Origin of the sequence: Actinospineispora eucalypti, from assembly GCF_039543365.1 — a bacterium.
Classification (GTDB): Bacteria; Actinomycetota; Actinomycetes; order Mycobacteriales; family Pseudonocardiaceae; genus Pseudonocardia; species Pseudonocardia eucalypti.
Genome location: NZ_BAABJP010000029.1, coordinates 1 through 113795, shown reverse-complemented (window position 1 = coordinate 113795; position 113795 = coordinate 1). Strand labels below are relative to the sequence as shown.

Below are 113795 nucleotides of genomic sequence, written 5' to 3'. Positions count from 1 at the left end.
AGGGCGAGCTGCGGCTGCAGACCTGCGCCTCCTGCTCGGCCCGGCGGTTCCCGGAGGCGCCGGTGTGCCCCCGGTGCCTCGGCGCCGAGTACTCGTGGGAGCCGGCCAGCGGCCGCGGCGTGCTCTGGTCGTGGATCACGATGCACCAGAACTACCTCCCGGCCTACGCCGACGAGCTTCCCTACCGCGTCGCGTTCATCCGCCTCGAGGAAGGGCCATACATGATCAGCAAGATCGTCGACGAGGACGCCGAACCGCGGTGTGACCAGCCGGTCCGGGTGACCTTCGTCGAGCTGGGCGACCGTGTCGTCCCGGCGTTCGAGGTGGCCGAGTGAGCGCCGCGAACGCCGAAGCCGCCGCGCCCGTCCTGCTGGAGCGGCTCGGCGACGGCGTCGCCCGCATCACGCTGAACCGCCCCGCGCAGCGGAACGCGATGAACCGGGCTGCCCGGGTCGCCCTGCTGAACGCCCTGGACGAGTGCACGCGACCCGGGGCCGGCGTGAACGTGATCGTGCTGACCGGGTCCGGTCCGGCGTTCTGTGCCGGTGTCGACCTCAAGGAGGTGGCGAAGGAGCAGGACGACCCCGCCGCCGGCAACCTCGACTCCCGGCGCGCGAGCTGGCGCGCGGTGCAGGACGAGCTGGCCAAGCATCCGGCCGTCGTCATCGCCGCGGTCAACGGCTTCGCCCTCGGCGGCGGCCTCACCCTCATCAACGCGGCCGACCTCGCGGTGGTCGACGAGGACGCCCAGCTGGGCATGCCGGAGATCGGGTTCGGGCTCTACCCGGCCCTGGCCGGACCGGCCACCCAGCTGCGGGTCAGCCGCAAGCGCGCCGCGTGGCTGGTGCTGACCGCGGACCGCATCGACGGCCGCACGGCGGTCGAGTGGGGGCTGGCGAACCTCGCCGTCCCCGCCGACCGGGTGGCGGCGGAGGCGCTGTCGCTGGCCCGGCGGGTCGCCGGGTACGACGCGACCGGCCTGCGCTGGTCGAAGCGGGCGCTGTGGACGGTCCCGGAGCACATCTCGGGGTGGTCGCGGGCGCTCGACTACGGGGAGGACGTCGGCGCCCGGATCCGGGCCGAGGCCGACGCCACCCAACGCGGCCTCGAGGGCTTCGCCTCGGGAACCCGCAACCCCGGCCAGGGCTCGGCCCCATGAGCCGCGCCGGCGCCCGGTCCGGCCCGCTGCGCGTCGTGGAGATCGCGAACGGAACCGGCCACGGTATTGGCGCGGCCGCGCTCGGCAGGTACTTCGCCGTCCTGGGGCACCACGTGGTCAAGGTGGAGCCTCCGGGCGGGGACCCGCTGCGCGGCATCGGGGTGCTCGGCGCGGACGGTGTCGGGCTGACCTTCACGGCGCTGAACGAGGGCAAGAGCCAGGTGGTCCTCGAGGCAGACCAGGCAGGGCCGCAGGTGCTCGACGGCCTCCTCGAGGGCGCGGACGTGCTGATCAGCGACCTGGGACCGGCGGCCGCCACGGCGGCGGGGATCGACTACGCCGAGCTCCGCGATCGCCGCCCCGACCTGCTGGTCGTCGCGATCACCAGCTACGGCATCGACTCGGCCCTGGCGGACGAGGCCGGCGACAGCCTGCTGGCCGAGTGCTACGGCGGGCTCGCCACGATGATCGGCCACCACGACCGGCGCCCGCTCGCGCTGGGGGGTGAACAGGCCGCGCACGCGGCGGCCGTGGCCGGCCTGCTCGGCGCGATGATCTCGCTCCGCGACGCCGCCGGGGGCGGACTGGTCGATGTCGCGCTCTGCGACGTCGCGGCCTACATGGACTGGAAGGCCGACATCGGATTCGCCACCACCGGGCTCGTGGCCGGCCGCGGCGACCCGCGCTCCGGCCGCTGGCGCATGGTGCGGGCGGCCGACGGCTGGATCGGCGTGATCTACCAGCCGGAACAATGGGACGCGGTGGTCGATCTCGTCGGTGAGCCCGACCTGCGTGACCCTCGTCTGCGGGACGAAGGCTTCCGCGCCCGCCACGAGCACGAGTGGTGGCCGGTCATCGAGCGCTGGGCCGGCGTCCGGCCCAAGGAGGAGATCTACCGCCGCGCACAGGCGCGCGCGCTGCCCTTCGGGTTCTGCGCCGACATCGCGGACCTGGCCCGGTCGGCGCAGCTGCGGGTGCGTGGGTTTCTCCAGCCGGACCAGACCTCGGCCGGGAGCGTCCTCCCTCCGGTGACGGCGGCCCTGCGGAGCGCACCGGGCGTCGGTGGCGCACGCCCGGTAGGCCCCCACCTCTTCCTGGACCCGCCGACCGAGCCGGCCGACGGCCGGGTGGCCCCGCTGACCGGTGTCGTCGTGCTCGACTTCGGGACCATCACCGCCGGCGCGGCGGCATCCCGGCTGCTCGCCGACTACGGCGCCACCGTCATCAAGGTCGAGTCACCCTCCCGGCCGGACCCGTTCCGGCGCTGGACCCCACCAGGCAGTGCGGTCTCGGTCGCGGGGCAGGGCGCGGACGCGTCACCGATGTTCGACTCGAACAACGCGGGCAAGCTGAGCCTGTCCATGGACCTGACCAGCCCGTCCGGGCGTGCCCTGGTCCACGAGCTGGCCCGGCATACGGACGTGGTCATCGAGAACTTCCGGGTGGGCGTGCCCGAGAAGCTGGGCATCGGCCGCGCCGAGTTGGCCGAGATCAACCCGGACCTGGTGTACGTGTCGCTGTCCAGCCAGGGACAGCAGGGTCCCGAGTCACGCTTCCGGTCCTACGGCTCGACTCTCGACCTGCTGTCCGGGCTGGCCTCGGTGACGGGCTACGACGAACGGAGCCCGGTCTGGTCGTCCGCCGAGGTCAACTATCCCGATCAGATCGCGGCGATGCTCGGCGCCGCCCTCGCGGTGTACGCGGTGGCGCGGGACATCCGCGGGGTGCACCTCGACATATCGCAACGCGAGGTCGTCGCCTGGACGATCGCCGATCGCATCGCCGAGTTCCGGAGCACCGGGGAGGTCGCCCGGCCGGAGGGAAACCGTCGGCCCGGACGCTTCCCGCACGACACCTTCGCCACGCGCGACGGTCGGTGGATCGCGGTCAGCTGTGACACGCCGGACCAGCGACGTCGGCTGGCCGAGGCAGTCGGGGTGCCGTGGCTGCGCGAGCCCGAACCCGGAGCCGGCTCCGGGCATGCCGGCGAGCTGTGGCTCGCCGGCCGCGTCGCGGGGTGGGCGCGGCGGCGCGGCGCGTCCGACGCGGTGCGCGCCCTGCGCGATGCCGAAGTCCCGTGCGTGCCGGTCTCGACCGCCTCGGATCGCGCGGGCGATCCGCACTTCGCCCGGCGACGGGTGTTCGTGAGCGAGGACCGGCGCCGGATCAAGGGCTTCCCGTTCGTGCTGTCCCGGTACGTACCGCCGACGCCCGCCCCGGCCCCCGAGCTCGGCCGGGACAACGAGGCCATCGTGAGGTCGCTGGAACACGCGCCGGCTCGGCACGACTGATCGGCTGGACCGGGCATGTCGGCGGCAACGGGATCAGGTCTCGCTCGAACGGGCTCGCAAGACCTTGAGGGCGGCGACGCGGGCGGCCGAAACGTGTGCCGCCGCGGCCGCCGCCGCCGAGCGCTTGGAGCGTCGCCTGATCGCGTCGACGAGCGCCACGTACTCGGCGGCGGACGCGACGGCCCGCTCCGGGGCGCCGATGGACAGGCGCCTGAGCACGTGGATCCGCGCCGTGATCGAACCGAGCATCTCGCTCAGCAGCGGGTTGCGCGCCCCCGCGAGCAGGAGCCGGTCGAACTCGAGCACGGCGGCCATCCGCTCGTCCAGGCGGGCCGGTTCGGTGGAGGTCTCGAAGAGCTTCTTCCCCACCTGGGCGAGCGCCGCGACCTCGTCCTCGGTCGCGTGCATCACGAACAGCCGGGCGGCGGCCGACTCCAACGGCTCACGGACCTCGTAGAGCTGCCGGATCGCGTCCTCGGTCAGCACCGAGACGCGCAGGCCGCGGCTGTCGCTGGACTCGACCAGGCTCTCCGACTGCAGGTGCCGCAGGGCCTCGCGCACCGAGGTCCGGCTCACCCCGATCTGCTCGACCAGCTCCCGCTCGATCAGCCGCTTCCCGGGCGGGAGCTCGCCGGTGAAGATCGCGTTCCGGATGACGGCCACCACGCGGTCCCGCAGCAGGTCTTCGTCGCGCTCCAGGCGAAGGCTGGGCTTCGCGGCTTCGACCACAGCTCACTCCCCGAACTCGTCATACAAACAGGATGTTACGCAACTCCGGATGGGATCAAACGACCGATGCTCTTCGACACGCAACTGCACTACTCGCTCGAGTTCGTCTCCGCCGAGGCGGCGAAGGCCGAGGAAGCCGGCTATGCCGCCGCGTGGCGCCCGGAGATCCGGGACGACCCCTTCGTCAGCCTCGCTGCGGCGGCGCAGCGCACCGCGTCGATCCGGTTGGGCACCGGGGTCGCGATCGCCTTCGCGCGCTCGCCGATGATCGTCGCCTACGCCGCGCACGGGTTGCAGCGGCTGTCCGGCGGCCGGCTGCTGCTCGGACTCGGCACGCAGATCCGGCCACACATCACCAACCGGTTCTCCATGCCCTGGTCCGAGCCGGCGGAGCGGATGCGCGAGTACGTGCGGGCGCTGCGGTCGATCTGGCAGGGATGGAACGGCGCGCCGGGGGAGCCGTTCCGGGGGCGGTTCTACACGCATTCGCTGATGACCCCGGAGTTCACCCCGCCGGCCAGCCAATTCGGCCCCCCGCCGATCTACCTCGCCGCCGTCGGCCCGCGCATGCTGGAGGTGTGCGGCGCCGTCGCCGACGGCTGGCTCGCGCACCCTTTCTGCACCGCGGACTACCTGCGCACGGTCGGCCTGCCCACGGTCGCCCGGGCGCGCGCCGAGACAGGCCGGACGATGGACGCGTTCGAAGTCTCGCAGTCCGTGTTCGCCGCGCGGGACGACCTGGACATTGCCGCCGTACGCCACCGCATCGCCTTCTACGCGTCCACCCCGGCCTACCGGGCCGTGCTGGAGCTGCACGGGTACGGGGACCTCCAGGAGGAGGCCAGGGCGCTGACCAAGGCCGGGCGATGGCACGAGCTGTCGGCCCTGGTCGACGACCGGCTGCTGTCCTTGATGTGTGTGACCGGGGACGAGGAATCGGCTCGGGCCGAGGCGGCCGATCGGTTCGGTGACCTGGTGCAGCGCGTCCAACTCGGCTACCCCACGCACGCCCAGCGAGAGCGCGCTGCCTGACCCGTTGCCCGGGCCGCTACGCCGAGGACCACACCGGGTTGGAGCTGCCCACCGCCTCGTACGGCCGCTCCCAGAACAGGTCGTTCCCCGCCACCGTCAGCGGGAAACTTAGCCGGCGGACCGGGCCGTGCGGGGCGGCATAGGTGCGCTGCTCCAGCGGACCGGTGACCGGAAGACGCAGGACCGGCGACTCGGGTGCCCTCCCGGCATCGGAGAGGAGCCTGGCCGTCCGGGCCAGCGACAGCCGGGACACCGAACCGGCGCCGGTCTCGACCCGGCGGGCGAGGGCCATGATGGCCGCGGCCGCCACCTGGTACCCGGTGGAGAAGTCGACCGCTTCCACTGGCAGGTGACGGGGGCGGTCGGCCGGCACCTCCCGGCCGAGCGCGACGATCGGAACCCGGCGGTCCGGATCTTCGAGAGCCCACCGGGTCGTCTCGTCGGCCAGGCCGGTGCTGTACTGCACCAGGGAGTCGAATCCACGCCGGTCCCGCCACGGGCCCGTCCAGCCGTAGGCGTTGAACGCCACCTCGACAAGACCCGGACGGGTCGCCGCGCGCAGCTCGGGCGCCACCAGGGCGTCGATGGCGCCAGGCCGGTAGCCGTGCACCAGGACGTCGGTGCCCGCGAGCAGCTCAAGCAGGCGGGTCCGCCCCTCGGGGGTGCGGATGTCCAGATAGGCCCAGCGCTTGCCCAGCACGATGTCGGATCCCGCGCCCATCGCGATCCCGCTCTCGTCCGAGCCAGGGGCGTCCAGGCGGAGCACCTCCGCCCCGCATGCGGCCAGGAACCGGGTCGCCATGGGGCCGGCGATGACTCGGGTCAGGTCGAGGACGCGGATGCCGGCCAGCGGGCGGCCCGGTGTGGGCCGCCAGGTGTCGGCTCCGGACACGGTCGGCTGAACGTCCACGAGCGGTTCGGCGGCAACCGCCGCTCCCTGGGGATGTGCCCGCCAATCCGGCAGTGACCGGCTGAGTGCCACCGCTGCGCCGGCCTCGACGAGCTCCCGCTCGAGCTCCTCACCCGGACGTCGGCGGATCGCCGCCCCGACCGCGGCGGGGTCCTCGGCCACACCCAGCGTCTCGACCAGTTTGCGACGCAGCCGGGGGAAGACGGCCTGGACCCGCAGCCACCGGTCGTCCGACGTCTGGAACTCGGTCATCCACGGCATTGCCCCGGGGACGGGGCCGGGCCGTGCACCGTCGATCGGGATCGACGGACCGATCGGCAGGTGGAACCACCCGCTGGCGAGCACCCGGTCAACCGAGATCGCGGCGGCCTCGGGCGCGACCGTGGCGAGCAGGCGGCGCAGCGCCAGCCCGGCCGCCCCGAAGCTCGCCGTCGCCAGGTCGGTGACGGCGAAGGCGGAGGGCAGCGCGGGGTTGCCGGTGACGGACACCGAGTCGACGTCGCGGGCGTCCCCGCCGAGCCCGGTCCAGATCTCGGCCAGCAGCCGGCGGCTCATCGGGAAGTTCGACGACTTCATCATACATCATACGCTAACAGCACGAAGACGGCCCAGGTCACGACCGGTGCGGTGACCACCATCGCCGCGCCCCAAACCAGGAGCAGCCGGAAGGCGCGCGGCCGGCTGGCCTCCGGCAACCCGGCCAGGACCAGGGCGCCGTTGGTGGAGAACGGCGACGCGTCAACGACCGTGACGGACGCCGACAGCGCCACCGCGAAACCGGGAGTGCTGATCGCGCCGCCGGCGAGCAGGGGCAGCGACAGCGGGATGACCGCGCCGAGGGTGCCGGTGCTGGAGGCCACCGACGACACCAGGGCGGCGAGGAGCAGGATGAGCAGCGCGCCCAGCAGGGGCGACTCCAGCTTCGCGATCGCGTGCCCCACCATCTCGACGGTGCCGATCCGCCGCAGGGTCGCCACCAGGGTCAGGATGCCGCAGATCAGCAGAATGACGTCCCAGCTCACCTTGCGCATCGCCGTGGCGGACGAACCGGGAAAGGCGAGATGCAGGGCGACCGCCAGCACGGTGGCAAGCACGCCGACGTCGAGCTTGAGGACGATCGCCCCGGCCGCGACGAGCCCGAAGGCGACGAGCGTGGCCCCGATGACCGGCGTGCGGCGCTCCCCTTCGCGCGCCACCTGCGCGGGTGCGGCCACCACCCGTCCGCTTCCGGCGGGCACCTCGGCATCCCCCGCTGTCGGCGCCGGGTCGCGCCGCGACTCGTCGGCGGCGGCTGCGGGAGTGCCGGAGCCCGTGTGGTCGCCCGACGCCCGTCGCTTGCGGAAGATGAGCAGCAGGATCAGGCCGAGAACGGCGTTGTACAGGAAGTTCCCGAGGAAGAGCAGCCCCGGGTCGACGGTCAGGCCGTTCCGTTGCATCGTCGCGGTGACGATCACCGCGGCCGGGTTCACCGGTGAGAAGGCGCCTGCGGTCGTGCCGTGCACGACCAGCAGACCGGCGAGGACCGGGCTGATCCCGTTCCGCTCGGCGATCCTGGCGGCGGTCGGCGCGAGCAGGGCGACCGCGGCGGGGCCGGCCGCGCCGATGGCTGTCGGAACGGCCGAGAGCACGAAGATGACCACCGGGATGGCGCCGCGGCGTGTGCCGACGGCCCTGGTGGCCGCGGTGACGACCCAGTCGATCGTGCCGTTGCTGGTGGCGATCCCGAACAGGTAGGTGACGCCGAAGAGGACCAAGAACAGGTCGGCCGGGAATCCGGACAGGAGGGTGTTCAGGTCCTCGTGGGCGAGCCAGAGGCCGAGGGCGAAGCTGCCGACCAGGGCCAGCGCGCCCAGGTTGACCTTGGTCAGGGTTCCGACAACGAAGACGGCGAGGAGGACCAGGGCGCCGGCGATCTGGATGCTCATCGAGTCCCTCCGACTGTCACACATCATACATACGACACACTAACGAGAGCAGTCAAGAGGCATTGCTGTTGCTACTGAACTTGTCTTACATCGGAATATAGCTCGTGCGGCGGCTGTTCTGTCGGACAAAGACGATATGTGATGGTCAGTTCAACGAGAGATGTGCTCCCAGAGAGGGCTGGTTGGCGAGCTGCTCGTCCCGGGCGAGTGGAATGATCGGGCATAGCGGAGCGGAACATCGAGCGGGTGCGGAAGGTACGCGTTGTCGGATACGCACGGGGCATGGGTGGTGCGCCTGGACACCGACGGGGGGCCGGGCGCGCTGGAACCGACCTGTTCCGCGGCCACCGTGCAGGAGTTCGAGCTGCCCCTGGGGGCGGGAGCCGTCCGGTGGGCGGTCCGGTCGGCGGCCGCGATCACCGAGACGGTCGCGGCGTTGCTGCCGTCGTTCAGTGACGTCCCGGGAGCCCGCACGACCCTGCGAATGGGAGTCGAGGGTGGCGTGCTCGGCATACTGGCGAGCATTCAGGGAAGCACTCCGGTGGACCCCAAGCGCACCCCGGAGGCCGAGCAGAGTGCACGGGACTTCGTGCATCGCGGCATCCCGCTGGTCGATGTGTGGTCCGGGGTCCGGTACGCCCACCGGGAGCTCCTCGGGCTGCTCATCGAGTTGGTCACCACGCTGGTTCCGGCGGACCGGGCCGCCGCCGAGATCGCGCACGCCACCCGGCTGAGTTTCGAGTTCGTGGACTCACTGGTGCGGGACCTCGGCGCGGCGTACTCGTCGGAGACCGAACGCTGGCACGCCACGGCGGCCGCCGTCCGCGAGGAGCTCGTGCGGGCCGTGCTGGATGAGGCGCCGGTGGACCTGAACGCGGCCGTGACCACGCTGCGGTACCGGTTGGCGAACCGCTACCACCTCGCGCTGGTGCTCTGGCCGGAGGACGTCTCGACCGACCGGGTGGCGACCTACCTGCAGGATGCGGCGGTGGGCTATCTGGCCGCCGCGGGTGCGCAGGAGACCTTGCTGGTCCCGCAGGGGCGGGCGCGGTTGTGGGCGTGGGGAAACCGGCCTACCCCGTTCGAGCCCGAAGCCGAACCCCGAGCACGGCGGTCGCCGGAGCCAGGGCGCCGGGCGTTGCCGGAAGGCGTGCGCATCAGTGTCGGCACCCCGGAACGTGACGTCGCCGGGTTCCGGCATGGGCACGCCGATGCCGTCGAGGCATACCGGGTGGCACAGGCTTTCCGCCACCTCGACGCGGCGGTGGTGCACTTCGCCGCCGTGGAACTACTCGCGCTGGTCACCGAGGACGCCGCTCGGGTAAGCAGGTTCCTCGCCCGCGAACTCGGTGGACTGGCCGCCGGCGATCCGGCCACCCGGGACCTGCGCCGCACCGTCCGCGTTTACCTGGACTCGCACAGCGCGCAGACCGCCGCCGGCCGCCTCTTCGTGGCGCGCAATACGGTGAACTACCGGCTCCGCCGGGCCGAGCAGCTGCGCGGGCGGCCACTCACCGAGCGCCAGCTCGAACTCGGCGTCGCCCTCATGCTGGCCGAGGCCACCCAGCAGGCGCGACCGTCGTGACCGCGACCCCGGTCAGATCGGCACGGTCGCGGGGTTGTAGCTGAACAGCCCCCGGGCAGCCGCGGTGTTCCCCGGGCCGGGCCGGTCGCCGGCCACACCCTGGTGGTGCCGGGCCTGTTCGCGGGACGCCAGCTGCAGCCCGTTCGCGCGCTGCTTGCGCGCCGCCTCGTAGCGCGCGAATCCCTGTTCTAGATCCGGGGTGGCGGCCAGGGCACGGCCGAGCACGAGCCCGTCCTCGATCGCGATACAGGCGCCCTGCCCGAGGAATGGCAGGAACGGGTGAGCCGCGTCGCCGAGCGTGGCCACCCGGCCACTGGTCCAGGTGTCCAGCGGGTCGCGATCGCGCAGGCCCCATTTGTAGAGCGAGCCGGGCGGGACAGCGTGGATCAGCTTGCGCACCGGCGCGGGGAAGTCGGCGAACTGGTCCAGGAACTCCGCGGGCTCCGCGGGGATCGACCAGCCTTCGGCCTGCCAGTTCGGCTCCAGCACGATGCCGAGCAGGTTCATCAGCTCGCCCCGGCGCACCTCGTAGTGAATGAGGGTCCGGCCCCGGCCGACATAGAGCCGGTAGGGCGTGGCGATGATCTCCGCCGGGACCGCCGAGGCCGGCACGAGCGCCCGGAACGCGGTTTGCCCGGTGTAGGCGACTTCTTCGCGGCCGAAGACCACGGATCGCACCCGGGACGCGCCGCCGTCGCAGCCGATCACCGCGCCGGCCCGGATGCGCTCGCCGTTGCCGAACCGCAAGTCGACGCCTTCGGCGTCCTGTTCAAGGTGTTCGAACCGGTGGTTGAGCCGCACGCAGTCCGGGTCGCGCGCGAGGATGGCGTCCACCAGCGCGGCGTGCAGGTCGGCGCGGCGCGCATTGACGTAGGCCGCGCCGAACGCCGGCAGGATCTCCTCGGTCGGCGGACCCAGCTCAAGGATACGGCCGTCGGTGTCGCAGACCGCGTAGCGTGGCGCCGGGCCGGACGCGTCCACCACCCGCGGCCCCACCCCAAGGAAGTCCAGCGCATGCATTGCGTTGGGCGTGATGGTCACCCCCGCGCCGATTTCGCGCAGTTGGTGAGCCTGCTCGAAGACCGTCACCCGGAAGCCGAACCGCTGCAGTGCCAGCGCCGCGGTCAGGCCGCCTACGCCACCCCCGATGATGGCCAGCGGCTCGTCCGGCTCGCCGCTCCGGACTGGTGCCTCACGTCCTGACGTCATGGTCCACCCTCCGCCAGTCGGTCGATATGTCGTCTTATTATCGATATTTTGTGGTCTTGTGTCATGCCTCATCGGGCGAAATCCGCGGGTGTTTTTGCCCGTCGCGGCGAGGAACGCCAGGTCGATGGAGTTCCAGACTGGTGCCATGACGTTTCGTACGGCTCGCAACTACCTCGACGGTGAGTGGGTGAGTGGCCCGCTGGTGGCTTCGATCAGTCCGGCTACCGGGTCTGAATTGGGCCGTTTCGCCAATGGTGGTGCGGCCGAAGCCGATCGCGCCGTCTTCGCCGCCCGGCGCGCCTTCGACCGGACGACCTGGGCGCATGACCGCCACCTGCGCGCGCAGGTGCTGACCGAGTTGGCCGACCGGTTGGCGGCCCGGCGGGACGAGGTGATCAACGCCCTCGCCGTGGAGAACGGCAAGGTGCTCGCCGAGGCGACCATTGAGGTCGACATGACGGTGCCCAAGCTGCGTTTCTACGCGGCGTTGGCCCTGAGCGATCTCGGCGCGGCCGGGGAGATCCGCCCCGACCTGTACTCCATGACACTGCGCCAGCCGGCGGGTGTGGCCGCGATCATCGTGCCGTGGAACTCGCCGTTGGTGCTCTCGGTGCGTTCGCTCGCGCCGGCGTTGGCGGCGGGTTGCACCGTGGCGATGAAGATGCCGGGCCAGACCGGGTTGTTCAACGGCATCCTGTACGAGATCTTCGCGTCCGCCCCGAGCCTGCCGCCGGGAGTGGTCAACGCGTTTACCGAGACCGGCAACCTGGGCGCCCCGGCCCTGGTCGCCGATCCCCGGGTGAACGTGGTCAGCTACACCGGCAGCACCGAGGTGGGCCGGGTGATCATGGCCCAGGCCGCCCACAACCTCACGCGGATGTCCCTGGAGCTCGGTGGCAAGACCCCGATGGTCGTGTTCGATGACGCCGACCTCGATGTCGCGGTGCCGGTGCTGACCAAGGGCATCACGGTGCTCGGCGGCCAGTTCTGCATGGCCGGCAGCCGGATCCTCGCGCAGCGCTCCATCGCGGGTGAGCTGCGCTCCAGGCTCGCCGACTCGGTCGCGGCGGTGCGGATCGGGCCTGGTGACGACCCGCGTAGCGACATGGGGCCGCTGATCGATGTGGCCAACGCGGAGCGGGTGGACCGGCTGGTGGAGAAGGCGTTGAGCTACGCCACCCCCATCGTCCGGGGTGGTATCCCGGATGAACCCGAGTTCGCCGGCGGCGCCTACTACCGACCGGCTCTGTTGGAGGTGGACTCGCCGGACAACGACCTGGTGCGGCGCGAGCTGTTCGGGCCGGTGGCCACGTTCGAGACCTTCGATGACGAGGCGGACGCGATCCGTCTCGCCAATGCCACCGATTATGGCCTGGCGGCGAGTGTGTGGAGCCGGGATGCCGACCGGCCGCTGCGGGTGGCGCGGCGGATCGATGCCGGCACGGTCTGGCTGAACACCTGGGCGATCGTGGCCGACCAGTTCGAGGAGGGCGGCTTCAAGCACAGCGGCATCGGCCGGTTGAACGGGAAACAGGCACTGGAGGAGTTCCAGGAGACCAAGCACGTGGTGCACCCCGTCGTCCCGGTCTCATTGACCTCACACTGAGCAGCCGAAACCAGAGGAATGGACCCTCGATGACCAGATCCCCCGCCGAACTCATGCGGCGCAATCTGCTCGAGGTCTTCGACGAACCCGACCCGGCTCGGCGGAGCGCGGTCATCGCCGAGACGTATGCCGAAGACGTCGTATGGCACGAACCGGATCGGGTCATACACGGGCGCAAGGACTTCGAACGCCGCGCCGAGGAGTTGCGTGCCGAGAACCCGGACTGGACCTTCCGACCGGTAGGCCCCGCATCCGAGCTCGACGACATCGGCCACCTCGGCTTCGACTACGGCCCTGCCGGTAGCCCGCCGATGGCCAGCGGCATGGATATCGCACACACCAGGGACGGCGTCATCGTCGAGCTCTACACGATCATCACCGAGATGCACCGGTGAGGTGCCGCCGGTAACGGGTCGTCGCGCTACGCGTGCCTGGTCTGTTCGGCGGCGGTCAGCCCGAGCAGTTCCACGGAACGTGCCCGCATCTCGACCTTGCGGACCTTGCCGGTGACGGTCATCGGGAACTCCTCCACGATCCGCACGTAGCGGGGGATCTTGTAGCGGGCCAGCCTGCCGTCAGCGAACGCGCGCAGCGCCTCGGCGGTCAGTGGCTCGGCGCCCGGGCGCATCCGGATCCAGGCGCACAGCTCCTCGCCGTACTTGACGTCCGGCACGCCGATGACCTGCGCGTCCAGCACGTCCGGGTGCGTGTAGAGGAACTCTTCGATCTCGCGGGGATAGATGTTCTCGCCACCGCGGATGACCATGTCCTTGATCCGCCCGGTGATGTTGATGTAGCCCTCGTCGTCCATCACACCGAGGTCGCCGGTGTGCATCCAGCGGGCGGCGTCGATGGCCTCGGCGGTCTTCTCCGGCTCCTCCCAGTAGCCGAGCATCACCGAGTAGCCCCGGGTGCACAGCTCGCCGGGGACGCCCCGGGGTACGGTCAGGCCGGTGTCCGGGTCGATGATCTTGGATTCCAGGTGCGGCAGCACACGCCCGACCGTGGCCACCCGGCGCTCCAGCGAGTCGTCCGCCCGGGTCTGGGTGGACACCGGCGAGGTCTCGGTCATGCCGTAGCAGATGCCCACCTCGGTCATGCCCATCCGGTTGATGACCTGCTTCATCACCTCCACCGGGCACGGCGAGCCGGCCATGATCCCGGTGCGCAGCGAGGACAGGTCGTAGGACTCGAAGTCCGACACGGCGAGCTCCGCGATGAACATCGTCGGCACACCGTAGAGCGACGTGCAGAGCTCCTCGGCCACGGCGGCCAGTGTCAACTCGGGGTCGAAGCCGGGCGCCGGGATGATCATGGCGGAGCCGTGCGAGGTGGCCGCCAGGTTGCCCATCACCATGCCGAAGCAGTGGTAGAAGGGCACCGGGATGCAGATCCGGTCCTGCTCCGTGTAGCCGCACGTCTCGCCGACGAAGTAGCCGTTGTTCAGGATGTTGTGGTGGCTCAGCGTGGCGCCCTTGGGGAACCCCGTGGTGCCCGAGGTGTACTGGATGTTGATCGGGTCGTCCGGGCTGAGGCTCGCCCGCGCCTCGGCCAATCGGGCCCGGTCGCCGCTGGCCGACCCGGTGGCCAGCGCGTCCCACTCCGGCGAGTCCAGCAGGACGACCTGCTCAAGCTCCTGGCAGCGCGGTCGCACCTCGGTGATCATGCCCGCGTAGTCGGACGTCTTGAACGCGGTGGCCGCGACGAGCAGCCGCACGCCGGCCTGGTTGAGCACGTACTCCAGCTCGTGTGTGCGGTAGGCCGGGTTGATGTTCACCAGGATCAGGCCGAGCTTCGCGGTGGCATACTGCACCAGCGTCCACTCCGAGCGGTTCGGCGCCCAGATCCCGACCCGGTCGCCCTTGGTCAGGCCGGTGTCCAGCAGCCCCAGCGCCAGCGCGTCCACGTCGGCGACGAACTCCCGGTAGCTCCACCGCCGGCCGGTGCTCACCTCCACCATCGCGTCCCGGTCTCCGAAGACGGCGGCGGTGCGGTCCAGGTTGTCGCCGATGGTGTCGCCGAGTAACGGCTGTTCGGAGCTGCCGGAGGCATAGGACGGCACAGCGGGTGTCACACGTTCTGGGGTCATGATCCGTCCTCCGTCAACTGTTCGGTATCGGCGGCCGACCGCCGCGCACTGGACGAGGACCCTCTTCTATCAAGACAGTTCGCGACCGCACCATGCCGCGACGGGCGAAATCGGCGCGCGATTTTGTTTGGTCTGCGCAAGAACACGACGCCCGTGGAGTTCCACACTGACTTTGATCCAGTTCTCGGTAAGGCCCTCGAATCGCGCGGTCAAACACATCAGAGGAGAGTTGATGCAGACCGAGGTAGACCACACCTACGGTGGCCGCCCTGACACGGAGTTGACCAGAGAGCAGATCGTCGACCGAAACCTCCATGTCGTCGAGGCGCATTTTCACAACGAGAATCCCGATACGGTGGACAAGGCGGTTGCCCTCTACGCCGACGATATTTCTTGGGAAGCCCCGTCACGTGGTGTCGTCATGAATGATCGTGATGAGATCCTGAAGGCCTATCACGGCATTTTCCGGACTATTCGCTATAACCGCGTGACCTCGCTGAGACGCTTCGCTACCGAGACTCATGTCTTCGACGATCAGATCGGCGAAGTGACCGTCGTGGGGACCGAGATGACGAACTTGCCCTATCCGCCGGGAACGAAGGTCAACTGCCGTCTCGTGCACCTGTTCGAGATGAAGGACGGCAAAATCACCAGCGAGATCGCGTACGAATTGTGGCGTGAGGCCGATAGCCCCGTCGCGGTGGATTTCGTTCCCCAGGGATCACACGTGGAGGTCTTCGGGGGAGTTGCATGACCACGGCGTCGCGGCCACCGGGACCCTACGATCTGCTGCCCGATCTGCCGTCGTTTTCGTTGCTCAGCACCGATATCTCGGACGGCAAGCGGCTGCCCGATCGGCACGCCAGCGGCGCTTTCGGGGTCGAGGGCGGCGAGGATGTGTCTCCGCAACTGTCCTGGTCCGGGGCGCCGGTCGGCACCCGGAGCTACGCGGTGACCTGCTACGACCCGGACGCACCGACCGGCAGCGGGTTCTGGCACTGGGCGGTGGCGAACATCCCGGTGGGCATCACCGAGCTGCCCAGCGGGGCCGGTGGCCCGGGCAGCGTTGACCTGCCGGCGGGCGCGCTCACGCTGGCCAACGACGCCGGGATGAAGGGCTTCGTCGGCGCGGCTCCGCCGCCCGGGCACGGCGAGCACCGCTACTACTTCACCGTGCACGCGGTCGATGTGCCCGCGCTGGAGCTGCCCGAGGACGCCACGCCGGCCTTCCTCGGTTTCAACCTGTTCTCCCACACCGTGGCCAGGGCCAGCGTGGTCGGCACGTTCGACCGTTAAGCGGGCAGCAGGTGGACCTCGTGGGTAGGGCAAGAAGCTCCTACGACTACATCGTGGTCGGTGCCGGGACGGCCGGCTGTGTCCTGGCCGCCAGACTGTCCGAGGACTCCGACGTGAGGGTTCTGCTGTTGGAGGCTGGCGGGCGCGACATTCCGCCAGCAATGGCCATGCCGGATGCGTGGCCATCCCTGTTGGGTACAGCGGTGGACTGGGCGGGTACCAGCACGGTGCAGGAGGGCACGGGAACCGCGATCCCGCTGCCCAGGGGACGTGGGCTGGGCGGGTCATCGAGCATCAACGGGCTGGACTTCCTGCGTGGGCACCGCTCGAGCTATGACGCGTGGCCCACAATGGGCGCGGAGAACTGGGGATTCGCCGATCTGCTGGAGTTCTTCCGCCGCAGCGAACGGGTACTCGACCGTGACTCGGACCTGCGGGGCACAGCGGGCCCCCTGACGCTTTCCCACCCCGCCGAGCCCAACCCGGTGGTGACGGCCTGCGTCGAAGCGGCGGTGCAGGTCGGGCACCCGCGAGCGGTCGATATCAGCGGTGGTCTGGACACCGGGTTCGGTTGGTGTGACAACAACATCGTCGATGGAGCCAGGCAGAGCGCGGCCGACGCCTACCTGCGTCCAGCACTTCACCGGCCGAATCTGCACCTCGTCACCGACGCGCCAACCCGCCGGTTGCTGATCTCGAACGGCCGCTGCCACGGCGTCGAGTACCTGGTTGACGGCGAACCGGTCGAGGCGCGCGGGGGACAGGTGCTGCTCGCGGCCGGAGCGATCGGCTCGCCGCGGCTGATGCTGCTGTCCGGAATCGGACCCGCGCGGCACCTGCGCTCGGTCGGCGTCGACGTGCTGCTGGACCTGCCCGGCGTGGGCGCGAACCTGCACGACCACCCCATGTCGACCGTCACCTACAGCTCGCCGCGGCCGATCCCGGTCACCCCGGCCAACCCACCGGGCGAGGCACTCGGCCTCATCCGCAGCGATCCCACGCTCGACGCGCCGGACCTGCAGATCCTGTTCATCAGCCAGCCCCTGCGGGCACCCTCGCTTCCCGGCCCGGACAACGGCTACACGATTGCGTTCTCGGCGATGAGCCCACACAGCCGAGGCTCGGTGCGGCTGGCGAGCTCCGATCCCGACGCCGCGCCGCTGACCGACCCCGCCTACCTCACCGACCGGCGTGACCTGGACACGATGCGCCGCGGACTTGCCGCGGCCCGCCGGATCGGCTCGGCCGAGGCACTCCGCCTCTGGCGCGGGGAGGAAGTGCTGCCCGGGCCGCACGTGATCACCCGACCCGACATCAGTGACTTTCTCCGCAAGAGCCTGGTCCCGTACTTCCATTACGCCGGCACGTGCCGGATCGGCACGGACGAGGACGCCGTCGTCGACTCCGAGCTGCGGGTGCACGGAATCGACGGACTGCGCGTCGTCGACGCCTCGGTGATGCCCTCGATCGTGTCGGCCAACACGATTGCCACCGTCTACGCCATCGCGGAACGCGCCGCCCACATTCTGCGGTCCGCAGTCCAGGTCTGATCGATGTCAACGTACCGGCACACCCTGCCGGTTTCTTCGATGAGCAAGGTTGGGAGCACGTCATGGCAATTGACGCGACTGCGGCGGGGATGATCTCGATCGCGGGGCGGACCGTGCCGCGGATGGGCTTTGGAGCCATGCAACTGCGTGGGTCGGCCGGGCCCGAGGCCGCCTCGGCGGTGCTGCGCCGGGCGGTCGAGCTCGGGGTCCGGGTGATCGACACGGCGTGGTACTACGGCGACCACGCCGTCAACGGTTTCATCGCCGAAGCGCTGCGGCCTTATCCGGCGGAGCTCGTGTTGGCGACCAAGGCGGGCGCCCGTGCGAGCCACGTTGGTCATCCGCCTCAGCCAGACTATCGGCCTGACCAGTTGCGGGGCGGCAACGACCACGACCGGAGAGTGCTCGGTCTCGACACTGTCCCGCTTACCCATCTGAGGTGGATGGGCGCGGAGGACGTGTTCGACGGCGTGAGCTTCGACAGCGCGTTCGACACGATGCTGGAGATGCGTGCGGAGGGCCGGATCGAGCACGTCGGGCTGTCGAACGTCACGCTCGACCAGGTGCGCCGGGCCCAAGGGCGTGGCGCGGTTGCCAGCGTGTCGAACATGTTCAGTTACGGCAACCAGAGCGACACTCCGACGCTGGAGTTCTGCGAGGCCAACGGCATTCCGTATCTGGCGTGGGGACCACGCGGCTACGGTGCGACTGACACCCCACCCGTCGAACCGGGGCAGACCGCGACGCAGGCGCGGCTCGCATGGCTGCTCGCGCGCTCTCCCGTCACGGTGGTGATCGCAGGCACGAGCAGCGTTGAGCACCTGGAGGAGAACATCGCGGCCGGGGCCGGTCCAGGACACCCGTGACTGGTCCAGCTTGACCCCACCTCGGGCGGGTGCGCTGTGGTAGGCCTGACGGCGCGCCAGGGTGGCCCGGAACCCGAGTTCGAGGTCGTCGACGATCGCTTCGACGGGCTCGATCGCGTGGATGCTGCCGAGCCCCTGCCCGGCGGCCCACACGTCTTGCCACCGACGCGCACCGTCACCGGCCGTGTCGTAGTCGCGGCCCGCCGGTTTCGTCATGGTGTCCGGATCGAGCCCGTTGGCGACCAGGCTCGGGCGTAGCCACGACGCGTCGGTGCTGGTCACGGTGGCGGTGACGACCAGATCGTCCGGGCTATGGTCGACGACCATCTGCTTATACGCATGCGGGGCAAGGCTCTCCTGGGCGGTGAGGAAACGCGTCCCGAGGTAGACCAGGTCGGCGCCGGCGGCGACCGAGCCCGCAACACCCGATCCGGTGCAGACACCACCTCCCACGACCACCAGCCCGTCGAACATCTCGCGGACTCCCGCCAAGGTTGACCGCCCACGGCGCCACCTTCCCGCCGTCCGAGTCCCTCGCCCGGAGCCGGTCGGCGGTCGTCCCCATCCAGCGGTCCAGCTCGTCGGTGGTGCGGCAGTTGGCCGCCGGAAAGGCGCCGACGATTCCAGCCGAACAGGCCGACACCACGAGATCCACGCCTGAGGAACATCGGCGCTGCGATGATCGGGAGCCGCAATTCACGCGTGATGCCGCCCGTCGTCGGCTCGTCGACGTTCTTGTCATGTTCCATGGCTCTCCGCTCCTGGGTCCGGATCGTCGACCTTTCTGACTTTGTTTGACATAGCAAGTACGTGCCTCAGTGCGTTGAGATGACCGAGGTTTGTTGCGGCTGGTTGCCGCAGTCGCTATGTTGCTACTATAAACGAAGTTAGCTTGGAAGGCGGATCGGTGGTGTCTTCCGTCCCGCTGTCCGTGACCACATCTCAGGGAGCGTGCCCGTGACGCACCAGCCAGAGGCCCCGATCGCCGTCGCCCGACCGATGGCCCAGCCGGAGCAGGAGCACAACCCGTACACCCTCGGCGTCTTCGCTCCGGTCCACGAGGAGATCACGGCCGAGGACCTGCCGGTCGCCGGGACCATTCCGAAGGACCTCAATGGGGTCTACCTGCGCAACGGGCCGAACCGCCGGTTCGCGGCGCCCGGGCGGTTCCACCTGTTCGACGGCGACGGGATGGTCCATGCCATCCATTTCGAGAACGGTCGGGCTCGTTATCGAAACCGGTACGTGCGCACGCGCGCCTTCGAACACGAGTCAGGAGCCGATCGTGCTCTGTGGACAGGGCTGATGGAGAACCCGAGAGCCAACCCCTTCGGCAACACGCACGGCCTCAACATCAAGGACTCGGCGAATACGGACGTCATCTTCCATCGAGGCCAGGTCCTTGCCACCTGGTACCTGTGCGGCGCACCCTACGGCCTCGACCCGCTGTCGCTGGAGACCCTGGGTGCCCAGGACTTCCTGGGTACGTTCGCCGGGGACATGATGGCGCACCCGAAGGTCGACGAGGCGACCGGCGAGCTCTTCTGGTTCGACTACGGCCCCGACCGCGACTTCTTCCGCTACGGGATCATCGGCCCGGACGGAACCCAGACCCACCGGACCGACGTGCCGATCCCAGGTCCGCGCCTGCCCCACGACATGGCGATCACCCAGCGCTACGCGATTCTCATGGATCTGCCGCTGGTCCAGGACCATGAGGCACGGCGGAGCGGCAAGTACCGCATCTTCTACGACCGGGAACTGCCCGCACGGTTCGCGGTGCTGCCCCGCCACGGCGAAGCCTCGACGGTGCGCTGGTTCGAAGCCGAGCCCTGCTACATCTACCACGTCGTCAACTCGTGGGAAGAGGGCGACGAGATCGTCCTGGACGCCTGCCGGGTGAAGAACCCGCAGCACCAGACGACTTTTGCCTCGCCGCTGGCGAACATGCTCGCCTACATGCGCCTCGACGCCCAGCTGTACCGGTACCGCTTCAACCTGCGGACCGGCACAACCACAGAGGCACCCCTCGACGACGACAACATCGAGTTCCCCAGCGTCGACTCCAGGATCATGAGCAGGCCGCACCGCTACTCCTACAACATGCACCTCGCCAACGAACCGACCCTCAAGTTCGACGGGATCGTGCGGTTCGACTCTCTGACCTGCAACAAAGAACAGTTCAGCTTCGGTCCAGGGCGTTGGGGCTCGGAAGCACCGTTCGCCGCGCGGGACGGCTCTCGGGACGAGACCGACGGGTACCTCGTCAGCTTCGTGACCGATGAGGCCGAGAACCGCTCGGAGGTCGTCGTTCTCGCCGCCGATGCCATCGAGGCCGGACCGATCGCGCGGATCTCGCTGCCGCGCCGGGTGCCGAGCGGATTCCACGCCTGCTGGGTCCGAGCCGACCAACTGAAGGGCCAGGTTGACCGATGACGTACCGAGTCGTGCAATGGGCCAGCGGTGCCATGGGAAGGGCGTGTCTGCGCGGTGTCATCGACCACCCCGGCACCGACCTGGTCGGGATCTACGTCTACAGCGCCGACAAAGCCGGCAAGGACGCGGGCGAGATCGCTCGACGAGATCTCACCGGCGTAACCGCCACACGATCGGTGGACGAGATCCTCGCTCTCGACGCCGACGTCGTCATTCACACCTCTCGGCTCGGGCGCTACGGAAGCCACGACGCCGAGATCATCCCGTTGCTGGAATCCGGCAAGAACGTCATCAGCATCAACGGCTACAGCTGGCCGGACTATTGGGCCGACGAACGCAGTGAGGCGCTGGAGGCCGCCTGCCGGAAGGGTGGCGCCAGCCTGATGCTGGCCGGGCTCAATCCGGGCTTCGTGGGGGAGCAACTGGCGGTGGTGGTGTCAGGGCTGACGACGGCGCTGGAGAATGTGGAGATCACCGAATGCGCCGACGGCCGCGAGATCAGGGATCCGGACTATCTCTTCGGGGCGTTGGGTTTTGGTGCCGACCCGTCGTCGGTCGATCCCAATGACCCGTCGTGGCGGCCGGTCGGCGGTCTCAACGGCATGTACGAGGAATGTGTCGCGTCGGTGGCGCGAGAACTCGGCATGACGCTGGAGCGGGTCGAAACCGATCACCGTCTGCACGTCGCGACGCACGACCTGGAACTGGCCGCCGGTGTCGTGCACAAGGGCACGGTCAGTCACACGAACTGGCGCTGGAATGGCATCGTTGCCGGCCGGCCGGCGGTCACGATGTCGATTCACTGGTACGTCGACATCACACACCTGGATCAACCCGACCCGCCACTGTGGCAGGTCGAGGTCACCGGGCATCCCGGTGTTTCGGTCTCGGTGTCGATGGGCAAACACCGATTCGACGGATCGCGGGCAAGTGCCGAGGAGTACGCGCTGGCCGCCACCGTGCTCAACTCGATCCCGCACGTCGTCGGTGCGCCGCCCGGAGTCCTCAGCCGTCCGCCTGTCACCCCCTACCGCGACGACTACTCCGCCCCGCATCCGCTGCTCACCGCGCGGTGACCACAACCGGGGCGATCTACACTGGGTCGGTGCCCGCCGTGCCCGATGCATCGTCGAGCGCGATCGGGCGGGCACTGCTCATCCTGGGTGACCAGTGGGCGCTGCGCATCCTCCAGCGTGCGTTCCTCACCCGGACCCGCCGGTTCGCCGACTGGCGTGACCAGCTCGGGATGTCGGAGTCCGTGCTCGCCGGGCGGATTCGCGAGTTGGTGACCGCCGAGCTGCTGGTCCCGGCCCCGTACCGGGAGGGTGGGCGTACACGCCACGAGTACCGTCTGACGCCGCAGGCGGTCGAACTGTGGTCGATGCTCGTCGCCATCTGGGCGTGGGAGCGCGAGTGGGTCGAGCATCCGGCCGACCCACCAGATTTGCTGCACAACCGCTGCGGTGCGTGCGTGGTGCCTCAGTTCGGGTGCTGGTCCTGCGGACGTGCGCCCGTGACAGCTCGAGAGACGCGCACGACCCGCACGGGCGAGGAGACGTTTGCCTCGGTGGCGGCGGCGCCTCGGCTCCACCGCCGCACCGTGCGAGCGGACACTGCCTACGATCGGCTGTCCTACTACCCGGAGACTCTGGAGATCCTCGGGGACCGCTGGAGCACGGTGGTCCTCGCGGCGGCATTCCTCGGGGTTCGTCGGTTCGTCGACTTCCAGGCCGAGCTCGGTGCCGCGCCTTCGGTGCTCGCCCAGCGCCTACGGCGATTCGGCGAGCTGGGAGTGCTGGGCGCACCGGAGGACGGTAGCCGGGGCGACTACCGTCTCACCACCAAGGGAATGGCCTTCTTCCCCGTTCTTTCCTTTCTCGTCCATTGGGCACAGCGTTGGTACGGCGCTGGGCAGCCCGCGGCCCTGACAATCTGGCACCAAGAATGCGGCGCGGTTCTCGCCCCGATGTTCAGATGCCCGTCCTGCCACCTTCCGGTGCTGCGTGACGAGATCACCTTCAAGATCCCGTGAAAGTGCCTCCGCCGTTCCTCCCTGTCTGCTCGCGGACGGCGGGGATGATCTCCTCGGTGAACGCGCGGAGGTTGGCGTGTGCTTCGTCGGGTGAGAGGTCGCCGAACCAGAGCGTGGCCTCGAAGAAGTTGATCGGGGCGGCGTCCACCTGGGCGAGCAGCGCGTCTCGGACGGTCTCGACGCTGCCGGCCAGGGCGTTGCCGCCGCGGATGGCCGCGTCGGAGTCGGCCAACGCGTCGACGCTCGGGTCGTCGTTCAGGTGCCAGAGGTGGGTGAGCTGGCGCATGAAGACGTCGTTCGCCTTGCGGAACCGGTCACAGGCCTCGTCGTCCGTGGCGCCGATATAGACGGTGCTCTGGACGCCGATGCGGGGCGCGGGGGCCGCCGGGCCGGCGTCTCCGTGCACCTCGTAGTACTTCGCCCAGTAGGCCTGCACCGCGCTGACGACCTTGCCGCCGTTCCACTTGCCGACGAAGTTGACGCCGTGGGCACCCGCCCACTCGGCGGTCGCCGTGTTGCTGGAGGCGTACCACAGCGGCGGGTGCGGCTGCTGGACCGGCCGGACCGACAGGGTGACGTCGTAGTCGCGCAGCAGGGTGCCGGAGTGCGTGAGCTGCCCGGTGCTCAGCCCGGTCCGGACCGCGTCGAGGGTCTCGGCGTAGATCGCCCTGGCCCGGCTGGCATCGACGCCGAGGAATGCGAGTTCGTACGGGCTGACCCCGCTCCCGACCCCGACGTCGAGGCGGCCGCCGCTGAGCTGGTCGAGGACGGCGATCTCCTCGGCCAGCCGCAGCGGGTCGTAGGCCGGCAGCACGTAGACCAGCGGACCCAGGCGCATCCGGCTCGTCCGCTGGCTCAGGGCCGCCAGGAACAGGTTCGGGGACGGGCAGACCGACAACGGGGTGCCGTGGTGCTCGGTCACGTGGTAGTGGTCGATGCCGGCGGCCTCGGCGGCGACGGCGAAGTCGAGTCGGTTCGCGAGCACTTCGCGAGGCGTCGAGATCCCGAGGTCGAACGAGTCGAAGATGCCGAAGGCGAACGACATGGGCAGGTCCTTTCGAGGGGTGAGGCGGAGTCAGCTGGAGGAGACCGTCCGGGTGGCGGGGTCCTTCGCCGCCGGCGCGGGCGTGCCGGCGGGGGACCGGATCAGCCAGGTCGCCAGCGCGCCGAGCGCCACGGGTACGGCGAACAGGAAGAAGATCGTCGACATCGGTCGGCCCAGGTCCACCAGCGCGCCGGCGACCAGCGGGGCGACGATGGCCCCGATCCGCCCGACGCCGATCCCGATGCCGGCGGCGGTGGCGCGGACCTCCGGGGGGAAGGCGGCCGGGATCACCGCGTACAGGCCGACGATGGCGGCGTTGAGGGTGACCCCGAGCAACACGGCCAGGAACAGCGTGCCGCCCAGAGAGGTGGCCCAGAGGCTGAAGGCGACGAGGGTGACCGACCCGAGGAGGGCGAACGCGATGGTGAGCGTGCGGGCCGTCAGCCGCAGGCCGCCGATCGTGATCAGGACACAGCCGACCATCCCGCCGAGGTTGACCAGGATGGCGCCCCCGATGCCCTGCTGGGCCGACCACCCGGCCGACTGCAGCAGGCGCGGCGTCCAGGACAGCACGAAGTAGAAGCCCGCCGACATGAAGACGCAGGCGACGCACAGGGCGGCGACGCGCGCGGCACCACCGCGGCGGAACAGCGAGCGCAACGGCGTCCGCCCCGGCGTGCCCGCCCCGGCCGGTGCGGTCTCGAGCCCGTCGACGTCGACCCGGGCGCGCAGCTTCATGAGCTGGGCGGCCGCGGCCGGGGTCCCGCGCCGGGACAGGAAGGCCATCGACTCGGGGACGAACGCGGTGGCCAGGAGCGCCAGCGCGCCGGCCAGCACCGCGCCGAAGACGAAGACCCCGCGCCAGCCGTGGCTCTCGATGATCAGCGCCGCGACGCTCCCGCCGACCAGCCCACCGAGTGGGAACCCCACGGCCAGGCCGCCGAGCACCGCGGTGCGCCGCCGGATCGGCGTGAACTCGGCGACCAGGACGGTGATGCACGGGAGGATCGACCCGACGCCCAGCCCCGTCACCACCCGCAGCACGGCCAATTGCGTCTCGTCCGTCGCCGCCGCCGAGAGCACGACCCCGACGGTGACGAGGACAGCCGACCACACCAGGACCGGGCGCCGACCGACGCGGTCGGCGAGCGGGGCGATGAACACCGAGCCGCCGGCCATGCCGAACAGGCCCGCGCTGAGGAGCACCCCGATCGCCGCTCCGGACAGGTGCCACTCCTCGGCGACCGACGGGGCCGCGAAGGACATGGCGAGCACGTCGTAGCCGTCGGACATGCTCAACAGCAGGCAGAGCGCGACCAGCCTGAGCTGGACGAACGACATGGTGCCGGGAGCGCGACCCACCATTGGCCCACACCTTTTCCGCGATTGCGATACGCCGCCGGAACAAGACTCCGGCGACGGCGCCGACCTGCGCAAACACGGTTACCACTGAGTGAGAATCGGCAGGAACCCGGTGGCCTACCCCACTTGCGTCACCCGGGTGCCAAGCGCGGTCCGGACGGTGGCCGCGGCGGTGCGCAGCGGCTCGACGAGCCGGGGCAGCGCCGGATCGGTGACCGGGGTCAGGACGGTGAGCGCCAGGTACCCGTTCGGCAGTCCCGCGACGGGGACCGACAGAGAGGCCTGGCCGGAGGCGGCCTCGCCGTAGGCCGTGCAGTAGCCGTTGGTCCGGGCGAACGCGACCTGCCGGGTGATGGTCTTGGCGTTCGTACCCGGAGGCAGCGGGTTCGCGAACGGGTCCACGACCGACGGGGCCGTCGCGATCATCAGCTTGCCCGCGCTGGTGGCCAGTACCGGCAGCTCGTCCCCGGGGCTGGCCAACTCGATCGTGGTGTGCCGCCCGAGGATCGTCTCGACGCAGAGCAGACGGTCGCCGTTCCACAGCGACAGCGCGACGGCGTGACCCGAGTCCACCACGAACCGGTACACTGCGGGGACGCAGGCATCCCGAAGCCCCTGGTGCCAGGAGGGTGCTCCGGTGATCTGGCGCAGGCGCTCGCCGGGGACGTACAGGCCGTCGGCCAGCCGTTCCAGCCCGCCCCACGCGACCAGGTCCTTGACCACCCGGTACGTGGTGGACACGGGCAGGTGGGCGGCCGCCGCGATCTCCTTGACGGTCAGCGCACCGTCGCCCCGCTCGAAGGCTCCCAGGATGTCGAGCGTGCGGCCGGTGGCCGAACGGGCGTCCGCGCTGGTCCGGCCACCAGCCATGACGCCTCCGGGTCCCTTGGTCTCTCGCGCCCCAGCCTACCTCGCTGGTATCCGTCGCCGACGCGGTTACTTGACGTTCTTGCCGGCCATGAGCTCGGTCAGGAATTCGGCGTGGCGCGCGTGGGGCTTCAGGATGTCCGCCTCCGACTCGCCGGACTCGACGCGCGCGCACAGCTCCTCGGGGTCGATGAACACGCCGAGCGGATTGGTGTCGAAGAGGCCGGTTGCCAGCCACTGGTTGAGCTCCGCGACGGTCGCGAACGCCTCCACGGTGAGCTCGATCTGATTGCCGTCGGGGTCCCGGTAATACAGCGATGTGGCGACGCCATGGTTGATGGCCCGCTCGGGAACGATCTCCCGCGCCTTCAGCGCACGGTACTGTTCCGTCAGCTCCTTGAGCGAACCGACTTCGAACGCCGCGTGGTGGAAGCCGACGCTGTTCTCGGCCGCCGGCTGTGCGTCCTCGTCCGCGACGATGGCGAGCCGGTCCTGGGACTCGTCCCAGGTGAGGAAGCTGATCGCCGGGTGGCGCAACACCACCTGCATGCCCAGCACCACGCGATACCAGTCGATCAGGGCCTCGGGCTGTGCGGTGCGGAACACGACGTGGGCGTACTCCTTGGGCCGGAACCCCGCGCCGGGTTCAGGTACGCGGGCCTGCTGGCTGGCGCTCGTCATCGATCACCCCTCCTCGTCCGGCACACAGGGCAAGAACCGCGTCGGCCGCATCCGCGCCGTCACCCCGCCAGGCGATGTGCATGTCGGGGCGGATCAGCAGCAGCGGGGCGCCGTAGAGCTCGCGGAGATCGGCTCGACCGTTCACTCGCACCACGTCGAGCGGGATGCCCCGTCGGTCGGCGTCGGTGAACGCGTTGGTGAGCTCCGGGGGAGCGTCGATGGCCAGCAGCGTCAGCCCGAACCCAACGCGGTCGTGCACCGATACGCCGGGTTCGATCCAGGCGTGCGGCAGACGGCTGCCCGCTGTGGAGGAGGGCACGTAAACCGGGCTGTCGGGGTCCGGGAGCGGGCCCGGCTCGTGGGCGATGACCCCGGAGAGCGAATAGCGGTAGCCCAGCTCGGTGCCCTGCTGTTCGTGACTGCGCCGCTGGTAGGTGTTGAACGCGGCGGCCAGCAGGCGGCGATTCTCCCGACCGGCGGCGGTGTCCTGCGTCACGCTCGGGTCGTAGTGGCTGCGCCACTGACGCACGCCGACCGCCGCGTACTCCGAGGCACGACAGTTTCGATGTCCAACCGGATGGCGCTCGTCGTGGTAACTGTCCAGCAGGGCCGGGCCACCCCAGCCGCGCAGTGTGGCGGCCAGCTTCCACGCGAGGTTGTCGGCGTCGCCGATGCCGGTGTTCAGGCCGAATCCGCCGGTGGGGATGTACTGATGCGCCGAGTCGCCGGCGAGGAACACCCGCCCGGCCCGGTACTGATCCGCGACGACCAGGCGCGCGGTCCACGCACCCAGGTGCAGCACCTCGATGTCCAGGCCGATGCCCAGGGCGGCGTGTACTTCCTCGGCCGCGTCCAGCCGCGCGGTGTCGGTGCCCGGCTCGGCCTCCAGATGCAGCGCGAAGTGCGTGAGGTCGTCCTGGGCGATCAGTATCCCGTGGCGCTCGCCGGCGAGGTAGTAGTGGCGGAATGGCTCTAGGCCGGCCTTCTCGAACAGCGCCGGCGCCCGGAAGAAGATCAGGACATGCCGGGCGGCGTCGCCGGGGCCGGAATAGTTGATCTCCAACGTGTTGCGGACCAAGCTGTTCCCGCCGTCGGCGCCGACGAGGTAGCTCGCGGTCACGGCTGAGCGCTCCCCGTCGGGCGTCTGAATCGTCGCGTGCATGGCGTCGGCGTCCTGCCGGAAGTCGACGAGTTGGTGGGCGAACAGGACGTCCACGCCGGGCAGTGCCCGCGCCGCATCACCCAGCAGGCGCTCGAGCGTGTACTGGGAGATGCGCTCGTACGGTTCGCGCGGGTGCACGCCCGGCACGCCCTCCTCGGCGTGCCGCCGGGACTCGAGAATCGAGGGATACGACAGAACGGCGTAGGGCGGCTCGGTCAGCGACGGCCCCGCGTAGACGTCGAAGGGGGCGTCGAGCGGCCATCCCGCTGCCCGGATCCGGTCGGCGAGGTGGAGCCGTCCGAAGATCTCCATGGACCGCGCGTTCGCCAGGTCCATCTTCGGCAGGATTCCGGGGGTTGGGTTTCGCTCGATCAGTACGGTGCGGATGCCGCGCTGCCCGAGGGTGATGGCCAGGGTGAGTCCAACCGGACCGGCGCCGACGACCAGCACCTCGGTTTCGTCAGTCATGCCGCGTCCCTTCCGGAAGCCACCACCGGGTTGCTGAGGGTCCCGACGGCCGGGATCTCGATCTCCACGCGATCACCGGCCCGCAGCCAGGTCTGGGAGAGCGCGCCGATTCCGGCCGGCGACCCCGTGAGGATGGTGTCGCCGGGCTGCAGTCCGTAGATCTGCGAGATGTACGCGATGAGCTCACCGAAACCGAAGATCAGATCGGCCATGTCCAGCCGCTGCCGGACCTCGCCGTTGACCCGGGTCTGCAGCGTCAGCCGTGACGGCTCGGGAACCTCGTCGGCGGTGACGATCCAGGGGCCGAACGCGCCGGAGGAGAGAAAGTTCTTGCCGGCGGTGACCTGGTTCGAGTGCATCTGGAAATCCCGGAGGCTGCCGTCGTTGTAGCAGGCGTAGCCCAGGATGTACTCGGCGGCGTGGAGCGCTGTGACTCCGTGGCACGGCCGGCCAATGACCAGCGCGATCTCGCCCTCGTAGTCGAGCGACGCCGACACGTCCGGCACCACGACCGGCTGGTCGTGTCCGACGTGGCTGTGCGGGCTGCGCATGAACAGGCGCGGGTATCGCGGGTAGTCGCCGGGAACGCGGTTCATCAGTTCCGCCGTCTCCGCGAAGTGGCTCTTGGTGTTCAGCCCGATGCCGATGACATGGGTCGGGTTGGGGATCGGCGGCAGCCAGCTGACGTCCTCGAGCGCCCAGTCGCACGGTGCGCCGGCGAAGGCCTCGAGCACCCCTGGGCCGAGTCCGAAAGCGGACTTCAGGTCCGGGACTGGCAGTCGCGCCGACAGGTCGACCAATCCGGTGGCCGTGACGATCCCGAACCGTTCGCGTCCCCCGGCGGTGAAGCTGGCCAGTTTCATCGGCGTCCTCCCTTGCAACAAGAGCGATTGTAAACTTATTAGTTTATAAGAAGTCAAGGGGAGGTCGTAGCTCCTCGTCCGGCTCTCAGCCTGGTGAGGGTGGATACAATCTGACGAGTTCATAAGGAGGACCATGAGCGACAGCGGCCTGGGCGACGACTTTCCCGCCGCGCCGGTCACCTTCGACCCCGCGGTGCCGCTGCACCACCAGGTGTACCTGCATCTCCGCGGTGAGATCGCGGACGGCCTGTGGCAGGGCCGCGACGACTTTCCCGGCGAACGCGAGGTCGCCGAGCAGCTCGGGGTCAGCGTGATCACTAGTCGGGCGGCGCTGGACCGCCTGGCCAGCGACGGTTGGATCGAGCGGCGACGCGGCCGGCGCCCCCGGATTCTGTATCGACTCGAGTCGGCCGGCGATCCCGCGCCGGAGGCCGGGCCGAGCATGTTCGAGTTCGGCCCGTTCCGGCCGTACGCCTACCGGGTTCTGCTCGCCGAGACGCGTATTGCCCCCGCCGAGGCGTGCGCCGCGTTCGGTGTGCCCGCTGGTGAGCGGCTGTGGCAGTGCATGCGGTTGCGCAGTGTGGACGGGAGGTCGCACAGCGTCACCCACAACGTTCAGCACCCCGGTGTCGGCGAGCGGCACACCGCGGACCAGCTCGAACAGGAGCCGATGGTCCAACTGCTCACCCGGGCGGGCTACACCATTCACCGCCTCCGGCGCCGCGTCGGCATCCTGCACTCTCCCGCCCTGGTGACCGAGGCGCTGGGCCTCACGATCGCCGAGCAGGTACTGGTGACCACGTTCTCCTTGCACCACCCGGACGACAGCGTCCTCGAGTGGGTCCGCATCTACCTCCATCCCGACCAGTCCACCCCCGAAGAAACCATGGACTTCGCCACCGGGAAATGGTCCTCGGCGGAGCACATGTGACCGTTCTGAGCTGAGATCAGGTGCTTGGTCCGCACAGTGCGTCGGTGATCGCGCCCGCGACGAGGGCGCCGTACCGCTCGGGGGTCCAGCCGCGGAGCAGGACGAGGAGCTCGTAGAGCTCGACCGCGACGTAGGTCCAGAGCACGTCCGCGACCTCCTCGAGGGTGATCCCGGGGCGCAGGCCTTCGGTCTCGTGGAGGTGCCGGCCGAGGGTCGTCATGCCGGTCAGGCGCTCGTCCAGGAGTGTCTGCCAGGTCTCGCGCAGGGACTCGTCGTTGTGCCGGCCGTCGCGGATCAGGATCTGCACCTTCGCGGACCGGACCTGCCGGCGGACCAGCGAGTCGACGTACAGCGTGATCTTCCGGCGTACGTCGGGCTCGGCCGCGACCGCCTGGGCCTCGGGGCGCTGTGACATCGGAATCGACTCGTCGTCACCGGTGAGCACGTAGTCGAACACCGCCTTGGCGAGCGCGGCCTTGGTGCCGAATCCCTTGTAGACGCTCTCCGCCGAGACGCCGGCCCGGCTCGCTACGGCGCTGACCGTCGTCGCCTGGAACCCGTCCGCCTCGAAGAGCTCCTGGGCCGCGGCCACCACGGCGCGCCGACGCTCCCGGGCGCGCTCGCGACGGCCCGAGGTGTCGTACTGCCTCTTGACTTCCGCCATCCGCTGGACCGATCTTTTAGATACAGTTTAACTGTATCGAATTTAGGAGGCGCTATGCCGATCACCAAGGCGGGCGAGATCGCCGTCCGCAACATTGAGATCTGGGCCGAGGGGGAGCGGGCCCAGTTCGACGAACTGATCCACCCCGAAGCACGGAACTGGGAGGACGTCGTCGGACCGCCGGCCGGGCGCGCTCTGGGGCCGGCCGGGTTCTGGGAAACCGCGCTCTGGCTGCGGGCCGCGTTCGGGGTCGTTCGGTACGACATCCAGCATGTGGTGGCTGACGGCGAAATCGTGGCGGTGAAGCTGGTGATGTCGGGGCGGCAGGTCGGCACGTTCGCGCTGTACACCGAGAGCGGCGAGTTGGACCAGGTGTTTCCGTCGACGGGAAAGCCGTTCGCGAGTACACAGACGCACTGGTTCCGGATCGAGGATGGCATGGTCCGTGAGCACTGGGCCACCCGTGACGACCTCGGCCAGGCCAAACAGCTCGGCTGGCTGCCGCCGACCCCCGGCTACCTGTTCCGTATGGCCCGCGCCAAGTCCCGCGCCAAGCGCGCCTCGTAGTGATCGACCTGGTCGGCCCGGCGACGAATTACCTCCCGTCCAGCGACGACCCGGTGACCGCGGCCGAAGCCGAGTCGGCAGAACTAACGCCGTGTTTCGAAGTCGCCGAGCGAGCGCGCGACTTCGAAACACGGCCCTAATGCCGCGGGTCGTTGCCGGTGGGGAGCCGCAATAGCTGGTCCGCAGTCTTGCATGCCATCTTCTCCCGCACGCCGGCGGGGACGTCGAGCTGGTTGAACCACTCAATGCCCTCACGAGGGTCCGCGAACGGATAGTCGACAGAGAACATGATGCGATCCTCGCCGAACATCGCCCGCGTGAGCGCGAACTGGTCGTTGAAAAAGTAGCCGCTGGTCGTGTACCAGATGTTTTCGGTCAGGTACCGGCTGATCGGCTTGGGGAGATCCGCAAGGGGGTAAACCAGCCGGTCGAGCCGGTGCAGATGGAACGAGAGGCCCTCACCGAGGTGGCCGATGATGACCTTCAGACCCGGCAGCCGGTCGAACACGCCGCCGATGATCATCCGGACGATGTGCAGCGAGGTCTCGAAGTGCCAGGCGAAGCCGGCATTGCCGAGCATCTGGCCGACCCTCGGCGGGAAGGCGCCCTGGTAGTAAATGTCGGCGACGCGTTTCGGCGGTGGCGCCGGGTGCAGGTAAATCGGCACGTCCAGGCCCGCGGCAGCCTCGAGGATCGGTGTGAACTCGGGATCGTCGAGGAACCGGTCCCCGATCGTCCCAGCGATCATCGTGCCGACGAAGCCCAGCTCCCCGACTGCCCGTTCGAGCTCGGCGGCGGCCGCCGCGGGCCGCCCAACGGGCAGCGTGGCGAACGCGAAAAACCGGTCCGGGTGGACGCAGACCAACTCGTGAAGCTCTTCGTTGACGGCCCGCACGATGGGGATCGCGCTCTCGTCGAGGGCCTGCACCGGCGCCAGCGCCTCGGCGGCATCGTCCGGTCTTGGTGCTGGCAACAGCGCCGAGAGGACCTGCACGGAAATCCCGGCCGCGTCCATATCGGCGATCCGCTGGTCCACGCTCGGGAGCAGCTTGGCTCGTACCGGCTCCGACTGCCAACCCATGTAGTCCTTGGCACTGGGACGATTGACGTGCTCCTCCAGCGTGACAATGCGCATGATTCCCCACTTCCGAGAGGGCTGGCCGAATGGGGGCAGTGGCACAGCGGACGGGCGGCCTCGGGCCGGACCGGCCGGCTCAGGCGCGGGCGGTCACTTCCCGCTGGGCCTTCTCCAGCACGTCGACGAGGGCGGCGGGCTGGGAGAGAAACGGTGCGTGTGAGCATTCCAGCTCGACGACCGTGGTGGGTTCGGCGGACAGTGCGTCGATTCCGGCGGCCATCAGACGTTGCAGGGCCGGGGTGATGGCGTTGTCCCGGGTGCACACGACGTAGGTGTGCGGGAGCCGGCCGTACCGCTCCGCCGTCGGGTTGAGCGGCTCGACGCCGATCCCGATGGGGGCGTCCGGGGCGAGCATGGCGATCGCGGCGGTGGCCACCTCGGTCGGCACGTCGGCGTAGAAGGTCTCAATGAGGCCGGGGTGCCCGCTCGGGTCGCCGGTGTCCAGGCGCAGTGAGCCGACCCCGGCGGCGGCGTCGGCGGCCAGTTGGCGGTGCACCATCGAGCCGGCGTTCTCCGGCCGCTGGATGTATTCCCCCGTGTTGCGACCCCCGGTCGGCGCGAATGCGCTCACGTAGACCAGGCCCGCGACGAGTTCCGGGGCGAGTTCGGCCATCGCGGTGGCTACCGTGCCACCCATGCTGTGGGCCACCACCAGGCAGGGCCGGCCTCCGCCGATCCGGCGCACCTGTTCGACCAGCCGGGTGGCCGCCGAACTCACGGTCACCGCGGCGGAGGGGGCGGGCTCGGTGGCGTACGCGGCAGCGTCGAACGGCCGGCTCCAGCGCGCCGCCGGCGAGCGGGCATCGAGCCCGTGACCCGCCATATCGACCGCGACCGCGGCCAGGCCCCGGGCGGCGAGCTCCTCGGTCACCGGCGCCCAGCACCAGCTGCCGTGCCAGTATCCGTGCACCAGAACGATCGGGCCGAGAGTGGTCATGGAGTCCTCACTTCGTGGGCCGTACCGGCGGGTGAGTCCAGCAGGGCGTCGACGATCTCGGACGATGTGGCGACATCGCAGAGGACGGCCAACGCGCGGAGAGCGTGTTCGTGCGTCGCCGCGCTGTCGGCCGACGTCGCGTCAGAGGCGATGACGACGCGGTAGCCCAGGTCAACGGCCGCGAGCGCGCTCGACTGGACGGTGATGTGCGTGGATACCCCGGTCAGGACGACGGTCTCGATGCCTTGCCCCCGGAGTACTTCGTGCAGGCCGGTGCCGGTGAACGCGGAGACCCGGCCGGTGTCGAGCACCGTGTCGCCCTCCTCGGGGGCCAGTTCCGGCAGGATCTCGACGCCTCCGCCTCCGGCGAGGAACGCCCCGGCTGGCCGGATGCCTTCGAACAGCGGTGCATTCACGATGAGCCCGGGGTATCCGGGCTGGTAGACGATCCTGGTGTAGAACACGGGGACGCCGGTCTGCCTGGCCGCGGTCAGCACGCGCCTCGCGTGGCCGGCGGTTCCGGTTCGAGCGACTTCGCCGGCGAACCTTCCGCCGAAGGCGCCTCCCTCGCTGACGATGTCGTTGATCCAGTGCAGAGCAAGCACGGCGGTGGTGTTCCGGTCGAGATTCATCACGGCTTCGGCGATCTCCGTTGCAACGAGGTGCGGCTATATTCTCATATACATATAAGAAGTCAAGGCGCATAGCTCCGTTGCGTTGCTCCGTTCGGGGTATGCCAAGCTATAATCCACTGAGTACATAAGACGTATCGAATCGAGCGGAGGCGTCTGTGGCTGAGGTAACGATCACGACTGACCGCGGCGGCATGCCCGCCTATCTGTCGGAGCCGACCGGCCCGGGACCGTGGCCGGGTGTGGTGGTGATACACGACGTTCTCGGGATGACGGCGGACGTCAGGGCGCAGGCCGACTGGCTGGCCGCTGAGGGCTTCCTCGCGCTCGCCCCCAACCTCATGTACTGGGGCGGCCGGATGGCATGCATGCGGTCGACGTTCCGCGACCTGCGCGCCCGCCGCGGCCGCGCGTTCGACGACGTGGAAGCGGCCCGGGTGTGGCTGGCCGCCCGCGAGGACTGCACCGACCGGATCGGCGTCATCGGCTACTGCATGGGCGGGGCGTTCTCGCTGCTGTTGGCGCCGGGCCACGGCTTCGAGGCGTCCAGCGTGAACTACGGCGGGGTGCCCAAGGACGCCGAGAGCTTCCTCGACGGCGCCTGCCCGATCGTCGGCAGCTTCGGCGGCAAGGACACCTCGTTGCGCGGGGCGGCGGCGAAGCTGGACTCGGCGTTGACCGCGAACGGGGTCGCCCATGACGTCATGGAGTACCCGGAGGCGGGCCACTCGTTCCTGAACAACCACGAGCCCGGCGACATGCCAAGGATCTTCGTCGTAATGAGCAAGCTGATGGGCGCCGGCTACCACGAGGAGTCCGCGAGACACGCGCGCAAGCGCATCGTCGGCTTCTTCGACGCTCACCTGAAAGCCGGCCAGGACAGCTGACCCGGCAGCCGAGGGATGACATCCATCGAGGTGCGGTCGGTCGGGGGCCGGGTCGGCGGCTTCTTCGTGATGACGGTCGACGCCTTCCGGGCGATGGTCCGCCGGCCGTTCCAGGCGAGGGAGCTGATCGAGCAGGCCTGGTTCGTGGTCACCGTTTCGCTGCTCCCCACCTTCCTGATCAGCATTCCGTTCTGCGTGATCATGGTGTTCCAGATCAACCAGCTGCTGATCGAGATCGGTGCCTCCGATCTGTCCGGCGCCGGCGCCGGGCTCACCGTGGTCCGTGAGATCGGACCGGTGGTGAGCGTGCTCGTAGTGGCGGGCGCCGGCGGCACCGCGCTGTGCGCCGACCTGGGTGCCCGCGCCATACGCGAGGAGATCGACGCGATGGAGGTGATGGGCATCGACCCGATCCACCGCCTGGTGGCGCCCCGGGTGCTGGCCCTGTCCATCGTCGCGCTGGCCCTCAACGGCGTCGTGACGCTCGTCGGCCTCACCGGCAGCTTCCTGTTCTCGATCTTCGTGCAGAAGGCCAGCGCCGGGTTGTTCGTCGCCAACCTGACCCTGCTCACCGGGCTGAGTGACTTCCTGGTCAGCGAGTTCAAGGCGCTGGTGTTCGGCGTGTCGGCCGGCCTGGTCAGCTGCTATCTGGGGTTGACGGTGAGCGGCGGGGCGAAGGGTGTCGGCCAGGCGGTGAACCAGTCGGTCGTGTTCAGCTTCGCGCTGCTGTTCCTGGCCAACTCGCTGATCACCGGCGTGTTCCTGCAGTACCGCTGACCGGAGAGGTGGCACCGGGATGGACGGCCTGGCTCGGTTCGGCGAGCAGCTGGAGTTCTACGCACGCGGCTACGCCCATGCCCCGCTCGCGATCCGCCGATATCGCCGGGAGATCGTCCGGCTGGTCGCCGAGGTCGGCTTCGGCACCGGCGGGCTGGCGATCGTCGGCGGCACCGTGGTGATCGTCGTGTTCATGACCGCCGCCGTCGGTGTGGAGGTGGGGCTGCAGGGGTACAGCTCGCTCGCCAACATCGGGGTGGAGGCGTTGGCCGGGTTCGTGTCCTCGTACGCGAACACCCGTGAGGGCGCGCCGATCCTGGCCGGGATCGCACTGACCGCCACGGTGGGCGCCGGATTCACGGCCCAGCTGGGAGCGATGCGGGTGACGGAGGAGATAGACGCTCTCGAGGCGATGGCGATCCAGCCGGTGCCGTACCTGGTGACCACCCGGATCCTGGCCGGCATCATCGCTTTGGTCCCGCTCTACTGCATGGCGCTGCTGGGCTCGTTCACGGCCAGCCGGGTGATCGTGACGGCCGTCTTCGGCCAGGACGGCGGCACCTACGACCACTACTTCCGGGTCTTCCTGATCCGGTCGGACCTGCTGTGGTCGTTCGGCAAGGCCATCGTGATGGCGATCTTCGTGATCACCGTGCACTGCTACTTCGGTTTCACCGCGCGGGGCGGACCGGTGGGAGTCGGCGTCGCGGTCGGACGGGCGGTGCGGACCTCGCTGGTCGGGATCATGTTCGTGGACCTGTTGCTCGACCTCGCGATCTACGGTGGGCCGTCCTCGGTCCACGTGGCGGGGTGACCCGATGATCGACCGCCACAGCGCGATCGGGCTCGCTGGAGCCGCCGCGTTCCTTGCCGTGGTCGCGCTCTGCGTGGCCACCTACGCACAGGTGCTCACGCGGTCGGTGCCGGTGACGGTGCAGGCGGACCGTTCCGGGTTGCTGATGGACCCCGGTGCCATGGTCAAACTCAACGGGGTGGTCGTCGGCCGGGTCTCCTCGGTGCGGACCAACGGAGACGGCGCGGAGCTCGGCCTTGCGCTCGACGCCGGACTGGTGGCCCACATCCCCTCCGACGTCGCCGTGCACATCGTGCCGCCGACGCTGTTCGGCGCGAAGTACGTCCGGCTGCTGGTGGCCCCGATCGATACCGCCGCACCGATCGCGGCCGGCGCCGTGATCGACCGCTCCCGGGTCACCGTCGAGCTGAACGACACGTTCGCCCATGCCGTCCAGACGCTGGACGCGATGCCGGCGGTCAGCCTGAACGCCGCTCTGGGGGCGGCGGCCGGCATCCTGGACGGCCGCGGCGAGCAGCTGGGTCGGACGCTGGTCGACCTCAACACCTACCTGCGCGGGTTCAACCCGAGCCTGCCGGCGCTGGCCGCCGACCTGCCACCGATCGTGGCCACCACCGACCTGTACGCGGACGTGACCCCACCGCTGGCGGACACCATCCGCGACGGCGGCGCGGTGTCGGACACCCTGGTCCGGCGGCGCGACTCACTGGCGGCGTTGCTGGTCGGGTTGGACCGGGTGAGCGCCGACAGCGCCGATCTGCTGCGCGACACCGAGGACGGGCTGGCCGGCACGGTCAGCCGCTACGCTCCCACCGCCCGGCTGCTGGCCCGCTACTCGACCGCGCTGCCCTGCGTGCTCGGCGGCCTCACCAGGAACGCCAGCCTGATGCGCGTGGTGATGGGCAGCGCGGCACGCAACGCGAACCTGCTGGTGAACCTGGGCGCAGGCCGGGAGGCCTACCGCTATCCCCGCGACCTGCCGATCATCGCCGAGGCGGGCCCGCCGAGCTGCTACGGACTGCCCTCGGTGCCGGGGATCGTGCCGTTCCAGCGGTTCGACACCGGTGCCGACCCGCTCCCCGTGCGGCACGACAGCTTCGCTATCGGGCACCCCCCGGGCGGGCTGGCCCTCGAGGGGACCGGCAACTCCTCGACCGGGGGAAACCGCTGATGGCCCGCGTCCTGTTCGGCACCCCGGCGAAGCTGGCCGTGTTTCTCCTGCTCACCGCGGCGGCCGCCGTGTTCCTGGCGCAAACCCTGGCGGAGTCCCGAGGCGTGGGTGGCGAGCCCGAGACGCACGCGGCGGTCTTCTCCGACGCCTCGTATCTCACCGAGGGCAGCGACGTGCGGATCGCGGGTGTCTCGGTCGGAGCCGTCGACCGGGTGGCCGTGCAGCCGGACAACACCGTCCGAGTCCTGTTCCACACCGACCCGGGCACGCCGATGCCGGCCGACGTCCGCGCGGCGATCCGGTACAAGAACCTGGTCGGCGACCGGTATCTCGAACTGCGCGACGGACCCGGTCCGGCCAGTCCCCAGCTGCCCGCCGGGGCCACCATCCCATTGGCGAACACCACGCCCGCCTTGGACCTGGACGTGCTGGTCGGAGGCTTCAGACCGCTGTTCCAGGCGCTGAGCCCGGAACAGGTCAACCAGCTTTCCGGCGAGCTCATCCAGGTTCTGCAGGGCGAGGGCGGGACGGTCGCCACCCTGCTGTCCTCGATCGGCTCCCTCACCGCCACCCTCGCCGATCGGAACACGGTGATCGCGGACCTGATCGCAACCCTGAACACCGCGATGGGCACCGTCGACGCCCGGGATGCCCAGCTCTCCCAGACCTTGGACCAGCTGCAGCGGCTGGTGTCCCAGCTCGCGGCCGAGCGGGACCCGGTCGGTGCCGCGGTCACCCACCTCAACCGGCTCAGTGTGCAGGCCAGCGACCTGGTGCGCGACACCCGCCCGGACATCGCCGCCGACATCGGCCATCTCGGCGCGGCCTCCGACACCCTCAACCGGCATCGGCCCCAGGTCGACGGCTTCCTGGGGGGCTATGGGCCGCTGCTGTACAAGATGCGCTCGACCTTCGCCTACGGCGACGTCGGTTTCGCCTACTTCTGCGACGTCCGGGCGAAGGTGCTCGACCCGTTCGGGCACCCGGTGTACGGCCCGTGGCTGCGCAGCGAGGAACACCGCTGCAACGGACAACCGAACCAACCAGGGCGGGACGGTCCCCGATGAGATACACCGGCGAGTCCACGGCCTCCCTGGCCAGGATCGGCGTCCTCGGCGCGGTCGCCCTGGTCGGTCTCGCGTTCCTCGTGCTCAGCTGGCCCCGGGTCACCGACCTGTTCGGCGGGCGGCAGTTCACGGCGGCGTTCGCCGAGGCCGGCGGCATCAGCCCGGGAGACCCGGTGGTGGTGTCCGGTGTCGAGGTCGGTCGGGTCACCGGCGTGGGGCTGGCCGACGACGACGTCGACGTCCGTTTCCAGGTCTCCGATGAGTCCGTCCGGCTCGGCGACCGGACCGGCGCGGCGATCAAGGCAAAGACCGCGCTCGGGCGCAACGTGCTCGCGCTGAGCAGTGCCGGCGTCGGCTCGCTGGCCGACGGCGCGATTATCCCGACCGAGCGCACCACCCCCGCCTACGACATCACCGAGGCCCTGTCCCACCTCACCCGCGACCTCACCGCCGTCGACACCGGCGAAATGGCCGTCTCGTTCGGCGCCCTGTCCGAGGTGCTCGACTCCTCCGCCCCCCAGCTGCGTCCGGCGCTGGACGGCATGACCCGGTTGAGCCAGGTGATCAACGATCGGGACACCCAGCTCAGTGAGCTGCTCGAGCACACGGCGGGGGTCACCGCGGTGCTCGCCGCACGCGACGGGCAACTGCGTGCCCTCATCGCCGACGGCGAGGCACTGTTCACCGAGCTGAACCAACGCCGCGACGACCTCGGCGAGCTGCTGCGCAGCACCACCGAGCTGGCCGACCAGCTGCGCGGGCTGGTTGTGGACAACCGGGCACAGCTCGGACCGGCGCTCGACGAGGTCAACCACCTGCTCGACACGCTGCGCACGAACAAGGCGAACATCGACAAGATCCTGACCGAGGCGCCCACCACCGTCCGGCAGGTCGGCGAGTTCGACTCGGCCTTCCCGGGCTGGAGCTTCAACGCCCCGAACGTCTCGCCCCCGACGAGCTTCCTGCCGTTGCTGCCCTCCCTGATGTCCGGCGGTACCCGATGAGCCCCCTCGTCCGCCGGCTCGCCGCCGGGCTGGCGGTGGCGCTGCTGGCCGCGATCGCCTGGGTCGGCTCCGGCTTCCTGGCACGACCGGTCCACGTGACCGCCTACTTCGACCGGGCCTCCGGTCTCCACCCCGGCTCCAAGGTGACCGTCCTGGGTGTTCGGGTCGGCACCGTCGAGTCGGTCACCCCGGCCGGCGACCCGGTCGCCGTCCGGCTCAGCTACGACCGGAACCGGAAGGTGCCCGCCGATGCGATGGCCGTGATCGTCGCCCCGAGCCTCGTCGCCGGGCGATACGTCCAGCTCGCTCCGGTCTACCGCGGCGGCCCGACCCTGGCCGACGGGGCCACGATCCCGCTCGAGCGCACGGCCGTGCCGGTCGAGTGGGACCAGATCAAGGAGCAGCTGGTCCGGCTGGCCGGATCGCTGGGACCCGACTCCGCCCACCCACGCGGAGCCTTGAACGACGTGATCCGCGGCGCGTCCGGGGCGCTGTCCGGCAACGGGGCCGCGCTGCGCGACTCGATGACGCAGCTGTCCCGCGCCACCGGGGCGCTGGCCCGGGACGGCGGCAACCTGTTCGCCACCGTCCGCAACCTCAACGACGTCGTCGCCGCGCTCAACCACAACTCCGACCAGGTGCGGGGGTTCTCCGCCCAACTGGCCGGCGTCGCCTCGGTACTCGCCGACAACCGCCGCCAGCTGGCCCAGGTGCTGGCCTCCAGCGATGCGGCGTTGGTCGACATCACCTCGATCGTGCACGACAACAAGCAACAGCTCGGCACCAGTGTCGACGGATTGGCCAGTCTCGCGCGACAGCTCGCCGACAACCAGGTCAATCTGGCCAACACCCTGCACCTGCTGCCCGGCATGCTGGGCAACTTCTACAACGCGTACGACCCGGTCAGCGGCGGGTTCGCCGGACGCGTCTCGCTGACCTTGTTCGCCAACCTCGCCGACAGCTCGTGCCAGTCGGCGTATTCGCTCGGGATGCCGCTGGGCAGGTGCCGGGCACTGCTGTCCCCGCTGCTCGACCGGTTCAACTCCGAAGGTCTGGTGAGGGCCAACCCGCTGGTGCAGAACGGCGCGGCCAACCAGCAGGGCGGCGGCCGGTGAACGGGCGCTCCGTCAGCAGATCGTTGACCGGGCTGCTCGTGATCCCCGCGCTGTCGCTCACCACGATTGCGCTCGGCGGGTGTGGGTACCGGGGCTTGAACTCCGTGGTGCTGCCTGGTGGCGCCGGTACCGGGGGCGGTTCCTATGTCGTTTCCGCCGAGTTCGCCACGGCCGGCAATCTGGTGCCGAACTCCGAGGTCAAGGTGGACGACGTCACGGTCGGAACGGTGCGTGCGGTCACCCGGGGAGACTGGCACGCCCGGATCATCCTCGGCCTCGACCCTTCGGTGGACCTGCCGGCGAACGTCACCGCGGGCATCGGGCAGAAGAGCCTGCTCGGCTCGACGTACGTGGAACTGCGTCGCCCGACCGCCGAGCCGGCGGCCGGGCGGCTGCGTGGCGGCGACGTCATCCCGCTGAGCAGAACGTCGAAGTACCCGGACACCGAGGAGCTGTTGGCGGCGCTCTCGCTGTGGCTCAACGGCGGCGGCCTGCAGCACGTCCAGACCATCTCGGTCGAGCTCAACAAGGCGCTCGGCGGGAACGAGCCGCAGGTACGCGAGCTGCTGGGCAACCTCGCCACCACGATGCGCAGCCTGGACCAGCAGCGTACCCAGCTCGTCGCCGTGATCGACGCCCTGGACCGGCTGGGCACCCGGCTCGCCGCGCGCAACGACGATCTGGGCAGGGGCATCGAGAAACTCGGGCCCGGAATGGCGGTGCTCAACCAGCAGCGGACCGCGCTGACCGACGCGATCAAGGCGCTGGACGCGTTTTCCGTCGTCGGCCTCCGGGTGATCCACAGCTCGGGTGACGGCCTGCGCGCGAACCTGCGCGACCTGCGCCCCGTGCTGGCACAGCTGCGGCGCTCGGGCAACGACCTGCCCAACTCCCTGGACATCGCGGGATCCCTGCTGTTCCCGATCAGCGTGGCGGACCGGGTCATCAAGGGCGACGCGTTCAGCTCCTCCCTCACCCTCGACCTCACCCGGATCGCGGGCCGGCTGCCCGGACCGATCCCGCCCCCGCTCCCGGTCGCCGCGCCGAAGAAGGGCCGCTGACCATGTACACCCGACTGGTCAGGGGCCAGCTTCTCGCGTTGAGCATCCTCACCGTGCTCGCGGTCGGCGTCGTGGGCATCAGATACATGGACCTGCCCGGGATGTTCGGAGTGGGTGTGTACCCGGTCATCGTCCAGTTCAGCAGTGCCGACGGCCTCTACCCCGGCGGTGACGTCACCTACCGGGGCGTCCCGGTGGGAAAGATCGAGAAGATCGGGTTCGGCCCGGGCCGGACCGCACAGGTACGCCTCACCATCCAGGACGACGTCCGTATCCCGGCCGCGGTCACCGCGCGCGCGGTCAGCATGTCCGCTGTCGGGGAGCGGTCCGTGGATCTGGTCCCGGCCGGCCGTGGCGGGCCGGACCTGGCTCCCGGAGCGGTGGTCCCGGTGGGGCGGAGCGTCGGCCAGATACCGGAGGCCGAGATCCTGAGCAGCTCGGACGCCCTGTTCAACTCGGTGCCCAAGCGAGAGCTCTCGCAGCTGCTTTCGGAGCTGACCACCGGTTTCGGCCAGGGCTCCCGCGACTTCGGTCCGCTGCTGGACGCCACCCGGGCGCTGGTCGGCGAATCGCAGGTCAACCTGCGGCCCACCCGGGAGCTGCTGGCCGGCCTGCGGCCGTTCCTGCGCACGCAGCTCGCCACCTCGGACGATCTGCGTGCGTGGAACCGGGACCTCGCCACCGTTATCGGCCAGCTGCGGGCCAGCGACGCCGACGTGCGGACCCTGCTCACCGAGGGGCCGAGGGCGACCGACGAGGTCGTCGACCTGGTCAAGCTCTTCCGGCCCGGGCTGCGGCCGATGCTGGACGACTTCGCCGACGCCGGGCGGATGCTGCCCACCTACCTCCTAGGCATCCAGCAAGTACTGGTGATCTACCCGGCGATCGTCGCCGCCGTGCAGTCGTCCGCCACGGAACCCGGCACCGAACCCGGCACGTTCCACATGAGCCTCGGGACCAACTTCAACGAGCCGCCGCCGTGCTACGCCGGGTTCATGCCGATAGACCGAGCCCGCGACCTCCGTATCGAGACGCCCCCGGCCAGTCTCCCCGGCGACCTCTACTGCAAGGTTCCGCACGCGGATCCGCGTGACCCACGCGGCGCGCGCAACACGCCGTGCCTCAACGCACCGGGCGTCCGGGCCGCCAGCGTCGAGGAGTGCCTCGGGCGGCCGATCGGCTCGATGCGCCATTTCGGGACCGCCCCACCCACACGCGATCGCTGAACCACCGCCGGTGCTTCCCGTTCGACGTGAGAGCCGGTAACGTGGCGACCCTAGACGGGGACCAACGGTCCGTAATGCGGACCGATACCCACGGCCGGACGGCTGGCCGCGATGCCACGTCTCTGGTCGCGTCGTGATCCGAGTCGTCGGTCCGCTTATGGGTCCGATGGCGGGACTCGACGCTCACACAGGGAGTGGCGATGACATTGAGGCCGGGACCGACCGGTGTCGCCGGCCGGTTCGTCATGGCCGGCGGCAGTGAGCACCATCGGATGCTTATCGGTGGCGCGTGGGTCGACGCGGCATCGGGGGAGACCTTCGACGTGGCGGACCCCGCAACCGGGGTGGTGATCTGCTCCGTTCCGCGTGCGGCCGAGGCCGACGTCGAGACGGCCGTCGCCGCCGCGCGCGGCGCGTTCGCGAGCTGGCGCGTCTCGACCCCACGGGAGCGGTTCCGCGTGCTCGCCGGGGTCGCCGACACCATCGAGGCGGAGGCGGATGTCATCGCCGTCCTGGCCGCGCGCGAGACCGGGAACGCGCTGCGCACCCAGTCCCGGCCCGAGGTCGTGCAAGCGGCGATGTTCGCCCGGTACTTCGCGGGCACCGCGGCCGAGCTCACCGGCGTGACGACACCGATCAGCGCCGATCTCCTCAACTACACGGTCCGGGAGCCGCTCGGCGTGGTCGCCGCGGTGATCCCGTGGAACACCCCGGTCGTGCTGGCGACCCTGAAGATCTCCGTGGCGCTCTGTACCGGCAACACGATCGTCCTGAAGGCCGCGGAGGACGCCCCGCTCGCCACGCTGCACATTGCCGATATCTTCCGCCGCCACGCGCCGCCCGGTGTGGTCAACGTGCTGACCGGCTACGGGCCGCGGTGCGGCTCGGCACTGACGGGCCACGCCGACGTGGACAAGCTGTCGTTCACCGGATCGATCGCGGTCGGCCGGGAGGTCATGCGGGTGGCCGCGGAGCGGGTGCTGCCCGTGTCCCTGGAGCTCGGCGGGAAGAACCCGGCCATCGTTTCCCCGACTCGGACAGCGAGGAGGTCGCCCGCGGGGTCCTGGCCGGTATGCGGTTCGGCCGCCAGGGCCAGTCGTGCACGGCGGGGTCTCGGCTGTTCGTCCACGAGGACGTCTTCGAGTCCTTCGTAAGCCGGCTGGTCGAGTTGGCTGGGGCACTGCGGGTGGGGGACCCGCTCGATCCCGCAACCGACATGGGATCGCTGATCAACCGCACCCAGTACGAGCGGGTCCGCCGGTACGTGGCCGCCGCGGTCGCCGAGGGCGCGACGCCGCGGCTCGGGCCGTGCCGGATCCCGCGGGTAGCTCGGCCGGCTACTTCATGTCGCCCATCATCCTCACCGACGTCGATCCGACCTGGCGAGTGGCTCGCGAGGAGGTCTTCGGTCCGGTCCTGGTGGTGATCCCGTGGCGAAGGCGGGCCGAGGTCGTGGCGATGGCCAACGACAGCCACTACGGGCTGGCGGCCTACGTGTGGTGCCGCGACATCGGGATGGCGCTGCGGACGGCGCATGCGATCGACAGCGGCTGGGTCCAGGTCAACCGCGGCCTCGGCCAGCTTCCCGGCTTGACGTACGGGGGCTTCAAGGAGAGCGGGCTCGGGGCCGAGTGCTCGAGCGAAGCCGCGATCGCCGCCTATACCCGGATCAAGACCGTCACCGTCGGTCTGTGACCGAACCGGACGGACGCGAGCAGGAAGGGACCTGTGCATGAGACTGATCGGATACGCCGGAGACGGGGTGCGGCGGATCGGCCGGCTCGACGGCGATGTGGTCACGCCGATCGCGACGACGGAGGACTTCTACGACGGCCCGTACGCCGCGCTCGACAGCCGGGCGGTGCCGGAGTCGGCGCGGCCGCTGTCGGAGCTGGTCGCGGTTCGTGCCGGTGGGAGCCCGCGTGTTCTGCGTGGGTATCAACTATCTCGCACATGGTGAGGAGGCGATGCGCACCGGCGGTATCGAGCTCCCGAAAGTACCGATGATCTTCGGTCGGTGGGAGAGCACCCTGGTCGTGGACGGGGCGCCCGTCCCGGTCCCGCCGAACGAGCCCGGCCTGGACTGGGAGGGAGAGCTCGCGGCGGTGATCGGCACTCCCGCCTTCGGCGTAGCGGAGTCGGACGCGCTGAGGCACGTCCTCGGCTACACGGCCTTCAACGACCTCAGCGCCCGGCGCAAGCAGCTGGAGACGACGCAGTTCACCCTCGGGAAGAACGCCGACCGCAGCGGACCGATCGGACCGGTGCTGGTCACCACCGACGAGCTGCCCGATCCGGCCGGGCTCTCCCTGCGGACCCGGGTGAACGGGGAGACCGTGCAGGATGGCAACACCGGGGACATGATCCACGACCTCGCGCGGGTCATCGCCTACATCAGCGACACGGTGACGCTGCTGCCCGGTGACGTCATCGCCACCGGCACGCCGGCCGGTGTCGGAGCAAGCATGGACCCGCCCCGCTTCCTCACCGACGGCGACGTCGTGGAGGTCGAGATCGAGGGGATCGGCGTGCTGCGCAACCCGATCGTCTCCCGATCGCCGTGACCGGCGACATCGCCTACGTCGCGTCCATCGACACCGGCACCAGGTTCAGCCTCGGTGCCAGGACGGTCGTCGCCGGTCTCACCAGGACGCCATCTCCCGGCCCGCTGTCTGCGCGGCCGCCTTCACCTTCTCGCCGTAGAATTGGTAGATGTCCGGTCGGATCCTGGTGACCGGTCCCGAGACGCTCATGGCGGCCACCGCACGCCGGCCCTCGGGGCGGATGGCCGCGGCTACCGAGGCGACCCCGTCGGCCGCCTCCTCGTCGGCCACGGCGTAGCCCCGCTCGCGGACGAGCTTGAGTTCCACCAGCAGCGCATCGGGATCGGTCTTGGTGTTGCGGGCACGTGCCGCAAGATCGTGCTCGAGGTAGGCGCGGACCTCCTCGTCCGGCAGGCACGCCAGGATGGCCTTGCCGTTCGACGAGGCGTGCAGCGGCAGCCGGCTGCCGATCGGCCGGACGGCGCGGACCGGATGGGTGCTGTCGAGCCGCTCGATGAGGACGACCTCGTCGTCCTCGGGCACCGCGAGGTGGATGGTCTCCAGGGTGTCGGCGTGCAGCCGGGCGAGGCTGGGCAGCGCCGCGTTGCGCAGCCGCGCGTAGTCGCCCACGCGCTGTGCGAGGATCCGGGCGCGCTCGCTGAGCACCCACCGGGTGATGTCCTGGCCGTCCGCCCGGATCCAGCCGATCTCGGCGAGGACGGCGAGGCTGCGCTGGACCGTGGCCTTGGGCATCTCCAACCGGCGGGCAAGCTCGCTGAGCCCGACCGGTTGGTGGTCCGCGACCGCGTCGAGTACCTGGAACGCGGTCTTGACACTTCGCATGCTCCGACCTCCTGGTGTGCGTGCCGGTCCAGCATGCCAGCTAGGCGGCGGGTTGACACCCGCCTAGGTCCCTTCTAGCGTCTCACTATGCGGTCCAGCGAACCGTAATACGAACCGGTCGGAGAAGAAATCGTGTCGAACAAGACTCGCGATGGTGGCGCACCGGGGAAGGCGTTCCTCGCGGGGGTGCGCGTCCTGGAGATCACCGGCGCGCTCGCCGGTCCGTACTGCACGACGATCCTGGCCGACCTCGGTGCCGAGGTGATCAAGGTCGAACCGGTGGCCGGCGACGGCCTGCGGCGCCGGGTCGTCGGTCCCGAGCGACGGTCCATGCCGTTCGATCTCGTCCATCGCGGCAAGGGCAGCCTCGCGGTCGACATCAAGCACCCGGACGGGCAGGCGATCGTGCGCCGGCTCGCGCGGTCCAGCGACGTGCTGGTGGAGAACTTCCGGGTCGGCGCGCTGGCCAGGCAGGGGCTGGGATACGAGGACCTCCGGTCGGACTGCCCGGACCTGGTCTACTGCTCCATCTCCGGGTTCGGCCAGCACGGCCCGATGCGGGACGCGAAGGGCATCGACCTGATCGCCCAGGCCTACGGCGGCCTGATGAGCGTGACGGGTTCGGCGGACGGCGAGCTGGCCAAGGCCGGGTACCCGGTGTCCGACCTCGGGAGCGGCATGTGGGGCGCCATCGGGATCCTCGCCGCACTCCTGCGCGCCCGCGCCGGGGGTGGCGGCGCGCACATCGACGTCGCGCTCGCCGACGCCGTCGCGTCGTGGTCGGTCTGGGAGGTCGCCGACTACCTCGGGACGGCGGTGCCCCCCGGTCCGCTCGGTACCGCGCACCGGCTCGCTGCCCCGTACCAGGCCTTCGAGTGCTCCGACGGCCGCACACTCGTCGTCGGGGCGGTGGACCGGTCGTGGCCGGCGCTCTGCCGGCTGCTGGACATCGATTTGACGTCCGATCCGCGCTTCGCGAGCGAGTACGAGCGGTTCGTGCACCGCGCAGAGCTCGCCGGGCTGCTGCAGGAGCGGTTCGACAAGCGCCCACGGGACGACTGGATGGCCCGCCTGCACGACGCCGGCATCCCGTGCGGACCCGTGAACACCATCGACACGATGCTCGACGACCCGCAGTACGCGGCCAGGGAGATGTTCCCGCGCGACGCGGAGCGCTTCGGTCACGCGCGGATCGTGAACACCCCCATCGTGTCCGACGGCGCCCCTCGGGCGAGCCGGCGCGCGCCCGTCGTCGGCGCCGACACGTCCCGGTTGCTCCACGAGCTGGGCTACGACCGAACGCGCGTCGACCAGCTGGTCGCGGACGGGGTGGTCCAGGTCGCGCCGGGCGTTGTTGAGCGGGCTGTCGGATGAGCGGGATCGCAACCACCGTGGGCGAGGGGATCGGGCACCTCGTGCTCGCCGACCCGGCCCGGCGCAACGCGCTGTCGGTTCAGCTGATGCACGATGCCGCGCAGGCGCTGGACGGGTTCTCCGCCGATCCCGCCGTGCGCGTGGTCGTCGTGTCCGGACACGGCACGGACTTCAGCGTCGGCGCCGACCTCCGCCAGCTCGCCGGCGACCGCCGGCAGGCGATTCCCGAGGCGGCGGCCAGGCTCTTCCGCGGCCTGGAGGCGTTCGACCGCCCGATCATCGCCATGATCCGCGGCTACTGCCTCGGCGCGGGGGTCGCCGTCGCGCTCCGCGCCGACCTGCGCATCGCCACGCCCACCAGCGTCTTCGGTATCCCCGCGGCCCGGGTCGGCATCGGCTACCCGATACCCGAGGTGCGCACGCTCGTCCGCGCGGTCGGCACGGCGGCGGCCGCGGACCTGCTGCTCACCGCTGGGCGCATCGACGGCGTCGAGGCGCATCGGATCGGGCTGGTCACACGGCTCGCCGCCGCCGACGACCTCGACGCCGCCACGCTGTCGGTCGCGGAGGCGATCGCGTCGAACGCGCCGTTGTCGGTCCGGGCGGCGAAGGCGACGATCGCCGCCGTCGCCGATCCGGACCGACCTGAGGCGCGGCAGCGGGCCGGGGAGCTGCTCGATCTGTGCGCCGACTCCCGTGACGCGCGGGAAGGGGCGCGGGCGATCATCGAGAAGCGCGGGCCGGTCTTCCTCGGGCGCTGACCCGGCCGCTCGGCACCTCACCGCAGCCTTGTCGATGGGATTCCCGATCAGCGGGTGGGTGAGCGGTCGTCACTGACGACGACCCCGCCGTGACGCCGCTCGACCTCCCGGATTCCGGTCCGCGGAGCCGCCCCAAGGAACGATCGCGGACATCGATGCCCGGGAGAACCATCGCGGGGTCGGTCATGGCCGCCTCGATCCGGGTGGAGCGCCGATGGCACTAGAATAACGATTTTCTATTGACATATCGATAAGAGTGGTCTACTTTTGCCTCACCGCTGCGGCGGCCGTCGGCACCTGCCGGCCTGGTCGAACCCCCAGGTACCGCCGCAGAGCCGAAGCCGGAAGGGGGGTGTCCCCGTGCGCACTGGCTCTCTCTCGACGGTCTCACCCAGATCAACACCGCTGCCGCGGAGCGGCGGTTCCCGTTCTGAGCAGCACACGAGAAAGGACCCGGGTCCATGGCCCTGCACGGACTGACCTCGATCACCCTCGGCGTGCCCGACGTCGAAGCAGTGTCGGGCTACTACGAGGCGTTCGGGCTGGAACCGACGCACACCGACGACGAAGGAACGAAGCGCGTCTTCGCCACGGCCGACGGCGGTGACCAGCTGACCCTTGTGCCCGTGCCGCGCCGGCGGCTGCTCAAGATCGCCATCGGCGCCGATGATCCGGACGACATCGGCCGCATCGCCGCCAACCTGTCCGCGCTCGACGTCGAGTTCGACCAGGCGGAGGGGCGGCTGCGGGTGCAGGACCCGAACTCGGCGCTGAACGTGACGATCGCGGTGGCGCCGCGGATCGTCCAGACGGCGGCGAAGCAAGAGCCCTACAACGGCCCCGGCCGGCCCGATCGGGCCAACCGACGCGCTCCCGGCATCGAACGGGAGGGCGCGGTGCGCCCGCGCCGGCTCGGCCACGTGGTCGTCGGCTCGCTCGACCAGGAGGCCTCGCAGCGGTTCTTCACCCAGGGGCTGGGTTTCAAGGTCACCGACCACGCGCCCGGGCTGGCGTCGTTTCTGCGGTGCAGCACCGACCACCACAACCTGCTCGTGCAACAGGCCCCGGTGAACTTCCTGCACCACACCGCGTGGGAGGTCAACGACGTCGACGAGGTGGGCCGCGGCGCCACCGCGATGCTCGAGGGGCATCCCGAACGGCACGTGTGGGGCCTGGGCCGCCACCACATCGGCTCCAACTTCTTCTGGTACCTGAAGGACCCGGCGGGCAACTTCTCCGAGTACTACTCGGACCTCGACTGCATCGTCGAGGACGCGCTGTGGGATCCGGCGGTCGTCGAGGGCGCCCGCGGGATCTACAACTGGGGCCCGCCGATCCCGCCGTCCTTCATCCAGCCAGAGGACCTGGCCGCGCTGATGACCGACGCGCACAGCGCCGGCTGATCGGGGGGATTCGTCATGCGCATCGCCAATGTCAGGGGCCGCCTCGCCATCCTGCGCGAGGACCTTGCCGTCGACGTCGAGACCGCGAGCAGCGGCAGGTTCGAGTCCGACCCCGACGCGATCTACCGGGAGTGGGACAAGTTCCTCTCCTGGGCCGAAGGCGCCGCACCGGACGGCGGCTCGCCGGTCGCGCCGGGCGACTTCGGCGCTCCGCTGCTGTGCCCGGCCCAGGTCTTCGGGATCGGCCTGAACTACCGCGACCACGCGGCCGAGTCCGGCGTCGCCGTACCCGAGCAGCCCGCTGTGTTCACCAAGTTCCCGACCTGCCTCACCGGCCCCACGGCCGCCGTCGCGCTGCCCAGCGCGACCGTCGACTGGGAGGTCGAGCTGGTCGCCGTGATCGGCCGTCGGGCTGAGCACGTGCCGGAGGAGAAGGCTTGGTCGCACGTCGCGGCACTGACCGCCGGGCAGGACATCTCCGAGCGCGCCGTCCAGCTGGCCGGCCCGGTGCCGCAGTTCTCGATGGGCAAGTCCTTCCCCGGATTCGGTCCGATCGGGCCGTGGCTGGTGACGCCCGACGAACTGGCCGACCCGGACGACCTGGAGCTGGGCTGCTCGGTGGACGGGCGGGTGCTGCAGCGGGCGCGCACCAAGGACATGATCTTCTCGGTGCCGGCGCTCGTCGCGCGGCTGTCGGCCGTGCTCCCGTTGCTGCCCGGCGACCTGATCTTCACCGGCACCCCGCCCGGGGTCGGGATGGCCCGTACGCCGAAGGAGTTCCTGCGGCCCGGCACGACGCTGGACAGCTACGTCGAGGGTATCGGCGAGCTGCACAACCCGATTGTCGCGCCCGATGGTCGCTGAACCGATCCCGATCTGGACGCCGGATGCCGAGGGCGTCGCGGACGCTCGGGTCACCGCGTTCGCCGAGGCGTTGCGGGGGCGCGGCTACACCGGTTCGACCTATCTCGACCTGTGGCGCTGGTCGATCGCGCACCTCGACGAGTTCTGGGCGGCGGTGTGGGAGTTCTTCGACGTGCGGGCGGAGACGCCGTATACAGCCGTGCGGCGCGGTTCGGGGATGCCGTACGTGCAGTGGTTCCCCGGCGCGCGGCTGAGCTACCCGGAGCACCTGCTGCGCGGGCGGTCCGACGACGACGTGGCGCTCGTCGACGTCCGGGAAGGCGCCGATGACGGGCCGATCGGCCGGGACATCACCGCGGCCGAGCTACGGGCCCGGGTCGCGGCCTTCGCGCGCGAGCTCACCGGGCTGGGAGTGCGGCCGGGGGACCGGGTCGCCGGGTTCCTGCCGAACATCCCGGAGGCCGTGATCGCCCTGCTCGGCGCGGCGAGCGTCGGGGCCGTGTGGTCGGTATGCGGCCAGGAGTACAGCCCGTCGGCCGCGGCCACCCGGCTCGCCCAGCTCGAACCGGTGGTGCTCGTGACCGCCGATGGGTACCGGTACGGCGGCCGCACGCACGACCGCCGGGCGGCCGCGGCGCGGCTGCGGGCCGCGCTGCCCACCGTGCGCGCGACCGTCATGGCCGAGCGGGTCGGCGCCGGCCCGTTCGACGGCGCCCGGCCATGGCCGCACCCGGTGGCCACCGACCGGTTCGCCCCGGCCGCGCTGCCCAGCGAGCACCCGCTCTGGGTCGTGTGGTCCTCCGGCACCACCGGGCGGCCCAAGGGCATCGTCCACAGCACCGCCGGAATCGTGCTCGAACACCTCAAGACGATGGGTCTGGCGCTGGATATCGGGCCCGGCGACACGTTCTTCTGGCACACCTCGCCGAGTTGGATGGTGTGGAACTACCTGGTCTCCGTGCTGCTGTCCGGTGCCCGCATCGTCACCTACGACGGCAGCCCCACCCATCCCGGCCCGGACGCGTTGTGGCGGATCGCGGCCCAGTACCGGGTCACGCTGCTCGGCACCAGCCCGGGCCACCTGCTGGCGTCGGCGCGCGCGGGGCTCGATCCCGGCAAGGCGCACGATCTCGGCGCGCTGCGCTCGGTCGGCTCGTCCGGCTCGGTGCTGCCGCCCGAGGCCTATCACTGGGTCGCCGAGCACGTCGGGCCGGAGGTGCGGGTCAACTCCACCACCGGCGGCACCGACGTCGTGACTTCCTTCGCCGGCGGCGGCCCGACCGTCCCGGTGTGGCCCGGTGAGCTGTCCGCGCCGGCACTCGGCGTCGCCATCGACGCTTGGGACGCCGACGGCCGGCCGGTCCGCGACCGGGTCGGGGAGCTCGTGGTGACCGAGCCGATGCCGTCGATGCCCAGCAGGTTCTGGGACGACCCCGGCGGCGAGCGGTATCGGCAGGCCTACTTCGCCACCTATCCCGGCGTGTGGCGGCACGGCGACTGGATCACGATCACCGACCGCACCTCGGTCATCGTGCACGGCCGCTCCGACGCCACCCTCAACCGCAACGGCATCCGCATGGGCAGCGCCGACATCTACCGCGCCATCGAGCCGCTCGCCGACATCGTGGACAGCCTCGTCGTCGGCGTCGAGCAGGCCGACGGCGGCTACTGGATGCCGCTGTTCGTCAGCCTCGCCGATGGCCGCGCGCTCGACGACGAGCTGCGCGCGGCGATCGCCGCCGCGATCCGCCGCGACGCGTCCCCCACCCACGTACCCGACGAGGTGATCCACGTGCCGACCATCCCGCGCACCCTCACCGGCAAGCGCCTCGAGATCCCGGTCAAGCGGATCCTGCGCGGCGCGCGGCCCGCCGACGTGGCCGATCCCAGGACCATCGATCCGCCGGACGGCCTGGCGCTGTTCGTCGGCTTCGCCAAGGAGGCCGCGTCGTGATCGCCCCCGCGATCCTGCTGCCGACCACCGGGAGCTGGGCGCAAGTGCGCAAGCACGCCGCGCTGGCCGACCGGTTGGGGTACTCGGCGATCAACTGCTCGCACATCTCCGCGCGTGACTCGTTCACCACCTTGGCCGGGCTGGCCGACGTCGCCCCGCGCGCCGACCTCGGCGTCGCTGTGGCGCCGATCTACCACCGCACACCGGCGTCGATGGCCCAGACGGCGGCCACGGTCGACGACGTCACCGGCGGTCGCTTCCGGCTCGGCCTCGGCGTCGGCCATCGGGTCACGATGGCGAACTGGCACGGGCAGGAGATCGGGTCCCCGCTCACCGAGATGCGCGAGTACGCCGGCCTGGTGCGGGCGCTGCTGGCCGGCGCGCCCGCGACCACGGGCGAGCGCTGGCGGTCCACGTTCGCCTTCGCGGGCTTCACGCCGCGCCTGGACCTGCCCATCTACCTCGCCGGGCTGTCCGTGGGCATGCTGGCGCTGGCCGGCGAGATCGCCGACGGCATCGTGCTGTGGGCCTGCCCGGCCTCCTACGTGCGCGAGGTCGTCGTGCCGACGGTCCGCGCGGCGCGGGTCGCCGCGGGCAAAGACCCGGACAGCTTCGCGATACTCGCCGCGGTGCCGTGTGCCGCGACCGATGATCCCGAGCGCGCGATGGACGGCATGCGCGGCGAGCTCGTCCGGTACTTCGGGCTGCCGTTCTACCGCCGGATGTTCGCCGCCGCCGGGTACGCCGGCGACATCGCCGCCTACGACGCCGCGGACTCGGACGCGGGCCGCCGCCAGGCCATCGGCGCGGACTTCATCGCCGACCTGTGCGCGATCGGCGACTCGCGCGCCGTCGCCGAAGGGGTGGGCCGCTACCGCGCCGCGGGCCCGGTGACACCCATGATCAGCAACGTCGCGGGCACGGACTTCGCCTCGACGCTGCACGCCGCCGTGGCCGCTTCCTGACCGACCCGCCAGGAGGAGACATGTCCCAGGAGATTTCCACCCCTGTCCTCATCGTCGGGGCCGGCCCGGCGGGCCTGGCGTTCTCGCTGGCCCTGCGTCGCTACGGCGTGGAGCACCTGCTGGTCGAGCGGCACCCCGGCACCGCGCACACGCCGCGCGCGCACATCGTCAACCAGCGCACCGTCGAGATCCTGCGCCACCTCGGCGTCGCCGACCGGTTCCACGCCGTCGCCACCCCGCAGCACATGATGAGCAACAACCTGTGGGTGACCACGCTCGCCGGCCGCGAGATCGCCCGCTCGCAGACCTGGGGCACGCCCCCGGACCGCTTCGGCGAGTACCTCGCGTCCAGCCCCGAACCGATGGCCAACTGCCCGCAGACGGTGCTCGAACCGCTGCTGCTCGACGCCGCCCGCGAGGCGGGCGCCGACGTCCGATTCCACACCGAGTTCCTCGAGCTCGCCCAGGACGCGGGCGGCGTGACCAGCACGATCCGCAACCGTGACACCGGTGAGGTGACCACCGTGCGCTCGCGCTACGTCATCGGCGCCGACGGGGCGCGCGGCAAGGTACTCGCCCAGGCCGGGCTGGACGTGGAGGGCCCGGCCGACATCGCGCGTGCCGCCAACGTGTGGTTCCGCGCCGACCTGAGCCGCTACTTCGCGCACCGCCCCGGAGTGCTCACCTGGAACGTCATGCCCGGCCCGCTGCCGCCGCTGCGGCTGGGCACCTTCATCTGCCACAAGCCGTTCACCGAGTTCGTCTTCGCCTTTATGTACGACCCGGAGCGGACACCGCTCGAGGGCATCGGTGAGCAGGAGCTGCGCGACCGCATCGACGCCGCCGTCGGCGTGCACGTCGACGTCGAGATCCTGGGCGTGGCCGGCTGGCAGGTCAACGCGCAGATCGCGCCCCGTTACGCGCAGGGCCGGGTGCTGTGCATGGGCGACGCAGTGCACCGCCACCCGCCCACCAACGGGCTCGGCCTCAACATGTCGATCGCCGACGCCTACAACCTCGGCTGGAAGCTCGCGCTCGTGCTCGACGGCACCGCCGACCCGGCCCTGCTCGACACCTACAGCCAGGAGCGGCAGCCCGTCGGGGCGGCCGGGGTGCAACGCGCGATCACCAGCCTCCAGGAGGGCACCGCGGTCGACGCGGCGCTCGGACTGCGCCCCGATCAGCCCGAGGAGGACGGTTGGAAGGAGCTGCGGATCCTGTTCGAGTCCGGGGTCGCGGGCGACGAGCGCCGCGCCGCCCTCGCCGAGGCGATCCAGCTCAGCAACTACCAGTTCAACGCGCACGGGATCGAGCTCGGCTACCGCTACGCGAGCGCAGCGGTCAGCGACGACGGCATCGACCCACCAGTGCCCGCACCGGATCCGGTGCTGCACCACCGGCCCACCAGCCGTCCCGGCGCCCGCGTCCCGCACGCCCGTCTCGAACGGGACGGCCGGCGGATCTCGACTGTCGATCTGGTCGACGGCCTGCGGTTCGCCCTCCTCACCGGAAGCGGTGGTGAGCCGTGGGTGGCGGCCGCGGCGACGGCTTCGGCCGCCGCCGGTGTGGCGGTGGACGTCCACCTCGTCGGCACCTTCGACGGCATCCTGGATCCCTACGGTGACTGGGCATCCGTCCGCGAGGTCGGCACCAGCGGATGCGTACTGGTGCGGCCGGACCGGCACGTTGCCTGGCGGTGCTTCCAGTACGACGCCGGCGCCGCCGACATGCTCACCACCGCGCTGCGGCGGGCTGTCTCCCCGACCACCTGATCGCGCCGTTACCGAGCCGCGCGAAACGCGGCCACGAGGTGCTGACGCCCGGGCCACCGTCGTCGATGGCCCGGGCAGGCCAGGGTTCAGAAGCCGCGAGCGGCCAGCCAGTCGGAGACCGCGGCGCGCATCTTCGGTGCACTGCGTCCGAGGGTCTGCGCGTGGCCGGTGCCCGGGAGAAAGACGTCAGTGACGTCGCCGCTGCCCACGAAGTGCGCCTTCTGCCGCCGCGTGCCCACCGCGTTGTCCTGGAACAACGCGTCATTCTGCCCGTAGACCAGCAGCACCGGCACGTGCACGGCGGCCAGGAGCGCGACGTCGCTGGCCACGGTCGCGGCCACGGAGCCGATCCGGCCGCACGGGTTCTTCACCCGGTTCGCGGTGGCCGCCTCGGCTACGTCGGGGTCGGTGTCGTACAGGTGCTCGCTGCGGTAGTCCTCGTCGGTCTGGCCGAAGTAGGCGTAGCCGGTCGTCCCCGGGCTGTCCTTCTTCGGCTCGCCGCCGAGCGTGCAGCGGGTGAGCGTCTGAGCGGTGGTGGCCAGCAGACGCGGGCTGAAGCCCTGGTCGGCGTACGCCATCACGATCAGTGCGTCGATGTCGTGGAACGAGTACGCCTCGGCCTGGGCGGTGAGGCCGCTGGCCGAGTGCCCGGCCAGCGCGATCTTCTTGAACGACACCGCGTCGTGGCCATCCGCGTGGTAGCGGCCGGACCGGAGCTGGCCGACCATCTGGTGGATGATCGTCGCCTCGGAGCCGGAGCAGATGTCGTGCCCGTCCTTGACGACGTCACTGGCGCCGTAACCGGGCAGGTCGAAGGCCAACGACGCGTGCCCGGCCTTGGCCTGCTCGGTGACGTAGTCGTAGCCGGGGACGTCGGTGAAGTGGAAGTAGCTCTGCCCGGTGTACGAGAGCCCGTGCGAGTAGATGGTCAGCGCGCCGTGGTCACCGGAGAGCGCCGACCGGGGTGCCACGATCAAGCCCCGCACGGTGTACCGCCGGCCGTCGGACGTGCACGCGACCTTCGACTCGTTGGAGTTCGTGACCTCGAACGACACCGGCACCTTCACGACGTCGTCGGACGCCGCCGCCGTCGGGGCGAACACGATCGAGGACCCCGCCATGCTCACCGCTGTACCGAGCGCCACCGTGACCAACACCGATGCCCATCCGCGTACCGACCAGGTACCCATGCCCACTCCATATGTTCACCTTGTGCGCATCGACGCGCATTTATGGTGATCAACGCAAGGTGGGTTAACCCGGGTGCGATCAATTCCTGCTTACCATTCGGACGAGTGGAGAAGGAACACATGTTATCAGGTGAACAGAATGCCGGTGCGCCCCCTGGTGGGCCGTGCGAGGACTGCCCGGCGCGGATTTGCAGAGTTGGCAAAGGAAACTGACCAGTTCGGAGGTTGGCTGGTCAACATTGCCGGAAATGCGCGATCGCGAACGGCGAGAATGGCCGGTCGCTGCTATTCCCTTCCGGCTCGCTGGTCGCCGGGCAGCGGGATGATCGGAAGCAGCAGGTGGGAGGGGTGCTCGCCGTCCCGGTAGACACGGTGGCACACGGTGGTGCTGCGGCATACGTGGTAGGCCTGGTACTCGACGTGGCTCATGCCACCGGTGCCGGTCGGCATATCGGCGCTGGTGATGTCCAGACAGATGCGGTGGCCGGCCTTGAACTGATTCGCCGTTGCCAGAATCTGGATGCGGTACTCGACGATCTCGCCGGGCACGACCGGTTCGACCGCGTCGCGGGTGAGCCGATGGAATGGTTCCCACGGGGTGTCGCGAGCGGGGTCGATCGCACGGTAGGAGGCTTTCAGCCAGCCTCGGGTCAGCTCTCGTTCGGGCAGATCGGCGGGGATGTCGCGCTCACCCTCGCGGGCGGTTCGGACGGACACGTCCGGACCGACATCGGAGAGAACGACGATCCAGTTGGTGTCGGTGTCGTCGATCGAGGCGTAGAGCGTCAAAGAGATCGGACCGGCGACCAGCACGTCGTTCGGCAGCGGTTCGGAGAGGTAGCGCAGCCGGGCCACCTCCCGGGTCTGGGTGGGCGGCATCTGGACGAACGCATCGGGTGACGGGCTCGCTGCGTTCGTGGCGTCGGGGAGCGCGGGCGGTTCGGTGGTGAGCCGCTGCCAGCTCGACAGGTAGTACCTGGTCCAGACCGTCTCCGGCGCCGGCCAGTCGCTCGCGGTGCGCCAGGTGTTCGCGCCGGTCACCCAGTAGCGGACGGGGGGCTCGTCGAGGATGCCGGTATCGATGCCTTTGAGCCAGTGGTCGTACCAGCGGAGGATCTCGTCGTGGTACTCGTGGAACGGCCGCTCGACATGCGCCGGCCCGGTGAACAACAGCTTGCGATGTTCGTTGCGCACATTCCCGAAGTAATGCTGCGCGCCCAGCCAGTGCAGCTTGTAGGAGTATGCGTACGCGCCCGACCCGGTGTAGTAGGGAATGCGGATCTGATCGAACAACTCCTGTGCCGACTCCAGCACGCCGTCGGGCTCCCATGGCTCGACCAGGTTGTGGAACATCAGGCCGGACCGCTGGCCCCTTTGGGTCAGGATGTTGTAGAGGTTTGCATACATCCGGTAGTCGGGATTGGCCATTGCCGCACGCCAGTGTTCCTCCTGTTCAGGTGGAAGTGTCGTGGGCACGTCGCGCGACTCGTGAACAGTGCTGAACGAGTCGAGAATGTAGGGCATGGTGTGCAGCACGCCACCGGGGTGGAAATCGCGGAACCCGAACATGCCGCCGAATGCGCTGCACGCGTCGTAAGGGAAGATCGCTTTGAGCGCGGGGTGCCCCTGGGCCGCCGCGCGCCACTGCTCGCCGGCGTACGCGGAGATGCCGATCATGCCCACGTTCCCGTCGCACCACGGCTGCCGGGTGATCCACTCGATCATGTCGTAGTGGTCCCACTGCTCCCGCAGATACTCGCCCTCGGACTTCGCGGTGCCCCGGGCCTGGGCGATCACGTGCACATAGCCGTTCGCGACCAGCCGGCGGCTGTCGCCCGCCTCGATCGGCCCGAACCACAGCGAGGAGTACGCCGGCTGGGGTGGCAGCACGTCGGCGAGATCAGGCCCCTGCATGTCCTTGTTGTGCAGTGAGCACGCATACAGCACCGGTAGCGGCCGGCTCGTGTCGGGCCGGTAGACGTCGACGGCAAGGCGTACGCCGTCCCGCATAGCCACCCGGAGGTCGCGCTCACTGAGCATCTTCGTGGCCGGGTTCGGGCTGGTCACGGCTTTACCGGCCGCGGAAGGGGATGTCGGCGGCCATCTCACCCCGGTCCATGGCGCGGGCGATGGCCGGGATGGCGTTGGTCGTGTCCTCGCTGCGGTAGAGATCCATGGTGAGGTCGTACATCAGGTGGTCGGCACCGGGCGTACCCCCGGCGGACCAGGCCTTCAGTAGGGCGCGGATCGCGGCGTAACCCTTGGTCGGACCTCGGGCCAGACGTTCAGCCAGCTCGGTGCCGGTCTTGGCCAGCTCGTCGTCGGGCACGACCCACGAGACCACGTTCAGCTCGGCGGCTTCGGTGGCGGTGAGGCGCTCGCCGAGCATAGCCATGCGCGCCGTCCGCGCCGGCCCGATCATGTCGGCCAACCGCTGTACGGCCCCGGCCAGCGGCACCATGCCCGTGGTGATCTCGACGCATTGGAACCGTGCCGATTCGGCGGCGACGAGGAAATCGGCGGAAAGGGCCAGCTCGAACCCGCCGCCGAGTACCTCGCCCTGTACCGAGCAGACGATGGGGATACGGAGCAGCTCCAGTGCCCGGTAGGAAGCGTTGACCTCGGCGACAAAGGTTCGGAACCAGTCCGCTGACTTTCCCGGCCATTCCCGAACCGCGCCGCCAACGGAGAAGTCTGGCCCTTCGGCGCGGATGTGGAGAACGCGGATGTCGGATTCGCTGGCCTGATGCACGGCGACCCGGAGGGACTCCGCGAACTCGATGTTCAACCAGTTGGGTGGGTCGGCGAGCACAATCGTGCCGATTGCACCTTCGCGCTCGAATCGAATGTTGCGAATGATGTCCACCTCTTCGGTCAAGTGCGAGGCCTGGTCCTGGCTCGGGGGCAGCACGGTGGACCCAGTCTGGCCACCGACCCGTACGGCGCTCTTGGGCGCAATGGGCAAAGTCGGTTGTCGATTTCGCCCGCGACGGCGAGGTGGCTGAGGCTGGGCGCATGGATCCGGCCTGTGCCACGGCGGGCGAAATCGGCGGGTGTTTTTGCCTCTGGCGGCGAGGAACGCGAGGTCGACGGGGTCCCAGACTGGTGCCATGACGTTCCGCACGGCTCGCAATTGAACGAGGAACAGGCGCTGGCGGAGCTCCAGAAGAGCAAGCACGTGGTGCAACCCGCCATTCCGGCGTTGACCTCACACCGAGGAGCGACCCACCCATGCGAACCATCGCGCTCGAAGAACACTTCGTCACGGCCGCATCGGCGCATCACGGCGCGAGCACCGAGAGCCTCGCCGACCCCGGATTCTGGCGCCACGTCTCCTCACATCTACTCGACCACACCGAGCAGCGGCTGTCCGGGATGGACGATGCCGGAATCGACCTCGCGGTCCTTTCGCTCAACGCGCCGGGCATCCAGGCCGAGCCGGACCCGGCTGTCGCGGTCCGCGCGGCGATCGAGGTCAACGACTTCCTCGCTGGTCTGGTGGCCGAGCACCCCACACGGTTCGCAGGCTTCGCCGCACTGCCGCTGCAAGATCCCCACGCCGCCGCCAAGGAGCTGGATCGCGTGGTGACCCAGCTCGGCATGCCGGGCGCGTTGATCAACGCCCACACCCAGGGGCGCTATCTCGACGACGCCTCGCTGCGTGTGGTGTGGGAACGGGCCGAGGGCTTGAACGTGCCCCTGTACCTGCACCCGGCGAACGGATACGACATCCCGCACGTCCTGTCCGGCCACCGCGAGCTGCTCGGACCGTTGTGGAGCTGGGGGATCGAGACGGCCACCCACGCGCTACGCGTGATCTTCGGCGGGGTCTTCGACGACTTCCCGAACGCCCGGCTCATCCTCGGCCACCTCGGTGAGGGACTGCCCTACGCACTCTGGCGCATGGACTCCCGCTGGCGGCACTACGACCAGAGCAAGATCCGTCTGGGGCGGGCCAACCCGTCCGACTACCTCCGGCACAACGTCTACATCACGACCAGTGGCGTGTTCTCCGTACCCCCGCTGCTGTGTGCGCTGCTCGCCCTGGGCGCGGAACGAATTCTCTTCGCCACGGACTACCCGTTCGAAGAGATGGCGGTCGCTACCCAGTTCCTGGATGACGCGCCGATCAGCGAGGCCGACCGGGCCCGCATCGCGCACCGCAACGCGGAGAGCCTGCTCAACATCCCCGCACCCGCCCCGACCCCGGCGTCGGGCCCCGCCTGACGACGTGGCCTGACCGGAAGGACCGCACCGATGAGCCTCGACCCGAGCCCGGCCGCCGACCTCCAGCCCACTCGCGCCGCGGCGCGGACCGGCTTCGCGCTCACCATCCTGGTTGATCTGTTCCTGCTGTTCGACGCCGTGACGAAGCTGCTGGGACTGCCGGCGGTGGTGGCCGGGGCGGTGCGGCTGGGTTTCCCGGTCAGCACCGTCCCGGTGATGGGCACGCTGCTGCTGATCTGTCTGGTGGTCTACAACGTGCCGAGGACTGCGTTGTTCGGTGCGGTGCTGCTCACCGGGTACCTGGGCGGGGCGGTGTGTGCGACCGTGCGCGTTGAAGCGCCGTTGTTCAGCGCCGTGCTGGTGCCGGTGTACGTCGCGGTGTTCGTCTGGCTGGGGCTGTACCTGCGCAGCCCGGCCTTGCGCCAGGTCGTCCGGTCCGGCCGCTAGTGCGCCGGTTGACCCGGTCTCAGTGGCCTTGATCCACACACGCCTCGGCACCACCGAGGGGTTGCTGCCCTGGACCCGTCGAAGGCAACCTCTCGGATCTAGTGAGTCGGAGGCTGCTTCGCCCCCGATCCGAGCGGCCTCCGACTCACGCCCTCGTACCTGAACATAAGTTGAACAGGGCCGCTGTTGCCGTTGAGCGCGGGCTGTCCGCCGAGGTGGGCGGAGAGCACGGTGGAGTCCTTGCTGATCTCGCCGCACCGCACCAGATCGATCAGGCCGGCCATCGACTTCCCTTCGTGCACCGGGTCGGTGATCGTGCCCTCGGTGCGTGCGGCCGACCGCATGGCATCCATGGTCGCCTCGTCCGGGCTGCCGTTGGTGCCTGCGTGGTAGCGCTCGTCAAGCAGGATCTCGTCCTCCGAGAGCTGCCGCTCGACGCCGATCAGCGTCGCGGTGTTGCGGGCTGTCCTGGCGACCTGCTCCTGGGCTTCTTCGGTCTGGCGGAGCCGTCGATGCCGAGCACCCTACGCGTCGGGCCGCCGAGGGCGGCGAATCCGGCGATCATCCCGGCATGGGTGCGCCGGTCACCGAGCACACGACGACCCCCGACGGGGCGGGCTTTATCGGTGCCGGCGCGTTGGAGGTCTGGCGGCAGTTGTCCGAGTCATGCCCTGCGGCAATCGGCGTGACGGCCCGGGGACGTCCCAGAACAGCGAAACAGGCCGCTGACCTGCGGCTCCTGCTGTATCCGGCTTACCGGCCAGCCCGTGCGTGCGGGACCTTCTGGCCTGCTCGAAGAGGTCGAAAGTCGGCTTTGGTCTGCAAGCGTAGCTCTACTGCCCTCTCGTGTGTCCCGGCCCTGTCGGCCGTCTCCTGTCCCAGGGACGGCCCGAGTGTTGACCTCCAAAGATCGAATGATGATCAACTTCTGTTGTTGTGGGTACCTGCGGAATGCTTACGCTGGGTGACGAAGGTCTGCCCTCGTGGGCTTCGCTGCGACATGTGCACGGGTTGGGGCTGCGGTCAGTGCGCGCTGGGTTCTTCGGTGCTTGGGCAGCTGCCCGGCAGGGTGCGGTGGCCACGGTCGCCGGCAGGGTATCCGCCGCGGCGGGCGGGCTGGCAGTGGGCCGTGCACAATCTGCGCGGTGTGCGCCGTGTCTGGCCGGGTGCGGTGCGCACCGGTGCCGGGTTGCGCGATCACCGTCCGGGTGGTTGTGGGTGTCCGGTTCGGGTTGTTGTAGCGCATCTTGGTGTTGCTCGTTGGTGCGGTTGCGGCTTATGGAGGGGATAGGCGCAGCCCGGGCCGTTTAGGGGAGCAAGCGCCGCCGCTTGGGCTGGATGCATCGGCGTAGGCGGCGGTTCTTTCTGTGCGCGGTCGCTGCCGGGCGAGTGGCTCGCAAACGGGGCGCCACCCGATTTCTGTCGATCAAGTCGGGGGCCGGTTGGTCGCCCACGCCTTATCGGTCGAGACCTTCTATGTCGCCGAGACCGCGATGGGTCTCGTCTACGGCATCCATCTCGTGGTCGACCAGGCACTGGTCGACGACGTCGCGGACCATCTGCTCGCTTCGTGAACACCAGGTGGTTCATGGAGCGATCCAATTCGGCTCTTGACTCGTGACTTCGGGCTGTGGGACGGTTTGGAGCGTTCCAGATTTGGAACGCTCCAAAGATGTCGGTTTCCGGCGCTGGAGGCCCTTTCCGCCAACGTAGTCGTCGAAGGGAAGACCATGCCGCCCAAGGAGATGCTCATCGGTGGCCGGTGGGGGCAAGCGATCGCCGGTCGGACCGAGGACGTCGCGTCGCCGTTCGACGGCTCTGTTGTCGGCACCGTTCCCGTCGCGGACGTCGCGGACGCGGTCGCGGCACTCGATCACGCGGAGCGCGGCGCGAAGCTGTGGCGGGACACGCCGGCCCACGAGCGGATGCGGGTCCTGCGGCGCGCCGCGGAGTTGGCCGACGAGCGTGCCCCGGAGATCGCCAGGGTGATCAGCGGCGAGACCGGCAAGACGATCACTGAGGCGACTGGCGAGGCGGCCCGGTCTGGGGAGATCATCCGGCTGGCGGCCTTCGAGGGCACTCAGCTCTACGGCGAGACCCTGCCGCTCGACGCGAACCCGGGCACCGGGCCGGAGAAGATCGGCTTCACCGTGCGCCAGCCCTGCGGGATCGTCGTCGCGATCACACCGTTCAACTACCCGGCGCTGCTGGTGCTGCACAAGCTCGGCCCAGCGCTGGCCGCCGGGAACGCCGTGGTCCTCAAGCCCGCCCGAGCTACGCCGTTGACCGCCCTGATGCTCGCCGAGTGCTTCGTCGAGGCCGGCCTGCCGGATGGTGTGCTCTCGGTGGTGACCGGTCCCGGCGGCCGGCTGGGCGACGCCCTGGTCGCCGACCCACGCGTCCGGAAGGTCTCGTTCACCGGCTCGACCGCCACCGGCGCGCACATCGCCGCAGTGGCGGGAGTCAAGAAGCTGTCGCTGGAGCTCGGCGCCTCCTGCCCGGTCGTCGTGCTGCCCGACGCCGACCTCGAGCTGGCGTCCTCGGCCGTGGCGGCGGGAGGATTCGTCAACGCCGGCCAGGTCTGTATCTCGGTCCAGCGGGTGATCACGCACCCGAGGGTGAACGGAGACTTCCTCGACGCGCTCGTGCCGAAGGTGCGGGCTATCCGCACCGGGGACCCGGGCAGCGCGGAAACCACGATGGGTTCGCTGATCACCACGGGTGAGGCCGAGCGGGTGCAGGCGGCGATCAGCGCCGCGGCCGCCGCCGGCGCCACGGTGCTGACCGGTGGCGACCGGGACGGTGCGGTGGTCGCGCCGACGGTCGTCGCGGACGTCGACCCGGCGTCCCCGTTCAGCCAGGACGAGCTCTTCGGCCCCGCCGTGGCGGTCAGCACGGCCGCCGACTGGGATGCCGCGATCGCTCAAGTGAACGGCAGCTCCTTCGGCCTCGGGGCGGGCGTGTTCACCTCCGACATCGCCGGTGCGGTGCAGGCGATCCGCCAGATCGACGCCGGCAACATCCACATCAACTGGACGCCGCTGTGGCGCGCGGACCTCATGCCCTACGGCGGGCTGAAAGGCAGCGGGATCGGCAAGGAGGGTCCGCGGGCCGCTGTCGCCGAGATGACCGAGGCCAAGACCGTCGTCGTGCACGGCCGTCCCTGGTAGGAGCATCGATGAGCATCCCGACGACGGGCGGCCCCGGCACCGTGCGACTCACCGTCGCCCAGGCCGTGGTGGCCTACTTGTCCCGCCAGTACTCCATCGCCGACGGGCGCCGCCGCAGGCTGGTGCCCGCCACGCTCGGGATATTCGGGCACGGCAACGTGGCCGGCATCGGCCAAGCGCTCGACCAGTTGTTCGACGACATGCCGTTCGTCCAGGGCCGCAACGAGCAGAACCTCGTGCACGTCGCCACGGCATTCGCCAAGGCGACGAAGCGTCACGCCACCCTGGCCGTGACCGCGTCGATCGGGCCGGGTGCACTGAACATGGTCACCGGCGCCGGCCTGGCGACCGTCAACCGGCTCCCCGTCCTGCTGCTGCCCGGCGACATCTACGCGACTCGCCGCCAGGGCCCGGTGCTGCAGCAGCTGCAGCACCCCGTGGAGGCCGACGTCTCCGTGAACGACGCGTTCCGCCCGGTCTCCCGGTTCTTCGACCGGGTCACCCGGCCGGAGGCGCTGCTCACCGCCCTTCCGGCCGCGATGCGCGTGCTGACCGACCCGGTCGAGACGGGCGCGGTGGCCCTGTCTCTGCCGCAGGACGTGCAGTCCGAGGCGTACGAGTGGCCGCTTGAGATGTTCGTGGAGCGGGACTGGGTGATCCGCCGCCCCGCCCCGGATGACGAGGAGGTCGCCGAGGTCGCCCGCCTGCTGGCGAGCGCACGCAAGCCGCTGATCATCGCCGGCGGTGGAGTGGTCTACTCGGAGGCGACCGCCGAGCTCGAGGAGCTCGCCGAGACCGTCGGCGCCCCGGTCGCGGAGACGTTCGCCGGCAAGGGCGCGGTCCAGACCCGCAGGTGGTGGCAGGTCGGCGGGATCGGCCTCGAAGGCACCCCCGCCACCAACGCCCTGGCCCGCGAGGCCGACCTCGTCCTCACGGTCGGCTCCCGGTTAACCGACTTCGCGACCGGCTCCCAGTCGCTGTTCCAGAATCCCGCTGTCCGGTTCGCTAGCATCAACGTCAACCGGCACGACGGCAACCGGCTCGGTGCCACCGGCATCACGGCCGACGCCGGCCGTGCGCTCGCCGCGCTCGCCGATGTCGTCCGCGCGGCCGGGATCTTCCCGGACCCAGTGTGGCGCAGGCGGGCGGAAACCCTGGTGGGGGAGTGGACCCCGGTTCGGGCCGCCGCACTCGACCCCGACACGTCGTGGGACCGCGCCACACTCGCGCCCGACGCGGATGTCGTGCCCGAGACGGGTGCGGTGCTCACGCAGCCGCAGCTGATCGGGCTGTTGCAGGAGCAGGCCCAGGCCGGCGACACGATCATCGCCGCCGCTGGGGGTCCGCCCGGGGACCTGCAGAAGGTGTGGGACGCCACCGAGGGCCGGTTCGCGCACCTCGAGTTCGGTTTCTCCTGCATGGGCTACGAGATCCCGGCCGCGCTCGGTGTGCGGCTCGCCGAGCCGGACCGTTCCCGGCGGGTGCTGTCGTTCATCGGTGACGGCACCTTCCTGATGGCGCCGACGGAGCTGGTCACCGCGGCGCAGGAGCAGCTGCCGCTCACCGTCGTCGTCGCGGAGAACCACGGCTACCAGGTCATCCACCGCCTGCAGATGGGCCGCAGCGGATCCGAGTTCGGCAACGAGTTCCGCTACCGCGCCGGGCGGCTCGACCTGACCGGAGACAAGGCGGCAGCCCAGCCCCGGCTCGAGGGCGAGTACCTCGGGGTCGACCTCGCGGAGGTCGGCGCCGGACTGGGCGCACGGGCGATCCGCGCGCGGACCGCCGCCGAGGTCCGTGAGGCGCTCGCGGAGACCCGCCACCAGGAAGGCCCGGTCGTGATCGTGGTCCCGGTCCGCCCGCACGTCGATCTCCCCGGCGCGGGTGCGTGGTGGGACGTCGCCCCTGCCGAGGTCTCGACCTCCGAGACCGTCGACGCTCTCCGCGCGGAGTACGAGCAGGGTCTCGCGCTGCAGCGGTGGTTCGGATGATCGGCCCGCTGGACGAAGGGCGATTGCGGGCTCGGCTCGCCGCAGGCGAGCCGACGGTCGGCACTTTCGTCGGGGCGGCCTCGCCGATCATCGCCGAGGTCTGCGCGGCCGCGGGCTTCGACTGGTTGCTCCTCGACCTCGAGCACGGCGCCGGTGGGGAGGAACAGATCCGCACGGTCGTTCCCATCGCGGCCGCCTACGGGGTTCCGACGGTCGTCCGCGTGGAGTCGGGCGAGCGGATCCGCATCGGCCGGGTGCTCGACAACGGTGCGGCGGGCGTCATGTTGCCTCGGCTCGAGTGCGCAGAGGAGATTCGTGCGGCGATCCGGCACCTCCGCTACCCAGGCGGCGCGGCGAACGGTGACCGGGGGGTCGCGACGTACAACAGGGCCTGCCGCTTCGGCCTGGACACGGGTGCGCTCGACCGCGCCAACGACCAGGTGCTCGGCATCGTGCAGATCGAGTCCGCGCGGGCCGTCGCCGAGGCGGAGGAGATCGCCTCGATCGACGGGGTCGACGTGTTGTTCGTCGGGCCCCGCGACCTCACCCACGACCTCGGTGTGCCCGGCCGAGTGACGGCGCCGGAGTACATCGATGCGCTCGAGCAGGTCCGGCTGGCCGCGCACAAGCACGGCAAGGCCCGCGGCCTGCTGGTGGGCGACGGCGACGCGGCCCGGGCGAAGCTCGCCGAGGGCTGGACGTTCGTGGCCGTCGGCTCCGACACCACCCTGCTGGCCGGGGCCGCCCGGGCACAGCTCGACCGAACCAGGAGCACGGAATGAGCACCGGAGGAAGCCGCCCCGTCGGCGTCGGGCTGATCAGCGTCGGGTGGATGGGCAAACTGCACACCCGCGCCTACCAGTCCCTGCCGGCCGTGTACCCCGAGCTGGGGGTCCGGCCGTGGCTGGTGCACGCGGCCGACACCGCACCCGACCGGGCCGAGTACGCCCGCGAGGTCCTCGGTTACGCCCGCAGCAGCGCCGACTACCGCGCAGTGCTGGCGGACCCGGAGGTCGACGTCGTGTCGATCTGCGCACCGAACATGCTGCACAAGGAGATCGGCATCGCCGCCGCGACGGCGGGCAAGCCGTTCTGGATCGAGAAGCCCGTCGGCAGGGACGCGACGGACACCGCGGCGGTCGCGGAGGCGGCGCACACCGCCGGCGTGGTCACCTCCGTCGGTTACAACTACCGGAACGCCCCGGCCGTGGAGCGGATCCGGGAGCTCGTCGCCGACGGGGCACTGGGCCGGATCACCAACATCCGCTCCGTGTTCTTCAACGGCTACGCCGCCGAGCCCCGCGGAGCGCTGTCCTGGCGGTTCAACCGGGAGCTCGCCGGCAGCGGCGCGATGGGCGACCTGCTCAGCCACGTCGCTGACCTCGTCCAGTACGTGGTCGGGCCCATCAGCCAGGTCACCTCGCTCTCGTCGATCGTGCAAGCCGAGCGGCCGATCCTGCCGATGGGCTCAGGCACGCACTTCGCCGTGATCGAGGGCGGCGAGATGGGCCCGGTCGAGAACGAGGACTACGCCGGCGCGCTGGTGCGCTTCGCCGACGACGCGCGTGGCCCCGGCGCCGTCGGGACGCTCGAGGTGTCGCGGACCATCGTCGGGCCGCAGTGCGGGCTCGCGATCGAGGTCTACGGCACCGAGGGCTCCGCCAGGTGGAACTTCGAGCGGATGAACGAGCTCGAGGTGTGCACCCAGCGCGGCGGCCCGCACTACGGCTACACCACCGTGCTCGGTAACCCGCACCTCGGCGACTACCGCCACTTCCAGCCCGGTCCGGGCAACAGCATGGGCTACGACGACCTGAAGGTCGTCGAGGCGAAGAAGTTCCTGGCCGCGGTGCTCGGCCGCGAGCAGGTGCAGTGCTCCATCGACGACGCCCTCTCCGCCGCGCGCGTGGTCTCCGCCGCCGTCGCATCGGCCGAGACCGGTGCGTGGCACGCGGTCACGCCCGTCCTGGGTGTTCGATACGGCGGAAACCGACCCCAGGCGGAGGCCGTCGGTGTCTGAGCTGGCCGACGAGCACCCCCTCGTGATCGGGCTGGGCGCGGTCGATCCCGCGCTGGTCACGGGCGTGCTCGGCGATGACATCGACTTCGTCGCCCGTCCCAGCGGGGACGAGATCGCCCGCGCGGCGGGAGCCATCGTGCGGGCCGACGTCGAGGTGGACCGGGCGTTCTTCGACCGGGCATCGCGGCTGCGGGTGCTGGCGCGGACCGGGGTCGGCGTCGACCACGTCGACGTCGGCGCGGCCACCGAGCGCGGCATCGCCGTAGTGATCACTCCGGGCAGCGGCACCCGCGCCGTCGCCGAGGGGGTCATCGCGATGGCCTTGCACCTGGTGAAGCGATTGTCCGCGAACACCGCGCTGGTACGGGAGGGCCGGTGGGCCGAGCGCGCGGATCCCGGAGTGCTCCCCGGCGACCTCGACGCGGCCACGATCGGGATCATCGGCTACGGCCGGATTGGCCGCCGCGTCGGCGAGCTCGCTACGGCCTTCGGGATGCGCGTGCTCGCCCATGACCCGCTCAACCCGCCCGACGACCGCGAGCTCGGCGCCGATCTGGACGAGCTCGTCGCGGCGAGCGACGTCGTCACGTTGCACGTCCCGCTCACGACGGCCACCCGGCATCTCGCGGACGCCGCCCTGATCGCGCGCATGCGGCCCGGCGCTATCTTGATTAACTGCGGCCGCGGCGGGCTGCTCGACCTCGACGCCGCGCACGGGGCGCTGCGGGCCGGGCGCCTCGGCGGACTCGGGCTCGACACCTTCGACCCGGAGCCCGCCGTCCACCACCCGGTGTTCGACGAGCCGAACGTGGTGCTCACCCCGCACACGGTCGGCCTCAGCCGCCGCGGCACCGCCCTGACGTTCGCCGACGCCGCGCAGGGCGTCGTCGACGTACTGGCCGGCCGCGTGCCCGCGGCCGTGGCCGACCCGCACTGGACCGACGCGGCCGTACGCGTCTCGACGAAGGAGATCCACGCGTGAGACTCGGATTGATCGGCCTCGGCCGGATCGGCGCCTTCCACGCCGAGACCCTGGTCGCGCTGCCGCAGGTGTCGTCGCTCGTCGTCACCGATGCGGTGCCGGCGGCGACCGCCGCCGTCGCCGAGCGTCTCGGCGTCGAAGCCGTCGACTGCTTCGCCGAGCTCGTGGCCTCCGGGATTGACGGCGTCGTGGTCGCGGCGGCGACCGACGCCCACCCCGAGCTCGTCGTCGCGGCCGCCGAGGCCGGCCTTCCGGTGTTCTGCGAGAAGCCCGTCGCGCGCGGCGTGACCGAGGGACTCGCGGTCGCCCGCCGGGTCGACGCCACCGGCGTGAGCGTCCAGATCGGGTACCCGCGCCGGTTCGACGCCGGGTTCGCCGCCGCGCGGGCGGCCGTCGCGAGCGGGGAACTGGGCTGGCTGCACACGGTGCGCTCGACCACCCTCGACCCGGCGCCGCCGCCACCGGCCTACGTCGCCGGGTCCGGCGGCATCTTCCGCGACTGCAGCGTCCACGACTTCGACGCGATCCGCTGGGTCACCGGCAGGGAGGTTGTCGAGCTCTACGCGACCGGATCCGCCCGCGGCGACGCCGTCTTCGCCGAGTGCGGCGACGTGGCGACCGCGGCGACCACGCTGACCCTCGACGACGGCACGCTCGCCGTCGTCTCCAACACCCGCTACAACCCGCGCGGTCACGACGTGCGGCTGGAGCTGCACGGCTCGAAGGACAGCATCGCGGTCGGGCTGGAGGACAAACTCCCGCTGCGGTCGGTCGAGCCCGGGGCCACGTTCCCGGTCGGCGCGCCTTATGTCTTCTTCATGGACCGGTTCGCCGACGCGTTCCGCGCAGAGCTCGCGGCGTTCACCGAGGTCGTCGCGGGCACCCGGCCCTCGCCGTGCCCGGTGGCGGACGCGCTCGAAACCGGCTGGGTCGCCGAGGCGGCCACCCGCTCGCTCGCCGAGCACCGCCCCGTGCGCATCGACGAGATCAAGGAACGGGAAGGACACAGCTCATGATCATGGATCGAGTCGCGGGAGCCCCGATCTCCTGGGGGGTCTGCGAGGTCCCGGGTTGGGGCCACCAGCTCGGCCCGGAGCAGGTACTCCCGCAGATGCGGGCGGTGGGCCTCGTCGCGACGGAGTTCGGGCCGGAGGGTTTCCTCCCGCGCGACCCGGACGCGAAGGCCGAGACGCTCCGCGCGCACGGGCTATCCGCCGTCGGTGGGTTCGTCCCGATGCTCCTGCACGACAGCGCGAGCGACCCGCTGCCGGCGGTCGACCGCGAGCTCGACGGGTTCGTCACCGCCGGCGCCGGCACCCTCGTCCTCGCCGCGGTGTCCGGGCTGGACGGCTACGACACCCGGCCCGAGCTCGACGAGGCAGCCTGGCACACGCTGCTGCGCAACGTCGACCGGATCGCCGAGCGTGCCCGCCGGCGCGGCGTGAACGCCGTCCTCCACCCGCACGTCGGCACGATGGTGGAGTCCCGAACGGACGTCGAGCGCGTCCTCTCGGGGTCGACGGTGCCGCTGTGCCTAGACACCGGGCACCTCCTGATCGGTGGGACCGACCCGGTGGAGCTGGCCAAGGCGGTCCCGGACCGGGTCACGCACACCCACCTCAAAGACGTCGACGTCGCGTTCGCCGACCGCGTCCGGGCCGGCGAGATCAGCTACACCGACGCGGTGCGGGACGGCATGTACCGACCTCTCGGAGCCGGTGACATCGACATCGCAGCGATCATCACCGTGCTCGAGGCCAGCGGGTATCGGGGCTGGTACACGATGGAACAGGACACCGTCTTGACCGGCACGCCGACCGGCGAGGGGCCCGTCGCGGACGTCCGCGCCAGTGTCGAGTACCTGCGCGGACTGGGTCTCTGATATGCGCCAGCGGGATTTTTCTGTCTCCCACCAGCCGGTGGGCCATTCCCAGAAGGAAGGAAGGCTCGACGATGAGCTTTCGGAAGTTGACGTGCGCGCTGGTGTCGGTCGCCGCCCTGTCGGCGGTGGTGACGGGCTGCAGTAGCCAGGGCGGTGCTCAGCAACAGGGCGGTGGTGGCGGCACCAGCGGGACCGTCGGCGGCACGCGCTACACGATCGCGATGATCACGCACGAGCAGCCCGGCGACACGTTCTGGGACCGCATCCGGGCCGGTGCGCAGGACGCGGCCAGGGCTCACAACATCGAGCTGAAGTACTCGGACGCGCAGGCTGGGCCCGAGCAGGCGACGCTCGTGCAGAACGCGATCGACAGCCGGGTGGACGGCATGGCGGTGACGCTCGCCTACGTCGAGCAGGTCGGCCCGGCCGCCAAGGCGGCCGCCGACCGGGGGATCCCGACGGTCGCGTTCAACGCGGGCATCGAGCAGTACCGGCAGTACGGGGCGAAGATGTACTTCGGCTCCGACGAGTCCCTCGCCGGTCAGGCGGCCGGGCAACGGCTGACGCAGGACGGGGCGCGGAAAGCGATCTGCGTGATCCAGGAGCAGGGGCACGTCGCGCTCGAGGCGCGCTGCGCGGGTGTCCAGAAGACGTTCCCGAACACCGAGGTCGTCTACGTCCAGGGCACCGATCTCGCGCAGGTGCGCTCGACGATCGGCGCGAAGCTGCAGGAGGACCCGTCGATCACGCACGTCGTGACGCTGGGTGCGCCCTGGGCTCTGACCGCGCTCGAGTCGATCGCCGACACGGGGAGCAAGGCGAAGGTCGCGACGTTCGACCTGAACGTCGACGCGGCCAAGGCGATCCAGGACGGCAAGATCATGTTCGCGATCGACCAGCAGCCCTACGTGCAGGGCTACATGTCGGTGGCGTCGCTGTGGCTGAACCTGACCAACGGCAACGACCTCGGCGGCGGTGGCCCGATACTGACCGGGCCGTCCTTCGTCGACAAGAGCAACATCGACCAGATCGTCCCCTACGCGCGGAACAACAAGCGCTAAGTCCCTGCCGGGAGGAGCCGGCCGGTCCGGCTTCCCCGGGTCCCCCCGAACCACTGGAGCGGGCGAAATGAGCGAGCGAAACATCGGCACAGCGTGTCCGCGAGGCGGCCGCGTGAGCGCGGGCGGAGGCGGACGATGAGTACTCCCGTGGCGACCCAGCCGTCCCCGCCGCCGCCGACCAAGGACGTTGAGCATCCCAAGAAGCCGTTGCTGTCCACCCTGTTCACGCGGCCGGAGACCGGCTCGTTCGCGGCGGCGATCGCGATTTTCGTGTTCTTCTTCGCCCTCGCCGAGCCGTTCCGGACACTGCCGGCATTGTCGACCGTGCTCTACGCGAGTTCGTCGATCGGCATCATCGCCGTCGGGGTGGCCCTGCTGATGATCGGCGGCGAGTTCGACCTGTCGGCGGGCGTCTCGGTGGTGACGGGCGCCTTGACGGCGTCGATGTTCGCCTTCCAGTTCTCCCTGAACCTGTGGGTCGGGGTGTTCGTCAGCCTGATCGTCATGCTGGCGGTCGGGTTCTGGAACGGCTTCCTGGTCGTGAAGACCGGGATCCCGAGCTTCCTGATCACACTGAGCACCTTCTTCATGCTGGCGGGCATCAACCTCGGTGTCACAAAGCTGGTCACCGGCACGGTGGCCACCCAGAACGTCGCCAACTTGGACGGGTTCGCCTCGGCCCGCGCCGTCTTCGCCTCCGAGTTCGCCCTCGGCGGCGTGACGATCCGGATCACAGTGCTCTGGTGGATCTTCTTCGTCGCGCTGGCCACCTGGATCCTGCTGCGCACCCGACTCGGCAACTGGATCTTCGCGGTCGGCGGGAACGCGGCCAGCGCCCGCGCCGTCGGTGTGCCGGTGAACAAGGTGAAGATCGGCCTGTTCATGGGCGTGGCGTTCATGTGCTGGTTCTACGGGATGCACATCCTGTTCGCCTTCAACACCGTGCAGTCCGGCCAGGGCGTCGGCAACGAGTTCCTCTACATCATCGCCGCGGTCGTCGGCGGCTGCCTGCTCACCGGCGGGTACGGCTCGGCGATCGGCGCCGCGGTCGGCGCCTTCATCTTCGGCATGACCACCCAGGGCATCGTGTTCGCCGGCTGGGACCCGAACTGGTTCAAGTTCTTCCTCGGCGCGATGCTGCTGCTCGCGGTCCTGCTCAACCTCTACGTCAAGAACTACGCCCTCAACCGCAGGAGCTGAAGTCATGACCGACACGATCGTGGAGCACGCCGACCGGTCACTGAAGGTCGGCACCACGCTGGTCGAGATGGAGGGCGTCGGCAAGGCCTACGGCGCGATCCGGGCACTGGAGGGCATCAACCTGACCGTGAACGCGGGCGAGGTCACCTGCGTCCTGGGCGACAACGGCGCCGGCAAGTCGACCCTCATCAAGATCATCTCTGGGCTGCACCCGCACACCGAGGGCGTCCTCAAGGTGGACGGGCAGGAGGTGCACTTCGACTCGCCGCGCCAGTCGCTCGACCACGGCATCGCCACCGTCTACCAGGACCTCGCCGTCGTCGGGCTGATGGAGGTCTGGCGCAACTTCTTCCTCGGCTCCGAGATCCGGATGGGTAACTACCCGCTCGCCCCGCTGGACATCAGGGGCATGCGGGAGATCGCCGACACCGAGCTGCGGAAGATGGGCATCATCGTCAAGGACATCAACCAGCCGATCGGCACGCTGTCCGGCGGCCAGCGCCAGTGTGTCGCGATCGCGCGCGCCGTGTACTTCGGCGCGCGCGTGCTCATCCTCGACGAGCCCACCGCGGCGCTGGGCGTGAAGCAATCGGGCGTGGTGCTCAAGTACACCGCCGCGGCCCGCGACGCCGGCCTCGGCGTCGTGTTCATCACCCACAACCCGCACCACGCCTACCTGGTGGGCGAGCACTTCATCATCCTGAAGCTCGGACGCCGGGTGCTGGACAAGAAGCGCTGCGAGGTGACACTCGAAGAACTCACCGCCGAGATGGCGGGCGGGCAGGAGCTCGCCGAGCTCTCCCACGAACTCAAGCGCTGAGCCGCGCTCGCGCGGCGAACATCAGCACTGAGCCACGCACGACACAGGGAGTGCAGGTGGAACCCCTCCGCATCGGAATCCTCGGAGCCGCACGGATCGCCGACCTCGCCATCGTCGCGCCGGCCCGCGTGACGGGAGACCGGCTCGTCGCCATCGCCGCCCGGGACCGCGACCGGGCCGAGGCCTTCGCCGCCTTGCGCGGCGTCGAGCAGGTGCTCGGCTCCTACCCCGAAGTCGTCACCGCGCCGGAGGTCGAGCTGGTCTACAACCCGCTGGCCAACGCGCTGCACGGGCCGTGGAACCGCGCCGCCGTCCGAGCCGGCAAGCATGTGCTGAGCGAGAAGCCGTTCGCCGCCAACGCCGCCGAGGCGCGCGAGGTGCGGGACGCCGCGCGGGCGGCCGGGGGGACGGTGCTGGAGGGTTTCCACTACCTCTTCCACCCGGTCGTGGCGCGGGCGCACGAGATCCTGGCCTCGGGTGAGATCGGGGAGCTCCGGCACGTCGAGGCCCTGACAAAGATGCCCGCGCCACCGGACACCGACCCGCGCTGGTCGCTCGACCTCGCCGGCGGCGCCCTGATGGACCTCGGCTGCTACGGACTGCACGCCCACCGCATGCTCGCTCCGTTCGCGGGCGGAAAACCGACGCTGGTGGCCGCCCGCGGCGGGGAGCGGGCCGGCCGCCCGGGGGTGGACGAGTGGATGGACGCCGAGTTCGCCTTCCCCAACGGCGCGACCGGCCGGTCGCTGAGCCACATGGCCGACGACTGGTGCATGACGCTGCGGTTGGTCGGCTCCACGGGAGAACTCACCGTCGCCGACTACGTGCAGCCGCACAAGGACGATCGGGTCAGCGTGACCACCGGTGCCCGGACCCGCACCGAGGAGCTGGGCAAGCGGTCGTCCTACCTCTACCAGCTCAAGGCCGTGCGGGCGCACCTGCGGGAGGGAGCGCCGCTGCCGATCGACATCGACGACGCGGTCGAGACCGCCGAGATGATCGACGCGATCTACATCGCGGCCGGGTTCGAGCCCCGGCCGGCCCACGTGCCCGTGCAGACGGCCTGAGAAGGGGAACACACGATGTCCGACGACGCCCTGGTCGCGACCTGCTGGACCACCGCGGGCGACGCCGCACCGCGGCGCGGGGACGAGCGGAGCCCGCTGTCACTGCGCGCCCGGGTCGAGGCGGCGGCCGCCGCGGGCTTCACGGGCTTCGGGGTGGCCCACGCCGACCTGATGCCCGCCGTTGCCGAACTGGGCTTGTCCGGCGTCCGGGCGCTGTTCGCCAACAACGGCATCGAGCACCGCGAGGTGGAGCTGCTGGTCGACTGGTGGGCCGACGTGCCCGCTCGGGCGGCGTCGGACGCCGTTCGCCGTGACCTGTTCGAGGCCGCCGCACACCTCGGCGCCCGAACTGTCAAGATCGGCCCGGACTTCGCGAACGGGCCATGGGAGTTCGACCGCTGGGCGGACGAGCTGGCCACCCTCGGCCGGGAAGCCGAGGACGCCGGGACCCGGGTCGCCCTGGAGTTCCTGCCCTGGACCAACATCGCCGACGTCCACCAGGGCCTCGCACTGGTGGAGGCCGCCGGCCACCCCGCCGTGGGGCTGATGGTCGACGCCTGGCACGTCGGACGCGCCCACACGCCGGTCGCCGATCTCGAGGTGATCCCGCCCGAGCGGATCTTCGGCGTCGAGCTCGACGACTTCGACGCCGAGCCCGTCGGGACGCTATTCGAGGACACTCGCGACCGGCGCCGGTACTGCGGCGAGGGCACCTTCGACCTCGAGGGCATGATCGCCGCGCTGCGGCGGGCCGGCTTTCGAGGCCCATGGGGAGTCGAGATCCTGTCCGAGCAGCACCGGGCGACCGAGCTGCGCGAGGCCACCGCCCGCGCCTTCGACAGTGCCCGCGCGGTACTGCGGCGGGCGGCTGTCCGGTCCTAGTGCCCGGGCGCTGGACCGGTCGAGGACCGGACGACCAGCGTCGGCCTCAGGAGTCGGGTCGCGGTGGAGCGCGTGTCCCCGGACAGCCGGGCGACCAGCACCTCGCCGGCCTCCCTGCCGACATCGGTGATGTGGGGATCGACAGTGGTCAGGGCGATCCTTCGCATCCGGCTGAAGAAGTCGTCGTCGTACCCGGCGACCGAGAGGTCCTCGGGTACCCGCAGCCCGAGCTCGTCCGCGGCGGTGAGGACCCCGACCGCCGCGAGATCGTTGGCGGCGAAGATCGCTGTCGGCCGGTCGTCGGCCCGCAGCAGGTCCATCGCGACCCGGATCCCAGTGTTCTCGGTCCAGTCGCCCTGGGCCGTTTCGGGGGCGAGGCCGGCGCCGTGCATGGTCGCCTCGTAACCGGCGCGGCGGATCAGCCCGACCTCGCCCTCGCCAACGATGTGCGCGATGCGCCGGTGTCCGAGCTCGACGAGGTGCGCCGTGACGGCACGCGCGCCCGCGTCGTCGTCATTGGCGACCAGATCGACCGTGGCCAACCTCGGTTCACGGCTTCCGGCGACGACAACCGGCAGCCGACCGGCCAGCTCGTTGACCTGCGCCACCGCGGAAGGGCTGGGTGTTCCGACGAGCGCGATCCCGTCCACCCTCAGGTCGGAGAGGGCGTTCACCGCATCCGGCTCCGTGCGCCCGTCGGCCAGCAAGGGACGCAGCCCGTGCTCGTGCAGGACCGGGCGCAGCTCGTGCAACAGATCGACGTACCAGGGGTTGGACAGGTCGTCGATGACGACGCCGATCGTCCGCGTCCGGCGCTGCACCAAGCTGCGGGCAACGGGATCGGGGCGGTAGCCTAGCTCGGCCATGGCGGCCAGGACCGCCTCGCGACGCTGCGCGCTGACATTCGGCGAGTTCTGCAGCACCAGCGATACCAGCGACTTCGAGACCCCGGCGCGTGCCGCAACGGTGTGGATCGTGGGAGGCCGACCGGACCGGGACTCTGAGGGCACAGATCGAAGGGTAGCGCGCCACGAGGTGTGGCTTGGACCGATCCAAGGAATTCTTTCCGCACCGCGGCTCCCACGCCAACTCGCAGTCAGTTATCAACGACAGGATCCGCGCCTCGTCGGCCAGGTCATCGGCGGTCAGACCGGGCGGGAAGTAGGGCACGCCCGCGCTGTGCTCGAGCACGTGCTCGATGGTGATCTTCTGTTTGCCGTGCGTGCCGAACTCCGGCCACAACTGCGCCAGCCGCATGGTGTACTGCAGCACGCCCTGATCCACCAACCGGTGCACGGCGGTGGCGACAATCCCCTTGCTGACCGAGAAAACTGGGAACAACGTCTTCTCGTCGACCAGTCGACCAGTCGCCGGGTCAGCCACGCCAGCCCATGCGTGGATCACGAGTTCGTCCCCGATGTACGCGGCTACCTGAGCGCCGAGCTCGAACCCGGAATCGACCAGATCATCGAGCTCCCGCTGGATAGCTACCCGCGCCCGGTCCAGCTGAGAAGGTGAAGCCGTCACGGGCACAGTGTGGATGTTGCAGCCTCGTGCCGGCTTGCGATATTCCGCCAGCTTGTAACGAGAACCCGCCAAGCGTCGGCAATCCGCGCGACATTCATCCGAGGGCCGTCAGGAGAGCGTGCCCGCGCCCTCGACCGCTGCTGGTGCATCAGATCCCGCCCAGCCGCCATACCCGTGAGGAACCGAGCCGCCGCACGCGCCGGCCGCCGACCAGTCAACAAGCGTCGTGCCTGCGGTTGTCCGGCCTCATCGGTTGTCTCGTAACCCAGCGGTACGGCCTCGGTGAGGGTGACCTGGGCATCCTCAAGCACCAGGCGCCGCAACGTCGCCACGAGATCGTGATCGCGGTCATATGGTGGCCCGCCGGGCAGGCGGTACAGACCCTCGCCGCAGTCCGACAACAGCACCCGGCCGGCGTAGTCGACCAGCGACCCGAACACTCCCGCCACCGACGCGCCCGCTGGCGCCGGTCCGGGACACCAACGACTATGGTTACCCTGCGGCAAACCTAAACCACCTGTTAACGGCCGGTTTCTCATGGCTGTCAAATGATGATCAATGCCTGTCTCAGGCTACAGAGATGGCGGCCGAGAAGAGGCCACGTCGGGTGGCTAGCCGGGCAACCACAGTGGCCCCCGCGGTACCACGTCTCCACGGAATCAGCCGATCTCGCCTACCTACACGGTCGCGCGACACCCCGCACAGGCGGGCTCCCCACCTGAGCGCGCGATCACACAACACTCAGTACCTCTAGCGATCCTTGGCCGCGAGATCTTTGGCACTTGTGCAGAGTTTCAGGCAGCTCCATGCGTCAAGTGCATCCAGACGGTCCCGGCGCCGCCATGACACGGCCACCCTGACGGACGACCGCGACGGCGATGTGGATGCTGAGCGTGCGTGCCAGGACTGCGGCTGGCAGTTCGGTGGTGAGTTGGAACAGCGCGGCGGATTGGGAGCGCGCGGAGTTGATGCCGAGTTGGCGCAGGCGTTCGGTCATGCGGAAGGCGCCGATGGGGCGGCCGGGTTGGCCTCCTGGGAACAGCCAGGGTGAGCTGCCTTGGTCGCCGAGGGCGGCGTGGCCGTGTCGGGTGGCGGCGAGGGGGCGGACCAGGCTGGCGAGGGGTTCGGGCAGGGTGGCCGGTTCGTGGTCCAGAGCGGAACCCAGTGGATGCTGGTGGCGACGATCCAGCCGAGCTGGCTGCCGTAGGCGCTTTCCATCCTGTCCGGACCCCGCACCCTGATTGCTCGCTTATAGGCAGTAGATGCGTTAGCCTATCGCTGTTCAGTCACTGTGCGGGCTCTGCGCCTGCGGGAACGGAGTGAGGAATGCCGGACGCGGCCGGTCCCACCACTCGACGAACCGCCGCGGGCACCGTCGTCGGCGCGCTCGAGGAGCAGGCCGAGCGGTTCCCGGACGACCCGTTCGTGATCACCCCGGACGACCGGGTGATCACCTTCGCGTCGATGCGGGCCCGCGCGCTGGAGCTGGGCGCCGGGCTGTGCGCGCACGGTCTCGCGGCCGGCGACCGGGTGGCGTACATGGCGGAGAACCGCCCGGAGCTGGTCGAGCTGACCTTCGGCGCCGCGTTCGCCGGCCTGATCACCGTGCCGATCAACGTGTTCCTGAAGGGCGAGTTCCTACGTCACCAGCTGGTCAACTCGGCGGCCGCGGCGATCGCGGTGGACCGGGTCGGGCTCGACGCGCTGCGTCCGGTGCTGGACACCCTGCCCGACCTGAAGCTGATCGTCCTGCTCGGCGAGGACGTCGAGCACAGCGGGGCGGTCGGCCACCAGGACCTGCTGGGCGGTGGCGACCATGCGGAGGCGCACCGGCCCGGGCCGCTCGACACCTACCTGATCCTCTACACGTCCGGCACCACCGGACCATCCAAGGGCTGCATGCTCAGCCACGCCTACTTGGCCCGGGTGGCCGGCGTGATGAGCCGGATGCTGGAGCTCGACGACACCGACCGGCAGATCTGCGTGCACCCGATGTTCCACATGTCCGGGCACATGGACCTGGTGCTGGCCCTGTTCAGCGGCACCCCGATGGGCCTGGAGAACCGATTCTCCGCGAGCGGTTTCTTCGCCCGGGCCAAGCAGCTCGGCGCTACCTACTGGGGCGGCCCGGGGATCACCGACTACGTGGTCGAACAGCCGCCGACGAAGGACCACTCGCTGAAGAAGTGGATCGGCATCCCGTTCCCGCCGGACAAGGAGCGCCGGCTGTTCGAGGACTTCGGCATCCGCTCGATCTGCCAGATGTACGCCCAGACCGAGGCCAACCCGGTGGCCACGGTCGGGCTCAACCACCCCGCCGCCCGGCACACCGACGGCCGGGTGATGGACGACATCGAGTGCCAGGTGGTGGACGACGAGGACTGCCCGGTGCTGGTCGGCGAGGTCGGTGAGATCGTCATCCGGCCGCGGGTGCCCGGGGCGATCTTCAGCGGTTACTGGAACGACGCCGAGCGCACCATCGAGTGCTGGCGCAACCTCTGGCACCACACCGGTGACCTGGGGCGCTTCGACGCCGAGGGGCTGCTCACCTTCGTCGACCGCAAGAAGGACGCGATGCGGCGCAAGGGGGAGAACGTCTCGGCCATGGAGCTGGAGCGGGCGCTGCTCGGGTACCTGCGGATCGCCGAGGTGGCCACGCACGCGGTCGCGACCGACGAGGGCGATCACATCAAGGCTTGCATCGTGGCGAAGCCCGGCTTCGACCGGGACGAGTACGCCGCGCACCTGATGGAGCACGTCCCGCACTTCGCCCGGCCCCGGTTCTACGAGGTGATCGACGCGCTGCCGCGCAACCCGATCGGCCGGGTACTGAAGTTCGAGCTGCATGAGATCGGGCTCACTGAGCACACCGTGGACCTGTTCGCGCTGGGCCTGGTCCATGATCGGAGGCGAGGATGAACCGCACCCTGCAGCGGGAGATGGCCAAGCGGCTGTTCGACCACATCGACGCGAAGAGCACCGACCGGGCACCGGCGGAGATGACACTGAACGAAGCGGACTACGTGGACGCCGCGCAGGCCGCCCGCGAGCGCGACGCAATCCGGCTGCGGCCGTCGCTGGCGGCGGCGTCCGGGGAGCTGCCCGCGCCCGGAGACTTCCGCACCACCTGGATCGCCGGGGTGCCGGTGCTGGTCACCCGCCAGGAGGACGGGTCGGTGCGGGCCTTCCGCAACGTCTGCCGGCACCGGTGCGCCACCGTGGTGGCCGCCGAGGCGGGCAACTCGAAGGCGTTCTCCTGCCCGTACCACGGCTGGACCTACGTCCTGGACGGCGCGCTGCGGGTGGTGCCGGACGGGGAGGACAGCTTCCCCGCGCTGGACCCGGCGGACAACGGGCTGGTGGAGCTGCCGGTGGCGCAGCGGCACGGGCTGATCTGGGTGCGGCCGACGCCCGACGGGCCGCTGGACCTGGCCGCCTACCTGGGCGCGGAGGTGGACCGGGAGATCGCCGAGCTCGGGCTGGACGACTACCACTTCCTGCGCGGGCAGACCTTCGAGCAGCCGGCCAACTGGAAGCTCATCATGGACGGCTTCCTCGAGGTCTACCACGTGCGCTACCTGCACCCGAAGACCGTCGGCAAGATCACCATCGGCAACGTGTTCATCGTCGACGCGCTGGGCGAGCACCTGCGGATGGCCTCGGCGCGCAAGGACATCGAGAAGCTGCGGCCGGACCGCGAGAATCCGGCCGGCGAGCAGCCGGACATCCTGCCCGGGATCATCCTGACCTACGCGCTGATGCCGACCACCGTGCTGGTCTACGTCCGCGACCACATCGAGGTCTGGAGCATCCAGCCGCACGAGACCGACCCCACCCGCTGCCGGATCACCCTGCGGTTCCTGGTCCCGGAGCTGCCTCAGACCGACAAGGCGAAGAGCTATTGGGAACGCAACTGGGACACCGTGGTCGGCGCGGTGCACGACGAGGACTGGGAGATGGCCCGGCGCATCCAGGCCGGCCTGGACGCGGCCAGTGTCAACCCGATGACGCTGGGCCGCAACGAGCTGGGGCTGCACCACTTCCACCGCCATCTTGCCGGGATGACGGGGAGCTGAGCCGATGTCGCAGTACAAGCGGGAGGACCGGTTCCAGCGCATCAAGTCCCAGGTCATCTCGCCGCGGGAGACCGCCGAGGTGGCCCTGGAACTGATCCGCAACGAGGGCGTCGAGGCGGTCACCATCCGCCGGCTGGCCTTCGAGCTGGACGTGAAGAGCGCGTCGCTCTACTACCACTTCCGCAACAAGGACGAGATCCTCGCGCTGGCCGCCACGGTGGCGTTGGCCGGGATCCGCGGCGCCGGGAACCCGGACCGGCCGTGGCGGGAGTGGCTGCTGGAGAACACCGTCCGGTACCGCCGCGCGCTGCTCGTCTACCCGGACCTGGTGCCCACCCTGATGCGCCGCCATCCGCTGCACATCGGCACCGAGGAGCACGAGCGGGCGGTGCGGCTGCTGGAGCAGCAGGGCGTCCCGCCGGAGATCATCATGCCGCTGTTCGACAGCCTGGAGTCGCTGGCCTGTGGTAGCGCGCTCTACGCCGCCGCGGGTTCGGCGTTCGACCGGTCCGAGGCGTGGAAGGACGACTTCCCGGCCATGTACCGGGTCAGCACCACGGTCGGGCTGAGCGACGACGAGGTGTTCGAGCGGGCCGCGCGCGGGGTCATCGACGGATTGGCGGGTCCGGCATGAGCAGCACCGAGGAACGTCTGGACCGGCTGGAGTCCGTGGCCGAGATCCAGCAGCTGGTGGCCCGCTACGCCCTGGTGCTGGACGGCCGGGACGCGCAGGCCTGGGCGGCGCTGTACAGCCCGGACGTCAAGGTCGGACCGCCGATCGACGGGCGCGGCCGCGACGACCTGGTGGCGTGGTTCAAGGCCAAGTGCTCCTACTGGTACCGCAGCATGCACGTGATCGGTGTGCACCGGATCGACCTCGACCCCGATGACCCGGACCGCGCGACCGGGCTGGCCCAGTGCCGGGTGGAGCAGGAGATCGGCGAGCGCTGGGTGACCACCGCGTTCCTCTACCGCGACGCCTACGTCCGGGTGGACGGCCAGTGGCTGTTCGCCCACCGGCACGGCATGCCGATCTGGTGCTACGACCAGCACCAGGACCCGCTCACCGGCGTCGAGCGGCTGCCCGGCGGGATGCCCGTCCGGCTGCCCGCCGACTACCCGGCGTTCCGCGCGTTCTGGGCCGACTTCACACCCGAGCAGGTCGCCGAGGTCACCAGCCGGCCGATCTGGACGCGGCCACCGACTAGATCTTGAGATCGTTGCAAGAGTATGCAGCCCCATTAGCCTATCGCCGTTCAGAACTCGGCCCGGGGCGTCGCCGCGAGGCCTAGCGCGACCGGTCGAGAGGAAGGTTGATCTCCCGTGACACCACCCGCCACCTGCCCGGTCCACCGCATCGGCAACATCCCGGACCTGATCAGCACCGTGCGCTCGAAGAGCGTGCTGAACAACGCGGCGTACTTCGCCGCCGCGCACAAGCTGGACGACGGCCACATCACCGTGGAGGAGTTCGTCGGCGGCATGTGGACGTTCACCGACGGCCCGGAGCACCGCCGCCGGCGCAAGATGCTGAACTCACTCGTCCGCCCCGACGCGTTGGACGCCATGCGGGAGAACTACATCCTGCCCGCCGTGGAGAAGCTGCTCTCCGAGTCACTGGCCGAGCCGGACGAGGACGGCCGTTACCGCACCGACCTGGTCGAGCTGGCCGACCGGCTGTTCGTCGGGTTCGGGGCGAACATGATCGGGTTGACCGACATGGAGTCCCCGCAGCGCCAGGCCAAGCTGCGGCAGATCATCCCGGGCATCTTCGGCGGCGTGCTGGCCCAGTTCTTCGACAACCGCGAGGCCGTGTTCCAGATGGCGCTGGCGGCCAAGCAGACCTTCGTCGAGGAGTACTACCGGCCGGCGCATGAGGCGTACCGGCGGATGTACGCCGAGGTGGAGGCGGGCACCCGGGACGAGGAGAGCATCCCGCGCTCGCTGATGCGGCTGATCGTGTCCAAGGCTGACCCGGTCTACGAGGACGACGAGGTCGGGATCCGGGACGCGATCCTGGTGTTCAACACCGCGATCGGCACCAGCGTGCAGTCGGTGGTGCACATGGTCCACGACACCGCGCGGTGGTTCGCCGAGCACCCGGAGGACCGCGAGCGTGTCGGCGACATGGAGTTCCTCACCCGGTGCATGGAGGAGACGATCCGGCTCAAGGCGCCGTTCATCTCCTTCCTGGTCCGTCGGGCCGGCGAAGACCTGGAGATCGGCGGCGAGGCCATCAAGCAGGACGATGAGCTGCACATCGAGATCCCCCGGGCCAACCGCGACCCGGAGGTGTTCGGCCCGGACGCCGGGCAGTTCAACCCCTGGCGCGAGCGCCCCGAGAAGCTGCCTCGCTACGGCATCGGGTTCGGGTCCGGCCCGCACGCCTGTCTGGGGCTGCGGGTGGTGCTGGGCAACGACGGGCACAGCGGCAGCCACGTGCGGTTCATGCAGAAGCTGTTTGGCCACGGCATCGTCCCCGACCCGGCGGGCGAGCCGCAGATCCTGGCCATGTCCCAGGACGAGAGCGCGATCGAGGACGTGGTGACCTTCATGAGCTACCCCGTGGTGTTCGACGACTGGACGCCCGGCAACACGACCGTTGAGGAGTATGTGGCGTGAACCGATGCAGAGTGGCGGGGCTGGAGGAGCTGAAGCCCGGCGGTCTACTGCGGGCCGACGCCGAAGGTGTGCCGATCTGCCTGGCCCGGCTCGAGTCGGGCGAGGTGCACGCGATCAATGACATCTGCAGCCACGAGGAGGTCGAGCTGTCCGACGGTGACCTGCAGGGCACTGAGGTGGAGTGCCCTGCGCACGGCTCCCGTTTCAGCGTGCTGACCGGAGAGGCCGATGGCTTCCCCGCCGAGGAGTCGGTGGCGACCTATCCGGTAACCGTCGACGGTGACGACATCTACGTGGAGGTTTGACGTGGTGGGTCGGGTGGAGGGCAAGGTCGCCCTGATCACCGGAGCCGCGCGGGGCCAGGGACGTTCGCACGCGATCCGGTTGGCCGAGGAGGGCGCGGACATCCTGGCCATCGACGTGTGCCGGGAGATCCCGGAGTACATGGCGCCGCCCGCGTCGTCGGACGACCTGGCCGAGACGGTCAAGGCGGTCGAGGCGCTGGACCGGCGGATCATCGCGGTCGAAGGTGACGTCCGGAACCAGGCGGACCTGAACGGGCTGGTCGAGCGGGGGATCGCCGAGTTCGGCCGCCTCGACATCGTGAGCGCGAACGCCGGGATCATCAACTACGGGCTGATCGACACGATCACCGACGAGCAGTGGCAGGCGGTGTTCGACGTCAACGTCACGGGCGTGTGGCGGACGGTGAAGGCCGCGCTGCCGCACCTGCGGGCCGGGGCGTCGATCATCCTCACCGCGTCCATCGGCGGGCTGAAGGGCGCGCCCGGGGTGGGGCCGTACATCAGCGCCAAGCACGGTGTGGTCGGGCTGATGAAGAACCTGGCCCACGAGCTGTCGCCGCGCGGGATCCGAGTGAACGTGGTCGCCCCGTCGAACGTCAACACCGACATGTTGATCAACGAGTTCACTATGGCGTCGTTCCTGCCCGGCGACCCGGAGCCGACGGTGGACAGGTTCGAGGTCGCGGCCAAGACCATGCACATGATGGACGCTGGCTGGGTGGAGCCGAGGGACATCTCCAATGCGCTGTTGTTCCTGGCCTCCGACGAGGCCCGGTTCATCACCGGCATCTCGCTGCCGGTCGACGCGGGGTGCCTGCTCAAGTGAACCTCCCCGACACGTTCCACCTGATCGGCGGGGACGCGCTGAAGACCGGCACCGGCGGCTCGCTGGAGCACGTCAATCCGGCGACCGGTGAGTCGAGCACGCTGGAGCTGGCCGGGGCGGACGAGGTCGACGCCGCCGTGGCCGCCGCCCGGGAGGCATTCGGAGTGTGGTCCGGGCTGGCCCCGATGGCCCGGCGCTACCTGCTGCAGCAGTTGGCCCGCAGGATCAACGAGTCGGCGGCCGACCTGTCGGCGCTGTCCACCTACGAGTCGGGCATGCCGGTGGTCTACGCCGCGCAGATGGCCGCCGTCGGGCCGGCCGAGTGGTTCGACTACTACGCCGGCTGGGCGGACAAGCTCAACGGCGAGGTGATCGGCGCCTGGGACTTCAACTACACCGTGCCCGAGCCGTACGGGGTGGTCGCGGCGATCGTGCCGTTCAACGGTCCGGTGTGGGAGATCGGCATGAAGGCCGCGCCCGCGCTGGCCGCCGGGAACACCGTGGTGATCAAGCCGCCGGAGCTGGCCCCGTACTCGTCGATCCTGTTCGGCCGGCTGTGCCTGGAGGCGGGCATCCCGCCGGGGGTGGTGAACGTCGTGCTTTCCGGGCCGGACGGGACCGGTGCCCTGGTGAGCCACCCGGATGTCGACAAGATCAGTTTCACCGGCAGTGCCGGCACCGCGCGGAAGATCCTGGCCGCCGCCGCGGCGAACCTGACCCCGGTGGTGCTCGAGCTGGGCGGCAAGTCCGGGGTGCTGATCTGCGACGACGCCGACGTTGACTCCGCCGTGGGGGCCGTCGCGCAGTTCGCCATCGCGCAGAACGCCGGGCAGATCTGCACCTCGCCGAACCGGGTGCTGGCCCAGCTCGGGGTGTACGACGAGGTGGTGGAGAAGCTGGCGGCCGTCGCCGGCGGCTTCGTGGTGGGTGACCCGCTGTCGGAGAGCACTCAGGTCGGCCCGGTGATCAGCGTGGCGTCCGCCGACCGGATCGTCGGGATGGTCGGCGAGGGGGTCTCGGCGGGCACCGCCCGGGTGGTGACCGGGGGCTCGCGGCTGGACGGGCCCGGCGCGTTCGTGGCGCCCACCGTGCTGGCCGACGTGGCGACCGACAGCCGGCTGGCCGGCGAGGAGATCTTCGGACCGGTGGCCACGGTGTCGCGGGTGGCCGACGACGACGAGGCGGTGGCGGTGGCCAACGGCGTGGACGCCGGGCTCGCCGCCTACGTGTTCAGCCGGGACATCTCCCGCTGCCACACGCTGGCCAAGCGGCTGCGGTCCGGCTCAGTGTCGATCAACGGCCTGGGCAACCACATGATCTACAGCCCGTTCGGCGGCAAGGGCGCCAGCGGCTACGGCCGGGAGGGCGGCCGGGCCGGCATCGAGGAGTTCCTATCGGTCAAGTCGGTATCCGCCCAGCTCTAACCGGACGACAGAGGGCATGTGGACACGAAGGCAAAGCGCTGGTGCATCTGGGCCGGTCCGGCGTTCACCCCGCTCTTCGCGGTCGCTTCTGGACGGTGGCGGGGCCGCGTCCGCCGCTCGACCCCGTCGGGCTCGGGTGCCTGGTCACCGCCTCGGAGGACGTGCTTGCGTACCTTGGGGAGCCGAACAGGTCGCGCGCCGCGCAGTGTGTGCCACCGCCTTCACGTGGGCCAGCGGGCCCCGAAAGCAGATGGGGTACGTCAGTGAGGGCCCGCCGCCACCGCGCACGGCGTGTGCCCGGCGGCGGCGAAGCGGCTACCGGTGAGCCTGCCGCTTGAATTTCCGGGCCGGGCGCCCCATCACCGGGTCGATCAGCTTCACGGCGAGGTTGCGAAAGCCCACCAGCGGCGAGGCGGCCTTGGGGACGGTGATCAGCGCGCTCTTCCGGTCGCTGCCGACCACCTCGACCATCCGCTTCGCCACCACCTCCGGGGTGAGCACCCCGGCGTCACCGGCCCGGCGCTCGATGAAGTCGACCACCGGGTCCTCGATGGCCTTGTTGGCCAGCGTGGTGCCCTTCACCGAGCCGAGGATGAAGGTGAACACGCGGATCCCGTAGTCGCGCAGCTCGCTCTGCAGGTCCAGCGCGCACTTGGTCAGCCCGGCCTTGCCCGGCACGTAGGCCCCGAGGTGGATCATCGAGACCTCGGTGGACAGCGACCCGGTGGTGGTGATCGTGCCCCGGCCCCGGGCCCGCATACCCGGGATGACCTGCCGGATCAGCTCCATCTGGGACAGCATGTTCACCGTCGTGGCGTGCCACAGCTGCCGGGCGCCGAAGTCCTGGAACGGGCCGGCCGGGCTGACCGCGGCGTTGCACATCAGCACATCGACCGGGCCGTTCAGCGCCTCGGCGCGGCCGATCGCGCCGTCCACCTGGTCGAAGTCGGCCAGGTCCAGCGGCACCTCGGCGCCTCCCACCTCGGCGACCACCTGGTCCAGCTCCTCGCCGGGCAGCGCGAGCACGGTGCACCGGGCACCCTCGGCGGCCAGCGCCCGGACCAGCGCGGCCCCCACCCCGGTGGACCCGCCCACCACCACCACGTGCGCATTCTGGAGCCTCATGACACACGCGCCGGCATGGTGCGCCATCCCCACATGGTGGAGGCGTCGTCGAACCGTTCCGCTCGATCCAGGTCGACCGTGTAGTTCGGCATCTTGACCAGGATCTCGCGCAGCATGATCTCAAACCAGAGCCGGAACAGACCCGCTCCGATGCACACGTGCGGACCGTCGCCGAACGCGATGTGCGGACAGGACGATCGGTCAATGTCGACCTCTTCCGGCCGTTCGAACGCGCGGTGGTCGCGGTTTGCGCCAGGCAGCCAGACCAGCACCCGATCGCCGGCATGCATAGTCACTCCGCCCACCTCGACATCGCAGAGCACGTTGCGAGCCAGGGACACCGCCGACGAGGTCTGGCGCAGCAGCTCCTCACACGCCTGTGGGATCAAGGAGTGGTCTGCGGCCAGCCGGGAGCGCAGGGCAGTGTCCTGCGCTAGGTGGAGCAGCGAGTTGCCGATCATCGCCGCCGGATTTTCCGCCCCGCCCACCAGAAGCGTGAAGGTCATCCACCGGACGGACTCATCGTCGAGCTCGAAGTCGGGATTGACAAGGTGGCTGACCAGGTCGTCCTGCGGCTCGGACCGCCGGGCCGCGATTAGGTCGTTGATTACTTGCACGGCGTTGCCGAACTCGGCCAGACCCTTCTGCATCGCCTCGGACTGGGCGAACTCAGGGTCAGAGGCGTATGGCATAACGTTCAGGGCCGCCTGCACCGACCGGATGAAGGGCACCCGTTGCTCCTCCGGGAACCCGAGATACATGGTCATCGAGCCGGCGGGGATGCGGTCGGCAATGTCGTGGACCACGTCGAAGTGGTCCTTGGTGACGGCCTCGTCGATGACTCCGGAGATGAAGGTCTCCAATTCTGGAGCCAGCGCGTCCACAGCACGCTTGTGGAACTTCGGGATGAGGATCTTGCGCAGGATGCGGTGATACGGCGGGTCGGCCTCCGCCGGGATCAGACGCGGTCCGACCACCGTCGGGATGGTGTTCCCGCCTTTCATGTCCTCCGTCTTCCGCGAGGAGAAGACGGAGTAGTCGCGAAGCACCCGCTTGGCGAGCTCGTGGGACGTCACCACCCAGTGGCCGCCGTAGCTCTCTGTCCAGAAGACCGGGTGCTCCCGCACCAACGCCAGAACCTCGTCGCGATTGTGCGAGGTGTGTTGTGCGTGGTGGTCGAACTCTAAGGTCGCCGGGGATTCCGTGGTGGTCACAGGTGGATCCTTAGGGTGAGTGTCGCTGAGCGTGTCAGGCACACAGGTAGGCCGCCGTCGCCATGTGACGTTGGAACTCGGGCCTCGTTCCGGGGTGTTCTCTCCACGGCGACGACCGTTGGCCTATCGGTGTTCAGTCAACGTAGACCCTCGCGTCGGGTCTCGCCAGACCTCCCTTCGAGAGTTGAGGCCAGTCCTGTTGCGTGGAGGCCCGTCTGTGGCCGCCGGCCGCTGGTCTTTCGACGAAGCCAGACCCTCACCGGGTGGTCAGTTGGCGACGAATGTCCCGTCGACCGGAACTATCGCTCCACTGATGAACGAAGCGGCGTCGCTGACCAGGAAGCCGACCCCGGCGGCCAGTTCCGTCGGGGAGCCCAGACGCCCCAGCGGGTGCCTGGCGGTCAGGTCTTCACGCAGCACCGGGTTGGCGTCGAACACTCGTCGCGGCATCGAGGTCTCGATGCCGCCGGGCAGGATCGCGTTGATCCGGACCCCGGCTGGGCCGTACTCCGCGGCGGCGGCCTGGGTGAGCATGATGACCGCCGATTTGGCCGCGCAGTGGGCGGCCATCCCTGGGATGGTCCGCAGCCCGGCTGCTGAGGCGATGTTTACCACGGCGGCATGCGGGCTGCGGGCGAGATGGGGCATGGCGTACTTCATGCTTAGAAACACACCCCGGGTGTTTACCGCGAAGATCCGGTCAAAGTTCGCCACCGAGCAGTCAGCCAGCGGGCCGATCTCGCCGTCGATCCCAGCGTTGTTGACCACGATGTCAAGCTGGCCGTGTCGGTGCACGACGGACGAGATGAGTTCCCGCACGCCCACTTCGTCGGACACGTCGGCGGTGACCGCGCTCGCTGTGCGACCGAGTTCCTTCGCGGTGATGTCGGCCCCGCCGAGATCCACCACCACGACCGTGGTCCCGTCGTGCAGCCGCTGGGCGATGGCCTGACCGAGGCCCCTGCCCGCTCCGGTGACCACGGCGACCCGCCCGGACATTGCTGCACTCATGATCCTCCTTGCATTTTCCGAGGGAGTCGACGAGCCGGTAGCGGATGGCTTTCGGGCTGTGCAGCAGCGTGGGGCCCAGATCTTGTTGGGCGCTCCGTGGACGACGACTTTCTTGCCCTCCATGCAGCCTGCGTACGCCTGTCGCGCGACGGTTTCGGGTCGCATCATGGAGATCTGCGGCGGCAGGTTGTTGTCCCAGTAGTCGGTGATGCCCACGACGTCGAAGATCTCGGTTTCGGTGGCGCCGGGTGCGCTGACGGTGCGGTGCACGCCGTCCGGCTTGTATTCGCCGTCGATGGCTTCGGACAGTTTGTGCACGAATGACTTGGCGGCGGTGTAGAGGGCCATGGTCGGTGCGCCGAGGAACATGCCGCCGACGGAGGTGACGTTGATGATGCGTCCCCACTGTTGCTGTCGCATGTGTGGCAGCAACCGATGGCAGAGTTCGGCGACGCCGAGAGACTTCAGCCGGACGAACTTCTCGTGCTCGTCCCAGGGGTGATCGAGGAATTTCCCGAGCATGTCGAAGCCGGCGTTGTTGACCAGGAAGTCCACGGCCAGGCTTCGGCCGGCTAGTTCGGCGGCGATGCTCGCGGATGCCTCGGCCGCGACCAGATCGCAGGGTAAGGGATGGATCCGGACTCCGAAACGGTCCTTGAGTTCGGCCTGCGGCTGCTTGAGCCGCCGCTCGCGGCGGGCCACCACCACGACGTCGTAGCCCTTGGCCGCCAGCAACTTGGCGTGCTCGGCCACCCAGCCGGTCAGCACCGCCCGCCGCGCGGCCACCTCCCCGACGGCCCGTGCCGGTGGCCGCCCAGTCCCCCACCGTGGCCGCGTCGGTGACTGTGGCCCCGTCTGTGACCGGTCGTCCCTTTACCCGCGAGCGATTGCAGGTCAGAACCGTGCCGCGCCTGCTTCCGCAGGAGCGGCGTGTCGGCCACCGTCGCCCCTCGTGTGCTAGGGCAAGTACGCGGCCAGCAGGCGGTGCAGGTTGGCGCGCAGTTGCTCCTCGGGGGCGCGCTGCTCGAACAGCGGAGCGATTTGTTTGAGCGCGGGGAACTGCTCGGCGGGTAGTGCGGCGATTGTCTCGTGTCGGTCGAACTCCTGGCGTGAAATCCGGTTGAGGGAGAAGCCGAACACGTAGTTGGTCAGTGCGTCGTAGGCGTCGTAGGCGTCTTGACCGTGGACGTCCAACTCGCCGAGCAGCTCGAAGATCGTTTCGTGGGCACGGAAGAGGGCGCGGTTATTCATCCGGCGGATCACGGTGAGCTGCGCGATGGCGGGGTGCTCGACGAGCATGCGGTGGACGGCGACGATGTAGTCGACCAGCGCGTGGAACGGGTCGTCGGCCTGCAGGGTGTCGGGGTCGGGTAGCTCGGCGAAGACGGTGTCGGCCAGTGCTTGGAGCAGCTGCTCCTTGCCGCCGAACGTGGTGTGCACGGTGGCGCTGCCGACGCCGAGTTCTTTGGCCAGGCGGCGCAGGGTGAGGGAGGCGAGACCCTCCTCGTTGATCACTTTCATGGCCACGGCCAAGGCCTCGTCGCGCACCAGTAGCCGAGGTCTGCCTCGGCCGGCACCGAGTGGGGCGACCCCGGATAGCAGGTCCTCGCCCGCACGGATCGGCTTGCTCATGCCCGAACTCTACCGGTAGACGCAGCTTTCCGACCAATTATCCGATCACTGTTTACAAATTCCCCGGCGGCGGTTACGGTCGTTCCCGTCGGCCATACGGGCGCGGCGGCCTGTTCGGGATCGGATCCGGAGGATCGGGTGACCATCGGAGTACACGGCGGGGCGGACCCGCTGCACCAGCAGGGTTCGCCGGTCACGGCCTGGACGATTGCCAACACGTCGGAGGTCGTGCGGACCGTCCTCACCCCGTTGGGGGCGAGTTGCTTCTGGGGTGATCCCTGTGAGCTGGAGCTGCGGCGAGGTTACGCCGCCATGGGGATCTTCCGGGCCCGCGACGTTCGGATCGAGGCTTCGGCCGACGACCGGATGATCGCGGTGGTCTACGGCCGTCTCGCGGCCAACGTCGACAGCTTCCGCCGGATGGCCGACTCGATGCCGGGCACGTCGGGCTCGGCGATGGAGGAGCAGTACTTCGGCTCGGTGCGGCCGGAGGTGGCGGATCGGCCGACGAAGCGGCGCTATCCGGCGCTGGCGGTGAAGATGCCCCGCGCCGCCGCGATGCTCGGGCGGCGCATCCGCGCGGTGCGCGAGGACCACCAGTCGTGGTGGCGTCGGCAGGTGATCGAACGCCCTCCCGTCGAGGCTGGTGCCGCCCGGGTGTTGCTGCGGGAGGCCAGTGAGCGGTTTCGGCGGGCGATGTGTCTGCACATGCAGGCGACCGCGTTGTGCCAGGCCGGTTACGAGCAGATCGTGGCGCTGGCGCAGACGGCGGGAGTGCCGGGCCTCGAGCTGCGGCTGGCCACCGGGTTCGGCGGTATCGAGGAGACCGCCTTGCTGAAGGACCTGTGGGAGGTCTCCCGCGGCCGCCTCGACGAAGCGGAGTTCCTCGCCCGCCACGGCTACCACGGCCCGGGGGAGGGCGAGCCGTACAACCCGTCCTGGCGTCACCAGCCCGCGCTGTTGACTCCCCGGCTGGCGGCCTACCGAGCGCTGGGCGAGGAGCGCGCGCCGGGCGCGGTGGAGTCCGACCGGGTCCAGCAGCGCCTGGACGCCGAGGCGGAGTTGATCGCCTCGTTGGGAAGATTCGGCCGGGCCCGGGCGCTTCCCGCGCTCCGCGCCGCTGCCTCGTTCATCCGGGCCAAGGAGACCGGCAAGGTCGCCTACACGCTGGCCATCGACGCCGGCCGCTGTGCCGCCCACGTACTGGGCGCTCGACTGCACGACCACGGGCAACTCGCCGACCCGTCGGACGCGTTCTTCCTGACCCTCGACCAGCTGAGCGGACCGCTGCCGGCGGCGACTCGGGACATCGTCGCCGCGCGCCGCGAGCAGCACGAGAAGTACTCGGCGATGAAGCTACCGCCCAACTGGGTCGGCAGCCCGACCGTCCGCACCCGCGAGCGCGCCCCCACCGCCAGCGCGCGGGAGCGAACCACCCTGCGCGGTCAACCGGTCAGCGGCGGTGTGGTCGAAGGCCGCGTCCAGGTCGTCACCGACGTCGACCAGGCCGACGACTTCACCCCCGGCGACATCCTGGCCTGTCACGTGACCGATCCGAGCTGGATGCCGCTGCTGTCGATCGCCGGCGCGCTGGTGATCGATGTCGGCGGCCCGATGAGCCACTGCGCCATCGCCTCGCGCGAGCTCGGCATACCCGCTGTGATCAGCACCGGCGACGGCACCGAAGTGCTCACGACCGGCGACTGGCTGCGGGTGGACGCCGACACCGGCGAGGTCACCGTTCTCAAAAACCCGCCGACACCCAGAGGAAGACACACCGATGAGCTACGGCCACGACCGGTTTCACCAGCGCACCGATAACCCCTACTGGAACGAGAGCGCCTGGTTCAGCTTCATGATCCCCGAGCGGAACCTGCACGGGATGCTGTACATGTACTACCGGCCCAACATGAAGCTCGCCGCCGCCGGACCGTTCATCTGGGACCGCTCCGGCGAGCAGATCTACGACTGCCTCTACTACGGGTTCGACCCCATGCTCTCGATGCCCGATAACGTCGAGATGTTCGACGTGAGCCTGCCGAACTCCTACACGGTGCGCACCATCGAACCGGACCGCAGCTTCCAGTTCACCTACAAGTCCGGCCGGTGCGAGCTGGACATGACCTTCGCGACGGTGCTGGAGCCGCACATCAAGGCCGAGACAGTCAAGGACGAGGAGCAGCTGCGGGGCTGGTGGTCCCAGGTCGACGTGGGCCACTACGACCAGCTCGGCCGCATGCGCGGGTCGTTCGTCGTCGACGGCGAACGCTACGACGTCGACTGCTACAGCATGCGCGACCGCTCCTGGGGCCCGCGCAAGCTGCTGCCGGTGCGGCTGTGCTACCCCTGGGCGGCCGCGGCCGACGACCACTCCTTCCTCGCCCCGTCGGTCAGCCAGACCCCGCTGGAGACCGACCCGGTCCTCGACACCGTCGAGCGGGTGATGGCCGGCTCCGGCTGGTACATGCGCGACGGGATCAAGTCCAACCTGGTCGACGGGACACTGCGCACCATCGAACGCGGCCCCGACGGACGGCCTCTGCGGCAGGTCATCGAAGCCGTCGACGAACTCGGCCGCGACCTGCGCGCCACCGGGCAGACCCGCAACCTGCTCAAACTGTCCGTCTACGGCAACTGGTTCGACTGGTACAGCCTCGCCGAGTGGGAGTTCGACGGGATCCGCGCCTACGGGGAGATCGAGGACTACCACCCCTTCGACATCTACCGGCGCATGCAGGTCACACTCGGCAACGCCGTCGCGTGAGGGCCGAGTCATGCACACGACGACACAGCGGCTGTGCGTGTGGGCGGGACCTCTCATGGTGGCGATCTGGGGCGCCGTGACCGGCGACCTGCCATCGCGATCGTTGACGTACCGGCTCAGGTGGTACCGCTCTTATGCTCCGAAACCAACGCCTTGGCACGCCGCTCGGCCTGTGGCAGTGCCTCGCCCAGTCGCCGGCATGAGCGCTGCGCAGGGCAGCGCGATCTCTGCGTATGTTGGCACCGCGCTACGCATGTACGCCCGTTGCTTCCTGTACGTAGACTCCACATGCGCGTCGATCCGAATACGTAGTACGTATAGAGAATTAAATAGGTCTCGATGGTGTACGTAATTATTGAGTCTTCCGCGCAAGGTGCGCATCTAAACCAAACGCTGCCTCGTTGGATCACAGGGAGTTCTTGACTGGCCTCTGCTGCATCTTTCAGGCGTGCGTCGGGTCTGCTCTACAGAACATTCGGCGTTGTATGTCCGAGTTCCCCTAGAAAGGCTGTGCGATGATGCGCCTTGACCTCCGCGCGGTTGAGTCTACTCTTTCCGGGATGCTCTGTCCCGTCCAGCGATGGGAGATCAATCATTTCCTGGGCGGAGTTCAACGGGGCTGGTTGCGATGTGCTCGATGCATTTCACGCACTGCCGGCGGCTAGGCAGTACGCCTCTGTCGAGGACATCACTGCCGCTGTCACGGCTGGCGAGAGGGAATCGCGGCGTGGGCGGCCTCTCGCGGGCCTGCTGCTATGTGCGATGTCAGCCTAGGTCGGTGTGGTTCGGAGTTAGTCCAGGAACGTTTCATAGCGACTAGCAAGGATCTCTTGCGGGCGCGACGATCCCGCGATGCGGGCCGGCGGTGATCGTTCTCGTTGGATGCAGCCGCTTCCGTTACATCGGTGACATTTGAGCAATTCAGTTCGTAATGAGCTCTGTGGAGGAGTGTATGGCGACCGAAGTGAATCTTACGTCCTCGGCCCCAGCGCAGGGGCATGTGCCCACCCCGCTGGAGAAGGCGGCGGCTCCGATCGGTGGGTTCCTGTCGACAGCCGCCGACACGGTCGTCGCGACGTTCAAGCCGCCGTTCCAGTGGCGTGAGTACGTGCAGCAGTGCTGGTTCGTCGCCAGCGTCGCGATCGGGCCGACCATTCTGCTCGGAATCCCGTTTGTCGCCCTGGTGACCTTCCAGTTCAACCAGGTGTTGACCGAGTTGGGCGCGATCGATGCGTTCTCGGGTGCCGGGTCGGCGTTCGCCACGGTGAGTCAGATCGGTCCGGTGGCCACGACGTTCATCATCGCCGGCGCGGTGGCTACCTCGATCTGCGCGGACTTGGGTGCCCGGAAGATCCGCGAGGAACTGGACGCCATGGAGGTGCTGGGCATCGACCCGGTGCACCGGCTGGTGGTCCCCCGTGTGCTGGCGGCGGCCACGATGGCGATCTTCCTGAACGCGCTGCTGATCCTGATCGGGATCGGTGGCGGGTTCTTCTACTCGGTGTACCTGCAGGGGGCGAGCCCGGGTGTGTTCATCGATTCGATGAAGGTGCTGACCGGCAACGACAACCTGATCTCGGCCACGATCCGGGCGGCGGTCTACGGGTGGCTGGGCGCGATGATCGGTGCCTACCGGGGTCTGATCGCTAAGGGCGGCGCGAAGGGCGTCGGTCAGGCGGTGAACGAGACGGTCGTCTACGTGTTCATCGCGCTGTTCCCCGTCAACACCGTGTTCACCCAGCTGCAGTACGTGCTGGGCCTCGTCAAGCACTAAAGCAGGAAGGAACAAGCCCTGACATGGAGGTCAAGGTTGTCGCTCCGAGCAGGTTACGGGGCGTGGGCCGCGCACTCGGTGCGCCCTGGCGGGCACTCGACGACGTGGGTAGGCAGGCCAGCTTCTACGGCGAGGCGATCGGCTGGGTACCCAAAGCGGTCAAGAGCTACAAGCGTGAGCAGGTTCGGCTGATCGCTGAGGTCGGCATGTCTGACGGCGCGCTGGCGGTCATCGGCGGCTCGTCGATCATCACGCTGTTCATCACGTTCTTCGCCGGATTGAACGGCGGCGTGCAGGTGTACTACGGCCTGTCGAACCTGAACCTGGAGGCGTTCGCCGGGTTCTCCGGGGCGATCATCTGTCCCCGGCTGCTGACCCCGATCATCGCCGGCACGGCACTGGCCGCGACGGTGGGCACCGGTTTTACCGCGCAGCTGGGCGCGATGCGGATCTCCGAGGAGATCGACGCTCTCGAGGTGATGAGCGTGCGGTCGCTGCCGTACCTGGTCAGCACCCGGGTGGCCGCCGGAATGATCACCATCATTCCGATCTACGCGATGGCGCTGGTCGGCGGCTGGATCGCCTGGAAGCTGGCGTTGGTCCAGTTCTTCGGCCTGGCCGCTGGCACCTACGACCACTACTTCGACACGTTCATGCACCCGACGGACATCATCTACGCGATGATCCAGGCGGTCGGCATCGCGATCGTGGTCATCTTGATCCACACCTACTACGGCTACACGGCCAGCGAGGGCCCGGTCGGCGTCGGCGAGGCGGTCGGCAAGGCTGTGCGCGCCTCGTTCGTCGCGGTCATGACCATCTGCCTGTTGATCGCCACCGCTCTCTACGGCAGCGCTGACACGCTGCGGATCTCCGGGTGAGCGGGCGATGAACCAGACAACCGCCTGGGACAACATCAAGTACAAGGTCTACGCCCTGATCCTCATCGCGATCATCCTGTTCGCGGGGTCGATGTCGGCCCTGGCCTACAACAAGACCTTCGCCAGCTCGATCCCGGTGACCCTCAAGGCGGATCGCGCCGGTCTGCAGATGCACCCCGGCAACAGGGTCAAGGTGCAGGGCGTCGACTTCGGGCGGGTCAAGAGCGTGGACCTCACCGAGGAGGAGCAGGGCGTCGACGTGCTGCTCTACGTCGACCCCGACCTGGCCGAACAGGTGCCGGCCAACGTCGAGGCGGACCTGAACCAGCTCACCGCCTTCGGTAACAAGACCGTGGAGCTGATCCTGCCGGCGCACCCGTCGCCGGAGCGCCTGGAGGCTGGCTCGGTGATCCAGGTCCGGCACGTCGCGGGTGAGGTCAACCGCACCTTCGACGAGCTGATGACGCTGCTGAACCGGGTCGAGCCGGCCAAGCTGAACGCCACCCTGGGCGCATTTGCGCAGACCTTCGAGGGCAACGGCGACCGGCTGGGCAAGACGCTGACCAAGGCGAACAACTACCTGACAAAGTTCAACCGGGACCTGCCCGCGCTGCAGCGCGACTTCCGGATCAGCGCTGGGTTCGCGAACGTCTACGCCGGCGCCGCGCCGGACATCGCCGACGTGCTCAGCAACGCCGGCGTCGTCATGGAGACGTTCGCCGACGGTGATTGGCCGTTCGTGATCCATGGAGCCGGGTTCTTTGGCGACCGCTCGTATGACTTCTTCGACCAGAACGCCGACGGTTTGATCGACGCCCTGGATTCGCTGCGGCCGACGACGAGTCTGCTCAAGGAGTACTCGCCGGCGCTGACCTGCTTCCTAGACGGCACCGCGAACACCTTCGACAGTTTGACAGCGGCGTTCCAGCCGGGCGGCATCATGTTCGAGGCGCCGCCGGCGCCCCCCTCCCCGCGGTACCAGTACCCGCGGGATCTGCCGGTGAACGGCCCGGGTCCGCTGAAGGGTCCGAACTGCCGAGGCCTGCCCACCGTCGGGCCGGAGGAGCTGTGGAAGGCAGGTGTCACCAACGGCCCGCCGAGCGTGCTGCCCGGCCGGGAGAGCAACCGCCCGAACCTGTCCAAGGAGCCCGCGGTCGTGCAGTTCTTCGGCCCGGACGCCCTGCTGCTCCCAGCTGTGAAGGGTGGTAACTGATGGCTAGCCGGAAAAACGCGCTGGCCGTCGGGTCCGCACTGGTCAAGACGGTGATTGTCGCCGTCGTCGGAGTGTTCATTCTGGCGATCTTGTGGGTGCAGTTCGGCCAGATCCGGTTCAACACTCAGAAGTCCTATTCGGCGGTCTTCACCAGCGCCTCGGGCATCCAGCCGGCGTCGACGGTCACCGCGTCCGGCGTGGATGTCGGCCGGGTGGATGACATCGAGGTGACCGACCAGAACCGGGCGAAGGTCAACTTCACGATCGACGCGTCGCTCCCGCTGACCGCCGGTACCAAGGCCACTATCAAGTTCAAGAACCTCACTGGCGACCAGTACATGGACCTGACGCCGGGCCCGGGGTCCACCCGGATGCTGCCGGACGGTGGGGTGATTCCGGTCAGCCAGACCCAGCCGGCGTTGGACATCGACGTGCTGCTGGGCGGCTTCAACCCGCTGCTTCAGGGGCTGCAGCCGGCGCAGGTGAACCAGCTGTCCAGCGAGATCGTGAGCGTGCTGCAGGGTCAGGGCGGCACGATCAACTCGGTGCTCGCGCACGCCGCGTCGTTCAGCGGCTCGCTGGCCGACCAGGACCAGGTGATCGGCAGCGTGATCACCAACCTGAACACGGTGCTCGGTGGGCTGGACTCCCACTCCGCCCAGCTGTCGGACACGGTGAAGGAAGCCGCCGACTTGGTCAACACGCTGTCTGAGGATCGCAAGGAGCTGTTGGACAAGTTCGCCGCCTCGGGGGAGTACGCCCGCGGCCTGGGCGATCTGCTTGCCGCGGTGCGCACCGGGCACGACACCTTCGAGGAGCTGGCGAAGGCCGGGCACCTGTTCAACAAGGACGCGAAGGAGGTCAACCGCATCCTCGGGCTGCTGCCCGGGGCCTACCTGCGGCTGGGTCGGGTGTCCACGAACGGTGCGGGCTACGACTTCAACGCCTGCGGCGTCGTCCTCCGGCTCACCGGTCCGGACGGCAAGCCGTTCTACACGCCCCAGATCGGTCCCAGCGACAACAACCTGCAGTGCAGCAGCCAGGACGTCGCGCCGTTGCAGGGCCAGGGTCCGACCAGCGCGTACGGGCACGAGGTGGAAGACGTCCCACTGTCGGACGGGCAGGCCGTGGCCAACGACGCGAACGACAACGGTGAGCACGTGGACAAGCACGACCAGAACCCCGGCGACCCGAATTCGGGACCTGGCGAAAACCCGCGGCAGGAGGGGAACTGACCGATGACCCGGATACCGAGGTTCCGCGAGTTCAACGTTCTGGCCACAGCGCTGGTCGGGCTGGGGATCATCGGGTTGGCGCTGGTCGTGGCGTTCACCTACCCGACGCTGCCGTTTGTGCGGGGCACCACCTACAAGGCGCTGTTCACCGAGGCTGGCGGGTTGAAGACCGGTGACGAGGTTCGGGTGGCCGGCACGGCGGTCGGCAAGGTCATCGACATGGACCTGGTCGGCAACCGGGTGCAGGTGAGCTTCACCGCCGGCCGCTCCCGGCTCGGCACCAGCACCACCGCCGCGATCAAGACCGGCACGCTGCTGGGCAAGCGCTACCTCGGGATCACCCCGGGGCCGGGGCCGGTCATGAGCGGTGGCGACACGATCCCGGTGGAGCACACCCTGGCGCCGTACAGCATCACCTCCAGCATCGAGAACGTGACCCAGCAGATCCACGACTTCGACAAGACCAAGCTCGAGGCGGCACTCAACTCGTTCTCCGGCGCATTCCAGGACACCCCGGAGAACTTCAAGGCGACGTTCGCCAACGTGAAGGCTCTGTCCCAGACGCTCAACACCCGGGACCAGGCGTTGCGGGAGCTGCTGGCGCACGCCAACGCGGTTTCCGCGGTGTTCGCCGCCCGGACTGGTGATTTCCAGCGGCTGCTGCGGGACGGCAACCTGCTGCTCGACGAGCTGCAGCGCCGTAAGGGGCTGATCGAGGAGTCCCTGCGGGGCTTCCAGCACGTCATCCACCAGACGACCGAGCTGGTGAAGGAGAACGACGAGCAGCTCTACCCGACACTTGACGAGCTGAACCGCCTGCTGGCGATCCTCAACCAGCACGATCACGACCTCAGCGTCGCCATCCAGCGGGTGTCCGGCTTCATCGGCGGTCTGTCCGAGGGCATCGCGGACGGGCCGCAGTTCGCGGCGAGCGTGGCGCTCAACGCGCCGGGTGACATCTTCAACTACACCGACCTCCTGCGTCAGGTGACCAACCCGCAAGCGCCTCGGGTCCCGGCCATGCCCGGGCTGCCCGGCCTGGACCCGCTGCCGAACCCGCTGAACGCACCGCCGAGCGGCGCGGGTTCGGACCCGAACTACTCGAACCCGAACGCGAACGGAACCACCCCGTCGCTGCCGTTGTTGGGAGGCAAATGATGGCCCAGCTCGCGGGCGGGCTGCCCCGGCTGCTCCGCGTGGTCGCGGTGGTCCTGGTCCTGGCCCTAGCCGCCGGCCTGATCTACGTCCTGGTCGGCGGCGGCACGAAGAAGGGCACCGCCTACTTCGCCGAGGCGAAGAGCGTCTATCCCGGCGACGCGATCCGGATCCTGGGCATGGAGGTCGGGGCGATCGACAAGATCACACCGGAGGGCGACAAGGTGCGGGTCGACTTCCACTACGACGGCAAGTACTCGGTGCCCGCCAACGCCAAGGCCGCGATCTTGGCCCCGACGTTGGTGGCCACCCGGTTCATTCAGCTCGACCCGGCCTACTCCGGTGGTCCCGCGCTGCCTGACGGCGGCGTTATTCCGGTGGAGCGCACCGTCTCGCCGGTGGAGTTCGACGAGCTCAAGGCCCAGTTGGCCCAGCTCGCGGACGCGCTCGGGCCGAACGGCGCGAACGCCGACGGCGCGCTGAACCGCGCGCTGACGGTGATCGACAAGAACGGTCGGCCCGGTGGGGTGCCCCAGGGGCAGAACTTCCGGGACATGGTCGTGGAGCTGTCCAAGGCGGCGAAGACCCTGTCCGACGGTCGGGAGGACCTTTTCGGCACGGTCCGCAACCTGGCCCAGTTCTCCGCGGTGCTGGGCAAGATGGACCGCGAGATCCTCGACTTCCAGCGGACCCTGGCTGATGTGACCGGGGACCTGCGCAAGAGCGACGACACATTCCGGGAGATCTTCCCGGCGGCCGAGCGGGCCGGCACGCTGGCGATCGGGCTGGTGGGCCACCATGGCAAGGACCTGACCGAGGCCGTCGAGAAGGCGGGCCACCTCATCCGGGTGCTCTCCGAGCGACGCGACGACCTCGCCCAGGTGCTGCACGTCGGGCCGACCACGCTGACCGACTTCAACAACATCTTCCACCCACGCGACCAGCGGCTGCACGGCCACGTCACGCTCAACAATCCGGACACCTTCGGCGGCCCGGGCGACGGGCTCTGCGCCCTGCTGACCCAGGTGGCGGCGGCCGACCAGAAGCAGGGCCAGAAGATGTGCGTGAACTACCTGGGGCCCATCTTCCAATACCTGAAACAGGAGGCCCCGCCGGTCGGCGTGAGTCCGGTCGAGGCGCCCCGCGGTACCACGCCACCGTACGGCGACCTGCAGTACGACGTGCCCAATACCGAACCGACCGGACCGAACGGGACCAGGTCCGATGCGCCCCGTTCCTCGACGGCCAACGGAAACGACCAGAAGTACGGTGCCGGGCCTGGTGGCCTGATCCCGCTGCCCCAGGGAGGAAACCGATGAAGCGCGGCATCCGCGTGGTCTCGGCGGTGGTGACGGCGGCGGTGACGGCGTTGGCCCTGACCGGCTGCTCGTCCTACCGGGGGATCAACTCACTGTCCCTGCCCGGCACAGTCGGCACCGGGTCGGACTCGTACCAGGTCACCATGAAGCTGGACAACGCGGTGAACATGGTCCCGAACACCCCCGTGCTCATCAACGACATCAACGTCGGCACGATCACCGACGTCAAGCTGGACGGCTGGACCCCGGTCCTGACCCTCAGCCTGCGCAACGACGTCAAGCTGCCGGCCAACACCGTCGCGAAGCTGGGCCAGACCAGCCTCCTGGGCTCCAAGCACATCGCGCTCTCCGCCCCCGCTGACCAGCCGCCGCAAGGCGTTCTCCAGGCGGGCGCACAGCTCCCGCAGGACCGAGCGTCACGCTTCCCAGAAACCGAGGAAGTGCTGTCCGGGGTATCCCTCCTGCTCAACGGCGGTGGCCTGCAGCACTTCCAGACCATCACCACCGAGCTGAACCGGGCACTGGGCGGCCGGGAGAACGACGCCCGGAATTTCCTCACCCAGCTGAACAACTTCACCGCCGGGCTGGACACGCAGAAGGGCGACATCGTCCTGGCGACGAAGGGGCTCGACCGGCTCAGCACCACCCTGGCACCCCGCATCGACGAGATCGAGAACTCGTTGAACGACATCCCGAGGGGTCTTGCGGTGATCGACGACCAAGAGCCGGCCCTGATCGACACCCTGGGTTCGCTGACCCGGGCCGGGGAGCTCTACGAGCCAGTCCTGCACGAGGCGGTGCCCGACCTGCGTGGCGTCTTCAACGAGGTAGAGCCAGTGCTTCGCGGTATCGCGGACACCAAGCCCGGCGCCCTGATGAAGGACCTGAAGCTCCTGCCGTTCGTCATCTTCCCATTGGACTCGATCCCGTACGAGTTCCGCGGCGACTTCGTCCACATCATCCTCACACTCGACCTGACCCACGAGGCGCTCGACAAGGCTTTCCTGACCGGTACGCCGGCCGGCGGCGCATTGGCGGCGGTGGCCAAGGCGCAGCGGGGTCAGCTGCCCGGCCTGAGCAAGACCGACCCGCTGCGGGTGCCGCTGCTCCAGACGGCGCCGAACAAGCCCAATCCGGTGCCCAGCGCGCCGGACGGCGACCCACTCAACACGCTGCTCAACGAGATCGGGGGCTGACAGGATGATCTCGTCATACATCAAGCGACAGCTGATCGTCTTCAGCATCCTGACCGTCGCAGCGGTGCTGATCATCACCTTCGTCTACGCGAAGGTCCCGACCGCGCTGGGCTTCGGCCGGATGACGGTGACCGCGACGTTCAGCCAAGGCGCGGGGATCTACCCCGACGCCAACGTCACCGCGCGCGGCGTCGGTGTCGGGCAGATCAAGAAGGTGACGCTCACGCCCGAAGGCCATGTCCGCGCCGTCATGTCGATCGACGACCACGTCAAGATCGGCTCCGACGCGCGCGCCGAGATCCACAGCGTGTCCGCGGTCGGTGAGCAGTACATCGACCTGATCACCGATCAGCCGGGCGGGCCATATCTGGAGAACGGTTCCGATATCCCGCTGAGCAAGACCGAGGTCCCCGAGCAGATCGCTCCGGTGCTGGACAAGACCACAGACCTGCTCGCCTCCATCCCCAACGACGGACTCCAGACCTTCCTCGACGAGGGCTACAAGGCGTTCCACAACCTCGGTCCCGACCTGCGCACGCTGATCGACAGCGGCCAGAACCTGCTCGACACGGCTGACCAGAACTACGCCGAGACGTCACAGCTCATCCGGGACATCGGCCCGCTACTGGACACCCAGAACATCGCCGCGAACAGCGTGCGCGCGTACTTCGACGACCTGGAGAGCACCACCGGCGCGGTGCGCTCCGTCAACGATGACGTCCGCCGGGTCTTTACTTCGGTGGGCCACGCGGCCACCGACGCCGGTGACCTGGTCACGGACCTCGACGACCCGGTGGCGTACCTGACGCCGAACGTGGAGCGGGTCGGCACCCTGCTGGGCATCTACCGGCCCAACCTGGAGCAGATCTTGGCGGTGTACCCGGTCGTCCAGTCCTGGCTGCAGGTCTTCACGAAGAGCGACCAAGGGCGCGGCCTGCACGCCGCGCTGCAGCTCAGCGTCACGCAGGGCTGCACCCAGGGTTTCAACGGTGAGAACCTACGCAACCCGGAGGACCTCAGCGACAAGGACGCCGAGCCGGACACCTACTGCAAGGTGCCACACGACGATCCGAAGCTGGTGCGCGGCGCACGCAACGCCCCGTGTATGGAAGGCAAGAAGGGCCAGCGCTCGGGCACCGTCCTGCGCTGCCTGGGCAAGGATCCCAGGCCCGACTATGGCCCGGGCAGCCACGCCGCGACGCTCGCGCCGCACCTGCCCATCCCCGGCACACCGGCCGGCGAGACGGGTCCGCTGAGCCCGCCATCGAACGACAACGCTCGACAGAGCCCCGAAGACCCGCTGTCCACCTTCGGTGCATCCGGATCGACGGGCTCAGGAAAGGACGAGACGTGGCAGTCATTGTTGACCGGCCCGCCCGGCCGTTGATCGAAAACGAAGTGGTCGACCGCTTCGACGCCGCCTCCCCGCACGCCTCGGAGGGAGCGCCCCGCCGGTGGCGGCTCCGCTGGCTGGCCCCGGCCGCCGGCGCGCTGGTTGTGCTGACGCTGCTGGTCGCCGCCGTGACCTTCGCGGTGCAGACGGTCAGCGGCTTCCGGCTCGAACAGGGCCGCGGTGCCGCGCTGGCCGCCGGCCGGCAGGCGGCGGTGAACCTCACCACCTTCGACTTCACCACCGCCGAGGCGGACGTGGGGCGCATGAACGAGAGCATCACCCCGAAATTCGCGCAGGGCTTCGCGTCGGACAAGGAATCGTTCATCAAGGGCCTGCGCGAGGGCAAGATCAAGATGACGGGTGAGGCCACCGAGGCAGGGCTGACCGGCTACACCGGTCAGGTGGCGAGCGTGCTGGTCGCGGTCGATGCCAAGGTCGGCAGCGCGGACCAACCGCAGGCACAGACGCGGAAGTACCGCATCAACCTCACCATGCTCTACCACGACGGGAATTGGCTGGCCGACCGGGCGGAGTTCATCTCATGAGCCTCGACACCGACAGGGAAGCGGCGGAAACCGCCGTCGAGCCTGCACCGCGTGGCGAGTTCGACGGCCATCGCAGGGCCAAGGCCAAGAAAGCCAAGAAGGTCAAGAAGGCCGAGACTGAGACGGTCGACAGCGAACCGGCTGACAACTCGCACTCGAGCTCGGGGAGTCGCTTCGCCGCCGTGCTCGCCGCTGGGCGGCAAGTCCCGGCCGCGGTACGGAACCTCGCGGTCCGGCTCTGCCAGGAGGCGCGCGAGCGGCCCAAGCGGACGAGGCGGATCGGCGTTCTGGTACTGCTCGGGCTCGTGCTGGTCACCGGGCTGTTCGCCTACCAGGCTCGGCAGTACCAACTGGCCGGTGAGGCGCGCGCCCAGGCGCTGACCGCGGCGAAGGACTCGGTCACCGAACTGCTGACGTATAACCACCGCACCATCGACCGGCAGGCCGCGGACACCGAGAAGTTGCTCACCGGCAAGTTCAAGGACGACTACCTGGCTCAGGTGCGTGACGTGGTGACCAAGTCCGCTAAGGACACCCAGGTGGCCATCCAAACCGCGGTTGTCAATGGGTCGGTCGTGTCCAGCAAGCCCGACCACGTGGTGCTGCTGCTGTTCGTCAACCAGCAGACGACGACCAAGGCAAGCACGGATCCGATCCTCACCGCCAGCCGGGTCCGGGTGACATTGGAGCACCAGGACCGAAAGTGGCTGGTCTCCGCACTTGAGCCGGTCTAGCGGCCGAATCAGCAAACGTCGACAACAGCAATCCAGGAAGCGAAAGCGGGAAACGCATGGGTACGGGTGTCGAGGTCAAGGTCGAGGGATTGTCGAAGTCCTTCGGGCGGGCCAACATCTGGTCGGATCTGACCTTCACGATGCCGGCCGGTGAGATCAACGTGTTGCTGGGGCCTTCGGGTACCGGTAAGTCTGTGTTCTTGAAGTGCCTGATCGGGTTGTTGAAGCCGGAGCATGGTTCGATCGTCATTCACGACACGGATCTGGTACGCACGAACGCCGATCGGCTGTATGAGATCCGGAAGTTGTTCGGGGTGTTGTTCCAGGACGGGGCGTTGTTCGGGTCGATGAACCTGTTCGACAACATCGCGTTCCCGTTGCGGGAGCACACCAAGAAGGGCGAGCCGGAGATCCGTGACATCGTCATGGAGAAGATGGACATGGTGGGCCTGACCGGCGACGAGATGAAGCTGCCGGGGGAGATCTCCGGTGGGATGCGCAAGCGGGCCGGGTTGGCGCGGGCGTTGGTGTTGGATCCGGAGATCGTGCTGTTCGACGAGCCGGACTCGGGTCTGGATCCGGTGCGCACGGCGTATCTGAACCAGTTGATCGTGGATCTGAACCAGAAGACGGACTCGACGTTTCTGATCGTGACCCACGACATCAACACCGCGCAGACTCTGCCGGACAACATCGGCATCATGTACCACAAGCACTTGGCCATGTTCGGGCCCCGGGAGCTGCTGTTGACCAGCGAGGACCCGGTGGTGGCGCAGTTCCTGAACGGGCGCAAGGAAGGCCCGATCGGGATGTCGGAGGAGAAGGACGCCGACGAGCAGGCCGCCGAGCAGGCCGGTAACAAACCGGCGTTCGAGGTGCCGCCGATGAAGCCGCAGATCATGCCGACCGACGGGGGTAAGCGGGCCGCGCAGGGCCGCCGGCTCGACCGGGTGATGGGCATGATGCACGAGCTGCCGCCCAAGGCCCAGCAGGCCATCACGGACAGCCTCTCCGCCGACGAGCGGCACCGCTACGGAGTCGGCGTCGGTTCCCACCGGCGACACTGATATAGGTGCTGCCGCACCTCATGATCCGCCTGCTCGGCAAAGCTGCCGTCGTCGGCGCACTGCCGCGGCCGAAAAGTACGGCCACCCGGCGCGCGCCGCGCGGAGGGCGTTCCCGGGTCGGCAGACAACGTGACCGTTCGGTGGCTCACCGAGGGGGCCTCTGCCTGGTACCTGCCGCGGAGGTAAGAATTCAGTACGAATGAACGACCCATTGGTCGAGATCGAGACGGCCAAGTCCCTGGTCGAGCTGCCTTCCCCCTCCGCCGGCGAAGTGGCGGCGTTGTTAGCGCAGGAGGGGTCAGCTGGTAGCCGTAGCGGCGCCGATCGTGCGATTCCACGACCTAACGGCCGCCCGACCGTCGGAGTGCGTCAGCCACGGCCAAGAACAATCCCTCGAACCGGCCCGGCGTGCCGAGGTGCTGGTCGGCTACGGACCCCACGAGTCCCCACCCGCGCACCGACGAGCCCGCCGGGGCACGGAGGCGCCCTCGGTGGCGATGCCGCAGCGAGCACACGTGCGCGCCAAGCGGCTGGTGCGCAAGCTGGCCAAGGAGCTCGGCGCGGAACTGGCCGACGTCACCGCCTCTCGACCCGACGCGACCGTTACCGTGCCGACGTCGAGCGGTGCGCGTGAGGTGCCCCAGCACGCGTACTACAGTGTGCAGCCGCTGCGCGCCGTGGAGAACTTCGCCATCTCGAGTCTGCGGCCCAACCAGTTCGCCGATCTCGTCACCGCCCTCGCCTACGTCAAGAAGGCCCTCGGGAAGATCCATATCTGGCTGACCTTCTTCGGTTTCCACCCACCGACGGGTTCACCGCGCTGAACACGTTCTCCTCCACCGGCGCGTTCATCCTGGGCGCCTCCACGCTGCCGTTCATCTGGAACGTGTTTCGCAGCCACCGGTTCGGCCAGGTGGTCACGGTGGACGACCCGTGGGGTCACGGCAACTCGCTGGAGTGGGCGACCTCCTGCCCGCCGCCCCGGCACAACTTCACCGAGCTGCCCCGGATCCGTTCCGAGCGCCCGGCGTTCGAGCTGCACTACCCGCACCTGGTGCCGAGGCTGCGCGCCGACGCCCACGCCGGCAAAGCCACCCCACCCCGTCCGAAAGGTCACTGCAGCCGACGCGCTGCCCGACGGTGATCGGTACAGGTCGGGTCATCATCCTGTTCCTCTGAGATCATCACCCACCACCCACAAAATCACGGACGGTCCCGCGCACACGTTGGAATGGGTGCACCGTATACTGAGAGAATCTCGTGGTCTGCGGCTTCTCGGGCACTGGCAAACATTCCTACCCGAAGCCCTCGGTCAGCGAGCCGCCGAAGCCAGCATGCGGGTAGCTTGCGTCACCCTAGAGACGACTGTGTCTACGTTCTGCGAGGGGACCCTCGACATCGCATCGATCGGGATCTGGCTCTAAGTGATATCTGCTACTGAAGTGGCCGTTGCGAAGTGTGGGACGGGTCGTTGTAGCCGATGCGGGGCTCGGGGATCCGCCGCGCGCCAGTGGACGGCATAACCCGTTCGCGAGGTATGCCGTCGTGTGGGCAAGATGCGTGCGCCCAGGCGACGGCATCGTGTGGTGGGGCTGGCGCTCGGCGGACGTCGTGATCACCGGGGAGTGGCTAGCTATCGGGATCCGCGCCGCTCTTGCCACATGTGCGCTCACCAGTGTGATCGGTGAACCAGCTCGCTGGCGGCGAGCACGACCGGACAACAATGCCGACAACAACCCACTACCCGACGATGATCACGGCAAGCAGCCACGCCCGTCGGCTGACTGAAGACCGCGCGTGCAGGCCATCTCGCGTGACCCATGGGACGGGTGCCGGGCTGGTGGCCGGCTTGACTGGCTCGGGTCAGAGTAGTTCGAGGATGGTGGCGTTGGCCTGCCCGCCGCCTTCGCACATGGTTTGCAGGCCGTAGCGGATGCCGTTGTCGCGCATGTGGTGGATCAGGGTGGTCATCAACCGGGCACCGGAGCCGCCCAGCGGGTGACCGAGCGCGATGGCTCCGCCGTTGGGGTTGAGCGCCTTCGGGTCCGCGCCCACGTCGGCCAGCCAGGCCAGCGGTACCGGCGCGAACGCCTCGTTCACCTCGAAACAACCAATCTCGTCGATCGTCAGGCCGGCCTTGGCCAGCGCTTTCTGGGTGGCCGGGATCGGTGCGGTTAACATGATCACCGGGCTGGCGCCGGCGAGCACCGCGGTGTGCACCCGGGCAATCGGAGTCAGCCCGAGCTGGGTGGCCTTCTCGCTGGTGGTCAGCAGCATCGCGGCCGACCCGTCGGAAATCTGCGAAGCGTTGCCCGCGGTGATCGTGCCGCCCTCCTCGGCCGATTTCAGTACGGTCTTGAGACCGCCCAGGGTTTCCAGGGTGCTATCGCGGCGTACGCCCTCATCGGCCGCGATCACGGTGCCGTCGGGCAGGGTTACCGGCGTGATCTGCCCGGTGAACCGGCCCTCGTCCTGCGCGGTGGCCGCCTTCTCGTGCGAGGTCAACGCGAACTCATCCAGCTGGGTGCGGGTGAGGCCCCACTGCCGCACGATCATCTCGGCGCCGACGATCTGGTCCGGGTCGACGCCGTTGTATCGGGCGGCGTAGGCCTGGCCGTACGGGTCCTTGTCCAACCTCGCGGAGAACATCGGCACCCGGGACATCAACTCGACGCCGCCGGCCACCACCACGTCGTAGTGTCCGGCGACCAGCCCGGCGGCGGCGAAATGCACCGCCTGCTGCGAGGAGCCGCACTGACGGTCCACGGTGGTACCGGTGACCGTCTCCGGCCAGCCAGCGGCCAGCGCGGCGTTGCGGGCGATGTCCATGGTCTGCTCGCCGACCTGGCTCACACACCCCCACACCACGTCATCGATCACCGCCGGGTCCACCCCGATCCGCTCGACCAGCGCGCCCAGCACATGCGCCGACAGGTCTGTCGGGTGGACCCCGCTCAGCCCCCCATTACGCCGACCGACCGGCGTCCGAACCGCCTCAACGATGACCGCGTCCCGCACCACAAGTCCTCTCGTCCCGGTCGGCGGAGCACACGCGGCGGCGTGGGTCCACTCCGACCACGAGACAAAATTTTACATCTGATTAGAATCCGGGTCGAGGGCGCCGCCATCGGCCGTTCGTCACAGTCGGCCCGCGAGGATCGGAACATCGGAACCGAGCTGGCGCTCAGTCCGGGATGGTGACCGTGCCACGTAGTGGATCTTGATTTAAGGGGTTGGGGTATTGACGATGACCCGGCTGACAGGCCGGGGCCCGTCACAGCGTGCCCTGGTCGGGCTGGCGATGCGCGTCGCGCAAGACATGGCGTTGGACGCTCACCCGCGGGCCGTCGAGGCCGGCAAGCCGACCGACCGAGCAGCCGCCAACGACACCGCGGGCGTGCTCCTCATGGACACGGTTGGTCCGGGCATTGGTGTGCTGTTCGTCGTTACGGCGGTGGCGAGCTATCTGTGTTTCCGGTTTGCCACGCGAAGCCTGAACCTGCGCGGCAGTCCAGAACCGCCTGATTCCGCGGCTGCGGGGTCCGCCGGATCCGATAGCTTGCTCCCGCAACAACGTCGGAGCGAACCCGAATTGTCCCAGTACGACAGCTAACCTGACCGAAGATCGGCTTTGAGGTTGCCCGGGGCCGCCGGGGATTATCGAGTTTGACCGCGTGGGAGCGTTCATTCGCACCTGGCCGTGTGCGTCTGCGACAGCTGTATCCGTCGTCCCGTCGGGATTGGTGCTGGTGCTTTGCTGAGGCATGGCGACACCCCGACTTGGGGTTTCGGCGGAAGAATCCCCGGTCCTGCATGGTTACCGGCGCCACGCGGACGAGCGGGCGGTGTTTCCGGGCCGAGGGCGGGAGTGCGACATGGCGGCACGGTCGATGACGCTGACAATGACGCACGGCCCCGTGGGCGAGCGGCCACGCGGCCATATCTGGTGCGGTCCGCGCTCGGAATGAGCGATCCCGCGGGCCGGTCTACCGTGAGTGACCCCTCGCGCGATGAGGGACCGGCCGTGTCGGCCGATTCGGTGCGTGACTACCTGCTGCGGATCAGGCGGGTGGTGTTGCTCGACGCCGCGCAGGAGGTGGAGCTGGGCAGGCGGATCGAGGCCGGGCTGTTTGCCGCCGAACGACTGGACCGGATCGAGCGTGAGGGCGGGACGGACGGGCAGCTGCGGCGTGTCTGCGCGCGATCGCGCGCGACGGGGAGCGCGCGAAGAACTGCCTGTTGGAGGCGAACCTGCGGCTGGTGGTCTCGCTGGCCAAACGCCACGTCGGCCGGGGAATGCCGTTCCTGGACCTGATCCAGGGGGCAACCTGGGGCTGAGGTTCCCCCGGTTTGCCGGAGACTTGTTTATCTGTGATTGGCCGGCTCGGGTTGGAGGGCAGCCGGCTGGGCCGGTTGCTGGTGGAGGGTGTGGTGGGTCTGCTCGTATTCGTCGGGTGAGAGCCCGCTGAGCCCTCGCTGGATGCGGCGGGGGTTGTACCAGCCGTAATGGCAACTGAGCGGACGCCTATACCAGCCGACGGCGATGAGCCTGGTGATCGAGAGCGGCGCCCCTCGTGCCGGTGTCGCCGCCGGAGCGGATGCCTATAGAACCCGTCGGGCTCGACCCGGGTGATTGAGAGGGGCACTGCGACGGCGGCGGCGTCGGGCGGCGAGGATGCGCTGTTCATGATCGGCAGGGTCGAGCCCGATGTCATCGACAGACTCCGAGTCTTCATGCGAGCTGGGGCGCTTGCTGATCGGCGGGGCGAGACGGCTCGTGAGATGTCGTGCCCAGAGCACTGTCCATTAGGGCGCCGGTGCCCCGCGGCCGACTGGGACGAGCGAAGGAGCCGCATGACAGCGGTGAGCTGTGGAATCGACTGGGCGCAAGACCATCACGACGTCGCCGTCGTGGACGGGCAGGGCGCGGTGATCCACGCCGAGCGCATCGGCAACGACGCCGCAGGCCTGGCCCGGCTGCTGGAGATCCTCTGTGAGCACGACCCGCACGACGGGCGGCTGGAGGTAGCGATCGAGACAAGCCGTGGGCTACTGGTCGCCGGACTACGCGCCGCGGGGCGGACGGTCTTCGCGATCAACCCGCTCGCCGTGTCGCGCTACCGGGACCGCTACCGATCGTCTCGGGGTAAGTCCGACGCGTTTGACGCGATGGTGCTGGCCAACATCCTGCGCACCGATCGCGACGCGCACCGCCCGCTGCCGAATGACAGCGAGCAAGTCCGAGCGCTGCAGGTGCTCTGTCGAGCCCAGCAGGACGCGACCTGGGACAAGATCACCATCACCAACCGGATCCGCGCCCTGCTCAAGGCCTACTTCCCCGGCGCGGTCGCCGCGTTCGAGCGCGGCGGCAAACACCGGCTGGAATCGCCGAGCTGCCGCACGATCCTCGCCGCGGCCTCCACCCCGCGCGAGGCAGCTGCGTTGACCGAACGACGTCTGGCGGCGCTGCTGCGCAAGGCCGGCCGCAAGCGCGGCGTCGACGCCGAAGCGACCCGCCTGCACAGCTACTTCCACACCGAACAGATGAGCCAGCCCGCGCCGGTCGAGCAGGCCATGGGCGTAGCGCTGCGCGGGCTGGTTCGCCAACTCGACGCGATCTGTGACGCGCTCGCCGAGCTGGAAGCGCTGATCGACACCGCTTACCGTGCCCATCCCGACGGGCCGATCATCAGCAGCGTTCCCGGCTTGGGCGTCGCGCTCGGCGCTCGCCTGCTCGCCGAGATCGGCGACGACCACACCCGATTCGCCGACGCACGGGCGCTCAAGGCGTTCGCCGGTGCGGCCCCCGTCACCCGAGCATCGGGCCGCTCAACGTTCGTGCACGCCCGACGCGCGAAGAACAACCGGATGGCCGCCGCCGGCTACGTATGGGCACTCGCCGCGGTCCGCCACGACCCACACTGGGAAGCGCGCTACCGCGCCCGCCGCGCTGCCGGAGATCGGCATGTCACCGCGCTGCGCAAGATGTTCAACAGCATGCTCGGCAAGCTCCACCACTGCCTGACCACCGGCGAGCTCTACCACCCTGACGACGCCTTCCGCCCCCTCGCGCCCGCCATCGCGACCCCGGCCGCTTGACAGGTTGGGTTGGTGAGATGTCTCGATGTAGCGGAACAGCGCTGCTTCGGCTTCGGCCCGGGTGGCGAAGCTGGTACCAGGCCAGT

Annotated in this window: 102 protein-coding genes and 6 pseudogenes (1 of these 108 running past the window's edge); 79 read left to right on the top strand and 29 right to left on the bottom strand. The window is 69.5% G+C overall.

From position 1 onward, the window contains the following. The 3 genes in view from ABEB12_RS24665 to ABEB12_RS24655 are tightly spaced (each overlapping or abutting the next) and all read left to right on the top strand, a layout consistent with a single transcriptional unit that may run on beyond the window. Positions 1–335: the 3' portion of an OB-fold domain-containing protein gene (locus tag ABEB12_RS24665; protein ID WP_185060825.1), read on the top strand. 79 nt of this gene lie to the left of the window's left edge; only the last 335 of its 414 coding nucleotides appear in the window; its start codon lies off the left edge, out of view; its stop codon occupies positions 333–335. Continuing rightward, entirely contained in the window at positions 332–1159 is an 828-nt protein-coding gene (locus tag ABEB12_RS24660) for an enoyl-CoA hydratase-related protein (RefSeq protein WP_185060826.1), read from the top strand. The genes ABEB12_RS24665 and ABEB12_RS24660 overlap by 4 nt, the downstream gene beginning before the upstream one ends. Further along, positions 1156–3450, top strand: coding sequence for a CoA transferase (locus ABEB12_RS24655; protein ID WP_185060827.1), 2295 nt, complete (start codon positions 1156–1158; stop codon positions 3448–3450). The genes ABEB12_RS24660 and ABEB12_RS24655 overlap by 4 nt, the downstream gene beginning before the upstream one ends. Positions 3451–3483: 33 nt before the next feature. Here ABEB12_RS24655 and ABEB12_RS24650 read toward each other — a convergent pair whose 3' ends face one another. Further along, positions 3484–4179 carry an FCD domain-containing protein gene (locus ABEB12_RS24650; RefSeq protein WP_185060828.1) on the bottom strand — a complete coding sequence of 232 codons (696 nt, stop codon included), beginning with the start codon at positions 4177–4179 and terminating at the stop codon, positions 3484–3486. A 66-nt stretch (positions 4180–4245) separates the two neighbouring features. On the opposite strand from ABEB12_RS24650, the gene ABEB12_RS24645 reads away from it, so the two are divergent. Further along, positions 4246–5211, top strand: a complete 966-nt coding sequence (locus ABEB12_RS24645; RefSeq protein WP_185060829.1) for a TIGR03617 family F420-dependent LLM class oxidoreductase — start codon at positions 4246–4248, stop codon at positions 5209–5211. Positions 5212–5227: 16 nt separating this feature from the next. Here ABEB12_RS24645 and ABEB12_RS24640 read toward each other — a convergent pair whose 3' ends face one another. Both ABEB12_RS24640 and ABEB12_RS24635 read right to left on the bottom strand, forming a co-directional pair. Next, entirely contained in the window at positions 5228–6700 is a 1473-nt protein-coding gene (locus tag ABEB12_RS24640; protein ID WP_185060830.1) for a CoA transferase, read from the bottom strand. Continuing rightward, positions 6697–8046 carry an SLC13 family permease gene (locus tag ABEB12_RS24635; RefSeq protein WP_185060831.1) on the bottom strand — a complete coding sequence of 450 codons (1350 nt, stop codon included), beginning with the start codon at positions 8044–8046 and terminating at the stop codon, positions 6697–6699. The genes ABEB12_RS24640 and ABEB12_RS24635 overlap by 4 nt, the downstream gene beginning before the upstream one ends. Positions 8047–8308: 262 nt before the next feature. Between ABEB12_RS24635 and ABEB12_RS24630 the strand changes: the two genes are divergently transcribed. Continuing rightward, positions 8309–9631, top strand: a complete 1323-nt coding sequence (locus tag ABEB12_RS24630; protein WP_185060832.1) for a helix-turn-helix domain-containing protein — start codon at positions 8309–8311, stop codon at positions 9629–9631. A 12-nt stretch (positions 9632–9643) separates the two neighbouring features. On the opposite strand, the gene ABEB12_RS24625 is transcribed toward ABEB12_RS24630, so the two are convergent. After that, on the bottom strand, positions 9644–10840 hold the full coding sequence (locus ABEB12_RS24625) for an FAD-dependent monooxygenase (RefSeq protein ID WP_185060833.1): 1197 nt from the start codon (positions 10838–10840) through the stop codon (positions 9644–9646). Positions 10841–10985: 145 nt separating this feature from the next. On the opposite strand from ABEB12_RS24625, the gene ABEB12_RS24620 reads away from it, so the two are divergent. Both ABEB12_RS24620 and ABEB12_RS24615 read left to right on the top strand, forming a co-directional pair. After that, a complete protein-coding gene (locus tag ABEB12_RS24620; RefSeq protein WP_185060834.1) occupies positions 10986–12446 on the top strand; it encodes an aldehyde dehydrogenase family protein in 1461 nt (486 codons plus the stop codon). A gap of 29 nt (positions 12447–12475) precedes the next feature. Next, on the top strand, positions 12476–12841 hold the full coding sequence (locus ABEB12_RS24615; protein WP_185060835.1) for a nuclear transport factor 2 family protein: 366 nt from the start codon (positions 12476–12478) through the stop codon (positions 12839–12841). A 26-nt stretch (positions 12842–12867) separates the two neighbouring features. On the opposite strand, the gene ABEB12_RS24610 is transcribed toward ABEB12_RS24615, so the two are convergent. Next, complete coding sequence (locus ABEB12_RS24610; protein ID WP_185060836.1) at positions 12868–14535, bottom strand: AMP-binding protein; 1668 nt, start codon at positions 14533–14535, stop codon at positions 12868–12870. A 232-nt stretch (positions 14536–14767) separates the two neighbouring features. Here ABEB12_RS24610 and ABEB12_RS24605 point away from each other — a divergent pair, with 232 nt between their 5' ends. The 4 genes from ABEB12_RS24605 to ABEB12_RS24590 all read left to right on the top strand — a co-directional run bounded on the left by ABEB12_RS24605 (position 14768) and on the right by ABEB12_RS24590 (position 18247). Continuing rightward, a complete protein-coding gene (locus ABEB12_RS24605) occupies positions 14768–15289 on the top strand; it encodes a nuclear transport factor 2 family protein (RefSeq protein WP_185060837.1) in 522 nt (173 codons plus the stop codon). Next, positions 15286–15831: a YbhB/YbcL family Raf kinase inhibitor-like protein gene (locus tag ABEB12_RS24600; protein ID WP_185060838.1), complete on the top strand. Its 546-nt coding sequence runs from the start codon at positions 15286–15288 to the stop codon at positions 15829–15831. The genes ABEB12_RS24605 and ABEB12_RS24600 overlap by 4 nt, the downstream gene beginning before the upstream one ends. 20 nt (positions 15832–15851) lie before the next feature. Beyond that, on the top strand, positions 15852–17381 hold the full coding sequence (locus tag ABEB12_RS24595; RefSeq protein WP_185060839.1) for a GMC family oxidoreductase N-terminal domain-containing protein: 1530 nt from the start codon (positions 15852–15854) through the stop codon (positions 17379–17381). A 62-nt stretch (positions 17382–17443) separates the two neighbouring features. After that, entirely contained in the window at positions 17444–18247 is an 804-nt protein-coding gene (locus ABEB12_RS24590; RefSeq protein WP_185060840.1) for an aldo/keto reductase, read from the top strand. A gap of 141 nt (positions 18248–18388) precedes the next feature. Here the strand turns inward: ABEB12_RS24590 and ABEB12_RS42220 are convergent. After that, a pseudogene (locus ABEB12_RS42220) lies at positions 18389–18721 on the bottom strand (nitronate monooxygenase); the annotation flags it as partial. Between the two features lie 483 nt (positions 18722–19204). On the opposite strand from ABEB12_RS42220, the gene ABEB12_RS24585 reads away from it, so the two are divergent. Genes ABEB12_RS24585 through ABEB12_RS24575 form a run of 3 tightly spaced genes read left to right on the top strand, consistent with a single transcriptional unit; the run spans position 19205 to position 22715 of the window. Next, positions 19205–20683: a carotenoid oxygenase family protein gene (locus ABEB12_RS24585; protein ID WP_425572269.1), complete on the top strand. Its 1479-nt coding sequence runs from the start codon at positions 19205–19207 to the stop codon at positions 20681–20683. Further along, on the top strand, positions 20680–21759 hold the full coding sequence (locus ABEB12_RS24580; RefSeq protein ID WP_185060841.1) for a hypothetical protein: 1080 nt from the start codon (positions 20680–20682) through the stop codon (positions 21757–21759). Before ABEB12_RS24585 ends, ABEB12_RS24580 begins: the two co-directional genes overlap by 4 nt. A 29-nt stretch (positions 21760–21788) precedes the next feature. Beyond that, positions 21789–22715 (top strand): winged helix-turn-helix transcriptional regulator, encoded by a 927-nt coding sequence (locus tag ABEB12_RS24575; RefSeq protein ID WP_185060842.1) that lies wholly within the window; start codon positions 21789–21791, stop codon positions 22713–22715. Here the strand turns inward: ABEB12_RS24575 and ABEB12_RS24570 are convergent. From ABEB12_RS24570 to ABEB12_RS24545, 6 genes are all read right to left on the bottom strand, one after another. After that, positions 22702–23760: an LLM class flavin-dependent oxidoreductase gene (locus ABEB12_RS24570; RefSeq protein ID WP_185060843.1), complete on the bottom strand. Its 1059-nt coding sequence runs from the start codon at positions 23758–23760 to the stop codon at positions 22702–22704. The two genes, ABEB12_RS24575 and ABEB12_RS24570, sit on opposite strands and share 14 nt — an antisense overlap. A 30-nt stretch (positions 23761–23790) precedes the next feature. Beyond that, positions 23791–25125, bottom strand: a complete 1335-nt coding sequence (locus ABEB12_RS24565) for an MFS transporter (protein WP_185060844.1) — start codon at positions 25123–25125, stop codon at positions 23791–23793. A 114-nt stretch (positions 25126–25239) separates the two neighbouring features. After that, positions 25240–25992, bottom strand: coding sequence for a helix-turn-helix domain-containing protein (locus ABEB12_RS24560; RefSeq protein WP_185060845.1), 753 nt, complete (start codon positions 25990–25992; stop codon positions 25240–25242). Between the two features lie 66 nt (positions 25993–26058). Then, positions 26059–26670 carry a VOC family protein gene (locus tag ABEB12_RS24555; RefSeq protein WP_185060846.1) on the bottom strand — a complete coding sequence of 204 codons (612 nt, stop codon included), beginning with the start codon at positions 26668–26670 and terminating at the stop codon, positions 26059–26061. Next, a complete protein-coding gene (locus ABEB12_RS24550; protein ID WP_185060847.1) occupies positions 26636–28300 on the bottom strand; it encodes an FAD-dependent monooxygenase in 1665 nt (554 codons plus the stop codon). The genes ABEB12_RS24555 and ABEB12_RS24550 overlap by 35 nt, the downstream gene beginning before the upstream one ends. After that, the gene (locus tag ABEB12_RS24545; protein ID WP_221497693.1) at positions 28297–29220 is read right to left on the bottom strand and encodes a fumarylacetoacetate hydrolase family protein; all 924 of its coding nucleotides are present in this window, start codon (positions 29218–29220) and stop codon (positions 28297–28299) included. Before ABEB12_RS24545 ends, ABEB12_RS24550 begins: the two co-directional genes overlap by 4 nt. A 76-nt stretch (positions 29221–29296) precedes the next feature. Here ABEB12_RS24545 and ABEB12_RS24540 point away from each other — a divergent pair, with 76 nt between their 5' ends. Then, entirely contained in the window at positions 29297–30094 is a 798-nt protein-coding gene (locus ABEB12_RS24540; RefSeq protein ID WP_185060848.1) for a UTRA domain-containing protein, read from the top strand. Between the two features lie 16 nt (positions 30095–30110). On the opposite strand, the gene ABEB12_RS24535 is transcribed toward ABEB12_RS24540, so the two are convergent. Further along, positions 30111–30758 carry a TetR family transcriptional regulator gene (locus ABEB12_RS24535; protein ID WP_185060849.1) on the bottom strand — a complete coding sequence of 216 codons (648 nt, stop codon included), beginning with the start codon at positions 30756–30758 and terminating at the stop codon, positions 30111–30113. Positions 30759–30812: 54 nt separating this feature from the next. On the opposite strand from ABEB12_RS24535, the gene ABEB12_RS24530 reads away from it, so the two are divergent. Continuing rightward, positions 30813–31325 carry an ester cyclase gene (locus tag ABEB12_RS24530; RefSeq protein WP_185060850.1) on the top strand — a complete coding sequence of 171 codons (513 nt, stop codon included), beginning with the start codon at positions 30813–30815 and terminating at the stop codon, positions 31323–31325. Between the two features lie 136 nt (positions 31326–31461). On the opposite strand, the gene ABEB12_RS24525 is transcribed toward ABEB12_RS24530, so the two are convergent. The 3 genes from ABEB12_RS24525 to ABEB12_RS24515 form a co-directional block, all read right to left on the bottom strand. Then, the gene (locus ABEB12_RS24525) at positions 31462–32460 is read right to left on the bottom strand and encodes an amidohydrolase family protein (RefSeq protein ID WP_185060851.1); all 999 of its coding nucleotides are present in this window, start codon (positions 32458–32460) and stop codon (positions 31462–31464) included. Between the two features lie 79 nt (positions 32461–32539). Further along, positions 32540–33400 carry an alpha/beta fold hydrolase gene (locus ABEB12_RS24520; RefSeq protein ID WP_185060852.1) on the bottom strand — a complete coding sequence of 287 codons (861 nt, stop codon included), beginning with the start codon at positions 33398–33400 and terminating at the stop codon, positions 32540–32542. Continuing rightward, complete coding sequence (locus ABEB12_RS24515) at positions 33397–34032, bottom strand: isochorismatase family protein (RefSeq protein WP_185060853.1); 636 nt, start codon at positions 34030–34032, stop codon at positions 33397–33399. Before ABEB12_RS24515 ends, ABEB12_RS24520 begins: the two co-directional genes overlap by 4 nt. 194 nt (positions 34033–34226) lie before the next feature. On the opposite strand from ABEB12_RS24515, the gene ABEB12_RS24510 reads away from it, so the two are divergent. The 13 genes and pseudogenes from ABEB12_RS24510 (at position 34227) to ABEB12_RS24445 (ending at position 45718) form a co-directional block, all read left to right on the top strand. Next, complete coding sequence (locus tag ABEB12_RS24510; protein WP_221497694.1) at positions 34227–34919, top strand: dienelactone hydrolase family protein; 693 nt, start codon at positions 34227–34229, stop codon at positions 34917–34919. 15 nt (positions 34920–34934) lie between these two features. Next, entirely contained in the window at positions 34935–35696 is a 762-nt protein-coding gene (locus ABEB12_RS24505; protein WP_185060855.1) for an ABC transporter permease, read from the top strand. 19 nt (positions 35697–35715) lie between these two features. Continuing rightward, the gene (locus tag ABEB12_RS24500; RefSeq protein ID WP_185060856.1) at positions 35716–36510 is read left to right on the top strand and encodes an ABC transporter permease; all 795 of its coding nucleotides are present in this window, start codon (positions 35716–35718) and stop codon (positions 36508–36510) included. A gap of 4 nt (positions 36511–36514) precedes the next feature. After that, positions 36515–37681 (top strand): MCE family protein, encoded by a 1167-nt coding sequence (locus ABEB12_RS24495; protein ID WP_185060857.1) that lies wholly within the window; start codon positions 36515–36517, stop codon positions 37679–37681. After that, positions 37681–38748, top strand: a complete 1068-nt coding sequence (locus ABEB12_RS24490) for an MCE family protein (protein ID WP_185060858.1) — start codon at positions 37681–37683, stop codon at positions 38746–38748. Before ABEB12_RS24495 ends, ABEB12_RS24490 begins: the two co-directional genes overlap by 1 nt. Then, complete coding sequence (locus tag ABEB12_RS24485; protein WP_185060859.1) at positions 38745–39752, top strand: MCE family protein; 1008 nt, start codon at positions 38745–38747, stop codon at positions 39750–39752. The genes ABEB12_RS24490 and ABEB12_RS24485 overlap by 4 nt, the downstream gene beginning before the upstream one ends. Continuing rightward, entirely contained in the window at positions 39749–40867 is a 1119-nt protein-coding gene (locus ABEB12_RS24480; RefSeq protein ID WP_185060860.1) for an MCE family protein, read from the top strand. Before ABEB12_RS24485 ends, ABEB12_RS24480 begins: the two co-directional genes overlap by 4 nt. A gap of 23 nt (positions 40868–40890) precedes the next feature. Beyond that, a complete protein-coding gene (locus tag ABEB12_RS24475; RefSeq protein WP_185060861.1) occupies positions 40891–41928 on the top strand; it encodes an MCE family protein in 1038 nt (345 codons plus the stop codon). Positions 41929–41930: 2 nt separating this feature from the next. Beyond that, positions 41931–43154 (top strand): MCE family protein, encoded by a 1224-nt coding sequence (locus ABEB12_RS24470; protein WP_185060862.1) that lies wholly within the window; start codon positions 41931–41933, stop codon positions 43152–43154. Positions 43155–43354: 200 nt separating this feature from the next. Further along, positions 43355–44580 (top strand): annotated as a pseudogene (locus ABEB12_RS24465) (aldehyde dehydrogenase family protein). Continuing rightward, the gene (locus ABEB12_RS24455) at positions 44463–44849 is read left to right on the top strand and encodes an aldehyde dehydrogenase family protein (protein WP_345703113.1); all 387 of its coding nucleotides are present in this window, start codon (positions 44463–44465) and stop codon (positions 44847–44849) included. Before ABEB12_RS24465 ends, ABEB12_RS24455 begins: the two are co-directional and overlap by 118 nt. Before the next feature lie 37 nt (positions 44850–44886). After that, on the top strand, positions 44887–45114 hold the full coding sequence (locus ABEB12_RS24450; RefSeq protein ID WP_221497695.1) for a hypothetical protein: 228 nt from the start codon (positions 44887–44889) through the stop codon (positions 45112–45114). A gap of 7 nt (positions 45115–45121) precedes the next feature. Then, the gene (locus ABEB12_RS24445; protein ID WP_345703112.1) at positions 45122–45718 is read left to right on the top strand and encodes a fumarylacetoacetate hydrolase family protein; all 597 of its coding nucleotides are present in this window, start codon (positions 45122–45124) and stop codon (positions 45716–45718) included. A 78-nt stretch (positions 45719–45796) separates the two neighbouring features. On the opposite strand, the gene ABEB12_RS24440 is transcribed toward ABEB12_RS24445, so the two are convergent. Continuing rightward, positions 45797–46540 carry an IclR family transcriptional regulator domain-containing protein gene (locus ABEB12_RS24440; RefSeq protein WP_185060863.1) on the bottom strand — a complete coding sequence of 248 codons (744 nt, stop codon included), beginning with the start codon at positions 46538–46540 and terminating at the stop codon, positions 45797–45799. 132 nt (positions 46541–46672) lie between these two features. Here ABEB12_RS24440 and ABEB12_RS24435 point away from each other — a divergent pair, with 132 nt between their 5' ends. From ABEB12_RS24435 to ABEB12_RS24405, 7 genes are all read left to right on the top strand, one after another. After that, entirely contained in the window at positions 46673–47914 is a 1242-nt protein-coding gene (locus ABEB12_RS24435; RefSeq protein WP_185060864.1) for a CoA transferase, read from the top strand. Further along, on the top strand, positions 47911–48675 hold the full coding sequence (locus ABEB12_RS24430) for an enoyl-CoA hydratase-related protein (protein WP_185060865.1): 765 nt from the start codon (positions 47911–47913) through the stop codon (positions 48673–48675). The genes ABEB12_RS24435 and ABEB12_RS24430 overlap by 4 nt, the downstream gene beginning before the upstream one ends. Positions 48676–49136: 461 nt before the next feature. Next, positions 49137–50078 (top strand): VOC family protein, encoded by a 942-nt coding sequence (locus ABEB12_RS24425; protein WP_185060866.1) that lies wholly within the window; start codon positions 49137–49139, stop codon positions 50076–50078. A gap of 15 nt (positions 50079–50093) precedes the next feature. Continuing rightward, entirely contained in the window at positions 50094–50942 is an 849-nt protein-coding gene (locus ABEB12_RS24420; protein WP_185060867.1) for a fumarylacetoacetate hydrolase family protein, read from the top strand. Beyond that, positions 50932–52896 (top strand): acetoacetate--CoA ligase, encoded by a 1965-nt coding sequence (locus ABEB12_RS24415; RefSeq protein WP_185060868.1) that lies wholly within the window; start codon positions 50932–50934, stop codon positions 52894–52896. Before ABEB12_RS24420 ends, ABEB12_RS24415 begins: the two co-directional genes overlap by 11 nt. After that, positions 52893–53861, top strand: a complete 969-nt coding sequence (locus ABEB12_RS24410; protein ID WP_185060869.1) for an LLM class flavin-dependent oxidoreductase — start codon at positions 52893–52895, stop codon at positions 53859–53861. The genes ABEB12_RS24415 and ABEB12_RS24410 overlap by 4 nt, the downstream gene beginning before the upstream one ends. Before the next feature lie 20 nt (positions 53862–53881). Beyond that, positions 53882–55633, top strand: a complete 1752-nt coding sequence (locus ABEB12_RS24405) for an FAD-dependent monooxygenase (protein ID WP_185060870.1) — start codon at positions 53882–53884, stop codon at positions 55631–55633. A gap of 86 nt (positions 55634–55719) precedes the next feature. Here ABEB12_RS24405 and ABEB12_RS24400 read toward each other — a convergent pair whose 3' ends face one another. The 3 genes from ABEB12_RS24400 to ABEB12_RS24390 form a co-directional block, all read right to left on the bottom strand. After that, positions 55720–56823: an alpha/beta fold hydrolase gene (locus ABEB12_RS24400; RefSeq protein ID WP_185060871.1), complete on the bottom strand. Its 1104-nt coding sequence runs from the start codon at positions 56821–56823 to the stop codon at positions 55720–55722. Between the two features lie 285 nt (positions 56824–57108). Then, on the bottom strand, positions 57109–58890 hold the full coding sequence (locus ABEB12_RS24395) for a CocE/NonD family hydrolase (protein WP_185060872.1): 1782 nt from the start codon (positions 58888–58890) through the stop codon (positions 57109–57111). Positions 58891–58894: 4 nt separating this feature from the next. Continuing rightward, entirely contained in the window at positions 58895–59701 is an 807-nt protein-coding gene (locus ABEB12_RS24390; RefSeq protein WP_185060873.1) for an enoyl-CoA hydratase-related protein, read from the bottom strand. A gap of 353 nt (positions 59702–60054) precedes the next feature. Between ABEB12_RS24390 and ABEB12_RS24385 the strand changes: the two genes are divergently transcribed. Together ABEB12_RS24385 and ABEB12_RS24380 are read left to right on the top strand one after the other, a co-directional pair. Further along, positions 60055–61050 carry an amidohydrolase family protein gene (locus ABEB12_RS24385; RefSeq protein ID WP_185060874.1) on the top strand — a complete coding sequence of 332 codons (996 nt, stop codon included), beginning with the start codon at positions 60055–60057 and terminating at the stop codon, positions 61048–61050. A 30-nt stretch (positions 61051–61080) separates the two neighbouring features. After that, positions 61081–61497, top strand: a complete 417-nt coding sequence (locus tag ABEB12_RS24380) for a DoxX family protein (protein ID WP_185060875.1) — start codon at positions 61081–61083, stop codon at positions 61495–61497. A gap of 188 nt (positions 61498–61685) precedes the next feature. Here the strand turns inward: ABEB12_RS24380 and ABEB12_RS24375 are convergent. Then, positions 61686–62100: pseudogene (locus ABEB12_RS24375) on the bottom strand (pyridoxal-phosphate dependent enzyme); the annotation flags it as partial. A gap of 839 nt (positions 62101–62939) precedes the next feature. Here ABEB12_RS24375 and ABEB12_RS24370 point away from each other — a divergent pair. The 13 genes from ABEB12_RS24370 to ABEB12_RS24310 all read left to right on the top strand — a co-directional run bounded on the left by ABEB12_RS24370 (position 62940) and on the right by ABEB12_RS24310 (position 76572). After that, complete coding sequence (locus ABEB12_RS24370; RefSeq protein ID WP_345703111.1) at positions 62940–63071, top strand: hypothetical protein; 132 nt, start codon at positions 62940–62942, stop codon at positions 63069–63071. Positions 63072–63227: 156 nt separating this feature from the next. Next, positions 63228–64667: an aldehyde dehydrogenase family protein gene (locus ABEB12_RS24365; protein ID WP_185060876.1), complete on the top strand. Its 1440-nt coding sequence runs from the start codon at positions 63228–63230 to the stop codon at positions 64665–64667. A gap of 8 nt (positions 64668–64675) precedes the next feature. Then, the gene (gene iolD / locus ABEB12_RS24360; protein WP_185060877.1) at positions 64676–66658 is read left to right on the top strand and encodes a 3D-(3,5/4)-trihydroxycyclohexane-1,2-dione acylhydrolase (decyclizing); all 1983 of its coding nucleotides are present in this window, start codon (positions 64676–64678) and stop codon (positions 66656–66658) included. Next, complete coding sequence (locus ABEB12_RS24355) at positions 66655–67440, top strand: aldolase/citrate lyase family protein (protein WP_185060878.1); 786 nt, start codon at positions 66655–66657, stop codon at positions 67438–67440. The genes iolD and ABEB12_RS24355 overlap by 4 nt, the downstream gene beginning before the upstream one ends. Beyond that, on the top strand, positions 67437–68678 hold the full coding sequence (locus tag ABEB12_RS24350) for a Gfo/Idh/MocA family protein (protein ID WP_185060879.1): 1242 nt from the start codon (positions 67437–67439) through the stop codon (positions 68676–68678). Before ABEB12_RS24355 ends, ABEB12_RS24350 begins: the two co-directional genes overlap by 4 nt. Beyond that, positions 68671–69660: an NAD(P)-dependent oxidoreductase gene (locus ABEB12_RS24345; RefSeq protein ID WP_221497697.1), complete on the top strand. Its 990-nt coding sequence runs from the start codon at positions 68671–68673 to the stop codon at positions 69658–69660. Before ABEB12_RS24350 ends, ABEB12_RS24345 begins: the two co-directional genes overlap by 8 nt. Continuing rightward, positions 69657–70676 (top strand): Gfo/Idh/MocA family protein, encoded by a 1020-nt coding sequence (locus ABEB12_RS24340; RefSeq protein WP_185060880.1) that lies wholly within the window; start codon positions 69657–69659, stop codon positions 70674–70676. The genes ABEB12_RS24345 and ABEB12_RS24340 overlap by 4 nt, the downstream gene beginning before the upstream one ends. After that, positions 70673–71542 carry a TIM barrel protein gene (locus ABEB12_RS24335; protein ID WP_221497698.1) on the top strand — a complete coding sequence of 290 codons (870 nt, stop codon included), beginning with the start codon at positions 70673–70675 and terminating at the stop codon, positions 71540–71542. The genes ABEB12_RS24340 and ABEB12_RS24335 overlap by 4 nt, the downstream gene beginning before the upstream one ends. Before the next feature lie 101 nt (positions 71543–71643). After that, entirely contained in the window at positions 71644–72603 is a 960-nt protein-coding gene (locus ABEB12_RS24330) for a substrate-binding domain-containing protein (protein ID WP_345703110.1), read from the top strand. A gap of 135 nt (positions 72604–72738) precedes the next feature. Then, on the top strand, positions 72739–73803 hold the full coding sequence (locus ABEB12_RS24325) for an ABC transporter permease subunit (RefSeq protein ID WP_185060882.1): 1065 nt from the start codon (positions 72739–72741) through the stop codon (positions 73801–73803). 4 nt (positions 73804–73807) lie between these two features. Further along, positions 73808–74623, top strand: coding sequence for an ATP-binding cassette domain-containing protein (locus ABEB12_RS24320; RefSeq protein ID WP_185060883.1), 816 nt, complete (start codon positions 73808–73810; stop codon positions 74621–74623). Positions 74624–74679: 56 nt separating this feature from the next. Beyond that, positions 74680–75690: a Gfo/Idh/MocA family protein gene (locus ABEB12_RS24315; protein ID WP_345703109.1), complete on the top strand. Its 1011-nt coding sequence runs from the start codon at positions 74680–74682 to the stop codon at positions 75688–75690. Positions 75691–75705: 15 nt separating this feature from the next. Then, a complete protein-coding gene (locus ABEB12_RS24310; RefSeq protein ID WP_185060885.1) occupies positions 75706–76572 on the top strand; it encodes a TIM barrel protein in 867 nt (288 codons plus the stop codon). Here ABEB12_RS24310 and ABEB12_RS24305 read toward each other — a convergent pair. The 3 genes and pseudogenes from ABEB12_RS24305 to ABEB12_RS24295 form a co-directional block, all read right to left on the bottom strand. Next, positions 76569–77582: a substrate-binding domain-containing protein gene (locus tag ABEB12_RS24305; protein ID WP_185060886.1), complete on the bottom strand. Its 1014-nt coding sequence runs from the start codon at positions 77580–77582 to the stop codon at positions 76569–76571. The two genes, ABEB12_RS24310 and ABEB12_RS24305, sit on opposite strands and share 4 nt — an antisense overlap. Positions 77583–77703: 121 nt before the next feature. Then, a pseudogene (locus ABEB12_RS42215) lies at positions 77704–78099 on the bottom strand (serine hydrolase domain-containing protein); the annotation flags it as partial. An 811-nt stretch (positions 78100–78910) separates the two neighbouring features. Next, positions 78911–79096, bottom strand: a complete 186-nt coding sequence (locus tag ABEB12_RS24295) for a hypothetical protein (RefSeq protein WP_185060887.1) — start codon at positions 79094–79096, stop codon at positions 78911–78913. A gap of 78 nt (positions 79097–79174) precedes the next feature. Between ABEB12_RS24295 and ABEB12_RS24290 the strand changes: the two genes are divergently transcribed. The 9 genes from ABEB12_RS24290 to ABEB12_RS24250 all read left to right on the top strand — a co-directional run bounded on the left by ABEB12_RS24290 (position 79175) and on the right by ABEB12_RS24250 (position 87352). Continuing rightward, positions 79175–79306 (top strand): hypothetical protein, encoded by a 132-nt coding sequence (locus tag ABEB12_RS24290; RefSeq protein WP_345703107.1) that lies wholly within the window; start codon positions 79175–79177, stop codon positions 79304–79306. 119 nt (positions 79307–79425) lie between these two features. Beyond that, positions 79426–81018: an AMP-binding protein gene (locus tag ABEB12_RS24285; protein ID WP_185060888.1), complete on the top strand. Its 1593-nt coding sequence runs from the start codon at positions 79426–79428 to the stop codon at positions 81016–81018. Next, the gene (locus ABEB12_RS24280) at positions 81015–82175 is read left to right on the top strand and encodes an SRPBCC family protein (RefSeq protein ID WP_185060889.1); all 1161 of its coding nucleotides are present in this window, start codon (positions 81015–81017) and stop codon (positions 82173–82175) included. Before ABEB12_RS24285 ends, ABEB12_RS24280 begins: the two co-directional genes overlap by 4 nt. Positions 82176–82179: 4 nt before the next feature. After that, positions 82180–82809, top strand: a complete 630-nt coding sequence (locus ABEB12_RS24275) for a TetR family transcriptional regulator (protein WP_185060890.1) — start codon at positions 82180–82182, stop codon at positions 82807–82809. After that, a complete protein-coding gene (locus ABEB12_RS24270; protein ID WP_185060891.1) occupies positions 82806–83390 on the top strand; it encodes a nuclear transport factor 2 family protein in 585 nt (194 codons plus the stop codon). The genes ABEB12_RS24275 and ABEB12_RS24270 overlap by 4 nt, the downstream gene beginning before the upstream one ends. A gap of 108 nt (positions 83391–83498) precedes the next feature. Further along, positions 83499–84797, top strand: a complete 1299-nt coding sequence (locus ABEB12_RS24265; protein ID WP_185060892.1) for a cytochrome P450 — start codon at positions 83499–83501, stop codon at positions 84795–84797. After that, entirely contained in the window at positions 84794–85102 is a 309-nt protein-coding gene (locus tag ABEB12_RS24260) for a Rieske 2Fe-2S domain-containing protein (RefSeq protein WP_185060893.1), read from the top strand. The genes ABEB12_RS24265 and ABEB12_RS24260 overlap by 4 nt, the downstream gene beginning before the upstream one ends. Before the next feature lies 1 nt (position 85103). Continuing rightward, positions 85104–85928: a mycofactocin-coupled SDR family oxidoreductase gene (locus ABEB12_RS24255; RefSeq protein WP_185060894.1), complete on the top strand. Its 825-nt coding sequence runs from the start codon at positions 85104–85106 to the stop codon at positions 85926–85928. Beyond that, complete coding sequence (locus tag ABEB12_RS24250; RefSeq protein ID WP_221497699.1) at positions 85925–87352, top strand: aldehyde dehydrogenase family protein; 1428 nt, start codon at positions 85925–85927, stop codon at positions 87350–87352. Before ABEB12_RS24255 ends, ABEB12_RS24250 begins: the two co-directional genes overlap by 4 nt. Before the next feature lie 315 nt (positions 87353–87667). On the opposite strand, the gene ABEB12_RS24245 is transcribed toward ABEB12_RS24250, so the two are convergent. The 4 genes from ABEB12_RS24245 to ABEB12_RS24230 all read right to left on the bottom strand — a co-directional run bounded on the left by ABEB12_RS24245 (position 87668) and on the right by ABEB12_RS24230 (position 92334). After that, the gene (locus ABEB12_RS24245) at positions 87668–88477 is read right to left on the bottom strand and encodes an SDR family NAD(P)-dependent oxidoreductase (RefSeq protein WP_185060896.1); all 810 of its coding nucleotides are present in this window, start codon (positions 88475–88477) and stop codon (positions 87668–87670) included. Beyond that, positions 88474–89691 carry a cytochrome P450 gene (locus ABEB12_RS24240; RefSeq protein WP_185060897.1) on the bottom strand — a complete coding sequence of 406 codons (1218 nt, stop codon included), beginning with the start codon at positions 89689–89691 and terminating at the stop codon, positions 88474–88476. The genes ABEB12_RS24245 and ABEB12_RS24240 overlap by 4 nt, the downstream gene beginning before the upstream one ends. A gap of 267 nt (positions 89692–89958) precedes the next feature. Continuing rightward, complete coding sequence (locus ABEB12_RS24235) at positions 89959–91488, bottom strand: glucose 1-dehydrogenase (protein WP_185060898.1); 1530 nt, start codon at positions 91486–91488, stop codon at positions 89959–89961. Between the two features lie 171 nt (positions 91489–91659). Next, on the bottom strand, positions 91660–92334 hold the full coding sequence (locus tag ABEB12_RS24230; RefSeq protein ID WP_185060899.1) for a TetR family transcriptional regulator: 675 nt from the start codon (positions 92332–92334) through the stop codon (positions 91660–91662). Positions 92335–92472: 138 nt separating this feature from the next. On the opposite strand from ABEB12_RS24230, the gene ABEB12_RS24225 reads away from it, so the two are divergent. The 16 genes and pseudogenes from ABEB12_RS24225 to ABEB12_RS24155 all read left to right on the top strand — a co-directional run. Further along, positions 92473–94155 carry a PEP-utilizing enzyme gene (locus ABEB12_RS24225; protein ID WP_185060900.1) on the top strand — a complete coding sequence of 561 codons (1683 nt, stop codon included), beginning with the start codon at positions 92473–92475 and terminating at the stop codon, positions 94153–94155. Then, positions 94115–95098 carry a DUF7065 domain-containing protein gene (locus tag ABEB12_RS24220; RefSeq protein ID WP_185060901.1) on the top strand — a complete coding sequence of 328 codons (984 nt, stop codon included), beginning with the start codon at positions 94115–94117 and terminating at the stop codon, positions 95096–95098. Before ABEB12_RS24225 ends, ABEB12_RS24220 begins: the two co-directional genes overlap by 41 nt. Before the next feature lie 525 nt (positions 95099–95623). Continuing rightward, on the top strand, positions 95624–95872 hold the full coding sequence (locus ABEB12_RS42210) for a DUF2795 domain-containing protein (RefSeq protein ID WP_185060902.1): 249 nt from the start codon (positions 95624–95626) through the stop codon (positions 95870–95872). Positions 95873–96029: 157 nt separating this feature from the next. Then, a complete protein-coding gene (locus ABEB12_RS24215) occupies positions 96030–96872 on the top strand; it encodes an MlaE family ABC transporter permease (RefSeq protein ID WP_345703106.1) in 843 nt (280 codons plus the stop codon). Between the two features lie 23 nt (positions 96873–96895). Then, positions 96896–97753 (top strand): ABC transporter permease, encoded by an 858-nt coding sequence (locus ABEB12_RS24210; RefSeq protein WP_185060904.1) that lies wholly within the window; start codon positions 96896–96898, stop codon positions 97751–97753. Positions 97754–97760: 7 nt separating this feature from the next. After that, entirely contained in the window at positions 97761–98966 is a 1206-nt protein-coding gene (locus ABEB12_RS24205) for an MCE family protein (protein ID WP_185060905.1), read from the top strand. Beyond that, positions 98966–100201, top strand: a complete 1236-nt coding sequence (locus ABEB12_RS24200) for an MCE family protein (RefSeq protein ID WP_185060906.1) — start codon at positions 98966–98968, stop codon at positions 100199–100201. Before ABEB12_RS24205 ends, ABEB12_RS24200 begins: the two co-directional genes overlap by 1 nt. Positions 100202–100204: 3 nt before the next feature. Further along, positions 100205–101359 carry an MCE family protein gene (locus tag ABEB12_RS24195; RefSeq protein ID WP_185060907.1) on the top strand — a complete coding sequence of 385 codons (1155 nt, stop codon included), beginning with the start codon at positions 100205–100207 and terminating at the stop codon, positions 101357–101359. Beyond that, positions 101359–102675, top strand: coding sequence for an MCE family protein (locus tag ABEB12_RS24190; protein ID WP_185060908.1), 1317 nt, complete (start codon positions 101359–101361; stop codon positions 102673–102675). Before ABEB12_RS24195 ends, ABEB12_RS24190 begins: the two co-directional genes overlap by 1 nt. Continuing rightward, positions 102672–103871 carry an MCE family protein gene (locus ABEB12_RS24185; RefSeq protein WP_185060909.1) on the top strand — a complete coding sequence of 400 codons (1200 nt, stop codon included), beginning with the start codon at positions 102672–102674 and terminating at the stop codon, positions 103869–103871. The genes ABEB12_RS24190 and ABEB12_RS24185 overlap by 4 nt, the downstream gene beginning before the upstream one ends. Positions 103872–103875: 4 nt before the next feature. Continuing rightward, the gene (locus ABEB12_RS24180) at positions 103876–105258 is read left to right on the top strand and encodes an MCE family protein (RefSeq protein WP_185060910.1); all 1383 of its coding nucleotides are present in this window, start codon (positions 103876–103878) and stop codon (positions 105256–105258) included. Beyond that, entirely contained in the window at positions 105222–105809 is a 588-nt protein-coding gene (locus tag ABEB12_RS24175) for a hypothetical protein (protein WP_185060911.1), read from the top strand. Before ABEB12_RS24180 ends, ABEB12_RS24175 begins: the two co-directional genes overlap by 37 nt. After that, positions 105806–106543, top strand: coding sequence for a hypothetical protein (locus ABEB12_RS24170; RefSeq protein ID WP_185060912.1), 738 nt, complete (start codon positions 105806–105808; stop codon positions 106541–106543). Before ABEB12_RS24175 ends, ABEB12_RS24170 begins: the two co-directional genes overlap by 4 nt. A gap of 56 nt (positions 106544–106599) precedes the next feature. Continuing rightward, the gene (locus ABEB12_RS24165) at positions 106600–107610 is read left to right on the top strand and encodes an ATP-binding cassette domain-containing protein (protein ID WP_185060913.1); all 1011 of its coding nucleotides are present in this window, start codon (positions 106600–106602) and stop codon (positions 107608–107610) included. Between the two features lie 199 nt (positions 107611–107809). Continuing rightward, positions 107810–108244: a biotin/lipoyl-containing protein gene (locus ABEB12_RS24160; protein WP_221497700.1), complete on the top strand. Its 435-nt coding sequence runs from the start codon at positions 107810–107812 to the stop codon at positions 108242–108244. A gap of 118 nt (positions 108245–108362) precedes the next feature. Beyond that, a pseudogene (locus ABEB12_RS24155) lies at positions 108363–108754 on the top strand (cytochrome ubiquinol oxidase subunit I); the annotation flags it as partial. Positions 108755–109473: 719 nt separating this feature from the next. Here the strand turns inward: ABEB12_RS24155 and ABEB12_RS24150 are convergent. Beyond that, positions 109474–110628 carry an acetyl-CoA C-acyltransferase gene (locus ABEB12_RS24150; RefSeq protein ID WP_185060914.1) on the bottom strand — a complete coding sequence of 385 codons (1155 nt, stop codon included), beginning with the start codon at positions 110626–110628 and terminating at the stop codon, positions 109474–109476. A gap of 229 nt (positions 110629–110857) precedes the next feature. Between ABEB12_RS24150 and ABEB12_RS24145 the strand changes: the two genes are divergently transcribed. The 3 genes and pseudogenes from ABEB12_RS24145 (at position 110858) to ABEB12_RS24135 (ending at position 113709) form a co-directional block, all read left to right on the top strand. Continuing rightward, on the top strand, positions 110858–111223 hold the full coding sequence (locus ABEB12_RS24145; protein ID WP_185060915.1) for a hypothetical protein: 366 nt from the start codon (positions 110858–110860) through the stop codon (positions 111221–111223). 411 nt (positions 111224–111634) lie between these two features. Continuing rightward, positions 111635–111947 (top strand): annotated as a pseudogene (locus tag ABEB12_RS24140) (sigma-70 factor domain-containing protein); the annotation flags it as partial. A gap of 517 nt (positions 111948–112464) precedes the next feature. After that, entirely contained in the window at positions 112465–113709 is a 1245-nt protein-coding gene (locus tag ABEB12_RS24135; RefSeq protein ID WP_185060916.1) for an IS110 family RNA-guided transposase, read from the top strand. The last annotated feature ends 86 nt before the right edge of the window (positions 113710–113795 follow it).

Coding starts and splice junctions, on each gene's coding strand:
- ABEB12_RS24655 (WP_185060827.1), top strand. CDS start 1,156: ATGAGCCGCGCCGGCGCCCGGTCCGGCCCGCTGCGCGTCGTGGAGATC.
- ABEB12_RS24645 (WP_185060829.1), top strand. CDS start 4,246: ATGCTCTTCGACACGCAACTGCACTACTCGCTCGAGTTCGTCTCCGCC.
- ABEB12_RS24640 (WP_185060830.1), bottom strand. CDS start 6,700: ATGATGAAGTCGTCGAACTTCCCGATGAGCCGCCGGCTGCTGGCCGAG.
- ABEB12_RS24635 (WP_185060831.1), bottom strand. CDS start 8,046: ATGAGCATCCAGATCGCCGGCGCCCTGGTCCTCCTCGCCGTCTTCGTT.
- ABEB12_RS24625 (WP_185060833.1), bottom strand. CDS start 10,840: ATGACGTCAGGACGTGAGGCACCAGTCCGGAGCGGCGAGCCGGACGAG.
- ABEB12_RS24620 (WP_185060834.1), top strand. CDS start 10,986: ATGACGTTTCGTACGGCTCGCAACTACCTCGACGGTGAGTGGGTGAGT.
- ABEB12_RS24615 (WP_185060835.1), top strand. CDS start 12,476: ATGACCAGATCCCCCGCCGAACTCATGCGGCGCAATCTGCTCGAGGTC.
- ABEB12_RS24610 (WP_185060836.1), bottom strand. CDS start 14,535: ATGACCCCAGAACGTGTGACACCCGCTGTGCCGTCCTATGCCTCCGGC.
- ABEB12_RS24605 (WP_185060837.1), top strand. CDS start 14,768: ATGCAGACCGAGGTAGACCACACCTACGGTGGCCGCCCTGACACGGAG.
- ABEB12_RS24600 (WP_185060838.1), top strand. CDS start 15,286: ATGACCACGGCGTCGCGGCCACCGGGACCCTACGATCTGCTGCCCGAT.
- ABEB12_RS24590 (WP_185060840.1), top strand. CDS start 17,444: ATGGCAATTGACGCGACTGCGGCGGGGATGATCTCGATCGCGGGGCGG.
- ABEB12_RS24580 (WP_185060841.1), top strand. CDS start 20,680: ATGACGTACCGAGTCGTGCAATGGGCCAGCGGTGCCATGGGAAGGGCG.
- ABEB12_RS24570 (WP_185060843.1), bottom strand. CDS start 23,760: ATGTCGTTCGCCTTCGGCATCTTCGACTCGTTCGACCTCGGGATCTCG.
- ABEB12_RS24565 (WP_185060844.1), bottom strand. CDS start 25,125: ATGGTGGGTCGCGCTCCCGGCACCATGTCGTTCGTCCAGCTCAGGCTG.
- ABEB12_RS24560 (WP_185060845.1), bottom strand. CDS start 25,992: ATGGCTGGTGGCCGGACCAGCGCGGACGCCCGTTCGGCCACCGGCCGC.
- ABEB12_RS24555 (WP_185060846.1), bottom strand. CDS start 26,670: ATGACGAGCGCCAGCCAGCAGGCCCGCGTACCTGAACCCGGCGCGGGG.
- ABEB12_RS24550 (WP_185060847.1), bottom strand. CDS start 28,300: ATGACTGACGAAACCGAGGTGCTGGTCGTCGGCGCCGGTCCGGTTGGA.
- ABEB12_RS24540 (WP_185060848.1), top strand. CDS start 29,297: ATGAGCGACAGCGGCCTGGGCGACGACTTTCCCGCCGCGCCGGTCACC.
- ABEB12_RS24535 (WP_185060849.1), bottom strand. CDS start 30,758: ATGGCGGAAGTCAAGAGGCAGTACGACACCTCGGGCCGTCGCGAGCGC.
- ABEB12_RS24530 (WP_185060850.1), top strand. CDS start 30,813: ATGCCGATCACCAAGGCGGGCGAGATCGCCGTCCGCAACATTGAGATC.
- ABEB12_RS24525 (WP_185060851.1), bottom strand. CDS start 32,460: ATGCGCATTGTCACGCTGGAGGAGCACGTCAATCGTCCCAGTGCCAAG.
- ABEB12_RS24520 (WP_185060852.1), bottom strand. CDS start 33,400: ATGACCACTCTCGGCCCGATCGTTCTGGTGCACGGATACTGGCACGGC.
- ABEB12_RS24515 (WP_185060853.1), bottom strand. CDS start 34,032: ATGAATCTCGACCGGAACACCACCGCCGTGCTTGCTCTGCACTGGATC.
- ABEB12_RS24510 (WP_221497694.1), top strand. CDS start 34,227: ATGCCCGCCTATCTGTCGGAGCCGACCGGCCCGGGACCGTGGCCGGGT.
- ABEB12_RS24505 (WP_185060855.1), top strand. CDS start 34,935: ATGACATCCATCGAGGTGCGGTCGGTCGGGGGCCGGGTCGGCGGCTTC.
- ABEB12_RS24500 (WP_185060856.1), top strand. CDS start 35,716: ATGGACGGCCTGGCTCGGTTCGGCGAGCAGCTGGAGTTCTACGCACGC.
- ABEB12_RS24495 (WP_185060857.1), top strand. CDS start 36,515: ATGATCGACCGCCACAGCGCGATCGGGCTCGCTGGAGCCGCCGCGTTC.
- ABEB12_RS24490 (WP_185060858.1), top strand. CDS start 37,681: ATGGCCCGCGTCCTGTTCGGCACCCCGGCGAAGCTGGCCGTGTTTCTC.
- ABEB12_RS24485 (WP_185060859.1), top strand. CDS start 38,745: ATGAGATACACCGGCGAGTCCACGGCCTCCCTGGCCAGGATCGGCGTC.
- ABEB12_RS24480 (WP_185060860.1), top strand. CDS start 39,749: ATGAGCCCCCTCGTCCGCCGGCTCGCCGCCGGGCTGGCGGTGGCGCTG.
- ABEB12_RS24470 (WP_185060862.1), top strand. CDS start 41,931: ATGTACACCCGACTGGTCAGGGGCCAGCTTCTCGCGTTGAGCATCCTC.
- ABEB12_RS24450 (WP_221497695.1), top strand. CDS start 44,887: ATGAGACTGATCGGATACGCCGGAGACGGGGTGCGGCGGATCGGCCGG.
- ABEB12_RS24445 (WP_345703112.1), top strand. CDS start 45,122: ATGCGCACCGGCGGTATCGAGCTCCCGAAAGTACCGATGATCTTCGGT.
- ABEB12_RS24440 (WP_185060863.1), bottom strand. CDS start 46,540: ATGCGAAGTGTCAAGACCGCGTTCCAGGTACTCGACGCGGTCGCGGAC.
- ABEB12_RS24430 (WP_185060865.1), top strand. CDS start 47,911: ATGAGCGGGATCGCAACCACCGTGGGCGAGGGGATCGGGCACCTCGTG.
- ABEB12_RS24425 (WP_185060866.1), top strand. CDS start 49,137: ATGGCCCTGCACGGACTGACCTCGATCACCCTCGGCGTGCCCGACGTC.
- ABEB12_RS24420 (WP_185060867.1), top strand. CDS start 50,094: ATGCGCATCGCCAATGTCAGGGGCCGCCTCGCCATCCTGCGCGAGGAC.
- ABEB12_RS24415 (WP_185060868.1), top strand. CDS start 50,932: ATGGTCGCTGAACCGATCCCGATCTGGACGCCGGATGCCGAGGGCGTC.
- ABEB12_RS24405 (WP_185060870.1), top strand. CDS start 53,882: ATGTCCCAGGAGATTTCCACCCCTGTCCTCATCGTCGGGGCCGGCCCG.
- ABEB12_RS24400 (WP_185060871.1), bottom strand. CDS start 56,823: ATGGGTACCTGGTCGGTACGCGGATGGGCATCGGTGTTGGTCACGGTG.
- ABEB12_RS24385 (WP_185060874.1), top strand. CDS start 60,055: ATGCGAACCATCGCGCTCGAAGAACACTTCGTCACGGCCGCATCGGCG.
- ABEB12_RS24380 (WP_185060875.1), top strand. CDS start 61,081: ATGAGCCTCGACCCGAGCCCGGCCGCCGACCTCCAGCCCACTCGCGCC.
- ABEB12_RS24365 (WP_185060876.1), top strand. CDS start 63,228: ATGCCGCCCAAGGAGATGCTCATCGGTGGCCGGTGGGGGCAAGCGATC.
- iolD (WP_185060877.1), top strand. CDS start 64,676: ATGAGCATCCCGACGACGGGCGGCCCCGGCACCGTGCGACTCACCGTC.
- ABEB12_RS24355 (WP_185060878.1), top strand. CDS start 66,655: ATGATCGGCCCGCTGGACGAAGGGCGATTGCGGGCTCGGCTCGCCGCA.
- ABEB12_RS24350 (WP_185060879.1), top strand. CDS start 67,437: ATGAGCACCGGAGGAAGCCGCCCCGTCGGCGTCGGGCTGATCAGCGTC.
- ABEB12_RS24335 (WP_221497698.1), top strand. CDS start 70,673: ATGATCATGGATCGAGTCGCGGGAGCCCCGATCTCCTGGGGGGTCTGC.
- ABEB12_RS24325 (WP_185060882.1), top strand. CDS start 72,739: ATGAGTACTCCCGTGGCGACCCAGCCGTCCCCGCCGCCGCCGACCAAG.
- ABEB12_RS24320 (WP_185060883.1), top strand. CDS start 73,808: ATGACCGACACGATCGTGGAGCACGCCGACCGGTCACTGAAGGTCGGC.
- ABEB12_RS24310 (WP_185060885.1), top strand. CDS start 75,706: ATGTCCGACGACGCCCTGGTCGCGACCTGCTGGACCACCGCGGGCGAC.
- ABEB12_RS24295 (WP_185060887.1), bottom strand. CDS start 79,096: ATGACCGAACGCCTGCGCCAACTCGGCATCAACTCCGCGCGCTCCCAA.
- ABEB12_RS24285 (WP_185060888.1), top strand. CDS start 79,426: ATGCCGGACGCGGCCGGTCCCACCACTCGACGAACCGCCGCGGGCACC.
- ABEB12_RS24280 (WP_185060889.1), top strand. CDS start 81,015: ATGAACCGCACCCTGCAGCGGGAGATGGCCAAGCGGCTGTTCGACCAC.
- ABEB12_RS24275 (WP_185060890.1), top strand. CDS start 82,180: ATGTCGCAGTACAAGCGGGAGGACCGGTTCCAGCGCATCAAGTCCCAG.
- ABEB12_RS24270 (WP_185060891.1), top strand. CDS start 82,806: ATGAGCAGCACCGAGGAACGTCTGGACCGGCTGGAGTCCGTGGCCGAG.
- ABEB12_RS24245 (WP_185060896.1), bottom strand. CDS start 88,477: ATGAGGCTCCAGAATGCGCACGTGGTGGTGGTGGGCGGGTCCACCGGG.
- ABEB12_RS24230 (WP_185060899.1), bottom strand. CDS start 92,334: ATGAGCAAGCCGATCCGTGCGGGCGAGGACCTGCTATCCGGGGTCGCC.
- ABEB12_RS24220 (WP_185060901.1), top strand. CDS start 94,115: ATGAGCTACGGCCACGACCGGTTTCACCAGCGCACCGATAACCCCTAC.
- ABEB12_RS24215 (WP_345703106.1), top strand. CDS start 96,030: ATGAGCTCTGTGGAGGAGTGTATGGCGACCGAAGTGAATCTTACGTCC.
- ABEB12_RS24210 (WP_185060904.1), top strand. CDS start 96,896: ATGGAGGTCAAGGTTGTCGCTCCGAGCAGGTTACGGGGCGTGGGCCGC.
- ABEB12_RS24205 (WP_185060905.1), top strand. CDS start 97,761: ATGAACCAGACAACCGCCTGGGACAACATCAAGTACAAGGTCTACGCC.
- ABEB12_RS24200 (WP_185060906.1), top strand. CDS start 98,966: ATGGCTAGCCGGAAAAACGCGCTGGCCGTCGGGTCCGCACTGGTCAAG.
- ABEB12_RS24195 (WP_185060907.1), top strand. CDS start 100,205: ATGACCCGGATACCGAGGTTCCGCGAGTTCAACGTTCTGGCCACAGCG.
- ABEB12_RS24190 (WP_185060908.1), top strand. CDS start 101,359: ATGGCCCAGCTCGCGGGCGGGCTGCCCCGGCTGCTCCGCGTGGTCGCG.
- ABEB12_RS24185 (WP_185060909.1), top strand. CDS start 102,672: ATGAAGCGCGGCATCCGCGTGGTCTCGGCGGTGGTGACGGCGGCGGTG.
- ABEB12_RS24180 (WP_185060910.1), top strand. CDS start 103,876: ATGATCTCGTCATACATCAAGCGACAGCTGATCGTCTTCAGCATCCTG.
- ABEB12_RS24170 (WP_185060912.1), top strand. CDS start 105,806: ATGAGCCTCGACACCGACAGGGAAGCGGCGGAAACCGCCGTCGAGCCT.
- ABEB12_RS24165 (WP_185060913.1), top strand. CDS start 106,600: ATGGGTACGGGTGTCGAGGTCAAGGTCGAGGGATTGTCGAAGTCCTTC.
- ABEB12_RS24160 (WP_221497700.1), top strand. CDS start 107,810: ATGAACGACCCATTGGTCGAGATCGAGACGGCCAAGTCCCTGGTCGAG.
- ABEB12_RS24145 (WP_185060915.1), top strand. CDS start 110,858: ATGACCCGGCTGACAGGCCGGGGCCCGTCACAGCGTGCCCTGGTCGGG.
- ABEB12_RS24135 (WP_185060916.1), top strand. CDS start 112,465: ATGACAGCGGTGAGCTGTGGAATCGACTGGGCGCAAGACCATCACGAC.